Below are 115,343 nucleotides of genomic sequence, written 5' to 3' on the forward strand. Positions count from 1 at the left end.
CTGCACATTCAGGCCCTGAACAGCCTGCTGGAATCCACCCAGACGTACAACATCAACAATGTTCAGGTAACGCTTTCAGAAGCCGCCATGGAGCATTATCTGGGTGATTTCGCCTATCTGGCCCACCGCCTTATGGAAATGGAAAAATTCCCGGTGCTGTTTGCCATCGGGCTTATGGACGACCGTATTCAGGTGGTGGCCCGCAGCCGCAACGAGGCCATCAACGTTGGCGACATCTGCGCGGCCCTTGGCGGCGGCGGGCATGCCTACGCGGCTTCGGCCTCGGTGCGCTCCATGACAGTGCACGAGGTACGCGATGTAATTTTGCGCCACCTCTACGCCCAGGCTTATCCCGATAAAACCGCGCGCGAGTATATGTCTTCGCCAGCAGTGGGCATTGAGGCCACCGCCACCATTCATGAGGCGGATGAACTCATGCTCCACTTCGGGCTCAAGGCCGTGCCGGTCTTCATGCCCGATACCCGCCAGTGCATCGGCCTGCTGGATGCCCTCACGGCCTCGCGGGCCAGCGCCCACGGTCTTGGCGCATCCACGGTTGAAGACTACATGAGCCGCAGAATCACCACACTGCCGCCGGATGCAACGCTCAAGGATCTGACCACGACCATCGTGGGAGGCCGCCAGCGCCTTGTGCCCATTGTGGAAGACGACAAGGTTATCGGCGTGGTCACGCGCACCGACCTTATCAATGTTTTTGCGCAGGAGCCGGGCCATATGCCGGAACCTCGCTCCACCGGCGGCAAGGAGCGCAACCTCGGCAAGCTCATACAGGACAGACTGCCTCTTGCCAGCCGCAACATGCTGCATCTTGCGGGCAGGCTGGGCAGGGAACTTGGGCTGCCGGTCTACGCCGTGGGCGGCTTTGTGCGCGACCTTCTGCTCCAGCGCCCCAACCAGGATATTGATCTGGTGGTGGAGGGCAATGGCATAGCGCTTGCGCGGGCGCTGGCAAAAGAACTCAACGGGCGGGTGCGCGAGCACCAGAAGTTCCTCACCTCGGTGGTCATTTACACCGATGCCGCAGGGGCAGAAGCCCGCATCGACGTAGCCACGGCGCGCCTTGAATACTATGAATACCCAGCGGCCCTGCCCACGGTTGAACTTTCGTCCATCAAGATGGATCTGTTCCGCCGCGATTTTTCCATCAACGCGCTGGCTGTGCGGCTTGATTGCGAGCCGTTCGGCCAGTTGGTGGATTTTTTCGGCGGGCAACGCGACATCAAGGAGCGCGTCATCAGGGTGCTGCACACCCTGAGCTTTGTGGAAGACCCCACCCGCTGCCTCAGGGCTGTGCGCTTTGAGCAGCGCTATAACTTCCATATCGGGGCAGGTACGGAAAAACTCATCAAGAACGCCCTCAAACTCAAGCTCATGGACAAGCTCTCGGGCTTTCGGCTGTTCCACGAATTTCAGCATATCTGCGATGAGGACGACCCTTCAGCCTGCATTGCGCGGCTCGACCAGCTTGGCGTGCTGGAGGCGGTTTCTCCCCTGCTGTCGCTTAATCCCACGCGCAAAAACCTGCTGCTGCGGCTTCAGGAAACACTCACGTGGTACAGACTGCTGTATTTTGAAGAGGCAGCCCAACCCTGGCTGGCCTTCTTTCTGGCCCTCAACCACAACATGAGCTATGCCGATACGGCAAATCACTATCAGCGCATGGGCCTGCCCGAACCCCGGCGGGCCGACATTCTGCGCCAGCGCGAGCACATGCGCGTGGTGCGCGGCAAGCTGGAACCGTGGCAAAAAGACCATGAGGCAGGCAAGGAGAGCATCAGCGCCCTGTGCGCCCTGCTACGCCCCCTCTCGCTCGAATGCCTGCTCTACCTTATGGCAGACACAAGCGACGCCGCCCTGCAAAAAAACCTTTCGCGCTACATTACCCAGTGGCGCAAAGAAAAAACGGATGTGAGCGGCGAAGACCTGCGCATCATGGGGCTGGAACCCGGCCCCGCCTTTGGGCGCATTCTGGACGCCGTGCTTGCTGCCAAGCTTGACGGCACTGCTGCAACGCCAGAGCAACAGATGGACCTGGCGCGCAGCCTCGTGTGCAGTATTGGCGCAAAATCAGGCAATGGGAATGAAGAACAAACCAGTAGGAATTCTTCACTTGCCCAGCGTTTATAAGAGGTGTATACAAACCAACTATGAAACAACTATGGGCTCCATGGCGCATTGAGTACATTCTTGGCCCCAAGCCAGACTCCTGCGTGTTCTGCCTCCCCGAGCATACGGCGGATGACGAGCAGCGCCTGGTACTGCACAGAGGCCGTATGGCCTTTGTCATCATGAACAAGTTCCCGTATAATAACGGGCACATCATGGTGTGCCCATACCGGCACGTTATGCTGCTGGCTGACCTCAAGCCGGAAGAAACCCATGAAATCATGGATCTTTTACAGCAGTGCACGGTAATCTTAAAGCAGCACTTTAACTGTGAAGGCATCAATATCGGCCTGAACCAGGGGCAGGCAGCGGGCGCGGGCATTCGCGAACATCTGCACTTTCACTTGGTGCCGCGCTGGACGGGCGACTCTTCATTCATGGCAGTGTTTGACGAAGTGCGCACCATGCCCGAACACTTGAGCCGCACCTATGCGGCACTGAAACCGTATTTCACGAATGGCGCGGCCAATGGCAAGCAAGACCGCGCCGCTTCCACGCCCGGGCAGGAAGGTTGCGGCTCGTAAGGGCTGCATGACCTTGTGGCGGGGATTGTCTTTTTCGCAGGGGGCGACAAAGACCGGCTGGAGAGCGCGATGCTGTGCCCTCTTGGGCGATGCGGCATTCTCAAAAAGCCCGTGAAGTTTTTTTGAGATAGCTTTATTTAGCCTGAGGAGTATGTCTATGCGGTATATCAAAGTATTTTTGCTCGCCATTCTCTTTTTCCTCGCCCTTGTGTTCTTTTTTCAGAACCAGGGTGCGCTCTCCCAGAGCATGGTGCTCACGCTCAACCTGTTCTTTATTCCCGCCATGTCTTCCATCGCCCTGCCCTTTTATTTTCTGGTCATCGCGGCCTTCGCCTGTGGCGCCTTGATGACTCTGGGCTTTCTGGTGTGGGACAAGGTCAATCTGACCGCCCGCCTGATGAAGCAAAAATGGCAGATCAGCAGCCTTGAGCGCGAACTGGAAAAGACCAAGAAAAAGCTTGGCGCAGACACAGCTCGTGCGCAGTTCTTGAGCAAGAACGGCAAGGCCGAAGCCCAGCCCGCTCCTGTGGCCCCCGCTGCCGCAACTGCTGTTGCCGCCGAAGAATCACTGGTTCCGGATCCTGACAAGCAGCACTAGACTTTTCTCAATCCGCTTTGTGGCGCTGTTCGGCTGAGGGTCTGGGCAGCGCCATAATTTTTTTATGGCTGCGGTAAGCCGCAACCGTCACCATCACACCAAGAATTATTATGTCAGAAGCCCCCGTAAAACTGACTCCCATGTTTGAACAGTACATGGGCATCAAGGCCGAACACCCCGATGCCCTGCTGTTCTACCGTATGGGCGACTTTTATGAACTGTTTCTTGAAGACGCCAAGGTCGCGGCCCGTGAACTTCAGATTGCCCTCACCAGCCGCAGCAGGGACGCAGAAAACCCCATCCCCATGTGCGGCGTGCCGTGGCATGCGGTGGAGGGCTACGTGGCCCAGCTCATCGACAAGGGCTACCACGTTGCCATCTGCGACCAGACAGAAGACCCAAAGGCCGCCAAGGGGCTGGTCAAAAGGGCTGTTACGCGCGTTATCACGCCAGGCACAGTGCTGGAAGACGCCAACCTCGCCAGCAAGAGCCATAACTTTTTGGGTGCGCTGTGCCCTTCCGCCTCGGGGGGGGCTGGCGGCCTTGCCTGGGCAGATATTTCCACCGGTCAGTGGTCAGGCGTTGAGTTCAAGCGCGAGGCCGAACTGTGGCAGTGGGCGCAAAAACTCGCCCCGCGCGAGCTGCTGGTGCCGGAAGGGGTCGAGCCGCCCCAACGGTGCATTCTGGAAGGCATAAGGCTTGTGCGCATGCCTGCGCCCCAGTTTGACCTTAAACGCGCCACAGAGCGCGTTATAGCCGCTCAGGGGGTACGCGAGGCAGGTGCTCTTGGGCTGGAAGGCAAGCCGGAACTCATGCGGGCTTGCGGCGCGCTGCTGGTTTATCTGAGCCAGACGCAGATGCGCAACCCCGACCACCTCATGCCCTTTGCCCCCCTTGATCTTGGCCGCCGTCTGCTCATTGACGATGTGACCGAGCGCAACCTTGAAATTTTCTGCCGCCTCAATGGCCGCAAGGGCAAGGGCACCCTGCGCCATGTACTGGACGACACCATGACTCCCATGGGCGGCAGGCTGCTTGAAGACATGCTCCGCCACCCCTGGCGCGAGCTTGGCCCCATCACCCGCGTTCAGGACGCGGTGGCCTTTTTTCATGCGGACGATGCCCGCCGCGCCGCACTGCGCGAGGCTTTGAAAAATGTCTACGATCTGGAGCGCCTCTCCACGCGCATCAGCCTGAATCAGGGCGCGCCGCGTGATTTTATTGCCCTGCGCAACAGCCTTGCGGCCCTGCCGGATGTGTATGCCGCCCTGCAAGCGGCTGGAACGCCTTCCGGAGCGAACTCTGACACAACTTCCGCTCCTGCGGGTCAGATGCCCAAGAGCGTTGCCGATGTGGTCAAGTCGTGGGACAACATGCAAGACTGCGCGGCCCTGCTGCAAAGCGCCCTCGTGGACAGCCCCCCTGCGGTCATTACCGAGGGCGGCCTGTTCAAAACCGGCTATAATGCGGAACTTGACCGCCTGCTTGATCTGGCGGAACACGGCGAGCAGAAGCTCCAAAACATGCTGGCCGAGGAACAGGAAAAAACGGGCATCAGCAAGCTCAAGCTGGGCTTTAACCGTGTGTTCGGCTATTATTACGAGCTTACGCGCGCGGCCCACAGCGGCCCTGCGCCCTTCCATTTTATCCGCCGCCAGAGCCTTGCCAATGCCGAGCGCTTCACCACTGTGGAGCTGAAAGAGCTTGAAGAAGAGCTTCTCTCTGCCGCAGACAAGCGCAAGACGCTGGAATACTCGCTGTTTCAGGATTTGCGCACCCACATGGCCGCCCAGCGCGAACGCATCATCCACGCGGCGGATATGGTTGCCCAGCTCGATTACTGGCAGAGCCTTGCGCAGGTGGGCCGCACCAACAACTGGTGCAGGCCGGAGCTTGACGCGGAGGCCAATCTGGACATCCGCGAAGGGCGGCATCCTGTGGTTGAAGCCATGCTTGGCCGCGCCAACTTTGTGCCCAACGACTTTCGCCTTGATGCCGGTCGCCGCCTGTGCCTGCTCACAGGCCCCAACATGGCGGGTAAATCCACCGTGCTGCGGCAAGTTGCCATCATCAGCCTGCTGGCGCAGATGGGTTCCATGGTTCCTGCCAGCGCCGCCCGCCTTGGGCTGGTAGACCGACTGTTTTCGCGCGTGGGCGCATCAGACAACCTCGCCCAGGGCCAGAGCACCTTTATGGTGGAAATGATGGAAACGGCCCGCATTCTGCGTCAGGCCACCCGCCGCAGCCTTGTGATTCTGGACGAAATTGGCCGGGGCACCAGCACCTATGACGGCGTTGCCCTGGCCTGGGCCGTGGTGGAAGACCTCGCAAAGCGGGCTGGCGGCGACCTGCGCACCCTCTTTGCCACCCACTACCACGAACTGACCGCGCTGGAAGGCCGCATTGCGGGCGTGTTCACCATGAACATCGCCATCCGCGAATACAACAACGACATTCTCTTTCTGCACAAGCTGGTTCCCGGCCCTTCGGACCGCAGCTACGGCGTGGAGGTGGCCCGCCTTGCGGGTGTGCCCGGCCCCGTGGTGCAGCGGGCCAGAGCCATTTTGCAGGGGCTTGAGCGTGGGCGCGACAACGCCAGAAAAACCGTGGTTTCTGCGGTGTCTCTGCCGGGCCTGAGTCTGCCGGAGCCAGCAAAAAAAGAGCCGGAACTGCCGGAAATTGCCGCTGCGCCGCCGCGCACGGAACACCCGCTTGTTCTGCTGCTGCGCGAGCTTAATCCTGACGAACTCAGCCCGCTGGACGCCCTGCGCCTGCTTATGGAATGGAAAAAACTGTGGAGCGACAGCCCGGAATCTGCCCCGCAAACAGACGCCTTGCCGCCGGACGAGGATGCCCATGAGTGACGCCAATCCCTGGTCTGTCATCCAGCTTGTGGCGGAACGCCGCATTGAGGAAGCCCTGTCGCAGGGGGCCTTTGACAATCTGCCCGGCGCTGGCAAACCTCTTGAAATTGAAGACCTGAGCCATGTGCCGGAAGATATGCGCATGGCCTACAAGATACTGCGCAATGCTGGCTGCCTGCCGCCGGAGCTTGAGGAGCGCAAGGAACTGAACAGGCTTGTTGATCTGCTGGAGCAGTGCGAGGACGAGCAGGAACGAGTGCGCCAGATGCAAAGGGTGCGCTTTATGGTCACGCGGGCCAAAATGCGCTTTCAGCGGCCCATGCAGATTGAGCAGGATGATCCCTATTACGACTGCCTGCTGGACAGGCTGTCCGCCAATCCACGCAAGGCAGGCTGATATCGGCGGCAAGGGACATTCACCTGACCCCACAAAAAGCACAATGGCCGGGAACATCCCGGCCATTTTTTTTGCATTAAATCTGCAAGCCCGTTTCTACCACAAAAATAAAACTTCCCATGACCTGCCCTAGTACAGGTCAGAATCCGCAGGCATTCTTTCCCAGTAAATACGGCCTTTTTTGCGATACTTGCGCAGCAGCACATAGACGCTGCCCGGGCCTCCATCGTGCGGCTGGGCTGTGCAGAAGGCCAGCACCACCCGCTTGAAGGGATCCTGCGTCAGCCAGCTTTGCAGCTTTTCGCGCAGAACGCCCATGCCGTCAGGCGAATTGCGCCCACGGCCCGGCACCACCAGCACCGTGCGCAGGCCCTTGTACCAGCTTCCCTTAAAAAAACCGCGCAGAGCTTCAAATGCCTGCATCGCATTGAGGCCGTGCAGGTCAAGATGGGCCTCCGGGCTGAGGCCGCCAGCGCGGAGCTTGTTCAAAATCATCTGATCAAGGCCAACCACATGGCCCTCGAGGTATTCGTCAGAGAACGTCAGCGCAAACTCCAGCTTGCCATCCATGAAATCCTGAAGGCTCAGCTCGCCGTGAGGCGGTGGCGTTGCCGGGGCAGGAGCCGGGGCAACATCACGCCCGCCGCCAGTGAGGGGGCTTACCGTGCCCATGGCGGCAAGAAAGGCCGCAGCTTCGTCATCGTCCTCATGCTGAACGGGGCCAGATGCGGCGCTGGCAGGAGCCGCCTTGCCAGATGACGCCGTGCCAGGTGACGCATGGGCGCTCGGCGTCTGGGCCGCTCCCGGAGATGCCCCCACGGGTTTGCCAGCCTCCGGCGTTGTGCCCTTGGCCCTATTTTTTTTACCCTTGCCGCACTCTTCGGCCAGGGCATCGGCCATGCTGGTCAAGGCACCTCGTTCTTCCAGCGAAAAACCCGGATTTGCAGATTTGTGGTTGTTTTTGGCAGGGGTCACGCTGCTCACGGCGTTCAAAAACAGATCGCAGTCTTCATCCGAAACTTCAGCAACCAGCGTAGTGCCAGCAGACGCTATCACGCGTTTGCCCTTGCCTTGCCCGTGGTGCGTAGGTTTGCGCTCATTGCTGCCGTTTTTTTGCTTTTCGGGAAATTTTTTTGCGTTGAGCGCGCGGAACGGATTTGCCCCAAAGGCGTCTGCGTCAGACATAACGGCTCCACTCATAAGGTATGCGAATAAAAAAAGCCGCAGCACAGGCCGCGGCTTTAGCAGTAAAACAGGTGCTGCGCTTATTGAGCCGCAGGCGCCGGGGCCTTCTGCTCGGCAGGAGCAGCGGGAACCACAGGAGCCGGGGTCGCTTCCGCTCCGGGCGTAACAGCCGGGGCGGCGGGCCTGGGAGCAGCAGGCTCTTCAATCTTCACGTCAAGAATCGTAGACTGATTGGAAGGACGCGAGCTTGTCACGAGGGTGTAGCTGAGCGACGTGATAACAAAAATCACGGCCATCAGGGCAGTCAGTTTGGCAAGAATGCCGCCTGCGCCGCCGCTGCCGAACACAGAGCTGTTGCCACCGCCAAAAATCACGCCCATGCCTTCCTTGCCCGCCTGAAGCAGCACAAGAATAACCAGCAACACGCACACAATGATATGCAGCGTAAGAATGAGAGTCTGCACGAATTCCTCCTCGCCGTCCGGCCACTGCCCGATGGCGCGCCCGAAGTGGGGTTAGGCCCCGATAATTTGTAAGAAGCTTTGCGCTTCTAAAGACGCTCCACCTACCAGAAGGCCATCCACATTGTCAAGGGCCATAAGCCCTGCGGCATTGTTTGGCTTAACGCTGCCGCCATAAAGGATGGGCAGCTTGTCTGCGGTTTCACCCACAAGTTTTTTCAGCAAGGCCCGTGTGACCGCGTGGGCATCGAGCACTTCTTCCGGCCCGGCAACCTTGCCTGTGCCAATGGCCCACACAGGCTCGTAGCCAATGGCAAGCTTGCCCACAAGAGCAGCGCCGCGAAGGCCCTCGGGCATGGCCGAAAAAACAGCGGCAAGCTGGCGCTCAAGCACGGCGTTCAGCTTGCCAGCTTCGCGCTCGTCAAGGGTTTCGCCAATGCAGAACAGCACCTTGAGGCCGTGCTCAAGGGCAAAAATTGTTTTGCGGGCCACCAGGGCATCGTCCTCGCCCATGATGTGCCGCCGCTCGGAATGCCCGGTCAGCACCCAGCTTGCGCCAGCATCAAGCAGCATGGCGGGCGAAGTTTCGCCAGTAAAAGCCCCTTCTTCTGCGGGATAGCAGTTCTGCCCGCCCGCCGAAAGCGCCGCCACGCCTTTAAAGGCGTCCGCCACGCAGCTTATGGACGTAAAGGGCGCAAAAACAACCACATCCTGCCCCGCAGGCATATGCCCGAGGCCTTTGGCCAGATCGCTTGCGCTTTGGGCAGCCTGTGCGCGGGTTTTATACATCTTCCAGTTGGCGGCAAATATTTTTTGCATGGCGTCCTCAAGGATCAGATGGAACAAAGATAAATGAGCGCGTCTTCGCCAGTATCGGTATAATACTTTTTGCGCACGCCCTCTCGCTTGAAGCCGCAACTCTCATACAGACAAATAGCGGGCCTGTTGCCCACTCTGACTTCAAGCAAGATTTTGTTTATAGCCATTTTACGCGCAAGGCGCAAGACCACGCCCAATATACGCCGTCCGTGGCCTCTGCGGCGCTCATCCGGCAAAACTGCAAGATTGAGTATTTCCAGTTCATCCAGCGTGTGATATACTGATATATAGCCAATCAGCGCCTCATGCCGAAACATTCCCAGTGCCGAAAAAGCCTTTTGCCCAAAGGCGGCAGCGCACTGCTCTTCTGACCAGGGCAGAGGAAAACACTGGCGCTCAATCTCGTACATAGCGGCGGCATGCTGCGGCCCAAGCATCTGAAGGCGTTCGTCCCGCACTGTGGAAGCATTCATGAAAATCAGCCTTTATCCTTCATTAGGCAACTCTCCTGACTTGCAGGAGGTTGTGGATCACAACAATGTACCACTGTGCATCATGCGCGGCGAGGACATACTGAGGCAGAACCTGCGCCACCGGGCAGTGGGCCTGCTTGTGCGCGACCGCCTTGGCCGCGCCCTGCTGACGCACCGCCCTGGCCTTGGCTGGGGATTTTCGTCCTTCGGGCGGCTGCCCGCCGGGCAATCAAGCGAGCACAAGGCGCAGGAGCTGTTTAGAAACGACTGGAACCACGAGGGGCGCATTTTGGCGCTCGGCGTTTCCCCGCCGGGGCCGGACAATTTCAACGCCTTTGTGGCGCTGTATGAAGGCCGCATGCCCGCCTCGCTGGCTGCCACCGCCGTGCGTGACCCGGATCAGCACATGCTGGTCGATTATGACGAACTGCGGGGCATAGGCGTACACTTTGGCGAACTGCTTTCGCCCTTTTTGCGGCAGGCGGTGCAGGCTGGCCTTGTGCGCCCGCGCTGAGCTGCTTCACACGCCCTCAATTTACCCGTAAAAAGCCTGCCAGTTGAAAAACCTGCCCGGCAGGAGCGTAACTCGCTGGGCCTGCGCACACTTCGTGAACGCTCTGCTCAGGCCGTGCCACGCTGTGTTCTTATACGGCCGTGGGGCCAAGCAGATCAACAGCCTCCTGATGCACCAGCCCGTTGGAGGCCATGAGCACATCGCCAAAATGCAGGGCCTCGCCGCGCAAATTGGTCACCCTGCCCCCGGCTTCTTCCACCAGCAGCAGGCCAGCGGCAAAATCCCAGGGCTTCAGGCCTTCTTCATAAAACATATCCAGCCTGCCGCAGGCCACATAGGCCATATCCACCGCCGCCGCGCCTATGCGCCGCAGGCCCTGGCTTTTGGGCAGCACAAGGGAAAGGCGTTCCAGTATTCTGTCGAGTCGCCCGCTAAAGTCATAGGGAAAGCCCGTGGCCACCAGCGCATCTCCAAGGGTTTCCGCCTTGCTCACGCTTATGGGCGCGCCGTTGAGGTACGCGCCCTGCCCGCGCTGCGCGCTGAAGCATTCGTTCATCATGGGAATGTTGACCACGCCAAGCTCCACATGATCCTTGTTCCAGAGCGCTACCGAGGTAGCAACCTGCGGGATGCGGTGCACAAAATTGGTAGTGCCGTCCACAGGGTCGATGATCCAGCACAGGCCGTCCGGTTCCTTCTCGCTCTCGCTGCTTTCCTCTGCCATAAAGGCGGCGCCGGGCACAAGGTTTGCCAGTTTTTCCTTCAAAAAGGCTTCCACAGCCAGGTCGGTCTGCGTGACCAGATCAATGCGCCCCTTGTGCCGCACATTGCTGGGCTTTGCCCAGTGTTCACGCACGATGTCGCCGCTCTGGCGCACAATTTCCAGACATCCCTGCAAAATATCCTGTGATGCAAACATGGCTATCCCTTTGTGCGCAAGGCTGTGTATGCCACGCACAGACGCCGCAGGGCTGGTCGCCCCGCAGCAGATATTGTTTTGACAGATGGATTTCGCAACCTCCCGGCAAGAGGTGCGGGGCGCAGCTAGTTAATGAAGACCGAGTGGTAGAGTTGACGGTCAAGCATGGCGCGGGCCGTGCCGCGCAGCACGGTGGTCAGTGGGTCTTTGTCCACAAAAACCTTGAGGCGCGTTTCTCTGGCGATAAACTGATCCAGCCCCTTGAGCAGCGAACCGCCGCCCGCCATGAGCATACCGTTGCGGTAAATATCCGCTGCCAGTTCAGGCGGCGTTTTTTCCAGCGCGCGCATCACTGCGCCAAGGATCGCCAGCACAGGCTCGCGCAGGGCTTCGCGCACATGGCCTTCCGTAACCTTGACCACACGTGGCGCACCGCGCACCAGATCCTTGCCCGAAACTTCAAGCACCGGCGCATTGGGAATGGGCATGGCGGAACCAAGAATTTTCTTCACGTTTTCCGCAGTATTGTCGCCAACTTCCATGCGGAAAACATCGCGCATATAGCGTTGCACGGCCATATTCATGGCATCGCCCGCCACGCGCACAGACTGCGCATTGGCAATGCCCGCCATGGTGATAACAGCCACCTCGCTTGTGCCGCCGCCAATGTCAAGCACCAGATTGCCCAGAGGCTCGTGAATGGGCAGGTCTGCGCCAATTGCCGCGGCCATTGGCTCCTCGACCATAGCCACGTCGGCAGCACCTGCCAGAATGGCCGAATCGATGACCGCGCGTTTTTCCACCTGGGTGATGCCCGTTGGGATGCAGATGACCATGGAGGGCTTGACCAGCCGCAGCCCGGTAATGGCCTTGCGCACAAAGTAGGAGATCATTTCGCGGGTGATGTCGAAGTCGGCGATGACGCCGTCCTTCATGGGGCGCACGGCCTTGATGCGCTGGGGAGTGCGGCCCAGATATTCCTTGGCTGAAGCGCCTACGGCGAGAACAGAATTCTTGTGCGTGTCTATGGCCACCACCGATGGTTCATTGATCACAATGCCATCCGCCCTGGTGTAAAGCAGGGTGTTGGCAGTGCCAAGATCCATGGCAATGTCTTTTGACAAGAATCTGAAGAAACGCCGTAACATCATGTTTAGTATTCTTTTGTTGGCGGAATGGGCGCAGTGTCGGGGTCATAGGCCTGGGGGCCGTCGTTGTGCACCCGTGCTCGGGGCAACATGGTTCTGAGCCGCATTTTGAGATACAGATTTTCCAGGAACAGGGCCAGATGATCCACAGACTGACGCACAAAACTGCGCAGGGATTCGTCTATCTGGCGGGGATTGGTGTGCGCAAGGCAAAGTACGCCGCGCGTGCTCTTGTTGACCATAACCGGCATGCAGATGGCAGCCTGAAAATCGGGCATATCCGGTAGTTTGCCAAACAGCACAGTGGCGGGCGCGCCCTCAACGCCTTCAGCGATCACCGGCTGATCGTTGCGGAAAACCCAGCCTGTTATGCCGCTGCCCATGGGCAGGATAAGCGGTTCTTCGCCGGTCAGCAGCAGGCGGGCTGATTCGCTTTCAACGCAATATGTTTCGCCCGGTTCGTCCACCGAGGCAAAGGCGCAGTAGTCAAAACCCGTAGCTTCAACCATGATGCGCAGGTAGTTTTGCAAAAACTGGGGCCAGCGCTTGTAGCGAAAGCGCAGATCCTGAATAACGGACAATTCCGCAAAATAACGCGGAATATCCCCGGCAAGCTCCTGCCGCCCCGTGGAACCCTGCTGGCGCGAGATCAGTTCTGCAAACATTTGCAGGATCTTGTGGTCTTTGTCTGAAAAAGAGTACTGCCGCTTGCTGTCAACGCAGAGTGCGCCGCCAGTGGGCACGGGGCAGCCCATAAAGGCCTTGATATTGGCCTCTTCGCCACCGGTGTAGTAGCCAAGGTTGCTCTGGCGCTGGTCAAAATTCGGCACAAGCAGAGGTTGCCGGTTACGAACAATCCAGCCGACAAGGCCCTTGCCGGGCAGCACCGATGCGTTGGACGCTATCCTTTCACCCAGGCTGAAGGCAGCCGCAAGGTGGTGCGCTTCGCCTTCTTCATCAGGCAGAAAAAGGACTACGGAATAAGCGTCAAAAACGCTGCAAACGATGCTCAGAATATGCTTTTCAACAGAGTTGGCGGTCATGGGCACATGGGGTTGAGGTGATGCCGCCCACAGGCGTGACGGCTCTCGGGTAACGCATTTCTTGTAGCAAAGGGCCTGCGCCGCCGCAACTTCTTTTGCGCTGCTCGTGCTCATTGTTCCGGTGCTGAGGCCTTTGCCGGCAGCGCCTGCACCCCTGATATCGGGCTTGGCAGCCCCGGTTGATGCCGTTTTTCGGGGAACCTGCATCATTCCCACTGGAAAATATTCTGAAAAGCAGGTAGTAAATAACAAATTTCTATAAGGGATGTGCGGATGATTAAATGGCAAGAGGTATTCAGCAAGGACGGTCTGCCCTGGCAGGACGCTACCCAGTTGTCCTCTTCGATTGCCGTAAGCGATTTGCCGCAGCTCAAGAAAATGCTCGACGCCGTGCATATCCGCCTGTGTCTTGTCAAACCCTATCAGGAAAACAAGAACTACCCCCTTGTGGAAGCGCGCGAGCTTTTGCCCTCGTTTGACAACGACATGTTTGAATACAAAGAGCTGCCCGGCTTTGCCATGGTGGCCTTTGCCCGCCAGCTCGACTATTTTTCAGAAATTTTTCAGTTCGACCGCCTGCACCCCGTAATTACCGAAGGCGACGGCGCATGCTGCCCGCTGGAAAATCAGGTCATGGTGCAGAACCTGCAAACCCTGGCCTCGCGGCTGCCGCGTGTGCATCAGGATATTTTTCGCCAGCAGTTCCGCTCGACAGACACGGTTGTGCTTGAAACCTATCCTGCCCTCATGCCCTACCTGCTCAGCATGGACAGGGCGCACGTGCTGGCCTGGGGCGCGGACAAGCAGTTTCATCTGGCCGGGATATTCGCTTCCTTTCCTTCGGATATCGACAGCGAACTGAAGCGTTTTGGCATCCGCATAGGCAAGTTCGTGTATGGTGACAGCGATATTTACGAACGCAACCGCATGTTTGTGTACCAGTACCTCATGGAGCTTTACGGCTTCCCCATAGTTTCAGAGCGCCGCACCTCGAGCGCGCTTTTTGCCCGCAAGCTGCACAAGATGGGCGAGCGTTTTTTGCTGCGCGTGCTGGGGCAGACGGACAGAACCATTACCACCTACATGGCCAATGGCGAAAACACGCGCTACCCCCTGCTGGAAAAAGTGGCCCTTGTGGCTGTGGACGCCGATCAGGACGAAGCGCTGAGCGCCATTGACCGCGATGGATTTTTTCTGGACAAGCCGCGCCGGGTGGTCATTCTGCGCATCAAATACCGCCAGCACACCTTTGACGCCAGCAACGTGCGGCAGGACCGCGCCCTCTCCGTGGTGGCGCAGGAGGTGCTGCACCCCATTACGGGCGAAGCGCTCACAGGGCTTAACATCATCAAGGACACCTCCAACATGTTCCTGCGCCTCAACGACATTGTGCGCGGCGAATACACGGGGCGCATCATCTACAAGCGCACCGAGGTGGTGGAAAACACGGGCACGCACGAAAAGCGGCTCAAATTCCTCTATAGCTGGCTGACCAAGCATCAGCGCCGCATGATCAGCTACAGTGATGAATTTTTCTCCAATGTAAGCAAGGTGTTGACCAACTACCTCTTTTCGCCAGACAATGACGAGGCCTTTGAAAACCTGCGCGAACTGTATCAGGAAGTCTGCACCCGGTTCAGCTACATCCAGCAGGCCCGGCGCGTGCGCATACTGGAAGACCTGTGCCAGCGCACTTTCAAGGGCGCGCGCATCACCTACCAACAGATGTTCCGCGAGGCCCTGAACCTGCTCAACGAGCTGAAGTTTGAGATCGTCAGTTTCTTCCCCGGCCTGGTTGACGCCGTGATAGACTGTGTGGAAAGAATCCTGCGCGACAGCTATCTGCAACGCAAATACGTTGAACCGCCGGAAGACACCCTTACCCCGGCTGGTCAGGAAATCCGTAAAAATTACAGACGTCTTGTTTCATTGCAGGACGGGTTCAAGGCTGTGCGCAAGGCGCGCAGCGGCAAGGAAAACGTGGTGGCATGAGCGTACCGTTTTTTTATCTGGCCCCTGAACACTGGGGCGATACACCTCTTCTTGAAGGGCAGGAAGCCCGGCATCTGGGGCAGGTTCTGCGCGCGGAATCCGGCACCGAAGTGGGGCTTCTCGATGGCCGGGGCCGCTCGGGCATATTTGTGGTGTGCAAGGTAGGCAAAAAAAACGTGCAGCTCCAGCGCGTTTCTGAAACTGTCACCCCTGCTCCGCATTCGCGGGCCATTGTGGCGCTGGCCTACAGCAAGGCCGTGCGGCGCGGCTTTTTTATGGAAAAGGCCGTGGAGCTTGGCGCGCATGGCGTATGGCTGTGGCAGGGCGACCACAGCCAGGGCAAACTTTCTGCCGCCGCAGAAGAAGCCTGCCTTGGGCAGATGATTGCCGGGGCAAAGCAGAGCGGCAACCCCTGGCTGCCCGAAGTGCGCGCCCTCTCGGGCGGCGTGGACCAGCTCATTCATCTTTCGCACGCTGCCGACCACCGCATTCTGCCCTGGGAACTCCAGGACGGTGTGCACATGCTCACCCCGGAAATGGCGGGTCAGCCCGGCCTGACCGTCTATGTGATCGGCCCAGAAGGCGGCTTTTCGCAACGGGAACTGGCAGCCCTGAAAGCCGCCCACTTTACCGCCGTGAGCCTTGGCGCGCGCGTATTGCGCTGTGAGACAGCCGCAACGCTCTGCCTTGGCCTGCACTGGTGGGGTTCGCAGCTTTACGGCAAGCCCGATGCCGCCCAAGGGAGCGGAAAGTGACCGTAAGCAAGCCGCTGCCGGAGCGCATGCGGCCCGATGATCTGGCGCTTTTTCTTGGTCAGACCCATCTTGGCGACCGCCTGCGCTCACTTATGAAGTCCGGGCGTTTGCCCAGCCTGCTGTTTTTCGGCCCGCCCGGCTGCGGCAAATCAACCCTTGCCCTGCTGCTGGCCAAATCATCCGGCAAGCCCTATCTGCGCTTGAGCGCGCCCGAAGCTGGCTTGCAGCACCTACGGCGCTCGCTCACAGGTGTGGAAATTCTTGTGCTGGACGAACTGCACCGCTTTTCCAAGGCGCAGCAGGACTTTTTTTTGCCGCTGGTGGAATCGGGCGACCTGACCCTGCTTGCCACAACCACGGAAAATCCCTCGTTCAGCGTCACGCGGCAGTTGCTTTCGCGCCTGCACGTGCTGCGGCTGCGGCCCCTGGGCCGCCCTGAGCTTATGGAGCTTGCCCGGCGCGGCGCAAAAGACATGCAGCTTGAAATGACCGATGATGTGGCCGACCTGTTGGCCGGGGTTTCGCACGGCGATGCCCGCACCCTGCTGAATCTTGTGGAATATGTGGGCGCCCTGCCGGAAGATAGGCGCGATCTGGAGCATATCAAGGCGGCGCTGCCCGAGGTGCTCATCCGCCACGACAAGGACGGCGACAACCACTACGAACTGGCCTCGGCGCTCATCAAGTCCATTCGCGGCAGCGATGTGGATGCGGCCCTGTACTATCTGGCCTGTTTGCTTGAAGGTGGCGAAGACCCGCGCTTTGTGTGCCGCCGCCTGATACTCTCCGCCTCCGAGGATGTGGGGCTTGCCGACCCGGACGCTCTGGGGCTGGCCGTGGCCTGTCAGCAGGCCGTGGAATTTGTGGGCATGCCGGAAGGCTTTATTCCGCTGGCGGAAACCGTCACCTATCTGGCTCTTGCAAAAAAGAGCAACGCTTCATACGCGGCCTATCTCAACGCCGCCCGCGAGGTCAAACTCAACGGGACGCGCCCGGTGCCGCTGCATCTGCGCAATCCTTCTACCCAGTTGCACAAGGAATGGGGCTACGGCAAGGAATACAAGTACCCCCACAACTACCCGGAATCGTGGATCGAGCAGTCATACCTGCCGACGGAACTGGAAGGCCGCAGGTTCTACCAGCCGCGCGACAACGGCGAAGAACCGCGCCTCAGCCAGTGGTGGCGCAAACTGCATAAAATCAAAAAAACGGACGAATAGGCATGAACCCCTTTGTTGACGGCGCATTTGAAGCCAAGTTTCTCACGGGTGACACATACAGCAGTCAGCCTGCCAGTGCGGGCTTTTTCAGCCGTATGATGCCCTCGCTCAGCTTTTACAGCCGCCTGTTTCTCGGCCCGGTGCGCTGGCTGTGCTCCAGAGCGTCCAAGGGGCAGTGCGACGATGCCGCCTGGGTATATGCCAGCGCGTGGGTGGCAGACCTTGTGGAGCGCATAGGCTGCCCCATCGAGATTGAAGGCATGGACGCCATTGAAGCTGTGGACGGCCCCTGCCTGTTTGTGGCCAACCACATGAGCACGCTGGAAACATTCATGCTCCCGGCCATGATCCGGCCCCGCCGCCAGGTGACCTTTGTGGTCAAAAAAAGCCTCACCACCATGCCGCTTTTTGGCCCGGTGATGTGCTCGCGCGACCCCATCGTGGTTGGGCGCACCAATCCGCGTGAAGACCTCGCAGCCGTACTGAACGGCGGGCTGGAGCGCCTGAAAAAGGGTATTTCCATCATTGTGTTTCCGCAGCACACCCGCTCGCGCGAGTTTAATCCGCAGCAGTTCAATTCCATTGGCGTCAAGCTGGCTAAAAAGGCTGGAGTGCCCATTGTGCCGCTGGCCCTCAAAACCGACGCCTGGGGACAGGGCAAAAAAATCAAGGAACTTGGCCCGGTCAAACCCGGCCTGACCATACGCTACACCTTTGCAAGCCCCCTCACCATTGCCGGACAAGGCAAGGAAGAACAGGCGGCAATCTGCCAGCATATTGAAAGCCACCTCGGCAAATGGCTGCAACTGGACGGCATCAACCAGTAGCCAGATTTTTACGGCTATTTTGCGGATATGACGTTCAAGGGCGGGGTTTACCCCGCCCTTGTTATTTTTTGAAGCACAAAATTCTTTTCAGGCATGGCAATGCGTGCAACAGGCCTGAATATTGCCCCGCCTGAAGTTTTTTCTCCCCGCTCAGGCGGCTCCCCTGCCCTCGCCCTCCGCTACCTGTTCGGCGCTTTCGGTCTGTTCAGCGCTCTCGGGTTGCTCGGCCCGATTACCATGCCCTTCTGCGGCTGCCGCTGCGTTTCTGCGCGCCAGATACCGCTCAAAGTCCTTCACCGCCAGCGGCACGCTGAACAGATACCCCTGAAACAACGTGCAGCCCATGTTCAGCAGAGCCCTTTTCTGCTCGCGTGTTTCCACGCCCTCGGCCACGGTGGTTAAACCAAGGCTTTGCGAAAGCGCGATGATGATGCTGGCGATGGCGGCATCGTTGGGGTCAGTGAGCAGGTCGCGAATGAATGAACGGTCAATCTTGAGCTGATCCAGCGGGAGCAGCTTGAGATACGCCATGGACGAATAGCCGGTGCCAAAGTCATCCAGCGAAAACCGGATGCCCAGATTGCTCAGCTCGACCATGGACGATATGATTTCCTGCATGTTCACAGCCAGCTGGCTTTCGGTCAGCTCCAGCTTCAGCAGGCTTGGGTCAATGCCCGTTTGCCGCACCGCTGCCGTAACATCCCGTACAAAATCACTTTCGCGGAACTGGCGTGCGCTTACGTTGATGGCGATTGTCAGATTTGAAAACTCGGGCATCACAGCCCAGCGTCCAAGCTGGCTGCACGCCTGCCGCACCACCCATGCACCTATGCGGGCAATCATGCCGTTTTCTTCTGCAAGGGGAATAAAGTCGGCAGGCGATACAATACCGCGCTTGGGGTGCTGCCAGCGAATCAGCGCTTCAGCGCCAAACACGTTGTCATCCAGGTCAATCAGCGGCTGATAATACAGCACAAACTGCTCAAGGCGAATGGCTTCCTCAAGATCCCGCTCAAGCTCTATGCGCTCCATGACGGTTTGCTGCATGGCCGGATCAAAAAACCGCACGGTATTTCTTCCGGCGTCTTTAGCCTGATACATGGCAAGATCCGCCTGCTTGAGCAGTTCATCTGGAGTGATGCTCTGCTTGCCGAACAGGGCAACGCCAATACTGGCTGTACAGTTGCAGGTGATGCCCTCCACAAGAATTGGCTCGCGAACGGCATTGAGAATCTTGCGGCAGATAAGCGCCACGGCCTCCGCAGCTTCCTCGCTGTTGCCCGACAGCCCGTGCAACAACAAGACAAACTCGTCACCGCCAAAGCGCGCCACCGTGTCATCTGCCGGAACAATGGCAAGCAGGCGCTGCCCAACCTGCTTGAGCAGATTGTCGCCGTGCGCGTGACCAAGCGTGTCGTTGATCGTCTTGAACCGGTCAAGGTCAATAAACAGCAGCGCGCTGAACTTGTCCGTGCGCATGCCCACCGCAACTGCCTGCCGGATGCGGTCAGTAAGCAGGGGACGGTTGGCAAGGCCGGTCAGTTGATCATAGTAGGCCAGCTCATTGATGCGGGCTTCGTTGCGGCGGCGCTCTTCTTCCCAGGTAAAATTATCCAGCGCAAAACTGACGTTCAGGGCCATTTCCCCCAAGAGCTCGCGCACCTCTGCATCAAAGGTTCCGGCATCATCGGCGTAGAGCGTCAAATTTCCAACAACTTCTCCCCGTTGGCGCAAGGGGAGCGCCCCAACAGAAAGAAAACCCGTTTTGCGCACAAGCTGCCACCAGGGCGCAAGCCTGGGGTCAGTTGTGGTGTCGTCTGACCAGACAGATTCGTTGTTTCGGATTGCACAGCCAGTTGGGCCGGACCCTTTGGGGTCAGACGCCCAAACAGATATGTCGAGCTTTTGCAGATCGGTATTGCTCAGGCCAAATGATGCAACGGGCTGCACGTTGCCTGTCTGCTTTTCAACAAGGCCGATCCAGGCTCCCTTCATGCCGCCAGCTTCAACAGCAGCCCGACAAACCTCAGCAAAAAGATCATTTCTGCCAGAACAGCGCACAATGGCCTGATTGCATCTGCTGAGCGCAGCGTACATTTGTGAAATACGGTTTGCCCGCGCCTGAGCGAATTTTCTTTCACTTATGTCAGTGCATAAAAATGCTATGATTCCAACTTCTGAGCGATAGGCAACAATATCCGCCCACAGGTTGTTGCCGGCAAGGTAAAATTCAAAATGAGACGGGTCGCCGGTTTCCGCAGTCACTATGAGCGGATTCACCCAGCGGGCTGTTTCGCTGGTTTTGGGGCTGATTCTTTCCAGCAGTGTTTTGCCGATAACGTCTTCCCGCTCCGCCTTGAATACGTCGCAGTAGGCCTGGTTGATCTCAACCAGCCTGAAATCGCAAATTTTCCCATCTGGCGCAAAGACCGGCTCGCACAAGGCCATGCCTGCCTGCATATTGTCAAAAAGGCCTTTGTAGCGCTTTTCGCCCAATTCAAGTGCCTTGAGCTGGCGGGTGTAGCTAATACCGCTCCAGAATGAGATAAACACGCAAACTACCCATAAAAAAACCAGTGAAAAAATGTCCTGACGCCATTTGGCGAGAACGGCCTGCTCATACAGGCCAATAGAAAGATACAGGGGCCATTGGCTAAGCTTGCGATAAAACGCGATCCTTTTTTTATCGCCAAAATCTGCACGCCTGTGCTGGTAGATGCTTGGAGCGGCGTCGTGTTCAATGAGTTTTCGCAACGGGGGCGATGGTTTTGCGTCAAGCCAGAAACGCCCGCGCGGATACTGCGTGACAAGGCCCAGCTTTTTATCCCACAGGGTGGCCACGGCGCTTGAACCCACAATGACGGCTGAAGCCATGATGTCCGAAAACATATCTATGGAGACAGCGCAGGCCACAACGCCGCCAAACGAACCATCGGGCAACAAATAGCGCATGGAAAGCACAATGATGGGGCGCGTCCACAACTGGCTGTAAAAAGGGTGGGAAATAACAAGCCCAGAGGAGGGATTATTGCGCAACTGAACAAAGTGGTCGGTGTTGGTGATGGACATCTCACCAGAAAGTGCGCGGGGAGAAGCGTATACCACTCGTCCCTGCGTATTTGTCAGCAAAAAGCCAAGGGTGTCCGGCAGGCGTTCATCAAGGTTTTTGCCATAGGCTTCAAAGCATTCCCAGGAAACATCGCCGCGCAGTGCCTGCTGTTGCGCTTCATCAACCGCGCCCAGCAGGGCAAGATTGATCTTCTCAAAACGCCAGGAAAGAACATCGTCAATGGATCGGGAAACGCTTTCCAGCGTGTTGGCGGCCTTGTCGAGTTCCTGCTGCCTGCTGCCCACCAGCGCAAAAATAATAATGCCCAGAACAAGCAAATTGATTGTGGCAATGACCCATAGCTGCTTGTGGGAATGCAGCCGGGATGACTTGCTGCGTTCAGACTCTGAACGAAGGTTTGGCTGGGAATCAGTCATATGAACCCCACAGCGGCAGAATGCGTCAACTCCCAAAAAACGGAACAGATGGAAGCCAGTGGAGGCGAAGGAGACCATGCGGCGTTTAAACAAAAAATGAACTGCACACGGCTGTTACGGAAATATGGAAACTAAAAACCTATAGCAATAAATCTACTCCAAATCTTTGTTCCAAGCAAGTTCATGACCCGATATTATAAACTGATATCACATAATTACGCATTTTAAAACCTCAAACACACAAAAAATCAGCCCACAGAGACTCTGTTTTTCCCCATTCTTTTTGCATGGTAAAGCGCCGTATCTGCTCTGTGGATCAGGCTGTCCTGAGTATCATGAGGGCGCATCTCTGCAAGGCCGATGCTCACGGTGCAACGCAGCCCGTCTGCAAAGCTGAACTCTTCAATCCGGCGGCGAAGTTTTTCTGCAATTTCCCCGGCTTTATCGGCATCGGCTTCTGGCAAAAGCACAAGAAACTCCTCCCCACCCCAACGCCCGGCAATATCCTGCTGGCGCAGAACATCTACAGCCAGGGCGCTCAGGGCCTGCAACACGCCGTCGCCAGCAAGATGCCCGAAGGTATCGTTGACATTTTTGAAGTTGTCCACATCCAGCAACAGCACGGAAAGAGGAAGTTCCCGCTGGTGCGATCGCAGCATGGCCTCGGCCATATCGCCAGAAAGTTTTTGCCTGTTGGCAAGGCCTGTAAGCTTGTCGGTATTGGAAATATGCAGCAGCTCAGCATTCAGCCGCCGCAGCCGGTACGTCCAGTAGCCCCAGAGCAAGGCAATGACAGCGCCAATCCCGCCGCCAAAAAGAAACCACATGGGGTTGATGGCTGACTGCACATTGATGGAAATGTGCTGATTGACCACCCTTCCCCGTTCCTGCGGTGTTATGGACATCACGCCCTTGTCCAGAATATTGCGCAGGGTGACATCACTCTTGCGTACGCCAATGCGCAGGTGATTCATGTACATGGGCAATTGCCCGGCAATTTTCAGATTGAACAGCCCGTTTGTGCGTATGTGTAGGCGGCCACCATCAGGGAACGCATGGTCATGGAGCTGCGGCGGCTTGAAACCATTTTCATGGCTTCATCTTCTGACCGCACAAGCTTGATCTCAAGATTGGGATACCGCTCCCTGATCAAACCTTCCATTGCCGTGCCTTCAGGAAAGACGATGGATTCGTGCTCAAGTGCTGCCGGGTCAGAGATATAATGATGTTCTTCGCGCGTTATGAACACGTTGGGGTCACTGAACAGGGGCGAGGTAAAGATAAGCCATTCACTACGCTCAGTGGTCTGGTTGAGAAAACTCAGCACCTTGCACTGCCCGCTTTTGGAAAAAGCCAGGCTTTCATTCCAGTCGGCGGTGCGCACCAGCTCAAACTCAAGGCCTGTTCTGTCCGCAACCAGCGCCAGAAGATCGGCTGCAATGCCCACGTGTTTGCCCGATGCGTCTATCTGCTCATAAGGAACCCAATCAGGGTCAACGCACAGGGTAACTTTTTTGTGCTCACGCAGGTAGACCATCTCGGTGGGTGTGAGGGCCACATCACCGAGATGCGACACCGCGGTATCAAAAGCGCAGGCCATGCCGGGCAAGGCCTGCAAAAAAAGCCAGACAAGCCCGCTGCACAATAGTTTGATGACGCGGTTGGTTGCGGCAGCGCGTTGGATGGGCATCCATTCCCCCAGACTTGACTATTGTCGCTTTGTACAAGGGCAAGGCCACTTGCATGCACAGCCATAAAAACGTGCGAATCAAAGCAGTACTTGCGGCCGGTCCGCCACGGCAAAACGATCATTCCACCATCTGCATATGAATGATTTTTGTCAGTCCTGCAATGGTGGAAGAAGGATCCACGCTATTCTCCAAAATCCGAACGTCACAGGCATGAGCGGAGAGAGCCTGCGCCTGCCGCATAATAAAAGCCCGTTCCGGTTCAGGAAGCCGCAGGCTAGTGCGCTTTCCTGAACCGGAACGGGCCGTTAACAAACTGCTGAAAGTGGAATCAGGCAACCCGCCCCTTGCGGGTCGTGCCAAGCCTGGCAGCTTTTTTGACATAGGGCGCGTACTGCGCATCCATGCCCATGATGTGCTGCACAAGCCAGTCTTTAAGGAACGAAAGCAGATCCATGCTCAGGGTTATTGTTCCCTGCTTGATGCCCTGCTCCACTTCATTGACCTTGGCCTCAAATTCCCTGTGAATCTGAAGATGCTCCTTGGTGGAGGGGTAATCGGAGTGGACAAAGTGTTTTTCTTCATCCCTGAAGTGTGTACTGGTGTAATCGCGGAGCTTGCGCAGAATGCCAAGCATCTCTTGCGCACTGCTGTTATTGGTCATGGCGCTGTGAAGATCGTTAATATAGTCAACAAGCAGGCGATGCTGGCTGTCTATATCATTTATACCAAGATCCATATTAGGCGTCCACTGCACAAACTTGTTTGAAGATGCACGATCATAGTCGCCGCTTGCCAGGGCGCTTACAATCATGTCCAGCTCTTCCATGCCGCCCTGAAATGTCAGAAGCGCAGCAGTGAACACCTTCATATTGCCAGAGGTCTGCTCCGCCACTATGCGGATTTCGTCCAGGGCTTTATTGGCGTCTTCAATATTTTCCGACTGCACCCCGGCAGTGGCGGCCACAGCCTGCAAATGCTGGGCTGTGCCGGACATGGTCTCCAGAATTTCGCGCATGCGCTCGCCAGCCACAGAGGCGGAACTCGCGCCTTCAAGGCTGAGGCGCGCTGCGGCATCCACTGTTTCGGCATTACGGTGGGCCTCATGCTGAATGGCCTTCACTGCGTCTTCAACTTCCCGCGTGGCGCCCATGGTTTTTTCTGCCAGTTTGCGCACTTCGTCAGCCACAACGGCAAAACCGCGCCCGGCTTCGCCAGCGCGGGCCGCCTCAATGGCTGCGTTAAGGGCCAACAGGTTGGTCTGGTCGGCAACTTCATTGATGACAGCCATCACCTTGCCGATATTGCTGGCTTTTTCTCCAAGCCCCGCCATGGCTTCCTTGAGCTGCACAATGGTATCTTTGAGTTGCTCAATGGAATTAACAGCGCCGTCAACCTGCTCCTTGCTGGCAGATGCGCTGCCGCTGGCCGTTTGCGCGTTCTCAGAAATCTCGCGCACGCGCATGGATGATTCGTGCGCCCCCTGAGAGACCGTGTCCATAGCGCCGCCGGTTTCGTTCAGGCGGTCGCGCTGCACGGCAACCCCCTGGTTCACTTCCGTAACCAGGGTTGCAAGGTTCTGGGCCTCGGCAGAGAGTTTGGCGCAAACAGTATGCGCCTTGTGCAACACGGCATCGCCCTTTTCAAATTTCTCACTCAAGGCTGCATTTTCGGCCTGCGCCGCTTGCAGCTTTGCCTGAAGCGCCGCATTGCTGGCCTCAAGGCCGGCTGTGCGTTGCCGCTCGGCAGCCAGGTTATCTTCTGCCGAACGCAGCCGCCCAATGCAATAGGCAAGGCGTTCCTGATTATTGGCGCCGCCGGATTCGCCAGCGCCGCTGGCCACGTCATCCATCAGCTCGCGCATTTGCCTTGCCTCGGCCAGGGCGCGCAGCCACATAATTGCATCAACCACCAGGCAGGCAGCCGCACCGCCCAAAGCAAGCCACAACAATCCGTCAATTTTTCCAACAACCGCCAAAATAACCAGCATGGCCAAAGCAAACGCATGGGAAATAAAAACCATAAACCCACCCTTGTCGGAAAACGGATAATTGTGCCCGAGGCTGAAAAAAACAGCCTCCCAGAAAACCAAGCAGAACGATCATATTATCGTTTATCGGACAACACAAGCAGCACCAATAGCGCCAATCTTGAAAAAAATGTTACAGTTATGCGTCTGCCCAAAATTCGGAGGACAGCACGCGCGAGGTCAACGCAAGTGGATGTCATATTGACACCAGGGCTAATATTTATAATGATGCCGAGGTATTTTAATGAAAATTTTGATGCAGGTATTCTGCCGCAAACATAACTGGTTGTGGTTCCTGCACTCTAGGAGCGATTTCACCTTGCAATCGCTCCTAAGGCTGTGCGAGCAAACGCCCGCCTGTGAGGCGCGAGCGCATTTTACCCGCAGGGGTAAACGCCTGAACATGTGACGTAAAATTTTGCGAATACATTTCGCATCATTTAATTGCTCAAGAACGCAGCGACGCCTCCCCCCCAAGGCACCAGTCAGCGATGGATCATGCACCGCCAAGCGCCGCATGGTTTGATGTATTTTTCTTTGCCGGTTGCCGCGTACCGTTCTCAGCAACGTGAAGCGGCGTGCGCTGAACCATGATAGCGCACCCGGCTTTCTTGCCTGCCAGCATCGGCGCGCCCGATGAGCGCAGACACTGCACTCTGGCAGGGACTCAGGGAAACTGTTTGCCGTGGACGTGCACTTGCACAACGGCACCCCATTAAAACCAGAGCACCGTAGTTACTGATTGCGGGGCTTGGCTTTTATGGGTTTGGCAAACACCATTTTCCGGGTAGTTTTCTTCGGCGGCGCTGCTAATTGGCAACGGGGCGCCGTCTTCCGTAAATGCCATTCCAGGAGGAAACCATGGCGCTGAAGAAATCCATTTTGTCCGCTCTGGCGGCTCTGCTTCTGCTGACCTCTGTTCAGGGCGGTCAGGCGCAGGCAGAGGAACTCACCGGGACCTTGAAAAAAATCAAGGATACCGGCGTGATTGTTGTGGGTCACCGTGAATCTTCCGTGCCTTTTTCCTACTACGATCTTCAGCAGAACGTTATCGGCTACGCACAGGACTATTCCAACAAGGTCGTGGAAGCCGTTAAAAAACAGCTGAACATGCCCAACCTCCAGGTGCGTTTTGTGCCCATCACCTCGCAGAACCGCATTCCCCTGCTGCAAAACGGCACCTTTGATTTCGAGTGTGGCTCGACCACCAACAACCTGGAACGTCAGCAGCAGGTTGACTTCTCCAACACCTTTTTTATCATCGGCACCCGCCTGCTGGTCAACAAAGACTCCGGCATCAAGGACTTTGACGGCCTGAAGGGCAAGAACGTTGCCGTGACCTCCGGCACCACGTCTGAAAAGCTGCTGAACAAGATGAATGACGAGAAGGGCCTCGCCATCAACATCATCAGCGTAAAAGACCACGGCGATGCGTTCCGCACTGTGGAATCTGGCCGCGCTGTGGCCTTCTTTATGGATGACGCCCTGCTTGCCGGCGAACGCGCCAAGGCCAAAAAGCCCGCTGACTGGATCATCGTGGGAACCCCGCAGAGCTTTGAAGCCTACGGCTGCATGGTGCGCAAGGGCGACGCGCAGTTCAAGAAGCTTCTTGACGACGTGATTGCTGCGGAACAGAGCAACGGCAATGCCGAAAAGTCCTTTAACCGCTGGTTCATGCAGCCCATTCCGCCCAAGAACATGAACATGAATTTTGAAATGTCTGACGAAATGAAGGCTCTCTTCAAGGCCCCCAACGATAAGGCCCTGAACTGATTTTAGGCATGCCCGGGAGCTTCAGGCGCAAGCGGGCGCTCCCGGGCATGCGTTTAAGCCCGCTGCACCATGAGATACGTTTTTTACACAGGGATGGAACCAACGAATGCAGGCTAACTGGAACTGGGGCATTTTTTTTGAGCAGGCGCCGTTCGGAAACGTCACCTACTTTAGCTGGCTGGTGGACGGCTTTTTGACGACAGTGGCCCTGTCTGTCTGTGCCTGGATTCTGGCTTTTCTTCTGGGCTCTTTTTTCGGTATTCTCCGCACTCTGCCCAACAAGATTCTGAGCAACATTGGCGCAGCCTATGTGACCGTTTTTCGCAACATACCTCTTATCGTTCAGTTTTTCATATGGTACCTTGCAGCACCCGACCTGCTGCCCTACAAAGCAAGCGTATGGTTCAAGGCAGAACTGAACCCCAACATCCAGTTTTTTGTCATTTCCACCTGCGCGCTGGGTTTCTTTACCGGTGCGCGCGTCTGTGAGCAGGTCAGGTCTGGCATTCAGGCCCTCTCGCGCGGGCAACGCTACGCAGCCCTGGCCCTTGGCCTTACGCTGCCGCAAACCTATCGTCACGTTCTGTTGCCCAATGCCTACCGCATTATCATTCCGCCGTTGACCTCCGAAATGCTCAATATGGTCAAAAACACCGCAGTTGCTTCAACTGTGGGGCTTATCGAACTGACCGCGCAGGCCAACCGCCTTCTGGAATTTTCCGGCTACGCGTATGAATCGTTCATTGCGGTTACGCTTGCCTACGCCTTCCTGAATTTTGTGGTTATGCGTTCCATGAAACTGCTGGAGAACAAAATGCGTTTGCCCTCCATGAGCACAGGAGGCAAAAATGTTTAGCATAGACTGGAGCATCATCCAGCAGAGCCTGCCCCTGCTTGCGCAGGGGGCATTGGTAACGCTCAAGATCACCATTACCGCCATTGCCTTTGGCATGGTGATAGGCACATTGCTGGCAGTGGCGCGCATTTCTGTTTACGCGCCCATGCGCTGGCTCTCCGCCGCCTATGTGAACTGCTTCCGCTCCATCCCCCTTGTGATGGTGCTGCTGTGGTTCTACCTCATTGTGCCGCAGTTTTTGAGTTCGTTCTTCAATCTTTCGCCGCAAACAGACATCCGGCTTGTTTCCGCCATAGTGGCCTTTACCGCATTTGAGGCGGCCTACTATGCAGAAATTATCCGCGCGGGCATGCGTAGTGTTTCCAGCGGCCAGTACGCGGCATCCCTTGCGCTTGGCATGACCAAGTCGCAAACAATCACCTATGTCATCCTGCCGCAGGCATTCCGCGTCATGACGCCCCTGCTGCTGACCCAGGGCATGATTCTTTTTCAGGATACCGCCCTGGTGTACATCATCGGCCTTGCCGACTTTTTCCGCACCGCTTCCAACATTGGCAAAACAACAGGCTATGAAATTGATATGGTACTGATTGCAGGATCCGGCTACTTTGTGGTCTGCCTCTGCGTTTCAGCCACCGTAACCATGGTAAAAAAGAGACTCAATCAATGATTAATCCCACCGATGAAGCCATGATCATTCTGGAAAACGTATCCAAGTGGTACGGTGACTTCAATGTGCTGAGCCACTGTAGCACGCGCATACACAAGGGCGAGGTTGTTGTGGTATGCGGGCCTTCCGGTTCGGGAAAATCCACGCTGATCAAAACCGTGAACGGCCTTGAACCCGTGCAGTCTGGCAAAATTTTTGTGAACAACACAGAAGTGACCAGCAAAAAAACCAACCTTGCCCAGCTCCGCAGCCACGTTGGCATGGTTTTTCAGCATTTTGAGCTTTTTCCGCACCTGAACATCATCCATAACCTTGTTCTGGCTCAGGAAAAGGTGCTTAAGCGCAACCGCGAAGAATCGATGGAAAAGGCCCACATGCTGCTCAAGCGGGTCGGCCTTGAACAGCAGACGGAAAAGTATCCTTCACAGCTCTCCGGCGGGCAGCAGCAACGCGTTGCCATTGCCCGTGCCCTGTGCATGGATCCCGTGGCCATGCTTTTTGACGAACCGACCTCCGCACTCGACCCGGAAATGATTAACGAAGTGCTGGATGTCATGGTTGAGCTGGCCTACGAAGGCATGACCATGATGGTCGTTACCCATGAAATGGGTTTTGCCCGCAAGGTCGCCAACCGGGTTCTCTTTATGGAAAGCGGCCAGATTCTCGAAGACTCCCCCAAGGACAAGTTCTTCGACAATCCGGCAACCCAGCGCGCCAAGGACTTTTTGGCCAACATCATTCCGCACTAATACGCCGCCTCAGGGCGCTGTTAACGGCATAACCCCGGCCTGCTCCCAGTACATGTGGGAACAGGCCGGGGTTTCTTCTTGCTGCGTAGCCCACCGCAGCCATAACAGGATGCATATACACAATGGATTATCAGGTTGGCCTGCAAGTGATAACTGCCTGCGCTGCCAACGCATAAGGATAACGTGCCGCAGCGATGAGCATCAGGCTGCATTCGCTCCATCGCCTCTGAAGCAGGCAAAGTGGTTTGTGCGACTGCCTTAATATACTGTCAAAAATTCCTCTTCAGGGAGGGAAAAAATTTCCCTCCACGATTTTAATCTTGTAACTATATAAATTATAATAACTTTTTTTATTGGCACATGGATTGCATCTTGGCGAGTACAGCTTAGTAACCACCAGGAGGTGTCCCATGTCTTTGGTCATTAACCATAATATGATGGCCGACAATACGGCCAGAAATTTAAATGCGCATTACTCGGCACTGGGAAAATCCATGCAGCGCTTGTCGTCTGGCCTTCGCGTCAACAGCGCCGCTGATGATGCCGCGGGTCTGGCAATTCGAGAACTGCAACGCGCCGACATAACCACCCTGCATCAGGGCGCGCGCAACGCGAACGACGCTATCTCCATGATCCAGACCGCCGACGGCGCGCTTGGCATCATCGATGAAAAGCTCACGCGCATGAAGGAACTGGCGGAACAGGCAGCCACCGGCACCTATGACTCCACGCAGCGCCTGATGATCGAGTCCGAGTACCAGGCAATGGCTTCGGAAATTACCCGTATCGCCAATGCCACCGACTTCAACGGTATCCACCTGTTGAACGGCACATTGTCCTCTGACTCGCACGATGGCAGCGGCATGACGTCTTCCGGCAAGCTGAAGGTTCACTTTGGCACCGGCAACGATTCTGCCGAAGACTATTACTATATCACCATCGGCTGCACCACCGCATCTGCCCTTGGCGTTGGCAATCAGGCCTATGACACCGCCACCAACACATTGCGGGCGGGCGGCACGGTTTCCACGCAGCAGGCCGCGCAGCAGTCGCTTGAGGCCATTACGAAGGCCATTGTGTCCAAGGATAAAATCCGCGCGCACCTTGGCGCGGTGCAGAACCGCCTGGAAAATACGATTACCAACCTGAACACTCAGGCTGAAAATCTCCAGGCTGCTGAATCCCGAATTTCCGACGTGGACGTTGCGACAGAAATGACGTCCTTTGTCCGCAACCAGATTCTCACCCAGTCTGCGGTGGCCATGTTGTCGCAGGCCAACTCCTTGCCGCAGATGGCCATGAAGCTTATCGGCGGTTAGGCCATCATAAACTAGGCTGTGGTGGACCAAAGATGGGAGGCCCGGGGGCTGTGCCCCCGGGCCGGGACAATCCCGATTATGCCCGCATGCTTCGCGGCGGCATATTGGGGGATTTGTCAGTTCTTTTTTGGTATTGCAGTAGACTCAAGAACGGCAAGCGCCTGCTGGGCGGCATTTTGTTCCGCCTTTTTGCAGCTGCTGCCAGTGGCGGCAAATTCGGTTCCATCCGGCAGCCGCAAGGCTATCTCAAAAATTTTGGCATGCTCCGGCCCCTGGCTGCCCATGCGGGTGTAGAGCGGCGCTTCGCCAAAGCGCTGTTGCGAAGCTTCCTGAAGCCTCGTTTTATAGTCCTTGGGCATGGTCTTGCTTGCAGCCGTGGGCCAGCGGTCAGCAAAAAGCCGCGCTACCACGCCCTGGGCGGCAGCAAAACCGCCGTCCTCATACACGGCGGCAAGCACAGCCTCCAGCGCATCGCTCAACACGCCGTCGCGATTACGTCCCCCCTGGCTTTCTTCTCCTCTTCCCAGTTTCAGCAAGGCAACAAGCCCAATCTTTCGTGCCCGCTCCGCAAGGCTTACGGTGCTCACCAGATGCGCCCGCATCTTGGTCAGCTCGCCTTCGCGAGCATCAGGAAACCGCCGATATAACTGGGCGGAGACGCACAGTTCAAGCACGGCATCGCCTAAAAATTCAAGGCGTTCGTTATGGTTTTGCCCTGTGCCGCATTCATTGGCCCACGAGCTGTGCGTCAGGGCAAGATCCAGCAGCGCGGGCTTTGTAAAGACATACCCGAGCACTGTTTCCAGCACTTTGGCCGCTGCTGCGGGGTCTGTATTTGTGGGTGCGTCAAAATTCTGCATGCCCGTACTGTAGTCATTTCAAAACTGTTGGCAACATAAAATACCTTGACATGCGTTGCGCCAATGCCTAGGTAAAACCAACGACTACCGAGGAGTTGAGCATGGCTTATGATATCCGTTTGATGAAGCTGGTGACGGGCGAACTGATCATCGGCAAGTATGACGCCGACAAGGACTGCCTTAACGAGGTGGCCACCCTTCAGACTGTCCCCACCCAGCAGGGTGTGCAGATGATGCTGTTGCCCTACGGCTATCCCTTTGAACCTGATTTTACGGGCAGCATTGAGGGAAAAAATTTCCTCTACCGCTATGCCAACACCCCCAAGGAACTGCAGGACAAGTACATCGAAGCCTGCACCAATCTGACCGTGGCCGGCGGCCTCGGCAAGATGCAGTTCAGCTCCGAACCCTTTGGTGGTTCCGGCAGCGGCCTTATCAAGTAATTCAAGAAGAACTCTTGCAGCAAACCCCTTTGCGCCCGGCGGCTTTGCCGACTCTGACGGCGCAATACCCGAGAAACGGGGTTTGCCATCACTCTTGGGGCGGCGCAACACGCCGCCCTTTTTGCACCCTTCGCCTTTTCTCCAACCCACACAAGGATAGACATGCGCCCACTGCTGCCCCTATTGCCCAAACCCAGCCGCTATGCGGGCATTGAGGACAACGCCTGCCGTAAGAACCCCGAAGAAGTACGCCTGCGCGTGGCTCTGGCCTTTCCCGATACCTATGATGTGGGCATGTCCTACCTTGGACAAAAAATTCTTTACAATATCGTCAACAGCGAACCGCGCTGGTGGGCAGAGCGCGTCATGGCGCCTGAAAAGGAAGCCGCAGAAATTCTGCGCGCCCACAATACGCCGCTGGCCACGCTGGAATCAGACACGCCATTGGGCAACATGCACTGCCTGAGCTTTTCCATCACGCACGAGCTCTGCTACACCAATGTGCTCTATATGCTTGATCTGGCAGGCATCCCGCTGCGCACTGCAGACAGGCCGAAAAGCCTCACCCAATGCCCCCTGGTTATTGCTGGCGGCGGCGCGCTGCTGAGCGCGGAACCGCTGACCCCCTTTGTGGACATCATGGTGCTCGGCGACGGCGAGGAAAGCCTGCCGGACGTGCTGCGCATGCTTGAAAAAGCTCTGGATCAGGGCTGGACGCGCGATGAAATGCTGCTGCAATCGCGCACCATTCCCGGCGTGTACGTGCCGTCCCTTTTTCAGCAGGAATTTGACGCCGCAGGCGCGCCCATTTTCCCGCTCAAGCCACTGCGCGATGACTACCAGCGCCCCACCCGGCGCATTGTGGCCGACCTCAACAATGCGGCCTACCCCACGCGGCAGGTTGTGCCTGTGGGCGCTGTCCACAATCGCCTCTCGCTCGAAATCGCGCGCGGCTGCACACGCGGCTGCCGTTTTTGCCATGCGGGCATGGTTTACCGCCCCGTGCGCGAGCGCTCGCTTGACAATATCAATGAACTCCTGACCAAATGCCTGAACGAAACGGGCTTTGACGAAATTTCCTTCCTTTCTCTGAGCACGGGCGACTTTTCCGCCTTGAAGACCCTGAGCTTCGGCGTGCTTGACCGCTGCGCCCGCGAACAGATCAGCCTTTCCCTGCCCTCGCTTCGCGTTGGCTCCATTGATGACGAAATCATTGAACGCATGGCCGATCTGCGCCGCACTGGCGTGACTCTCGCCCCCGAGGCTGGCAGTCAGCGCCTGCGCGACGTTATCAACAAGGGCGTTACCGAAGAAGGCCTGCTGCTGCACGCGCAGAAACTGGTCGAACACGGCTGGCGGCTTGTAAAGCTCTACTTCATGATCGGCCTGCCCACAGAAACGGATGAAGACCTGTCGGCCATTGCGGATATCTGCCGCAAGGTTCGCGATGCCGCTGGCCGCGGCAACCCCCGCTTACAGGTGACAGCCGCCCTTTCACCCTTTGTGCCCAAGCCCTTCACGCCCTTCCAGTGGGTGCCGCAGATCGGGCAGGATGAAATCCAGCGCCGCGTCAATCTGGTGCGGACGCAGTTCAAGGGGCAGAAGTTCCTCAAGCTGCGCTGGCACGAACCCGCCATGAGTCACCTTGAAGGGGTCTTGTCGCGCGCAGACCGCCGTATGGCCGATGTGGTGGAAAAGGCCTACCGCAAGGGCGCTGTGTTTACGAGCTGGATGGAACATTTTTCTCTGCCGCCCTGGCTTGAAGCTCTTGAAGAGTGCGGTATCAGCGCGCAGGAATGCACCGGCCCGCGCGAACCCGGCGCAGCCCTGCCCTGGAGCCACCTTGAAGCTGGCATTTCCGAGGAATTTCTGCTGCGTGAACGCGAACGCGCCCTGACGGAAAAAATTACCGATGATTGCCGCTACGGCGCGTGCCGCCAGTGCGGCGCATGTGACACCAAGGCTGCCCCTTCGCGCATGCAGCACGCATCCGCCCCGGCGGACTCGGACGAACCCGGCCAGCCCCTGCACCGCAACAGGCTTATTTTGCCGCAGCGCGACCAAATGGCCCACGCGCCTACCCTGGACGAGGAAGGCCGCCTTGTCTGCCGTCCGCAAACCAGCCGCCCGCCCAAGATCACTGCGGAGCTGACCGTCAAGGCGGCCCAGTACCGCCTGTGGCACAGCAAGGCCGGGGGCAGCGCATATCTGAGCCAGCTTGAATTGCAGGCTGTGCTTGACCGCGCTTTGCGCAGGGCTGCCATGCCCCTGGCATTTTCGCAGGGCTTCCACCCCATGCCGTTGCTCTCCTTTGGCCGCGCGCTGCCTGTGGGCGTGGAAAGCCAGGCCGAGTGGTTTGCCCTTACCCTGCACAAAAATCTGCCGCCGGAAGAAGTCGCCGCGCGCCTGGCCCCCCTGCTGCCCCCCGGCATGAACGTGCTGCGGGTGGAGCCTGTGGAAAAAAGCCGCCGCACAGAACAGGCCGTTGCCGAAGCCTTTACCCTGCGCATGCCCACTCAGGAAGAAACCGCAGCGGCAGCCCGCTGCTTTGCCGAATTTGCCGAGATGTCCGAGCGCATGTTCACGCGCGATACCAAGAAAGGCCCGCGCACGGCAGATATCCGACTGATGTTGCGCGACTGGTCAACAAAGACCAGTGAAGCGAGCCAGGTGGAGGCCGTGACATTTGTGGCAGACTGGAGTAACGGATACCTGTCTCCTCTGGTTTTCTGCATGGCAGTGCTTGAAACCCTGGGAGCATCCGAAATTCTGCGCCAGCGCATAGGCTTGCTTAAAACAGCGCAGATATTTGCGGACGGTCAATCCTATCCAGAGTAACCATATGCCGCATACGACACCAGCCTGGTTCTTTTTTGGCGATTCGCTGACGCAAGGCGTTAACGATTGTCTCATGCCGGGCGGGTGGGTAAGCAGGCTGGCAGTGCTTGCACACAAAACGGGCCTTTGCCCCATACCGCGCGCCACGTTTTATAATCTGGGCGCGCGGCGGCACGGCACGGCTGACGTTGCCGCACGCTGGCGGCAGGAGCTGGAAAACAGGCTTATACCCGGTATGAAGCCGCACCTTGTTTTTTGCGTGGGCGTGGTGGATATGGCTGCCCCAGGCGGCGGCCAGCCCGCAGACCCGGCATCGATGGCAGCATTGCTGCACCCCGTGCTGGAAGAAACGGCGGCAACCGCCCCCACTCTGGTGATCAGCCCGCCGCCCGTTGCGGCAGCGGAAGCGAACGCCCGCATCGCACAACTGTGCAAACTGCAACAAATGCTGTGCGACCAGCGCGGCATTCCTTTTGCGCAGGTGCATGAGCTTTTGATAACCAATTCCGTCTATATGGACGATCTGAGCGATGGGCTGCACCCCGGATCACAGGGTTGCGCCCAGATGGCGCAAACGCTGCTGGCGCAGCAATGCGTTAGAGAATTCATGCGCGCCGCGCAGTAGGAGAACACAATGGGTTCATGTATTCCCTTTATTGACGAACAGCCTTTTGCAGAACGTGTCAAAACAATGGCGGATGACGAACTGCTTGAAATCTGGGAAGAAACCCAGCAGCTTGAAAGCATGTTGTGTAATGCCTTGCACACAGATCTTGCCCTGGCTCCTGATTATGAAAAGGTCATTGTGGAAGAGCTGTTTCTGCGGTCGAGCCGCCGGGTACGGCAGCAGCCGCTGGGTAAATAATTCTCTTTTTTTCTGTTGATACGGCTCCTGCACGCGATTGCAGGGGCCGTTTTTTCATTGCAGCGTTTGCCTTGCAGTGCAGGTTGCCTGCGGCGGCAAAATGCGCCAATCAGTCAGCCATCACAAGACAAAAGGCTTGCGCACTTTCAGCGGCTGGCGCTGGTGCGTCACCGCTTCTCCCCCTCTTTTCCCAGTTCACCGCAAGATCAAATGCAGTGTTTGGCTATGGTCAACAGTTAAAAACAGGCCGGGCATAGCCCGGCCTGTTTTTAATACCCTTTCGGCACTGTTGTCATAATCTGCTGACACAGCACCCAGGCAGCCATGATATACGTGGCTACTCTACGGATGCCGGGCTCTGCGGGCGCAGTCAGAGAAATCGGTGCAGGCACTCTCCACACGTTACTCTGCTGGCAATGCAGCGCCAGATGCCGGGCTACGGGCTAGACGGACGTCAACATCTCCAGATCGTCGCTAGAAAGCAGCTTATCAAGATCAAGCATGATAAGCAGGCGATCCTGCAACTTGCCCACTCCGCTGATGTAGTCCGAGTCCACCCCGGCCACAACTGGCGGCGGCGGTTCCACCGTGCTTGCGGGTATGCGCAACACCTCGGAGACGGCATCGACAACAAAGCCCACAATGATGTTGTTGATTTCAATGACAATAATCCGCGTGTTTTTGTCATGTCCCTTGGGGGCAAGACCAAAACGCCGACGCAGGTCAATGATGGGGATCACCTTGCCGCGCAGATTGATGACGCCTTCCACAAATTCCGGAGCACGGGGCACCTTGGTGATTTCCATGGTGCGGATGATCTCCTGAACTTTCAGGATGTTCACCCCGAACTCTTCTTCACCGATGCTGAACGTCACCAGTTGCAGAAGTTCGTCTTCCTGTTTTTTTTGACTCAGATCCATGTCTGCTCCCTTGTCGCAAGTAGGCCGCAGTCGTGTGCAGAAAAATTACATGAGGGGCAACCCTTGGGCCGTGAACCTCTTTTCCATTTCAAGCACTGCTGTATGGTCACACATTAGACAATATCGGCAGGGCAGTAAAGAACCATAGGGCAATCTACGAAAAAGGCCATTATTTTTCATAAGTTTCACTCAGGGCCTGCTCAAGTGTCCGGGCGCTATACACATCGCGCAGCACAAGAGGCTGCCCGGCTTCATCCCCGGCGGGGAAAATGGCTGTAAGCGGAATACTTTTGCTGCCCAGGGCGTCAAGCAATCGAACCGCATAGGCATTGGCGTTGGTCAGATCCACGCGTACGAGTTCCATGCCGTACCGGGCCTGAAGCTTGCGCATGCGTTCGTCCGTCAGCACTGTGGCTTCCATAAATTTGCAGTTGGGGCACCAGTTGGCGGTAAATTCAAGCAGCATGGGCTTTTTGCCAAGGTTGGCCTCAAAAGCCTCCGGCGTGAATTGCCGCCATTGGGGCAGGGGCGCAACTGGGCGCAGTACCCAGAAAACAGACGCCACCAGCAGACCCACGCCCAGCACGCCCATGATCTTGCGCCTCAGGGGCGGCGCGGTTATGCCGCAATACTGCCCCCACAGCCAGGCGCAGAGCGAAAGCACCAGCAGCACGGTGAGCACCTGCATGTGCCGCTCAACAGGCAGCACAGAAAGCAGGTAAAGGGCCGTGCCCATGAGCATAAAGCCCACTATGCGCTCAAAAACGTGCATCCAGGCGCCGGGTTTTGGCAAAATACGCGCCAGATCTGGCCAGATGCAAAACAGGATGTACGGCAGGGCCATGCCCAGACCCACAGCCCAAAAAACCACAACAACAATGATGAGCGGCTGGGTAAAAGCCCAGCCCAGCACGCCGCCCAGCAGCGGGCCGCTGCACGGCGTAGCCAGAAAGGTCGAAACAAGGCCCGTAAAATATGCCTGCAAACAGGGATTTTTGCTGTTGGCCCCGGTCTTGAGGTCAATAACCGGCAGGCTGAACACGCCAAGGGTAGACAGCCCCATCAAAAAGACCACCAGCAGCATGACCATGAGCACAGCCTGATTTTGATAAAGCTGCCCCCACATAAGGTCTGCAAGCCCCAGCACAAGAGCCAGTGCGCTGAACAGCGTCATGACCCCTGCGGCAAAGCAGAGGTTGTGCTGCCGAAATCGCTTGAGCCCTGCGGCATCACGCCCGCCAACCATGAGAAGCCCGCTCACCTTGAAGGTGAGCACTGGCAGCACGCAGGGCATGGCGTTGAGCAGCAGGCCCGCGAGTATGCCAAACAGCAGGGCCTTGCCCAGGCCGGAAATTTCCATGGAATCATCAAGAAAACGCGGCGAAAGGCGCACGTCAAAACCATCCGGCGGCGGCAGCTTTTCCATGCCTTCCTCGACCCATCCACCAGTGGTGGCCTGCGCGGACTCCCTGGCCCACGCGTCCCCCGCCGCATCATCGTTGCCGTCCTCTTCCGCCTGGGGTGCTGGCGGCGGCGCAGGCGTGCGACGTTGCAATTCCTGCCACTGTATGCGCCAGGGCATGCCGCTGATGGGCGCTGATTCACGCGCAACCACGCCCGTCACTTGTTCATTGACGGGCATGCACTTGCGGCTGGAGCATAACAGCATGCTCAAATCAGCCACAAAGGGCTTTCCTGCGGCATCGGACGGCAAGGGGATGTAGAAGGTCACGTTGCCTTCGTACACGTTCACGGTAGCCGCTGGATCGTAATAATCGCGCTGGACTGCTCCATCGGGGTAATACACGGGCAAGGCCCGGCCCCCTGCTACAGAAAAAGCCACAGTAGTGGGTCTGCCCGCCTCGCCCGGTTCGTGCCCGTAGGCGTGAAATTCCGCAGGGATAACAATATGCAGCGCAGCAATCAGGTTTTGCCCGTCGCGGGCAGTTTCAAGCCTTGGTTGCAGATCCTCGGCCCGCGCCCCAAAACTCATAAAAACAGCGGCGCACAGCACCACGAGGCTTGCGCACAGCACTCGCCAGACCAGGGCAAGCGGCATGGCGGAAGCTACGGCCAGTTTGTCATATTTCAATGCATTGTCTCTTTTTAGCTGATTTTTTTCAAATTGCTTGACAGGCAGGGCCGCATGAGCGTAAACACCTTTTCACGCAATGCGGGTCATTAGCTCAATTGGTAGAGCAGCTGACTCTTAATCAGTTGGTTCGGGGTTCGAGTCCCTGATGGCCCACCAGAAAATTCAGGTTCGCGGTTCAACCGCGAACCTTTTTTTGTTGTTGCATTATGTTTTTTCATGGCGTTCACCTGTTGCAAGACAATAGCCGCTCCTCGAAGGCAAGTCTAGACAAGCGCTTTCCGGCTACGTCACTTGTGAAAACCGCAGCTTACGGCCTTCCTTGTTCGCATTTGACCGCTCCCGCCCTTTGCCAGCCCATCACAGGCCGATTCTGCCCCTTCTGCTGCCAATTTTTCTTAACAGTCTTGCATGGATAAATATTACCAACCGCACATCGGCCCTGAAGCCAGACAGGCAGTCACAGCCGCAATGCCGCGATTACGGATTTTCTCCCAGCACGCCACAAGCCACGATTTCATATTTCTGCTTGTGCCAAAAAAAATTTTCAACACCTTGCCATACGCTGCCCAACTTGCTTGGCTGGCAGCGGCAGGAATCCCTTGCCCCCCAAGGTACACACCACAAAAAACAAGGCCCGCTTATCATGCCATCCCCAAAGGGACGCGCACGCCAAGCGGGCCTTTACAGCCTGAAAACGCGGCTACAGCGTTATTTGCTCATGCTGGGAGGCAGATGCTTGCTCTGCTTTTTCAGCCTGTAGCCCAGCCATACAAAGGCAATCCAGATGGGGGCAAGCATTACCGCAAGGCTTTCACCAATGATCACAAGCACTGCGAGCACCATGGCCATGACCAGCAGGCACAGATAGTTGGTGAAAGGATGCCAAAGGGACTTGAAATGAATGACTTCGCCAGCCCGAACCATGGCAGCGCGGAACTTGAGGTGCGTCAGGCTGATCATGGCCCAGTTAATGACCAGAGCGGCAACAACAAGCGACATGAGCAGGCCAAGGGCCTTGCCGGGCATGGCGTAGTTGATGATGACGCAGATCAGCGTGGCTAGAGACGAAATCAGCAGGGCGTACACCGGCACGCCGCGAGCGCTGACCGTACCGAAGGCCTTGGGGGCGTTGCCCTGAAGCGCCAGGCCAAACAGCATGCGGCTGTTGCAGTAAACGCAGCCATTGTAGACGGAAAGGGCCGCTGTGAGCACCACAAAGTTCAGCACATGCGCGGCAAAAGGAATGCCGATGAGGTCAAAAATCTGCACAAAGGGGCTGGCTACCATGGCCTGGGCCCAGTGGCTCTTGTCCACGGGTGCGCCAAGCTGGCTCCAGGGGTGCAGGGTCAGCAGCACAAGCAGCGCGCCAATGTAAAAAATAAGAATGCGGTAGATGATCTGGTTCACAGCCTTGGGGATGGTCACACGCGGATTGTCGGTTTCCGCAGCGGCAATGCCCACAAGCTCCAGCCCGCCGAACGAAAAGGCCACAACCGCCAGTGCGGTAAACACGCCTTCCCATCCATGCGGCAAAAAGCCGCCGTGGGTCCACAGGTTGCTCACCGCCGCGTCAGGGCCAGCATGGCCGCTGAACAACAAAAAAGACCCCAGCAGAATCATGGAGACAATGGCCACAATCTTGATGGAGGCAAACCAGAATTCCATTTCGCCAAAAAGGCTCACATGGCAAAGGTTTACGCCGGTGATCAGCAGGAAGAAAAAGGCCGTGGTCTGCCATGGCTGGATGCTGGGAAACCAGTATTGCACATATACGGCAACAGCCGACAGCTCGGACATGCCCACCAGAACATACAGAATCCAGTAGTTCCAGCCAGAAAGCAGACCGGGAAAATCGCCCCAGTACTTGTGGGCAAGGTTGCTGAAAGATCCGGCAACGGGTTCCTGCGCCATCATTTCGCCAAGCTGGCGCATGATCATGAAGGCAATGAAGCCGCCAAGCGCGTAGCTGATCAGAACAGCGGGGCCAGCCATCTGGATGGTGCCAGCCGAACCAAGGAACAAGCCGGTGCCAATGGCTCCGCCCAGGGCAATGAGCTGTACATGCCTGTTTTTTAAGGCTCTCTTCAATTCTGGTTTTTCGTTTTTCATTTGCAGCAATTTGGCTATGCGGCCACTCCCCGCCAGAGTCGCCCTGTTGCACAAAATCCGGTATGCGGCCGGCCAATCCTCTTGTCGCCAAAAACGAAAGGCGGCTTCCACAACAAAACCGGCCTTTCGCGCACATTCGCCTTTTGTCCGGTCAGCAGCAGACGGCTGACCCAACATTCTGCAGGCCGCAATACAGCCCGCCGCAGCTATTGGCACCGCGGTGGGCAAACCGCTTATGCGGCCCTGCGCCTGGCACAATAACAAAACGCCGCTCGAAAACAAGCGGCGTTTTGCGTCAGAACAGTTATTTGGGCTGCTCTGCGGGGGTGCCCGTACCGGAACCGCCCTGCTCAGACACATCCCTGGCGTCAACGATCCTCACGCCAAACTCGGCCACGCCTTCGGGCGGCGCGTAAAACAGCACCATAAACGGCACTTCGCCGCCGCGCGGCACATTGGTGTTGTTGGTGAGAATCTCAACCTTGTTGTTGAGGAAGGATTCCATTTCCTTCTCGCTCAGCACCTGGAGCTGAAAAAGTGAAAGCTGCACGCCGCCAAGCTGTTTTTTGACAGCCAGGGCTTTCTTGTCCTTGTCGTAGATGGCGGCTTCAATGGTAATGAGTTCCTTTGGCTGCGGGAATTCGTTAACCACCCTGCCCTCTATCACAAAAACCTTGCCCACCTTTTCATTATCAACATAATACTGCCGCACGTTGCGCATGGTCAGCAGCTCAACCTGCTTGGCAATTTCCTGCTCATTGGGCTGCTTGGCAGCGCTCTTGAGCGAGTAATAATACCAGCCGCCGCCTGCGCAGGCCAGCACCAGCACAAAAATCAGCGCCAGTTTGACCAGTGGCAGCTTCTTTTTGATGGGCATTTCCGGCAGCGGCCCCTGTTCGGCCAGGGGGACTTCCGGCTCATAGGTGAAAACCGTCTTGCAGACCGAGCAACGCAGCTTGACGCCCGGCTTGGCAAGCTGATCCGGCAAATTGAAGCGGCTACCGCAATTAGGACACTTTATTTCCATGCCATTACTCCAAAACCTACCGGCTGCCGGAGCCGGGAAAAGCCTATTCGGGAATAACTTCAAACACGCCGGGCAACATACGGTAATGCTCGGCGTAGTCCAGGCCATAGCCCACAATGAACCCCTGGTTCAGCTTGAAGCCCGCAAAATCGACCTTAACGTCAACTTCCCGGCGTTCATCCTTGTCCACCAGTGCAGCCAGGCGCAGACTGCGCGCCTTGCGCGCCGCAAACTGCCCGAGCAGAAAACGCATGCTGTGCCCGCTGTCCACGATATCTTCAACAATCAGCACATGCTTGCCGCAAATGTCAATCTCAACATCCTTGCTGAAGATCACATGCTTGGAGCTGGAAGACCCTTTGCCATAACTGGACAAACGGACAAAATCCAGTTCCAGATTTTTGTTATGCAAAAATCGAACCAGATCACTAAAAAACATAAAGCCACCCTTGAGCACACACACTGCCACCATCGGCTCATCACCGTACTCGGCGTTGATCTCTGCGGCCAGTTCCTGGATCCGGGCTGCAATCTGTTCCGGCGTGAATACCGGTTTCAGTTCTTTTACCTTGATGTCGTTAGCCTTGGACATGCACCTCTCCTACGTCCTTTGCAGCGGAATCCAGTTCAAAATAAACGGCTGTTTCGTCGCAGTTGGGGTACTTGGCGCAGTGCACGCAGTCGGCCCAGATTTTTTGCGGCAAAACATTCTTGTCCACAACCCTGAAACCCAGGCGGGCGAAAAACGCCTCCTGGTATGTAAGCGCAAACACTTTCTGAATATGCAGGTCGCGGCATTCGCTAAGGCAGGCGTTGACAAGCTCCCGGCCCGTTCCCAGGCGGCGGGCGTCTTCACGCACCACAAGCGAGCATATTTCGGCCAGATCTTCCCACACCGGGGCAAGGGCGCAGCAGCCCACTATCTCGCCAGCAGTATTCTCCGCAACCATGAAATTGCGCACATGCCCATAAAGATGGATCAGCGCGCGGGGCAGCAAAAGCCCTTTCTGGGCGCATTGCAGCAAAAGCCCATGCATGGACTTTACATCGTCCATGTGGGCTTTGCGCACCACAAGGGTATTTTCCATTATTTCTGTTCCAGCAACTTTTTAAAGACCATCTCTACCATTTCGGCGTCCGCCATGCCGGGTTCAGACAGAATGAGCTGGCCATCCTTGCTGTAGAAGGCATTGTGAGGAATCTGCGAAATCTTGAACGCCCGCGCCACATCGCGGTCAGCGACAAAGACGGGGTATGTCATCTTCATCTTTTCCACAAAGGGGGGCACAACCTTGGAGTCTTCATCAAGGGAGATGCTCACGATAAGCACGTCTTTTTCCGCGTACTTTTTGCGAACGTTCACAAGCTCGGGGATTTCAACGCGGCACGGAGGGCACCATGTGGCGAAGAAATTGAGCATGATGACCTTGCCCTTGTTTTTGGCAAGCATATCCGTCAGCCCGGCCAAATTCAGGGTAGGAACCGATGACGAGGCCGCCAGCGCCGAGCACGGCAAAGCCAGACACAGCAGTAAGGCCAGGATGAGTTTCTTCATAGTTTACCCGAAGTTTTGAATGAGGAGCAAAGGCCGCGCCGGGGCGCGGCTAAACAAACTGCTTGGCGGCCTTTACCGCACCTACGGCGTCAGCGCAATACGCATCTGCCCCGATGGCATCGGCAAAAGCCTGCGTAACGGCAGCCCCGCCCACCAGAACCTTGATGGGCAAAGCGCGCTCCCTGACGATTTTGATGGTGTCTTCCATGCGAACCATGGTGGTGGTCATCAATGCCGACAAGCCGATGATACGCGCGTTGTGCTTGAGTGCGCAAGCAACAATGGCCTCTGCCGGAACGTCCTTGCCCGCGTCCACCACGTCAAAACCGTGGTTGCCGAGCAGCAGCGAAACAATATTTTTGCCAATGTCGTGGATATCGCCTTCTACCGTGGCCATCACCACAACAGGGCGCGTTTCCGGGCCGCGCCCGGCCTCCAGCAAAGGCTTGAGATACGCAAAAGCGGTCTGCATGGTTTCTGCCGCGCGGATGAGCTGGGGCAAAAAGTATTCCCGCCGTTCATAGCGCGCGCCCACTTCCGTAATAGCTGGAATGAGCGTTTCCTGCACAAGGGTAAAGGGGTCGGCACCCGCGTCAAGCTCTGCCGTAAGCAGAGTCAGCACATTTTCCTTGTCGCCGTTGAGCACGGCTTCGGCAAGGGTTTTGGCCGCCGCCCCGCCGCCCTGACGCACCTGTATGGTGCCTTCGCCGGGTTTCCAGCCGGAATAGGAGGCTATAAACGAGGATGCGTGGGCATCGTGGTTGCACAGCACCTTGAGCGCGTCTGCCGCCTCGCGCAGGCGCTGGGCAGAGGGGTTGGCGATGCACGAGGTAAGCCCCGCGCCCGCCGCCAGGGAGAGAAACGTGGAATTGAGCAGTTCGCGCGCGGGCAGACCAAAAGAAAGATTTGAAAGGCCAAGCGTTGTGGGCAGGCCGTTGGCAGCGCACCAGCGCGTCATTTCCAGGCACTGGAGGGCGCTGTCCGCGCTGGAGGATACAGCCAGCGCCAGAATGTCCACCATCATCAGCCGCCGCGAAATACCCATGCCCTCGGCCTTTTCGATCAGGCTCTCCACCGTGCTGATGCGCTCTGCGGCTTTTTCCGGCAGATGCGCCCCCTGCAGGGGCAGCAGAATAAAGGGCGCGCCGAAATCGCGGCACAAGGGGCCGAGCGCTTCCATGCGCCCAGCCTCGCCGCTGATGGAATTCACCAGAAACGAACCGGGGCAGTACGGCAAGGCGTTGGCAATGGCATCCGCATTGGAAGAATCTATGGAGAGCGGCAGGGGCAGCCGCCCCACAAGGCGCTGCACCAGTTCGGGCAAAAGCTGGGTTTCGTCCACCAGGGGCGCGCCCACGTTAACATCAAGCACCGTGGCCCCGGCATCTACCTGAGCATCGGCCAGTTGCATGGCAACGTCAAAGGCTCCGGCCTGAAGCTCCTGCGTGAGGGCCTTTTTGCCTGTGGGGTTGATGCGTTCGCCAATGATGGTCAGGGGCTGGCCCACAGCGATGCGCACCATCTGGGAGCGGTTGGTCAGGCAGATGCCCTTGCGGGATACCGTAGGCGGCGTGACGCTGTCCATGCCGCGCAGGGCCTGCGCAAGCGCCGCCAGATGAGCGGGCGTGGTGCCGCAGCAGCCGCCAAGTATGCGCGCGCCAAGCTGGGCAAAGGGGGCGGTTTTTTGCGCAAAATCTTCCGGCCCCAGAGGGAATACGGTTTCATTGCCGCGCAGTTCGGGCAAACCGGCATTGGGTTCGGCCATGACCGGGCATTCGCATACGCCAAGCAGTTCCTGCACCACTGGCAGCATCTGGTCCGGGCCGAGGCTACAGTTGGTGCCGACCACATCCACGCCCATGTTCTGCATGGTTTCGGCAAAAATCGCGGGGGTGGAGCCGGTAAGGCTCACGCCCTGTTCAAAGGTCATGGAAACCATGACGGGCAGGTCGCATTCCTGCCGGGCAGCCGCCACGGCAGCTCTGGCTTCGGCAAGGTCGAACTGTGTTTCAATAAATATGAGGTCGGCCCCGCCCGCCACAAGCCCGCGAATCTGATTGGCAAAGGCCGCGATAAGATCGCGCGGTTCCACCGGGCCGAGGGGCTTGGCAAAATGACCGGTGGGGCCCACATTGCCCGCCACAAAGACAGGGCGGCCAGCCTGTGCGGCGGCTTCCTTGGCAATTTCGACCATGCGCCGGTTGAACGAAAAAACGTCCAGACTTTTTGGCAGCTTGTAAATATTGCCGCCAAAGGTGCACGATGTCAGCAGATCAACGCCCGCGTCCAGATAGGCCTTGTGAATGCCGCGCAGGGTGTCGGGGTTTGCCATGCAAAATTCTTCGGGAGTCGCGCCAGCGGGCATGCCCGAGGCCTGAAGCATGGTACCCATGGCACCGTCGAGCAAAAGAGGCCTGCCAAGGCCGAGGGCTTGTCGAAATGTCATCGTCGTCTCGCTCTGTTCCCAGCACAGTCGCCGCAAGCCAAAGAGCACCTTTGCCTTCCGCCTGCAATACCTGTATGCTGGGGCTTCCGTTGTTTGAGGCCGCTGATTCCGTAAGGATTTTGCGAACCGGAACATGCGGGCCGCACCGGGGCTGAACGCCGCCGGGGCCGCAAAACCGCGCCGCGCATTAAACCCGGCAGGCCTTTTACTACTGAAAAACACTGAAAAGAACAAACCAAAACTATAGCATTAAACATTGCGGCCCGTTACAGGCAGCGATGCTCAGACATAAATATCATGAAAAAAGATAGTCCGATAGCTCCCAAAAACCCGCGCAGCGCGCAAAAAGCGGAAGAAACCGAAATTTCCTCGCCTGAGGTGGAAATTCTGGATGCTCCCCCTTTGCGCAAGCGGGCAGCCCCTGCCGGGGGTGGCACCCGTGGCGCTGCCGCCAAGGCGCGCTCCCGCTCGACCGAAGGCAAGGCCGCCAAGCAGAGCATCCTTGATGTGGACGGCTCCGCTGTGCACGAGGTTCCAGCAGATTCCGTATCTGACGATCAGAACGATGACGACGCGCTTGCTGATTCCGCGGAAGATGTGGACGTTGAGCTGGACGCCAGCGATCACGGCCTCGACCCCCTTGTTCTTGATGACGACCATGAGGGCCTGCCTGCGCCGTCCACAACGCGTTTGCCCGCAGTTGGCCCGCGCGACAGCCTGCACCTTTACCTGCGCGAAGTAAGCCGCTTCCCCCTGCTCAAGCCGGATGAAGAACACGAGCTTGCCCTGCGTGTGCGCGATCACAACGATGCAGACGCGGCCTTTCGGCTTGTTTCATCGCATCTGCGGCTTGTGGTGCGCATTGCCATGGACTTTCAGCGCAGATGGATGCAGAACGTGCTCGACCTTGTGCAGGAGGGCAACGTGGGTCTCATGCGTGCGGTCAACAAGTTTGACCCCGACAAGGGCATCAAGTTTTCGTACTACGCGTCGTTCTGGATCAAGGCCTACATACTCAAGTTCATCATGGACAACTGGCGCATGGTCAAGATCGGCACCACCCAGGTGCAGCGCAAGCTGTTCTACAATCTGAACCGCGAGCGTCAAAAGCTGATCATGCAGGGCTTTGACCCGGATGCGGCCATGCTTTCCGAGCGCCTCGGCGTTACGGAAGACCAGATTAACGAAATGGATCAGCGCCTTGCCTCCACCGATATGTCGCTGAATGTGCCCGTGGGCGAGGATGCCGGCGGCGCAACACGCATGGACTTTTTGCCCGCGCTCGGCCCCGGCATTGAAGACAGCCTTGCCAGCGACGAAATCGCCGGGCTTGTGCGCAGCAAGCTCAAAACCATACTGCCCAAACTGAACGAAAAAGAGCTGTATATTCTGCAAAACCGCCTGCTCACGGATGAGCCTGTAACCTTGCGCGAGATAGGCGAACGGTATAACGTCACGCGGGAACGAGTCCGCCAGCTTGAAGCGCGGTTGCTGGAAAAGATCCGGCAGCATCTGGCTGTGGATATCAAAGACTTTTCAGACACATGGATACAATCCTGATATGAAACGTAACCACGTTGCGCTGCTATGCGCCCTGGCACTGACTGCCGCCACTTCCTTTTCCTTGCTGGGATGCGGCGGCTGTTCCGGCGCCAGGCACCAGACTGCTGAAAAATCGGACACGTCCGCTGCAGAATCTGCCGCGCCTTCTGCCACAGCAAAGGCCCAGCAGCACGACCTCAAGGGCGTATCGCTGCGCCCGGTTGAAGCAGAGCTTTCGCCCAATGCGCTCAACACTTACGCCTTTCTTGTTTTTGCGCAGGCCATGAACAATGAGGACGACAACGCCCTTGCCGCCGCTTCTCCGCTGCTGGCCAAGGCGCACATGCCCGTCAACATCTGGCTTGAAGGCGGCGTGTGGCTGCTCAGCCGCAAGTCGCCCCATACAGCTATGGTCATGGAGCAGGCCCTGAGCGTCTGGCCCGATGATATTTCGCTCAATCTGCTCTATGCCGAAGCCCTCATGGAAAAAGGTTCGCCCGAGCTTGGCGTCAAGCTCATGCGCGAATATCTTAAAAAGCATCCCGAATCTGTGGATGCCCGCATGGAGCTGGCCCTGCTGCTGGTTAAAACCAAGCCGTATCCCGAAGCCGAAAAGCTGCTCAACAGCGTTACGGGCAAGCAGCGCACCCCGCTGGTGGATTATTACCACGCCCGGGCGCTCATTGGCATGGACAGACCCAACGAGGCCGTGGCCTACCTGCAGCGCGCCATCAAGGATACGCCCGATTTTGTGGAGGCCCTGGCGGAACTGGCCTTCATCTACGAGCAGAAGCCCGACCTCAAGGCCGCGCGCGGCGTTTACGAAAAGCTGCTCAAACTCAATTTTTCGTCGCAGGACGTTCTGCTGAGGCTCATCAATATCTCTCTGCGCATGGGCCAGCCCGAACGGGCGCTCAAGTATATGCAGCAGGGGCCGGACAGTACGCCCTTCAAGCTGACTGTCGCCAGCATGTTTATGGATTCACGCCACTTTTTGCAGGCGGAAAGCCTGCTCAAGCAGATAGTGGCCCAGGGCGATGCGCCCCACGATGTGTACCTGCTGCTTGCCGAGCTGGCATATGACCAGCGCCGCGATCTGGACATGGCCTTCTCCTGGCTGGATAAAATCCCGGCTTCCAGCAAGGCTGCCGTGCGGGGCGTGCTGCTGCGCATCCAGTTGCTGGCAGAGGCTGGCCGTGATGCCGAGGCCCTTGACGCCGTGCGCAAGGCCACAAGCGCCAATCCCGACTCCTCCGAGCTTGTGGAGGTCGAGGTGCGCCTGCTGGCGCGGCAAAAGCAGATGAAGCAGGCCCTGGACGTTGCCCAGAGCGCCATAAAGCGCTGGCCCAACAATGCGGAAATGTTCTTTCTGCTCGGCTCTCTTCAGGATGAAACCGGCGACAAAAAAGCCGCTTTCAAAACCATGGAGAAACTCCTGGCCCTGCATCCGGACAATTATCAGGCCCTCAATTACGTGGGCTACACCCTGGCCGAGGAAGACCGCGACCTTGACCGCGCCCTGACGCTTCTTGTGCGGGCCAACGATCTGGCTCCCAACCAGTCCTACATTGTAGATTCGCTGGCCTGGGCCTATTTCAAGGCTGGAAAACTCGATGACGCCCTGAAGGAAATCCGCCGCGCCGTTACGCTGGACGAGCATACGGATGCCTCCATATGGGAGCACTATGGCGATATCGCCGCGCGGGCTGGCCTTAAGGACGAAGCCCGCACCGCCTATCAAAAGGCCATGGAACTCAAACCCGACAATGCGGAAGCATTGCGGCAGCGGCTTTCACATCTATGAAAAAACTAGTTATTTTTTGTTGTCTGGCGCTGCTGTGCGCCTGCGCCCGTCAGCCCGTGCTGGAAACCTCGCCCGAAAACCGCGCCGTGCTTGAACAGCGCTGGCAAAAGTTTGCGGCTGTCAGCTCTGCCGACAAGTCTGAACCCTATCGCCTGCAACTGAGCCTGCGCTTTGGCACAGAGGGCGATACGCGGCGCGTCACGGCCCTGTTCTGGGGCAACAGCCAGCGCCAGTTGCGACTGGACGTTATGGCGGGCGTGGGCACCACGGTTGCCAAGATACTTGAAGACGGCCAGCATTTTCTTGTGTACAGCCCCAGCGAAAACAAGGCCTACTTCTATCAGGGCGCTACCAAGCCCCTGCTTCAGGTGGGCGTACCGGTTCCCTTCAACCTCGTGCATCTGGCCGACCTGCTCAATGGCCGGTACACGGCGGTATTTGGCAACCAGTTTGACAAAACCGCCTTTTCCGCCGACGGCAAGGCCCTGTACGACCTTCAGGGCCAGCCCGGAGGCCGCCTGATCATCAACGAGCAGGGGCTGCCCGTGGAATGGCAGGAACAGGCCAACGGCAAGGGCTGGAGCATGGAAATCCTGTATTCGGATGATCCCAAGCCGCTGCCCCGCCGTCTGAACCTTGCTCACAGCAACGGCAAACGCGCCATTGTGCTTATCAAGGAAAGAGAAAAGGTTTCCCAGCCCTTTACAAAAGAGCAGATGGCCTTAACCCTTCCTGATGACGCACCCCTGCTGCCGCTCGCCAAGTTCAAGCAGCAGCAGTAGTTTGGGCCTGACGGGCTGCGCCTGACGGCTGCGGCCCGGTATCGGGGCAACCCGCCTTAACCGCCACTACAGAAGTGTTAAATGCTCTAGCGGTGCGTCCGGCCAGTCCGGGCGCACCGTGCGTACCTTTGCAGGAGTATACATGCAGACCATTCACATTGCCTCAGACCACGCTGGCTATGCGCTGAAAGAACTCCTTGTCCAGTTTCTTGCCCAGAAGGGCATCAACGTGGTGGACGACGGCACCCACTCCACCGAAAGCTGCGACTACCCCGTGCTGGCGCACAAGCTTTGCGCCGCTGTGGAAAAGGAGCAGGGAACAGGCATTCTCATTTGCGGTACAGGCATAGGCATTTCCATTGCCGCCAACCGCCACTCCGGCATCCGCGCGGCCCTGTGCGCCACTGAGCTTCAGGCGCGCCTGTCGCGCCAGCACAACAACGCCAATGTGCTTTGCCTCGGCGCGCGCATCATCGGCGTGGAACTGGCTCAGGCCATTGTGGAGGCATTTCTGGGCGCTTCCTTTGAAGGCGGCAGGCACCAGCGCCGCATCGACATGATCAATCTTCCCGGTCAGGCCGGGTAAGGGATATACATGCTGCTCTACAATACCCTGGGCCGTAAGAAGGAAGAATTTGTTCCCGTTCATCCGGGCAAGGCAAACATGTATGTTTGCGGCATAACGGCCTATGATCTTTGCCATATAGGACATGCGCGTTCCGCCCTTGTTTTTGACGTGCTCGTGCGGCAGTTGCGCCATACAGGGCTTGAGGTCCGCTTTGTGCGCAACTTTACAGACGTGGACGACAAGATCATCAACCGCGCCAACAAGGAAGGCCGGGACTGGCGCGAGGTTGCCCAAACTTACATAACCGCCTTCCATGAAGACATGGATCGTCTGGGAGTGCTGCGGGCCGATGAAGAACCCCGCGCCACCGACTTTATCCCGCAGATTCAGGCCATCTGCTCCACTCTTGTTGATTCGGGCAAAGCCTACTCCACTCCCTCAGGGGACGTGTATTTTCGTGTGCGCGCTTACGAGCCCTACGGCAAACTCTCTGGCCGCAGCCTGGACGATCTGCTCTCTGGCGCGCGCGTGGCCCCCGGCGAAGAAAAGGAAGACCCCCTGGATTTCGCCCTGTGGAAGGCCGCCAAGCCCGGCGAACCTTTCTGGGAAAGCCCCTGGGGCAAGGGCCGCCCCGGCTGGCATATCGAATGCTCGGCCATGAGCCAGCCCTATCTGCCGCTGGACATTCACGGCGGCGGGCAGGATCTTATCTTCCCGCACCACGAGAACGAGATCGCCCAGTCCGAGGCCGCCTGCGCCTGCTCGCTGGCCCGCTACTGGGTGCATAACGGCTTTGTGCAGGTAAATGCGGAAAAGATGTCCAAATCCCTGGGCAACTTCAAGACCATCCGCGATATTCTTGAAAACTATCTGCCTGAAACCCTGCGCTTTTTCCTGCTGGGCAAGCATTACCGCAGCCCCATCGACTTTACCGCCGACAGCATGGACGAAGCGGAAAAAGCCCAGCACCGCGTGTATACAGCCCTGCACGAGGCGGGCAAGGCCCTTGCCCGCGACAAGTGGAAAAAAACACCCCTGCCGCAGGAAATGGCCGAAGAATGGGCCGCGCTGCCCAAGGCCTTTGACGCCGCCCTTGAGGACGACATCAATACGGCGCAGGCCCTTGGGCAGGTGTTTGCCCAGGTGCGCCTTGTGAACCGTCTTCTGGAAGACAAGGCCCTGCGCTCTGCCGAAGCCGGACGCGACCTCTTGCAGGAATTTCTTGCCCGCGCGCAGGAATGGGACAAGCGCCTTGGCCTCTTTGGGCAGGCTCCGCAGACTTTTCTGGCTGATTTGCGCGGTCAGCGCGCCACACGCGGCAAGATCGACGTGGCCCGTGTGGAAGAACTGATGCTCGCCCGTCAGGAAGCCCGCGCCAGCAAGGATTTTGCCCGCTCGGATTCGCTGCGGCAGGAAATTCTTGATCTGGGCGTCAGCGTACGCGACACCCCTGAAGGTCAGGTTTGGGATCTGGAATAAGCCGCTGCCCGCGTCGGTCTCCGGCGCGGGCGCTTTTACTGCGGCATCATGAGGACGCCATGTTGCATCGTGTTGCCCTGCGCCGTTTTATGGCGCTGTTTGTTCTGCTGGCATTTCTGTCAGCCCAGCTTGTGGCCGTACCGGCCCAGGCCTTCTTTTTCGGCGGCGTCACCATCAAGGACGAAAAGGAGATGGGCCACAAGTTTGACGTGATGATCCGCGCAAACATGCCCATTGTGGAAGATCCTGAGGTAAGCCAGTACGTCAACCAGATCGTGGATCGTCTGGTCAAAAAGATTCCACCGCAGCCCTTCAATTTCAAGGCCGCCGTCATCCTGCACAATTCGCTCAACGCCTTTGCCATCCCCGGCGGCTACGTGTACGTGTTCACCGGCCTCATCATGAATATGGACAAGGAAGAAGAGCTCGCGGGCGTGCTTGCCCACGAACTGGCGCATGTAACCCAGCACCACGTGGCCTCGCGCCTTGAACGCGCGCAGTTTGTGACTCTTGGCTCCCTGCTGCTGGCCATTGCGGGCGTGGCAGTTGGCGGCTCCAGCGGCGGCGCGCTGGCCGTGGGCGCGCTGGGGGCCGGGCAGTCGGCCATGCTTAACTACAGCCGCATGGACGAAACCGAAGCCGACCAGATTGGCCTGCAATACCTTGTGGCTGCGGGCTATCCCCCGCAGGGCATGGTGGGCGGCTTCAAGGTGCTGCGCCAGAAAAGCTGGATGAGCGGCACCAGCGTGCCGACCTATCTTTCTACCCACCCTGCCATCGGCGACCGCATCAACGGGCTTCAGGCCCGCATTGAAGGCATGGGCAAGTCTGTGCAGGGCCGTACGCAGGACAACACCAAATTTATCCGCGTCAAAACGCTCCTCTGGGCGCGCTATGGCGACGCGCAGGCTGCGCAGCAGCGTTTTTCAGGCAAGGACGGCCTTTCGTGCATGGGGCGCGGCATTGTGCTGGCCCGCACCAACCGGGTTAACGAGGCCAGCAAGGCCTTTGACGAAGCCCTGGCCGCTTCGCCCAACGACCCTCTGGTGCTGCGCGAGGCTGGCGCATTCCACTACCGCAAGGGCGACATGAGCCGTGCTGATGGCCTGCTGCGTCAGGCCATGCGCCTTGACCCGCGCGACTACATGGCCTCTTTTTTCTATGCCCGCATGCTTGACGAAACGGGCAGGCAGGCGCAGGCCGCGCAGTATTATAAAGACGTGCTGCGCTACGTGCCGGAAGACGCCGAAGTCCACGAGGCCTATGCCCGCTCGCTCGGTAAAACGGGCGACACTGCCGGGGCCTATATCCACATGGCATACAGCGCCCTGTATTCCAACAACAAAAAACAGGCCGAGCGCTACTTTAACCAGGCCAAGGCCTTGTCGGGCAAATCTGCAAATCCGCGTGATTTTCAGAAGCTTGAGGCCGCCTACAAAGAGCGCAAGGAAATATGGGAAAAGAACTGATGATGGATACGCATGCCACAACCATACTGGCAGTAAGAAAGGATGGCCGCGTGGCCATAGCTGGCGATGGTCAGGTGACCCTGGGCCAGAATATGATCATGAAGCACGGCGCGCAGAAGGTGCGGCGTCTGTATGACGGCAAGGTTCTGGCGGGTTTTGCCGGGGCCACAGCCGATGCCTTTACCCTGTTCGAGCTTTTTGAAGCCAAGCTCAAGGAATTGCGCGGCAACATGGTTCGCGCCGCAGTTGAAATGACCAAGGAGTGGCGCAAGGACAAATACCTGCGCAAGCTCGAAGCCATGCTCCTGCTGGCGGACAGCGAACACATCCTCGTGCTGTCGGGTACGGGCGACGTTATTGAACCGGACGACGAGGTTGCAGCCATTGGCAGCGGCGGCCCCTATGCCCTTGCGGCGGCGCGGGCGCTTGCCCGGCACAGCGACATGGATGCGGAGGCCATTGCCCGCGAGGCCATGCGCATTGCCTCGGAAATCTGCGTGTACACCAACGGCAACCTTACGGTTGAAACGCTGTAGCCATCAATCGCCACAGGAGCGGAAAAATCCATGAGCGTAGTTGTTGCCGGGTGCAAGGTTAATCTTGGTTTGCGCATCACGGGCGTACGGGAAAACGGGTATCATGAGCTGGATTCTCTATTCTGGCCCCTGCCCCGCCCCTGCGACCGCCTGCACATACGCGAAACCGGCACGGCCGGGTTGACCGTGCTGTGTGATACGCCCGGCATTGACCTTGAGAACAATACCCTCACCAAGGCCTACGCCGCGCTCGCCAAGCGTGTGCCCGACCTGCCCGGGCTTGAAGTGCGCCTGAACAAGGGCATTCCCGCTGGCGCAGGTCTTGGCGGCGGCAGCAGCGATGCGGCGGCCCTGCTGCGCTGGCTCAACAGCAGGGTATCCAGCCCGCTTGACGATCAGGCGCTGGCAGAGGTTGCCCTCACTGTTGGCGCGGACACTCCGTTTTTTCTCATCAACAAACCCTGCCGGGTGCGGGGCATTGGCGAGCTTATCGAGCCTTGCAGGGATGATGCGCTTGCAGGCATACACCTTGTTCTGGTATGCTCCCAAATTCATGCTTCCACCCCCCAGGCATACGCCGATTATGACGCCGCGCTCAAGGCTTCAGACACGGTTTCTGGGCAAAATTGCTTGACAAAGACGGAAAGCAAGGCTAATGGAACTTTTCTCTCCGGGGTGCGGACAGAGTTGAGCATTCACAACGACCTTGAGGACGTTGTATTTTCTCGCCATCCACAGCTTGCAGAAATCAAGGCGAACTTGCTGCGCCTTGGGGCTGGAGCCGTAGCCATGAGTGGCAGCGGCTCAAGCATTGTGGCGCTTTTCGCACACGAATTCCATGTGGAATCGCAGGCGGCTGCCGCCATGCTGCAAGGAGAGAACAGGCGCGTATACGCGCACGTGCTGTGAAATACTGGGATGTAGCCAAGTGGTAAGGCAACGGGTTTTGGCTCCGTCATTCGAAGGTTCGAACCCTTCCATCCCAGCCATGCACTGCTGTATCGCGTCTGGGGCGTCTGACCGCGCCTTCCGTCGATTTGTCGGCGGCCTGGCAATAAAGCGCCGCCTTTCTTCCGGCGACGGCAGCAAGGATGTATAACCGTAAGTGCTCTTTGGCGCGCAAGGCAGGGCGGTTCATGTACAGCGATCTTAAGATCGTCACCGGGTCTTCCAATCCGGATTTGGCCAAGGCCATCTGCAACCATCTGGGGTGTCAACTCACGCCCACGCTGGCCACCACGTTCAGCGACGGCGAGTTGCGGATCGAAATAGGCGACAATGTTCGCGGTGATGACGTTTTTGTGGTGCAGCCCACCTGCCCCCCAACCATCAACCGCAATCTGGTGCAGCTCTGTCTTATGCTTGATGCCCTCAAGAGGGCCAGCGCAGGCAGGATTACCGCCGTTATTCCTTACTACGGCTATGCGCGCCAGGATCGCAAGGTCAGCCCCCGTGCGCCCATCAGCGCCAAAATGGTGGCCGATTTTATCAGCGTTGCCGGAGCGGAACGCGTGGTCACCATTGACCTTCACGCGGGACAGATTCAGGGTTACTTTGACTGCCCGGTGGACAACCTGTTTGCCGTGCCGGTCATGCTTGAATCGCTGCGGCGGCTGCACGATGACAACATCGTGATCGTGTCGCCCGATGCTGGCGGCGTTGAACGCGCCCGCGCCTATGCCAAAAGGCTCAACGCGCCGCTGGCCATTGTGGACAAGCGCCGCGACAAGCCCAATCAGGCACAGGCCATGCATGTTATCGGCGATGTGAAAGGCCGTCTTGCCATTGTGGTGGACGACATGATCGACACCGCCGGTACGTTGTGCGCAGGTGCCGACGTGCTGCTCAAAAACGGCGCTACCAAGATTGTGGCCTGCGCCACCCACGCTGTTTTGTCTGGCCCGGCCATTGACCGCATCAACAGCACCGAGGCGCTTTCGCAGGTATTTGTCACAGACACCATCCCCATGGGCGACAAGCTTGAGCGCTGCCCCAAGCTGGAGGTTGTTTCTGTGGCTGCCCTTCTGGGCAAGACTATCCACAACATCCATACCGGTTCATCGGTGAGCGTGTTGTTTGTGTAACCCGCTTTATGCGGATTGCGTATAGACCCAAGCCTGCCCGCAAGGGCCGGTTCCATAATAACAGAACTTTTTCCGCACGTTTCGGCTGCGGTAAGCCAAGGAGCAGGACATGAATATTGAAAAGACTTTGAGCGTGCAGAAGCGCGAAGGTAGCGGCAAAGGCGCCAGTGGCCGTCTGCGTACCCAGGATCTGATCCCCGGCGTGTTCTACACCGCCAAGGGTGACAACATCTCTGTGCAGGCTCCTGCCCTGCCGCTGGAAAAGATTTTTGCCGAAGCCGGTCGTACCTCGGTGTTCAACCTTGAGATTGACGACAACGGTCAGAAGTCCGTGCATCCTGTGATCATCTGGGACGTGCAGTACCATCCCTACAAGAAGGAATTCAGCCACATCGACTACTACGGCGTGGATCTGGACAAGCCCGTCACTGTTGACGTGCCTGTGGAATTCGTGGGTGTGTCGCGCGGCGTGAAGCTTGGCGGCCAGCTTGAAACCTACCGCGAAATCGTGCGCCTGTGCAGCAAGCCCCTGGACATGCCCAAAAAGATCGTTGTTGATGTGACCCCCATGGACATCAACACCACCATCTGCGTGGGCGACCTGCAGCTGCCCGAAAACGTCAAGGCCGTTTACGACCAGAACTTCGCCATCGTCAGCGTTATTTCCAAGGCCAAGGAAGCCGCTGAAGCCGCCGAATAAGACTGTTTGACGCAAAGCCCGGTCATCGGGCCTTTGTGCGACTGTATTGGCCGGTTCCTTGCGGGACCGGCCTCATTTTATGTACGCATGGCGCCATGAACAAACCAGCCTTTGTCACGCACAAGCTGTCTGCCCATAACCGGGAACTGCGGCTCGAACTCTGGCCCAATCATGGGGCCGGAGTCATGCTGTTTTATCCCGGCACTATGCTGTCGCCCCTCCAGTACCGGCCCATGATCACCGCCTTGCAGCAAACGGGCTTTGCCGTTGCCGCACTGCATTTTACCGGGCACGGTCTGAACCGCCACAGAGCGGGCTTCAGCTTTGACGACCTGCGGCAAAACTGTCTGGACGCCGAGGCATGGCTGCGTGATGCAGGCTATGACCGTATTGCGGTGTGCGGGCACAGCCAGGGCGGCATACTCGCATTGGCGCACGCTGCGGCATCCCCCGGCCTTACGGCGGCATTTCCCATTACCGGAGTGCTGCCCCAGATGCGCGAGGCTATCTATCTGACACGCTTTGCCGGGCTGGCTGACCGCAGAGCGGACATTGAACGTATTTTCTGCACGCTTGCGCGCTGGCTGCCGTGGCTGCCCATGCCCCTGCACGCCTATCTTGATCCCTGGCGGATCATTTCCGGAGCCAGGCGAACTGTGAGCAATCGCCGCAGAACACGGCTGACATACCCCCTGAATTTTCTGGCCAGCCTGTTCAACACGCGCCTGCCCGAGGGGCTACGTTGCCCCCTGTATTTTTTCAGCGCGCAGAATGATGCCCTGTTTACGCCAGCCATCATTCAGGCCACCTTTGACTGCCTCAAGGCACCGTCCAAAAAACTGATTTGGCTGCCCGGCGGCGGGCATCTGGCTGCCATGAATCCCCCGCTGTGCCGCTTTATGGCCCGAACCGCAGCAGCTGCCTGCGCGGGGCTGGGCCTGCCCCTGCACCTTGAGCGCATATAAATCGCCTCTGGAGGCGTACTGATGGACTATAAAGGCGTTATCGTAGGCCTGGGCAATCCCGGCGCCAAATACGACCATACACGTCATAACTGCGGCTTTGATTTTGTGTCGTATCTTGTGGAACTTGCCGCCAGAGACGGCGAAGCGAGCCAGCAGAACGGCGGCAAATTTTCATGCGAATTATGGCGCTTGCGCCTGCCAAAGCTTGGGGGCTTGTGGCTTGCGGCAAAACCGCAGACATTCATGAACCTGAGCGGCCAGTGCGTGCAGCCGCTGCTCGCCTGGCACAAACTCAAGCCGCATGATCTCGTTGTTGTGCATGACGAGCTGGACATCCCCGCCGGGGAGCTTCGCTTCAAGCTTGGCGGGGGCAATGCCGGGCACAATGGGCTGAAATCCATCACAGAACTCTTGGGAACGCCAGATTTTTACCGCCTGCGCATGGGCATTGGCCGCCCGCCGCACAAGGGTGACGTGACAAACTGGGTGCTGGGGCGACCTGAAGGCGAAGATGCAAAAAACATTGAAAATTCGATGGAACTTGCCGCCGATACATTGTTTGCCTTTGCCGATAAAGGGCTCGACAGCGCTGTTCGTGCTGCGCGAAAGGCATCCTGAGCAGTGCCGTGCAGTGCTGCCTTTTGATAATGGCTTTCTGTAACCGTCGGTTTTGCAATCAATTTGCATCTGGCCAATGCTGTAAACCTTCTGCAACAGTGTCTGCGCACTGCCTTGTTGGCCCGGTCAAATGCCCATTGCCCCAAATATGAGCAAAATACTTTTTCAACTGGACTCCTGCTCATTCTTGGACTAGGATATTTGAAGAGTCGGTTTCCGACTCTTCCATACTTCATTTAATTCGCGACTTCCAGCTATCGCTCCAGGTCTCGTTTATTTGCGCCTTTTGGGGCGTTTTGGTGGCATCATGTTCACTCCGGACGATCTCGTTGTATATCCTGCCCAAGGTGTGGGCCAAATAGAACGCATAGACAGCAAAACCGTTGGGGGGCTTGTCTGTGAGCTCTATATTGTGCGCATCCGGGCAAACAACGTCACGCTGATGGTTCCGGTAAACAATGCCGCGCATGTGGGCCTGCGCACACTCACGCCCAAGGATGAAGCCGCCGCGATTCTTGAGTCGCTCCGCAATGATTCTGGCAAGGTTGTGTATACCGGCCAGAACTGGAACCGCCGCTTCCGCGAATATTCCGAGCGGCTCAAAAGCCCGAGCCTTGCTATTGTGGCCGAAGTGCTGCGCGAGCTGCTGCTTATTGGCCGCAGCAAGGAACTTTCTTTTGGCGAACGGCGGCTTCAGGAGCAGGCCATGGGCCTTGTGACCGGCGAATTGTCAGAAGTTCTGGAAATCCCAGAAGACAAGGTGCGCGACGAACTGCTTGAAATCTATGCGCCCCCGCCAGCTCCCGAAGAAACCGCCAGCTAGCCCGCTCACCCCCTGACCGAATTTTTTGTGAACAGCGACGTATTTTTTCCTTGCCATTACAGAAAAGATGGGCTAATCGCATTTTCACACATCTTTTTTGTTCCCAATATCATCCGCCTACCACGCTACAATATGCAAATATTGTAAGCGTTACCCTGTGTCTTATCAAAATATCGGACTGTTATGCGCAAAAAGAAAGCTACTTCCACACTGTTGACCGACAGCGCCTTGAGCCTCACGGATCTGAAGACGCGTAGCATGCAGGAACTCATGGAGCTGGCTGAGCAGTATGAAATTGAAAATGCCAGTTCCATGCGCAAGCAGGAGCTCATTTTCGCTCTGCTTTCCACCTGTGCTTCACAAAACGGCGCCATTTACGGTGATGGCGTGCTTGAAATTCTGCCCGATGGCTTTGGCTTTTTGCGGTCGCCGTTGTGCAGCTACATGCCCGGCCCGGACGATATCTACGTGTCGCCCTCGCAGATCAGGCGGTTTTCTTTACGCAAGGGTGATATAGTTTCCGGCCAGATCCGCCCTCCCAAGGAAGGCGAACGCTACTTTGCCCTTCTCAAGGTCACCGAGATCGGCTTTGAACCGCCGGAACACGCCAAGAACCTTGTTCTTTTTGACAACCTCACGCCCATCTATCCTGACCGCCAGCTCGTCATGGAAAATGGCGAGAAGAATCTTTCCAACCGCGTTATCGACATCATGGCCCCCATTGGCTGCGGGCAGCGCGGCCTTATCGTGGCCCCGCCGCGCACGGGTAAAACCATCCTGCTGCAGTCGCTGGCCAATGCCATCAATGCCAATAACCCCGATGTTTACCTCATCGTGCTGTTGATTGACGAGCGCCCGGAAGAAGTTACCGACATGGAGCGCACAGTCAAAAAGGCCGAGGTTATCAGCTCCACCTTTGACGAACCGCCGCAGCGCCACGTGCAGGTGTGCGAGATGGTGCTTGAAAAAGCCAAGCGCCTTGTGGAACGCAAGCGCGATGTTGTCATCCTGCTCGACTCCATCACCCGCCTGGGGCGCGCGTATAACGCGGTTACCCCTTCTTCTGGCCGGGTGCTCTCCGGTGGTCTTGACGCCAACGCCCTGCAGCGGCCCAAACGCTTTTTTGGCGCGGCCCGCAATATTGAAGAAGGCGGCAGCCTCACCATCATCGCTACGGCGCTTATCGACACTGGTTCCCGCATGGATGAAGTTATCTTTGAAGAATTCAAAGGTACCGGCAACATGGAAATCTACCTCGACCGCCACCTTTCGGAAAAACGCGTCTTCCCCGCCATCGACATCAACCGCACAGGCACCCGCAAGGAAGACCTGCTGCTGGCCGACGATGTGCTCAACCGCGTGTGGATTCTGCGCAAAATTCTTGCTCCCATGTCTTCCATCGACAGTATGGAATTTTTGCTGGACAAAATGCGCGCGACCAAATCCAACAAGGATTTCATGAACGCCATGGGCAAGTAAGCCCCCGGCAGCAAACCAAGGCAAATTGCCGCTCTGCGGCGCGTGGATGGAGCTGTCAACCCGGTCAGCTCCAGGTTTCACCTTGACCTTGGGTTTAGCAAGGCTTATCTTTTAGGGTGTAATTTGCATTATTGCCCAACTCTCAACGGAGGCTCCCCGCATGTTCGGCGTAAGCATGCCTGAATTATTGCTTTTACTTGTTGTGGTTCTGCTTGTTTTCGGGTCGAACAAACTGCCGGAAATCGGTGGTGGGCTGGGTCGGGCAATCCGCAACTTTCGCCGCTCCTCTACAGAGCCGGATGAAATTGACATAACCCCCAAGGATAAAAAGCAGCCCACGTCTACTGACGATCCCAATCACAAGGCATAGAACCGCCCGTTGAAACACAAGGATTTGTCATGAAAACGGAACAGCTTTCAGTTTTTCTGGAAAACCGGGCCGGGCGTCTGGCCGAGGTTACGCATACACTGGCAGAGGCTGGCATTAACATTCGCGCGCTCTCGCTGGCCGATACTTCTGATTTCGGCATTCTGCGCATGATTGTATGCGACCATGATAAAGCCAAGGTTGTTTTGAAGGAAAAGGGGTTTACCCTTGGCCGCACCAGCGTTGTGGCCGTAGAAGTTCCCGATGTCCCCGGCGGCCTTGATTCCGTGCTTCAGACGGTTTCCAAGAACGGCATCAACGTGGAATACATGTACGCATTTGTGCAGCGCGAAGCTGAAAGCGCCGTCATGATCTTCCGCTTTGACAAGGTGGATCAGGCCATTGAAGTCCTCAAGGCCCACAACTTTGTCATTATCCCGGCTGAGCGCCTCTGCGCCCGCTAGGGAGTTGCAGCAAGCCTCAGGATTTTAAAACTAAAAGAGCCGCAGTTACTGCGGCTCTTTTTTTGTCCCTGGTGCCCTCGCAGATTTTATGCAAAAGGGCTTGTGATATACCCACAAGCCCTTTTTTGTCGTGCATGAAGCTTACTTGGAACTGACGACACGATGGCTCTTTTGTCGCAACAGCACGGTGACGGTTCCTAGAACGACCAGGCGACCCCCAGTGAAACAAGGGACTGGTCGTATCTGTACAGCGGGCTTTCTGAATTGTTGTGGGTATACTGGTACGAAGTTTCAACAGACCATGCATCGGTAATATGCCACGTAAGGGCCGCGCCGGTGCGCCATTTCTGGTCAAGCCTGTTGGATGTTTCAAGTGCCGTTGCCGGGCCGTTGTACCAGTCGTTTTCAAAAGAAACAAAGGGAGCGAGCTCAAAACCCTTGGGCAACTTGAGCGAAAGCCGCGCGCTGGCTTCCCATCCGGTGTAGCAGTAATCGGCCTTCTCCGGCGTATTGCCGCCCACGTAACTCAGACCAACCATAATTTCATGGTTGCTCTCGCCAAAAAAACGCCGCACATACTGGCCTAGTGTCCAGTACGCGCCGTTGCGGTCGCCGTCCCGCGAGTATGCCCGCGAATCCAGGGTACCGCGCGTAATGAGGTGCCATGACGGCGTAACCGCCCAAAGCCAGGTCGCTTCCGGGCCGGATGCCGTGACATTCTGGTACCACTGATAATCAAAAACTTCGCTTTTGAATCGCAGATCAAACATGGCTGAGGGCGTGAGGTGGCGAAGGCCCACCGCTGCCCTGCCCCATTCAGAAGTGCGGCTGTGTACATCATCAAGCGATGAATCTCCATTGCCACGCGCCATGCCCTGAGCATCGCCTACGATCCACCATGGCGTATCCCGCTCGGCCTTCCAGCCCACATCGAGGTTTGCCCCAAGATACGCGCCAAAAGTGCCCTTGGCTTCCGCATCCGGCAGGGTTACGCGCCAAACCCCCATGTCCATTGTGGTACTTGAAGGGCCAAATGTAGCGTTGGAGTCGTACAGCAGACCAGTGCGGAGTTTGCCGTGCACCTGCCAGTGATCGTAGCGCTTTTCAAGCGCATCCAGCAGCCGGTCATTATCAGTCTTGTTGATGTTGGGGTTCAGCGACCGCATGGTTGCCATGGCTTGCTCCGCGCTTACACGGTCTTCAAGCGCCATGTAGGCCTGTGCCAGCTCGCTGTAGAGCACCGGTTCCGACGGATACTTTTCCGTGAGGCGCTCATAGGCCATTACGGCCTGATTGTACCGCCCGCTACGCATGGAGCTGCGCGCCAGATTAAGGTTGATTTCATCATCGTCCGGCGCTTCACGCAGCAGGCGCATGTACATGTCGTATGCGGAAGCATATTTGCCCTGTTGCATGAGAGCAGCAGCATCCGCCTTTGCGGATCCCACCGCAGTGCGCAGAGCGGGTGAATCATCTGCGGCGATGGCGGTACTGACCAGCAAAAGCATGCACAGGGGCACCAGCGCGAACCTACAGCAGAGCCGCAACGGGTGGAATGGATTACGTATCATTGCTGGCTCCACCTATCGTTGCTTACCGGAAAACGAACCAGATTCCCTCAATTGGCCATCACTGTTATTAGTGATTTTGTAGCCGCCTGAAACAGACAGCCCTGATGTGTTGCGGGCGGCGGTGCCGCTCATGGAGCCGGAATAATCATCCGCCGTGAATCCGCTAACATTCAGGCTTGAGCCGCTGATGCTTCCCCTTCCGCCCGTCATTGCCATAGGTGTGTCCGAGTTGCCAGACTGCATGACACCGTTGCTCACATTGCCGCTTGTCAGATTAACCAGGAAACTGAACGATCCTGTGTACACTTCATTGGTCAGCGAGCCAGACACATTGGCGTTGCCCGTCTGCCGGAAGCCCTCACCCAGCGCCTGCGCTACAATGGGCGTCTGCGCCAGTGTTGTAGGCGTAACAGGATTCCCCACAACAGTGGAAGGCGGCGCCAGTTGCGCTGTTGCGCCAGAGGCGGGGCTGTTGGCCGCCACGCTGCCAGACACCAGGTTATGGTCTGCTGGCGTCATGGGGGTAGGCGCGCCCTGCGGCAGGGTAATCTTGAAACCTGTTGGCACCAGCACACCGTTAACAAAAACCTGCTTGGTGGTGTTGGTTACGAATACGGTTGTGGTGCCGTTACCCACACGGACAGCAAAGATGGTGCCGCGAATACCTACGGTAGCATCCGGCGTAACCACAGAAAATCCGTCAGGATTTTTCTCCACAATCTTGCCCGTGATAAACCGGGCTATACCCTGCCCCATCCTGACCTTGAAGGCAGGATTCGCGCCTTCTGCGACCACCGTTTCAAGGCTCAGAGACGTGTTGGAACCAAGCGACACTGTAGTGTCGTCGTCAAAAAGAATCTGCGCCCGGCCCGTGGCGTCTGTCGTCAGCGTATCCCGATCCCCAACCGGGCTTTTCATGTCCAGCGCCACGGCCTGTCCATCCCTTTGGGCAGTAACACCTGCCTTGAAGGAAATAACCTGTCCCACATCCTTGGCCGTGCATACGCCTCCGGCCAGCAAAGTCAGGCACAGGGCCAAAGCCCCGCGCCCCAGCATTGAACGAATCATGTTTTCCCCCACAGCAACAGGATGTTTCTACTTGCCTTCCATTGTCCAGATGCCGTCCCACTGGACAGGCGGATTCTGCGCAAGCATGAGCGAGCGCTCATGATACAGACCAAACAGGCGCACGGCTGGATACCTTTTTGCCAGCGCGGCAAAACCAGCCGCAGCCTTGGCAAAATCCCCCTTTTCATACAGTGCGCGCGCCGCGCTCCATTGCGGCATGGCTACCTGAAAAATTGCATCCGTACCCGGCCTCATGGGCCAGTAGATGCTGACGGGCTTCGTCTTGCCCTTGACCCGCAGCACATCAAGATGAACAAAGGCAAAGGCATCCCCGCAGCCTTCCCTGGTATCCCCGCTCACCACCACAGGCGCGCCATAGCGTTTGCACAGGCCCTCAAGACGCGAGGCAAGATTTACGTTGTCGCCTATGAGGGTGTAGTTGATAAGGTCGTCTGACCCCATATTGCCCACATAGGCCTGCCCGGTGTGAATGCCCGCGCCCATCGCAAGCCGTATGCCAAAGCTCGCCTCAATTTCGCCGTTCAAAGCTTCAAGCTGCTCCTGCATGCTCAGTGCGGCGTCCACCGCCAGCGCGGGATGCCCCGGCACATCAAGGGGCGCGTTCCAGAAGGCCATGAGCGCATCGCCGATGAACTTGTCCAGCGTTCCCTGCCGACTGCGCACAATGGCCGTCATGGGCGTAAAATAACGGTTCAGCAGTTGCACCACATCCTGCGGCGAAAGCGATTCAGAAAGGCTCGTAAAACCCCGAATATCAGTGAACAGAATGGAAAGCTCACGGTTTTCGCCAGCCAGCAGATCGCCCTGCCGTTTGCTGATCCGCTTGACCACCTCCGGCGACACATAGCGCGAAAACGCGCGACGCAGAACGATTTTCTGCTTTTCCTCCTGCCAGAAGCGCACACTCAGCAGCAAACCGCCGCAAAGCAGGGTGGTGAGCAGACCATAGAGGGGCGAGAGAAAGAGGCCGCCCATAAACAACTGGCGTGAAGCCACGACCGTAGCGCCCATCAGCGCCAGCGAAGACGGCACATATACGCGCGGCCCGGCAAAGCCAAAGGCAAGCGTTGACGCGCAGGTCACAAAGGCGATTATCAGCGCCTGCGCGCCCGGTCCCCAGGAAGGCGACTGCACAAAATTGCCGCTGATCATGGCGTCCATGGCTGCGGCATGCACCTCCACCCCCGGCATCACCCTGTCAAAGGGCGTTGCGCGGATGTCGGCCAGACCGGGTGCGGATGTGCCCACAAAGGCGATACAACCGTCAATATCAGCCCGCTTTGCACTGCCATCCAGCACCTTGGCGGCGCTTATATACCGATAGGTATGCCGCCCCCCCTGAAAGGGAACCAGCATATAGCCCTCGCGCGAAACCGGAATCTTGAACTCCCCCGCCGCCACGCTGAAAAGCCCGTCCGGCCCGGTATACAGCCGCAGGGCATCTGTTCCCAGCGCGCGCATGAGGGCCTGCAAGGCCAGCGATGGGTAAACGGCATCACCAAGCCTGAGGAGCAGCGGAACCTGCCGTACAAGGCCATCCGCATCGGGCGATACATTCACAAACCCCACTGGTGCCTCAGCAAAAAGCTCCGGCAGGGGCAAAACAGCGCCTGCCGCTGACTGCAAATAGGCATCAAATGGGGGGGCATCCTTGCCGCCGCGCGCTATCATGGCCGGAGGCTGTGGCAAGGGGCCGGAATACGGCTCGCCCGCATAGCGGGCAAACGCGCCCAGCACCAAGGGCGCGGCGCGCACGGAGGCGGCAAGCAGGGTATCAAAATCCGTCAGAAAAGAAGGCAGGCCCACAATTTCCAGCGTCACGCCCCTGTCTCGATAAAGCCCCTCGCGCATGCTCGCTGGGGAGGTTCTGTCCGGCTCTGCAAACATGATATCCAGCCCTATGGAAGCAGCGCCGTTTTGCGCCAGCCTGTCCACAAGGTCGGCCACCAGATACCGGGGCCAGGGCCACTGCCCGTAACGGGCAAGGGATTCCTCGTCTATATCAATAACAAGAGGAACCGGAGAAGGCTCGCTCTGCCGCCGCAGGGGCAGCAGCGCATCGTAAATTCTCAGATCAAGACGTTGCAGCGCCACAGGCTGCAGCACATACAGCGCCAGCATGGCAAGGCCGCCGCACAGCCCCACAAAGGCGGTGAAAAGCCACGGCTGACGCAGCAGCCGTTTCAGGGCACCTGCAATGTTCATGAAGCAGTATCGCGGGTTGTCTGTTCCGGCTCCGCATCAGGAAAGCGCTCATAAATCTTGGCGACAACGTCCATGATTTCTTCAAGGCATTCCACAAGCTGGGGGTCAAAATGGCTGCCAGCCTCCTCGCGCAGGAGGGCAAGAGCCTTTTCGTGCGGCCATGCGGCCTTGTACGAACGCGGAGAAACCAGCGCGTCAAACACATCGGCAATGGCGGTTATACGTGCCGCAAGGGGGATATCCTCGCCTTCCAGCCTGCCCGCGTCGCTGGGACCTGCATAGCCTTTGCCGTTCCATTTCTGGTGGTGATGGTGGGCTATCTCGCGGGCAAAGGTCATGAATCCGCCACTCTGGGCCTCTGCCTCCAGAATGCCCGCGCCAATAATCGTATGCGACCGCATGATAGCCATTTCATCATCTGAGAGTTTGCCCGGTTTTTTCAGCAGCAGATCGCTCACGCCCACCTTGCCTATGTCGTGCAGCATGGCGGCAAGGCGTATCTGGCTTTTGACGTGCAGGGTCACGTCCGGGTCAAGGCACAGGCGGTTGGCCCGCACCTGATACATTTCTGCGGCAATGGCGCCCACGCGCTCGGCATGGGGGCCGGTTTCGAGCGGGTCGTGCACAGAGGCCAGCCGCACAAGCCTGTTGATGCTTGCCCGCACCAGATGGCTGCGTTCAAGGATATTGGCGATTTCGCGGGCCAGCACCCGTATGTGCCGCTCCATGTCGTGGGTGAACTTGCGGGGTTTGCCCGTGCGCGGATCAAGGCTGTTGATGAGCTGCATCACGCCCGAGATGCGCCCCGCGTGGTCGTGAAAAGGCACCACGAGCATTGATTCCGTACGGTATCCCGTGGCCTTGTCAAAATCATCGCGGAACGAAAACGGCAAATCCTTCGGCAAGGCGCGCACATCCACAATATTGAGCATTTCGCCCGTGCAGGCCGCATAGCCCGCAATGGAATGAGGATTGATGGGCAGGCGCGCCGAGGAATAGGCGAACTTTGAGGCAGTGTTTACAGAAAACAGACTGTCGTTGTGCGTATAGGCAAAGAGCAGATCTTCCCCATCAACAAGAAAAATGGTTCCGGCATCAGCCCGCGTGATCTCTCGGGATTTGGCGAGGATGCGGTCGAGCAGCGTATTTTCGTCCTGATACTGCGAAAGGTCATCCAGAAATCTGTCGAGCCAATCGCTGAACTGAACCAGACCGCATTCTCCACAGGCCTGTTGCCTGGGCATGGGCAGGCTGAACCGCATGCCCTCACGCGCAAAGCACAAGCGCTGCCCGTTTGTCTGGCAACTGTGCAAGGCCTCGCGCTGTAGCGCGTCTATCTGCGCATCCGTCATATCCGGCGCATGGTGTGAAAGCACAATGCAGCCCGCCCCGGCAGCATGTCCCAGATCACGCCAGTCTTCCCAGCGGGAATGCCCCCAGCCTTCAATATAGCTGGCCTTGCTGTACATGCTGTCCACAACAGCTAGGTCCGCGCCTTCAAGCAGTTCGCGGGCCGCCTGCTGCACTTCGGGAGCGCGGGTTATTTCATAATCGCCGGAGTACACAAAAACGGCATTGTCGGCGCAAACCCTGTAGGCAAGCGCCCCCCCGGGATGGTTGGCCGCTATGGCCGCAACCGCGACGCCATCGGCGGGAAGCACCTCGTCGCCGGGTTCAAGGCTGTGCCGCACAACGTTTCCGGCAAAGTCGCTGAACGGTATGGGGAACATGCCGTGGGCAAAATGATTGTCCAGCACGTCCTCAAGCCAGGCGGGAATATAGATGTGGGTTGTCCAGCGGGGGGAATGCAGGGGCGGAAAGAACCCCAGCCCCTGGATGTGGTCTGTGTGCCCGTGCGAAATAAAAAGATGGCAGGTGCCGCTTTCCGGCAAATTTTCGCCAGCCTGCCGCAGGCCTGTACCAGCATCAAAAAAGATAAGCGCCCCGTTGTCGGAGCGCAGTTCAACGCATGAGGTGTTGCCACCGTAAAATGACATGGCCGGAGCTGGCACGGCAATGCTGCCGCGCACGCCTCTGAGCACTACTTCCATGCGATCCTCCTAGTGGATCAATACGGTGTTTTTATAGCGCTAACCCTATGTCTTTTGTGATTTTTTTCAAGCGGCAAAAACTGGCATATCTGATATTCGGTAATACTATCAACTATGAATAGAGTAGGTTGGAAAAATATTTCTGAAAAAACTTTTTTTGCTTATGAAAGGCAATAAAAGCGTTATCCGGCCAACCAACTGACCGGATAACGCTTTTATTGTATTGCTCGTCTAGAACACGCCGGTTACACGCCCGGTTGCCACATCCACATCTATGTTGCGGAAGGAGGGCCTGGAGCCAGTACCGGGCATAAGGCTGATGTCGCCCGCCACCGGGGCCACAAGACCAGCGCCGCCAAAAAGCAGCACATCGCGCACATGCAACCGCCAGGATGAAGGCACGCCCTTGCGCTTGGCGTCGTCCGAAAGCGAATACTGGGTTTTGACCATGCACACGCCAAGCTCGTCCGCATCGGGGCGTTCCTGAAGCGCCTTGAGGCGCTGGGCGGCCATGGGTTCAAAATCCACGCCGTCTGCGCCGTAAACCTCACGGGCGATGCAGACAATGCGCTCGGCAATGGGCAGCTTCCAGTCGTAGAGCGGGCGGAAGTTCCGCTTGGGCGAATTGCAGGCGTCCATGACGGCATCTGCCAGTTCAAGCGCGCCTTCGCCGCCTTTTTCCCAATGTTCAGAAACAGCGACGCTTGCCCCCGCCTTTTCGCAGATACGGCGGATAGCGGCAATTTCGGCGGGTTTGTCGGTATAAAACTTGTTGATGCACACCACAGAGGGCACACCGGAGCGGCGCACAATGCCGATATGGTGCAGCAGGTTGACGCAACCGGCCTCCACCAGACCCACATCTTCCCGCAGGTATTCTTCGGGCAGGGGCTGACCGGGGCGGGGCTGCGGCGCGCCGCCGTGGTGCTTGAGCGCCCGCACGGTGGCCACGATCACCGCCGCGTCAGGCGCAAGGCCGCTGTAACGGCACTTGAGGTTCCAGAATTTCTCGTAGCCCATTTCTGCGGCAAAGCCGGATTCGGTCACGTGGATGTCGCCAAGCTTCAGACCCACCCTGTCGGCAATAACCGAACTCTGTCCCAGAGCGATGTTGCCGAAGGGGCCAGTATGCACCAGCACGGGCTGGCCCTCGATGGTCTGGATAAGGTTGGGCTTGATGGCCTCCACCAGCCATGCGGTCATGGCGCCGTCCACTTCAAGGTCGGCGGTGGTCACGGGCCTGCCGTTGCGGTCAAGGGCAAGCACCATGCGGCCCATGCGCTGCCGCAGATCGGCCAGATCGCGCGCCACGGAAAGAATGGACATGACTTCGGAAGCAACGGTAATGTCAAAGTGCGAGCGCATCATGAAGCCATCGTTGCGCCTGCCGTCGCCTTCCATGCCGATAATCACATTGCGCAGGGCCTGGGCGCAAAAATCCATCACCCAGCCGGTGCTGACGCGCGTGGGGTCAATGTCCAGACGGCGCATGCCCGAGAGCCGCTCAAGGGTGGCGTCGTCATAGTTGCGCTCGTGCTGCATGCGGGATGTGAGGGCCGTCATGGCAAGATTGTGGGCCGCGCCCACGGCATGGATATCGCCCGTAAAGTTGAGAGAATACGGCGTGAGCGGGATGCACTGCGAAAGACCGCCGCCAGCGGCGGAACCCTTCATGCCCATTGTGGGGCCGCCCGAAGGCTGGCGGATAGCGGCGGACGACCGCAAACCGCGCCGCGCAAGCCCCTGCACCAGACCAATGGTGGTGGTGGACTTGCCTTCGCCAAGGGGCGTGGGCGTGATGGCCGTAACGTCAACGTATTTGCCGTTGGGGCGGTTCTCAAGCCTTTGCAGCACTTCCTGCTGCTCAATCTTGCCCATGTATCGCCCGTAGGGCAGCACTTCTGAAGGTTCCAGCCCCATCTCGGCGGTCAGGGCTTCAAAAGTTTTCATATTCTGTTCGGCATCCAGGGCTATCTGCCAGTCCGGGTGCTTGGTGGGATCAAGAGTCATGCTGTCTCCATACAACAAAGAATTGGCAAAATGGTACGGGCCGCCCGCTGGGGCGTCAAGCCCGAGGCATCAGGCATCGTGGCGGCCTTGCGGCTGCAGACCGCATCATATATATACCACAACAATTCCGCCATGTTCATAGGCGGATTTGCCCACCGCAACAGGCAGGCTGGAAATTTCACCGGGCACATGACAAACAGCCATAAAGCCCGCAACGGCGCGGCACCCTACCCGCCGCCAAAGCACAGGAGCAGCCATGCGATTCACCGCCCAACAGGGCCGTCTGAGCATACATCTGCGCGTTTTTCGCCAGGGGCGGGACCTGCAGGTGCTTTGCGGCGGCGGCGCAACCCATACCGGCGCTGTGGCTCTGGCCGCGCCTGCGCATGGTCAGGTAGAGGCCCAAAGCCATCTGGCGGGCTTGCCCGGCCACAAGGAAGACGCCCTCGCCCTGCGCATGGCCGAACGCATGGCCCATGCCCTGAGCTGCGCCGTGTGCGTCAACGCGGGCATCCACTACGACAACATCACCCGCGAAGAAATCCGGCAGGTCGAGCAGATGGTTCACGACCTGACGGAGCGTTGCATCTCCGCGCTGCAAAAGGATTCTCCATGCTCACGGTAAACGATCTTACGGAACTGGAAAACTACATCCGCAGCGGCGAGCTTGAAGCCGATTTCAAGGACGGTTGCGAAAACGACCGCTTCTACCTGCTTGAACTGCTTGAAAAACTCATGGACGTCTCCGAACTGGCAGACGCCGCCGCCACACGGCTCATATTCAAAGGACTGCCCGTTCCTCCGCCGCCCACAGAAAAATAACCCGCGGGGTGGCCTTTAGGCCTGCATGCCGGTAAGCAGCCACTGAAACAAGGGTGGCAGCCTTTATCCTTGCAGATGCGCTCCTGATTCCAAGGCGCTTGCCACCACAGCGCAGAGCCGCGCCACATCCTCAGCCGGGGTAACATACGGCGGCATGAGGTAAACAAGGCGGTTAAACGGCCGCACCCAGATGCCGTGCCGCACAAAATATTCCTGTAATGCTGATGTATTGACGGGTTCACACGTTTCCACAACGCCGATGCCGCCCAGTACGCGCACATCGGCAACGCCCTGAAGCTCAGCACAGGGGGCAAGCCCTGAGCGCAGGGCGCTTTCAAGGTTTGCGACCTTCTGCCGCCAGTTTTCCTCTTGCAACAGGTCAAGGCTGGCGCAGGCCACGGCGCAGGCCAGCGCATTGGCCATAAAGGTGGGGCCGTGCATAAACACATTGCCCCCGGCGCAAATGCCCTGCGCCACACTGGCTGTGCAAGCCGTGGCAGCCAGGGTGAGCACCCCGCCCGTGAGCGCCTTGCCGCAACACAGAATATCCGGTGAAACACCGGCCCATTCCGCAGCAAACATCTTGCCCGTGCGGCCAAAGCCCGTGGCGATTTCATCAAATATCAACAGCGCGCCAGCCTCGCGGCACAGTTGCGCAAGCCCGCGCAGGTATTCGGGGTGGTAAAACCACATGCCGCCAGCGCCCTGCACCACTGGTTCAAGAATCACCGCCGCAATCTCGTGCCCGCGCTCGGCAAAAACACGCCGGGCATCGTCAAGGCTCGCCGGGTCAAAGGGCTGGTCAAAGCGGCAACTTGGCCGCTCCATAAATATCTGTTGGGGCAGCATGGCCGTAAACAGGCTGTGCATGCCCGTAACCGGGTCGCACACCGACATGGCGCCAAAGGTATCCCCATGGTAACCGCCCCGCGGCGTAAGAAACTTGCTACGCCCGGTCTGGCCCCTGCCCTGCTGGTATTGCAGAGCCATTTTCAGGGCCACCTCCACCGCCACCGAACCGGAATCGGCAAAAAACACGCGCTCAAGCCCCGCAGGCATGAGGCGCAACAGCCTTTCGGCCAGATTGACCGCCGGTTCGTGCGTCAGGCCGCCAAACATCACGTGGGGCATGCGCCCGGCCTGTGCGTGCAGGGCCTCCATAAGGCGCGGATGGTTGTAACCGTGCACGGCTGCCCACCAGGACGACATGCCGTCCACAAGTTCCCTGCCGTCTGCCAGCACAATGCGGTTGGCTCTGGTGCGCGCTACAGTGCTGAGCAAAGGCGGCTGTATGGCCGAGGCGTAGGGGTGCCAGATGGTCTGGTGATCGCGGCGCACAACATCCGCTCCGCAGTCGCAAGCAGCATCCAGAGGGGTTTGCAGATGCCGCACCAGCGGTTCAAGCTCCTGAGCCAGAGTCTGCCAGCCCTCTGCATCCAGTTGCGCCACGCGCGGCAATTCCACAAGGGGAGCAGCCTGGCCATGTTGCGCCAGCCGCTCGCGCAGCATGGCGGCATTGTCGGCCAGCATGGCGTCCACATCCACGCCGGGGCAACCCGCTGCCGGGTCGGCGGAGGGAACAAGCACCACTCCGGCCAGTTGCAGACCGTTATGCCGCAATGCATCCATTGAAAGCAGAATGTGGTTCAGCCCACCCAGATAATTGCCGCCCACAAGCAGCACGGGCAGGCCCACCGAGGCCATGAGGTCGAGCATGTCCTCACGCTCGTTGAGCGGCACCCGCAAACCGCCAGCGCCCTCGAGCAGCAGCATATCAGCGGTGCTGGCGCGGCTGTGGCAAATGATGTCACTTCGCAGTCCTGCGCAGCTCAGGTGTGCGCCTTCGCGGGCTGCGGCCAGATGAGGCGATGCGGGCAGGCTGAAGCAATGCAGGGCCGTTGCAGGCAGCATGGCGGCGCTTTGCGGCATGCCCTCAACGGCGGCGGCATACACGCGGGCATCGGCCAGAGTGGCCGTATTGGCCTGCTCCGGCGCAACACCTGTCTGCACAGGCTTTACAGCCTGGGCGTTGATCCCGGCCAGCAGCAAGGCCCGCAGCAGGGCCGCCGTCACCACGGTCTTGCCCACATCTGTGCCGGAGCCAGCTATAAAAAGGCCCCTTAGCGGTGGGTCAATCTTTTCCTCAGCAGTTTGCATCGCAGCGAACCTCAAGCCCTTGCGCGGCGATCATTTCAAGATCATGCGCAATGCTCTGCCCGTGGGTTGTAAGATAATCGCCCGTCATGAGGGCATTGGCACCGGCGGCGAAAATCTCATTCTGGCGGCTGCCCAGCACAAGAGGCCTGCCCCCGCAGATGCGCAAGGTGGCCTTGGGCAAAATGTGCCGGAACACGGCAATGAGCGTCAGCGCTTCATCAGCGGTGAGGGGCTTCTGCCCTGCCAAAGGCGTTTCCGGGTGCGGATGCAGAAAATTCATGGGCACATGGCTCACACCCATCTTTTTGAGACTGAAGGCAAAGTCCACGCGGTCTTGCCAGCTCTCACCCAGGCCGAACAGGCCGCCGGAACACACGCTCAGGCCCGCCTCGCTGGCTCGCAGCACAGTGTCGCGCCGCTGCTCCCAGGTTTGCGTAGTGCACACGCTGGAGTAGTAGCTTTGCGAGGTTTCCATATTATGGTGAAACCGGGTAAGCCCGGCCCCAGACAAAAGGGCAAAATCTTCAGCCGTTAGTTTGCCAAGCGAAGCGCAGACGCGCGGGCGCACGGCGTCCGGCAGGCCGGAAATTACAGTGCGCAGGCGCTGCAATTCGCTGCCGCTCAGGGCCGAACCGCTGGTAACAACGCCAATGCGCGCCACAGGCAGAGCTGCAAGGTGCAGGATGCGCTCGCGCAGTTCATCGTCCGGCAAGAGAGGAAAAACCTCAATAGGGGTGTGATTGTGCCTGCTCTGGGAGCAGAAACGGCAGTCCATGGAGCAGTTGCCGCTTCTTGCATTGATGATGGCGCACAAAACAATGCCGCGCCCAAAGGCCGCCTCGCGCAGCGCAGTGGCCCTGGCAAACAACTGTTCCTGCGGCAGGGACAAAAGCGCGAGGGCTTCGGCGGGCGTTGCAGCCGCCTGTGATTCAGTCATGATATAACCCTGAAAAAGAACAATGATGCAGAGCAAAAATCATTTGCTGGCCGTAACCGCCCTGAATGGCAGCCATGCCGTCATACAGGCAGGTACAATGCCATTTTTTGGCCTAAAAAAAAAGCCCGCCTCGGGGGCGGACTTTCAGACCAATGACAAAGCCTGCTATTGCGGGTTTTATACCGGGGATGCTTGAACCTTGCGGCGCTTTTCCCACAGCTTCATGTCTTTCATCTTTTTACGGCGTTCGCGCTGCAGGGCTTTACACACCAGAGGTGCGTCTTTCTTGAAGCCCCACTTTTCGCGGTATTCAGCCGAGGTCATGCCGTGGCTGGCCAGATGACGCTTGGTAAGAATCTTAAAGCTCTTTCCACACTCAAGGCAGGTGACGGATTTTTCTTTGACCGACTTGCGTGCTTCAACGGCCATTTCGCCGCTGTCCAGTTCCACAGGCGTTTCGCCTTCAGCAACTGCTTTGATGCCCTGCGCCACTTTCTGTATAAAGGCGGCTATTTCTTCTTCGCTCATAACGCGAACGCCAGCTTGTGCTCTGGTAATTTCCAGCGCCTCTTTCAGATAATCGTCCATAACTACCCCTTTATTGTCTTCAATATACTCAATCTGACGCGCTGCGTACCCGCCTGATCGGCTCATTGACAGAACAGTCGGTCCCCCTCCCATCCTGATGGGGAGAACATACACAGCAGCTATTGTTTCGTCAATGTACTATACCCTATAATATAAAATTGTGTTGCAAATTTTACATAACCATTATTCCAGAATGTATTAACTTGTTGCAGTTACTTGGTGTCGGTGCAGGCGCAACAAACGTAAAAAACAGGGAGGCCGCTTGAAAAAACTTTCCCAAGCGGCCTCCCAGGCGAAATCCAGGTGTAATGTCAGATTACCGCAAGAACATGCTACTTTAAGACAAATGTGTCATACTTTGATGCAGTTCCCCAGAAGCGGTGATCCAGATATTGCCCGCGAATGTTCTTTGCATATCCTTCTGTAATTCCAGTCATATGTTCAGATACCGAAGCAACGGCAAAGGCGGCGCTGGCGCGCTGCTCAAAGGCACGAAGCTGGTCTGTCTGGCTTTCTGTCAGGCTTTCCTGCCCGGCAAAATTTTCAGGCAGAGGTTCTCTGTATTCCAGTATGACCTTGGTGTCATTAAAATTGTATCTGGCGGCAAAACCGCGCGTCAGCCAGCGCATGGGCTTTGCTTCGTCCGTCAGCCCTGCAAGGGCTGAAAACGCATCCTTTTTGCTGTCCACAATATAGGTGCTGGCCGCAAAGCCGTCATTGTTGAAGATCTCCACCCCTTTATCAACGCTAAAGGGGCGCTGGCCGTCGCTGTCCCAGTACCAGCCGCGCGGCACCTCAGCCAGCCCCACAATAGCCAGGGGACTTTGGGGGTCGCCCTTGCCGTAAACAGCAACCCACGCATGCAGTGGCAAGCCGCCGATAACGCCTGCTCCATCAAGGCTGACGCTTGTCTCGCCACCGGTAAGCAGGGGCATGTTCACCGCCTTCATGCTGATGGCCGGGCGGGCTGTGGAAACATAGGCCGTGTTCTGCATTCCCCTTTGCAATGCGCCGGTGCATCCGGCCATCAAGGCAAGCAGGCCGAGTGTAACACAAAGAAGCACTCTGTTCATATGCCCTCCAAGGCTGACGGCGCACATTACGTCCTGCATCATCTTGTGAAACTTGCGGGACGTTCCATCGCACTTATCCATTAAAATCGCATCAGGCAGACAATACCACCCCACGGCGGAACTGCTGCTGTGTCTTGTTATATTCCAAGGAGTGAACGCATGCAATGCGCCCTCACATGCCGGATCGGCATATGGGAGGGAGCCCGGCGCCCTGATGCAAGACGCGCCTGAGACGACAGCGGCAGGCTTGGTCGAAAGGCAAGGGCGAACAGGCCCAAAGGATGAAAACCGGGGAAGCTAGGGAGCGGCAGGCTTGGCAGCAGGCGCGGCCTGACTGCCGGCCCCGCCAGGCAGGTAGTTTTGCAGGTCGCGCGAAACCTCAAAGGTGTGCAGTTCCGCCGTGGCTGCCTTGGCAAAAGGAGAATCGGCATAGTTGCGCACAATATCCTCAAGCAAAGCTTGCGCCCGCGTGGCATCGCCCAGCTTGCGATACAGCCGGGCCTCGCGGAAACGCAAGCCCGGATATTCCGGCGACTCCTTGGGCACAAAGGCATTGTAACGCGCAAGCCATTCCAGGGCTTCCGGCACACGATTGCCCACTTCGCAGATATCCATGAGTGAAAGTATGGCATCCTTGATGCGCTGAGGGTCGGCCTTGTCGGAGCGTTCGTTCTGCAACTGGGTAAAGAGATCAATCACCTTGCGGTTCAGCGTGTAGGAGTTGCGAATGTCCTTGCGCTGTTCGGCATCGCGGGCAAGAAAGTACGTGGCGTAGGCCCGCTGATAGAGCGGGATATCCTGCCGCTCGGCAAGCTTTTGCCACATGGCGAGAGCAGCCCCGTTCAGATTGAGATTCTGGGCCGAGAGCGCCATGGCGTAATCAAGCTGGTTGCGCAACTGGGGGTTCAGAGGCCATGTGGCCACCAGTTTGCCAAGATCAAGAATCTTGGCCCAGGCACCGGCCTGAAGATAGCGGTTGAAAAACTCCGTAAAGGTCGCTTCCCCATACTGGGGGTCCATGGGCGACTTCAAAAATTCCGCAAGCATGCCAAGGGCCTGTTCTGTCTCACCCCGTTCAAGCAATCCCTGCGCCAAGGCATAACGCATACGCGGATCTATCGCCCCATAGCGCTCGCGCACCAGGGGAAAGCCATTCCACAAAATGAGAATACGCCCATAGTTTTTTTCAGCCATGGAATTGGCAAGCTCTTTCTGAAAAGCAAGCCAGATAATATCGCGGGCCTGCGCCACGTTGGCGTTTTCAGGATAGCCGTCAATAAAATCTGCGGCCTTGCCCATGGCCTCTGTATAACGCTTGCTCCAATAGAGCCACATGGCCTCCTTGAGCCGCGCGAGTACAGACTCCGGCGCAGTGCGCGAGGCCGCCGCAAGGTTGGCGTAAACCTTGGGCAGATTACCGCTGGCGGCTCTGGCAAAAACCTGGGTCATGGCCTCATAATTGATGGGCGAATCGTAAATGCCGCCTTCGGCCAGCCGCAGACTTGCCATATTTGCCGCATGGGTTCCCGCAAAATGCCGCGTCAGGTAGGAATACAGAAACTCGGCCCCGCTCTTGTTGCCAAGCCGGGTATACATGTCGCCCATTTTAAGGAGCAGGTCGTCATTGCCCTTCTGCCCGGGCACGAGGTTGTAATACAGCCAGTACAGGGTCAAGGCCGCAACGGGTTTGTCCAGAGCCTCATCATTGGCGCCCTGCAAAAACAGGAATGTGGGGTCTTCAATATAATAGCGGGGCCAGCGCTTGCTTATAAAGTCGAGGATAACCTGCGCATTGGTGTACTTGCGCTGGTTGTTCAAAGCCTGGGCAAGGCCCACGGACGCCTCCTGCAAAAAGGAGGATTCAGGGTACTTGTCGAGCACAATGGCAAAGGACTGTTCCGCCTGGGCATCCATGCGCCGCTTGAGCTGCGCCTTGCCAAGGGCCGTAAAACCCTGCGCCACGCCGGGATAATCCGGATAGCGCCGATACATGGCCACAATGTAGCCCCCGGCATCTACCAGATTGCCCACGTTGACGTTAACCAGCCCAAGGCGCAGAAGGGCCTCCGGCACGCGGGGAGAACGCAGGTCAAAATTCATGGCTTCACTGGTGGCGGAAACAATAGGCTCAAAGCCAGCCAGTGGATTATCGGCATATCTGGCCCATACGCAATCGCTGATGTAATACAGCGTTTTCAGGCGCATATCGGCGCTGATGGTGGGCATTTCCTTCAGTTTTTCCAACTGCGGCAAAGCCTCAACGAACTTGCGTTCCTTGATGAGCCGCTCCGCCTCATCCATCATTTTTTCCGGGTCAGCAGGCTTGGCAACAGGATTGCCCTGTTCGTCCACATAGACCACGGGCCGGGGTTCTTCCTTGGGAACAGCGGCCCCGTGTCCGCCTTTTTCTTCGGCATGCGGCAGGCCCACCACATTGTCCGAAACCTTGCCGGATACATTGCCGCCCGCGCCGTTCGGCTTTGCCTGACCGGCCACTGGCGCAGGCGCAGAAGCTGCGGCTGGCGCGGGCTGTTGGGCTGGCGCTGCTTTTACCTGCGGCGCAGGCTGCGGGGCGGGTTGTGACGCTGGTTGGAGTGCAGGCTGTGGTATGGCCTGCGGCACAACCTGCTGGACAGGCTGCGGAGCGGGCTGAACTTGCGGCTGCGCGGCGGGCGGTACTGCGCGCTGGACGCCATTTTGCGGAGCAGGCGCAGGCTGGGCCGCTGGTCTTGTGACGGGCTGGGTTGCAGGCTGAGTTCCGGGTTGGCTTGCAGGCGCAACCGGAACCGCTGGTGCCGACGTTGCCGCTGTGGCCGGAGCCGCAACAGGAACATTGCTGGGAATTGATGTAGAAAGCCCCTTACTGTCAGGCCAGTTTTCCGGCCCGCCGGGATTCACCCGGCTCATGAGGCTCTGGCCGTCCAGCGTCACGGCACGGTTGCCCGCACTGCCTGCGGCTTGCGGCACCTCGGCGGCTTCCGCTGTCTTGGTCGAGCCAAGGGAGGTAAATTTCAGGCTCAAATCCGCCAGCTTTGCCTTACCTGCGTCAAGCAGACCAGCTGCCCCCTGCTGCACATCGCCCAGCAGTTTTTGGGCCTTTTGCAAAAAGCCCACTGCGGCATCTGCGGGCAGGTTGACGGCAAAAGAAGCGCCCTGCCCTTCTGAATCAGCAGAGGCATTGCCCACAGGCACACCCGCCGCATCCAGACGAGAGGAATTTTCCCCTTTCTGGGGTCCGGCGGCAAAAATTTCTATATCCAGTTCAGAGGGAGAAGACCGGCGCATGACGTGGTTCACGGCCTTGGGAGAAAGCGTGATGCGCAACTGGCCGTTGGAAAGCCCGATGCTGTCGAGCAGCGCTCCCGCAGAAGGCGCTGCGCCGCTGCGTTCAAGCGTTGCGGAGGGATCGTCAAGATAGAGGAGCAAGGTATTGCCGGTGCGCAAGAGCCTGTGCACCTGACCGGGGCTGTCGAGCGTAAGGCGCAGTCTTTCCCCGGCGGGCTGTGAACTTTTTGACTGTTTCCCGGCAACCGTGGTTGCGGCAGTATCTGCAATGGGCGCCCAGTTCCAGCTCATGCCGTACGAAGACTGCGCGGGCAGCAAAAGGCCCGCAATCAGCAGCAAAGCCCCAACACGTGAGCAGCGTTGGGGAATCGCACCCTTGCGGGCAGAAATATGAGGCCGTGGCGCGGCGGCGAAAAGTTGTGTATTCACTTGCACTTCGCAGGATGTGTCGTGGCGTCTGAGCCGCAAAATCCAACGCAAATTCTATGCAAATTTTATGCCGCTACATACTGCGTTTCTTGAGCTTTTCAATAAGCGTTGTCCGCTTGATGCCCAAAAGCTCGGCGGCCTGATTTTTTACTCCCTCCGCCTTGGCCAAGGCCTCATCAATAAGGCGGCTTTCCACAGCATCAAGAAAATCTTTCAGATTCTGTCCCTGAGCAGTCAAAACGCCCAGATTGGGCCACACAAAAGCTCCGCTGGCTGCAACGGGTATTGCGGCTTCAACTTGCGGCGCTGGGGCAGGCGTCTGCTCCACTCCGTCATCCGCGGTGGGTTCGGCAAGAGGCTCCGCCTCCGGTTCGCACGCCGGGGCATCCTCCTCCACCGGGGGCAGCAGAGACACATCGCCAACCTGATCCAGAATCTTGCGCGGCAGATCATCCATGCACACCGTATCGCCATCCACAAGGATGCTCAGGCGCTCCATGAAGTTTTCAAGCTCGCGCACGTTGCCGGGCCAGTTGTAGGCCGCCAGAATACGCCGCGTTGTTTCATCAAGCAGCATGGGATCGCGCGCTTTTTTGGTGCAGAAGTGGTTGAGAAAATAGCGCGCAAGCAGCAGCACATCATTGCCGCGCTGGCGTAGCGGCGGCAAATGCAAAGGAATGACGTTCAGGCGATAGTAGAGATCCTCGCGGAAGCGCCCGGCGGCGACTTCTACCTCAAGATCGCGGTTGGTGGCGGCCACAATGCGCACGTCCACCTTTTTGCAGCCAGTGCCGCCCACGCGTTCAATTTCCTTTTCTTGCAGCACACGCAGAATCTTGACCTGAAGGCTCAACTCCATCTCGCCGATTTCATCCAGAAAGATGGTGCCTCCGTCAGCCATTTCAAAACGGCCTGGCCGCGAACGGATGGCGTGCGTAAAGGCGCCCTTTTCGTGGCCGAAAAGTTCGCTTTCAAGCAGCTCTTTGGGGATGGCCCCGCAGTTGATGGGTACAAAAGGCTTGTCAGCCCTGCGGCTGTTGGCGTGAAGCGCGCGAACCAGCAATTCCTTGCCAGTTCCCGATTCACCAGTTACAAGCACAGTGCTGTCCGTGGGCGCAACCTTGCCGAGAACCTTGAAGACTTCGGCGAGGCTGGTGCTCTGGCCGATAATGCCGCTGGTATTCAACTCCATGTGTGCATTCTCCGCGTGCATATCCTTTCTTGTGTCAATACACTGACACGCATTGGATTACCAGTAAAAATGCGCCTATTCTATCGCATTTACCCTCAGCCATGCCGCATTTAGCCATGACCGATTCGCCGATACGCATTGCCGCCCCCGCAGGCTCCCCTGATCGTTGCCCAGGCCTGCCCCCATGCCCACTTGACGCTTCGCGCGCAGAAATTCTGGATTCTCTGGCCCAGGGCCGCAATCTGGTGCTCAGCGCCCTGCCGGGAGCGGGCAAAAGCAGCCGCGTCCCCCTCTGGCTCATGGGGCAGCCCTGGCTTGAGGGCCGCCGCATTCTGCTGCTTGAACCACGGCGCGTGGCGGCCCGCGCGCTGGCGCGCTATATGGCGGCCCTGCTGGGTGAAGAACCGGGCGGTCTTGTAGGCTACCGCATGCGTGATGAAAGCCGCGTCAGCAACCGCACCTGCGTGGAGGTTGTCACCGAGGGCGTGCTCACGCGCATGTTGCAGGATGATCCTGAACTGCCGGATATCGCCTGTGTGATTTTTGACGAATTTCATGAGCGCTCGCTCACTGCCGATACCGGCCTTGCCCTCTGCCTTGAAAGTCAGGCTGCGCTGCGCCCCGACCTGCGGCTGGTCGTCATGTCCGCCACGCTGGATGTGCAGGCCGTGGCAGGCCTCATGGGAGGCTGCCCTTCTGTTGTTTGCGAGGGCAAAACCTTTCCTGTGCAGATGATGCACCTGCCACCCAAAATCCGCGCAGGGCAGATTGTGGGCGGTGGGCACCTGTCTGCTGCCGGGGCAGGGCCGCTGCTGTGGCGGCACATGGCTGATGCCATTTTGCATCTGCTGCACGCAGAAAAGGGCAGTCTGCTGGCTTTTTTGCCCGGCGCGGGCGAAATCCGCCATCTTGCAGGCCTGCTCGATGGCACACTGCCTGCTGATGTGGCCCTGTGCCCGCTCTACGGCAACCTTAGCGCCAGAGAACAGGATGCGGCCATTGCACCCGCCCCGCAGGGGCAACGCAAAGTGGTGCTTGCCACATCCATTGCCGAAACATCACTGACCATCGAGGGCGTGAGGCTCGTGGTGGACAGCGGCCTTGCGCGCCTGACGCGCTTTGACCCGGCCAGCGGCCTCACCCGCCTTGTGACAGAGCGCGTTTCTCTGGCTGGCGCTGCCCAGCGGGCCGGACGCGCCGGACGCACCGAACCCGGCATCTGTTGCCGCCTTTGGGCAAAAGAGCAGGAAAACGGCATGCGTCCGCACATCCGCGCTGAAATTCAGGATGCCGACCTCACCGGACTTGCCTTGCAACTGGCGGTCTGGGGCGTGACCGATCCGGCCTCGCTCGCATGGCTCGACACGCCGCCCGTGGCCCATCTGGCTGTCGCCAGACAGAACCTTCTGGCACTGGGCGCGGTGGATGCCCGGATGCGGCCAACGGCTTTGGGCCGCAGCATGGCCGCGCTCCCTCTGGCACCCCGCACGGCGCGCCTGCTGCTGTGGGGGCGCGACAACTCCCTTGCCGCATTGGCAGCCTGTATTGCCGCCTTGCTGGAAGAACGCGACCCGCTGGCCTTTACCGCTGGCAAAAGCAAGGGCGGCATGCCTGCCGCAGGCGCGGGATGCGATGTGCTGCGCCGCCTCGACTGGCTGTGCCGCGATGGCGCAGCGGGCAAAAATGTGGATGCCGCCTGCGAGCGTGTGCGCCGTCTGGCGCAGCGGCTTATGCGCCAGCCTGAACTGCACGGGGGAAAAGGTTCCCGGCCAGTACCACAGGGGCAATCCAACAAAGCGGACAACATTTTTTCCGCAGCTCTCGCTCAGGCCGCAAGCCTTGGGCAACTGCTGGCTGTGGCGTGGCCGGAGCAGGTCGCCATGCGGCAGACAGACGGTCAGCCTCAGGGTAGCGGCAATGGAAATTTTCCGGGCGGGGTAGCCGCCATGACACCCTATCTCCTGCGCAGCGGACGGGCCGCCCACATAGCCAGCGACGACCCTCTTGCGCGGCAGCCCTTTCTGGCAGTGGCAGAAGTTGACGGCGCAACGCCGCGCGGGCGCATCCGCCTTGCCGCCGCCCTTTCGCCCGATGATCTTGCAGTGCTTTTCAGCGCAGATATTTGCAACGAAGACAAGCTCACAGTTTCGGATGCCGGGCTGGTCAGCGCCCGGCGGCAGCGAGTGCTGGGATCTCTGGTTCTGGAAGATGCCCCCCTGCCTCGGCCACGGCCCGATGAGTGCGCTGCGGCCCTGTGCGCCCATGTGCAGAACAAGGGGCTGGAATGTCTGCCGTGGGATGATGCCGCACAGCAGTGGCGCGCGCGGGTAAGCCTGCTGCGCGAGCTGGACGGCGAGGCATGGCCCGATGTTTCTGATGCCGCCCTGCTGGCGACTCTCAACGATTGGCTCGCGCCAGCCTTGCAGCAGGCGCTCGAAAGGTCAGCGGGGCAAGGCAAGCAGGGGCGCGCAAATTCGCTGGCGGCGCTCGGGCCGGAGCAATTGCTCGATGCCCTGCACCGTCTGCTGCCGGGGAATCTCCACCGGATACTTGAACGGCAGGCCCCCACGGAATGGCAGGTGCCGTCAGGGGCCATGCGCCCCATTGTGTATGGTGAAGACGGTGGCCCCTGGCTGGCCGCCAAGTTACAGGAATTATTCGGTTGCGTGGACACGCCGCGCATAGCCGATGGGCGCGTGGCTCTGGTGCTGCGCCTCAATTCGCCCGCAGGGCGTCCCTTGCAGGTCACCCGCGATCTGGCCCACTTCTGGCGCAACGGCTATCCGGCAGTGCGCGCAGAAATGCGGGGCCGCTATCCCAAGCATCCCTGGCCGGAAGACCCGGTTAACGCCGTGGCCACGGTTCTGACCAAGAAGCGGCTGGCCGAGCGGCAAAAAAGCTGACGCGTCGCAAATCTGCCAACGCAACAAGCCCTCTGTTGTTGCGCCTGCTGCGATACCAAACGCTTAAAAAATGCCGCGCCCCGTCAACTGCTGCACAAATTCGCGCGCACGCTGCTCGCTGTAGTATTCCTGCTTCTGCTGTACAAACCCCACGTGCCCGCCGTACGGGGCAACCTCCAGATGCAGGTGCGCGCTCTGTTTCGCCGTCTGCCACGGATAGCACGATGACGCGCAAAAAGGATCGTCCGCAGCCATGAGCAGCAGAGTTGGCACGTTTATGCAGGGCAGGTCGGGCAGAACCGTATTCTTTTCCCAATAATCTTTGGCTGATGCAAAGCCAAAGGCAGGCGCGGTGAAGCGCTCGTCAAACTCTGCAAAAGTGTGGATTTTTTCCACGCCTTCAACAGAGGGATAGGAAGGAAAGCGTTCGGCCTTTTCGCGCACTTTTTTGCGCAGGGTTCGCAAAAAATAACTCATGTAAATGCGACAGGCAGGGCCGTCCATTACCGGTGCAGCGGCGGAAAGATCACACGGCACGGACACAGGCACAGCCGCCCGCACCAGCGGCGAAACCGGCCCCCGGCCCAGATAACGGCAAATCTGGTTGCCCCCCATGCTGAAGCCAGCCAGCAGCAGGGGGCGGTCAAACTGCTCGGCAAAACGCACGACTGTTCCAAGATCTTCAATTTCGCCCATATGATACAGGCGCGCAGTGCGGTTGCTCTCGCCCGAGCAGGAGCGCATGTTCCAGGCCAGCACGTCAAAGCCTTCGGCCCGCAGGGCATTGGCCATGCCCAGAACATACTTGCGGCGGCTGTTGCCCTCCAGCCCGTGCGAAATAACAGCTATGCCCCTGCCCTGCCCAAACGGGCGCTCCGCCCTGTCCTTTCCAAGCGAGGGATGCTGATCCACATCAAGAAAGTCGCCATCGGGCGTTTCAAGGCGCACCCGTCGCACAGAAGGCGACATTTGCGGCTTTTCACGAAAGAGCACGGGCCACATGGTATTGGCGTGGCCGTTGCGCACAAACCACGGCGCAACGTAGGATGAAGCAAGAACTGGCATGATAATCCCGGTAACAAGAAATGGCTGCGCGGATGCGCGGGGCAGGTCAGCAAAGGCGGTTTGCTGGCACACAAGGGCTTGGCAGCCGCCAAAGCCTCGTATACCTTCGCCGCATGCACAACAAAGCTCCCCAAAATAGCGCCACGCGCAAAATTCTGTCAAATCCGGCACGTCAGGCCTTTGCCCCGCAAACACCCGGCCCCAAGGCCACGCCCGCTGCGCCTGCGGCACCTGTAGAAAGCACATCGCCAGCCAAGCCCAGAGGCAAGGATTCCGTACAATCCAAGCCCCCTAAAAGAAAGAGCGTACAGCCCGTGCAAAACAGCGGGCAACGCGGCCCGGATGTTGCCGATGTGCTGATTCTGGGCGCTGGCGCTGCGGGGCTTATGTGCGCCCGCGAGGCGGCGTCAAAAGGCCTGAGCGTTGTGCTGCTGGAACGTGGCCCTGTGCCGGGGCGCAAACTGGCTGTCAGCGGCGGCGGCAAGGCAAACTTTACCAACCGCGCTGCCAGCCCCAAGGACTACCGCTGTGACGGAAGCAGGGGTAATGCATTTTGCGCCCCAGCACTCAAGGGCTTTACGCCGGAGCACATGCTGCGCCTTGTGCAGGAGTGGAATCTGCCCTTTGAGGAGCGCACCCACGGCCAGCTTTTTCTGACGGTTTCCGCGCATCGGCTGGTCAGGGCGCTGACAGACGACTGCCGCAAACATGGCTGCGTTATTGCCTGCGGCACCACAGTAACAGCAGTAGAGGCGCTGGCGGATGGTTTTTCCGTGCAGACGGAGGGCGGCTCGTGGCACGGCAAGGCTCTGGTGCTGGCGCTGGGCAGCCCGGCATGGCCTCAGGCTGGCGGCGGCGGTGCCGGCTATCGGCTGGCGGAAGAGCTGGGGCACAATATTATTGCGCCACGCGCCGTTCTTGCGCCGCTACGCCTCAATTCGGATTCCCCTCTGCTCGACCTGACGGGCATCAGCCTGCCTGTGGGCGTTACGCTTGGGCAGCACTGCTGGGAGGATGATCTGCTGTTCACCCATGAGGGGCTGAGCGGGCCAGCAGCCCTCAAAGCATCCCTCTATTGGGCCGAAGGCGCTGCAATCACGCTGAATTTTTTGCCGGGGCAGGATGTTGCCGCGCTTATGGATGCGCCGCAGACTGGCAAACAGACCCCGCGCGCCCTGCTAGCAAGGCTCCTGCCACAGAGGCTTGTGGACGCCCTGCTGCCGGAGGAAACCGCGAGGCGCAAGGTGGCGGAGCTTTCACGCGCGGCCCGCGTGGCGATTGTGGAAACTGTGCAGCGGCACACGGTGACGCCGCAGGCAACTGCGGGGCTAAAAAAAGCGGAGGCCTGCTCTGGCGGCGTAAATACCGACGAGGTAGACCCCAAGACCATGCGCAGCCTGCTGCAAAATAATCTGTTTGTGGTGGGCGAGCTGCTGGACGTTACAGGCCTGCTGGGCGGCTACAACCTGCACTGGGCCTGGGCCAGCGGCATGGCGGCAGCCAGGGAACTGGCCCGCAGCGCAACCGCCAGGGCCGCTGCGCCAGCCACGGATTAAACGGCTGGCAGCCCATTGGCATGCATGATGGGGATAACGCTAGATGCGATTGCAGTAGACGTTTTCCAGAAAATGCTCCATGGCTTCATCCGCCTGACGGATGTAGTCCTGAAGCGGAAACTGGGCCTTGCAGGCCGGGCAGTACATATAGACTTCGTGGCAGGTGCGGGCGATATGCAGGGGCGCGCCGCAGGTCGGGCATACGAGTGTAGTCTTGACATCACGGGGTGCAAAAAAAGCCATGGCGATTCTTTGTGTTAGAAGTACAGTTTGAAATGCTGGCCGTGCTGTGGCCGGGCTGTGGCTAGATCGGTAAAATACCGGTTCCATCCCCATCCGGGCCATTGGTCATGAACCTTGAACAAGCCGCAGATGCTTATCATATCCGGCGGCGCAGCGCAGCTTATCCTTAGAGCATTTGCCCCATATTTTTGTCAACATGGGGCAGAAGCAGCAAACCCCTTGCCGCCACAATGGACGAGCCATAAAAAATGCCCGCAAATGCCCGGTTCCGTAGGCTCAAATTTGTTATTGCGTCCGCCGTCCGCTCATGCCATAGACGTACAGCCATATTGTTGTAGATGTGGCATAACCAGAAGAAACGGATACGAAAATGAAAAAGCTCCTTATGGCTGCCGTGGCCCTTTCGCTGATGACTGCTCCCTGCCTCTTCAGCACTGAAGCCAACGCCGCTAACACCGCTCCGGCAACTGTTGCAAGTGGAACCAAGGCACACAAAGCCAGCAAGGCCAGCAAGGCGAAGGCTCCCGCCAAAGTAAAAAAAGTTTCTGCCAAGGCTCCCGCCAAGGCGAAGAAAGCTCCTGCAAAGAAAAAGACGCAGGCAATCTAATTCTTGCTGTCAAAAAGGCCGGTTAAACCGGCCTTTTACAGTTTAGATTAATGCGCTATTGAGTGCATAATCAGCTAACAGCAGAATAATGCACGCGTAGGAATGTAAAAATACCACCCAATGCGGAGCAGTTTAGTCAAAGTTTGTCGTTTGGCAATCATTTTTGAAGCCAATGCAGATAATACTTGACGATTTTTTTGCTTAACAGTACTGTTCGCCCTTATTCATAGGGTGCAGTATTTCTTTTTGCCAGAGACTTTGCGTGGGTAAGGCTTCAAGCGGAAAGTTTACCCACCTCAACAACGGAGTCGTTATGGCTGTTTCCATTTATGTCGGCAATCTGCCTTTTTCCGCCACCCAGGAAGGCGTTGAAGCCCTGTTCGCCCCCTACGGCGAAGCCCTTTCCGTCAAGCTCATCATGGATCGCGAAACCGGCCGCCCCCGTGGCTTCGGTTTTGTTGAAATGGACGAAGCCGATGCCCACAAGGCCATTGAAGCCCTGAACGGCGTTGACTTTGGCGGCCGCACCCTTCGCATCAACCAGGCCGAAGAACGTCGCCCCGCGCCCCGCCGCTGGTAGACCACAAATTTCCTTGAAGTAAAAAAGCCGCTGCTACCGCAGCGGCTTTTTTTGCAGCAACAAACCGGTTCTAGCCTTGCTTGCCCTCGCTCGGGGCAGGAGCTTCCTGCTTTATACTCTCTTGACCAGTCACAGCGTCTGACTCTTGGGCGCTGAACTGACATGCGCCAATACAACGGATGCCGCCGCAGTGCGGGCAAGCATTGCGACGCTGCGGCAAAAACATGTACCGCAAAATGGTCAGAAAACGCTTGATTGTCATGCTCTCGCCAAGAACATCCTTCTGTATTTAAAACCACTCGGTTTAATCCAGACGCCGCAAAATCTGTGCGGCGGACAACACAAGAAATATCGCTCCGCAGGCCAGCAGCGGCTCAGAACAGATACCGGCGCTGCCAGTTTGATTAGTGGAACCCTTGTCATGAAAAGGGCTTAACTATTCAGCTGGAGCTAGATGGTAATAAGTTTTTCATCATCCTTGAGGATTTTTGTAAACGCCTCCCCAATGTAAAAAACTTCATCAACACCTTCCAGCTTTTCTATCTGCTCAAACACACCGAGGTTTTCAGCGCACTTTCTGCATGCGGAGACATGCCCGCCAGCATCATGAAATTTTTTGAGAAGACCCTGCAACTTCACGTCTTCACAAATCAATTTGACTGTTGCACCCCAAAGAATCAGGTGTACTTCTTCCCACCAGCCTTTCAGCAAGGAATTTGTGGCATACATAAAGACCATATTTTCAGCGGTGACGGGGTTATCGTTAACCCACAGGATATGCAGACACTTTTTATTCATGAATCAACCCCATCGGTTAAAAGCTTATCCAGCCCTGGCAGGAATGCCACTCGCAAAAAGAAACACATAGCTGTCAGGCCAGTTAGCCATGACAAGCACGACAGATGCACACAGGCACACCTCCGCTGACGCACAAAAACCAGCCCAATATTTCGCCAGATATGAAAAAGAATTTTGTGCCGGAGACATGGATTTCAAGGTTCGATTCATGCTCGCAGCGTTTCCATGCGCTGCCCTGGCTGGCGGCCAAGTGCAAAGTTACGCTTTGGATTAACATTCAAATGCCCTGCTCATGGGCATAGCAATGCCAATCACGCAGCGCAAGGGGGCAATTTGGCATCGGTTCCGGGGCTTATATATCAAACCATGTGTCTGGAATGCGGTACTAGTCGGTCTATTTTGAAGGATGGACGGATTTCTACGGATTGCCTCACAATAAAAAAGTCCGCGAAACCTGGGTCTCACGGACTATAGCGGACATTTACGCCCCACTCTGGGAGGCCCCCAATGGGCCTCCCGGCGGGCATTTCAGGGCCGAAGAGGCAAGCCCTGAAAATCATGAGCCTTCATGGCAGAAAGGCATTCTGCCCACGCACTCAGGCAACGACGGAATTAGTCGGCCTGGGTGCGGATGAAGGTGGGAATTTCAAAATCATCCTCATCATAGGTGAAGTCTTCATGGCCGGGGTTATGCGCACGGCGGCGCGGCTGGCCCACAACCTCACGCTTGAGCAGATAGGGAGGACGATTGCTGTTTTCATCGTACCAGCGCTCCACTTCGGTGCGGCGGGTAGACTGCGGCAAGCGCGACTCGGCGCGTTCCTGCTCGTCCATCATGCTCTGCTGGGCCGCGCGGGAATTCATGCGGCGCGGTTCGGCAACCACGGCGTCAGGGCCGGGCTTGCGGAAGTTGGTGACAGTGGCCGCAGGAGCCTGCACGGGCTGAATAACCTGAGGAGAATCAATGCCGGTGGCAATAACGGTGAGGCGGATTTCGTCGCCGATATTGTCGTCAAACACAACACCAAAGATGATGTTGGCTTCTTCAGGCGTGGCATCGCCGATGATGTCGCCGATTTCGGCAATTTCCTCGGCAGTGATATCTGTGGGGGCGGTGATGTTGTACAGAACCGCCTTGGCGCTCTCAAGCGAAACATCTTCAAGCAGCGGACTCATGATGGCGCGCTGGGCGGCCTCGCGGGCGCGGTTTTCGCCAGAGGCGATGCCCGTGCCCATCAGGGCCATGCCAGCTTCGGCCATGGTGGTGCGCACGTCTGCAAAGTCGAGATTGATGAGGCCTTCGCCCACAATGACGTCAGAAATACCCTTGACGGCGTAGTACAGCACATCGTTGGCCTTCTGAAGCATTTCGGAGAAAGGAGCCTTCTTGGGGGCAAAGGCAAGCAGACGGTCGTTGGGGATGGTGATCAGGCAGTCCACATGCTGCTTGAACTCTTCAAGCCCGGCCTCCGCCGCGCGCTTGCGCTTGGCACCTTCAAAACTGAAGGGCTTGGTCACAACACCCACGGTGAGGACGCCCATTTCCTTGGCAGCCTGAGCAACCACAGGAGCAGCGCCGGTGCCGGTGCCGCCGCCCATGCCAGCGGTAACAAAGACCATATCGGCATCGCCGATGGCTTCACGAATGCTGCCAACGCTTTCCACCGCAGCCTCGCGGCCAATGGCGGGGTTGGCGCCAGCGCCAAGGCCCTTGGTAAGCTTTTCACCAAGCTGCACCTTAACGGAGGCACCGTTCTTGTTCAGCGCCTGCACATCGGTGTTGGCGCAAACAAACTGCACTCCGCGCAGGCCAGAGGCAATCATGTTCTGCACTGCATTACCGCCGCCACCACCTACGCCAATAACTTTGATCTTGGCATTGCTGGCCAACGAGGTATCGATATCATCAACGATAGACTGAGCCATTACACCTCTCCTCTGTGCTGTCCTCAAAATGCCCGCTTGAGGTTGTTATGAAATGTCCGCAAACCACTTTTTCATTCGCGAAAGCACACCGTCAAAAACGCCGCTTTCACTACGTGTGGTAAATTTTTTCTGGCCGGAAAGTTCCTTTTCCGCGCCGTAACGCAACAGCCCGACCGCCGTGGAAAATTTGGGGCTGTTGACCACGTCTTTCAGGCCCCCGATGTTGCGCGGGTAGCCAATGCGCGTGGGCAGATTGAAAATCTGTTCGCCCAGTTCCTGGCAGCCTTCAATCAGCGCCGTGCCGCCCGTGAGCACCACACCTGCGCCGATCATGTCCTTGTAGCCGGAGCGCACGAGGGTCTGATCCACAAGGTAAAGAATTTCTTCCATGCGGGGTTCGCATATTTCGGCCAGCACCTGACGCGAAAGCCGGCGCGGCTCGCGACCACCCACACTGGGAACTTCAATAAATTCATCGTTGCGCACAAGGTCGGCAAGGGCGCAACCATACTTGAGCTTGATTTTTTCGGCAGAGGCTATGGGAGTACGCAGACCAAAGGCAATGTCGTTGGAAAGGTTCTGCCCGCCGAGCGCAAGAACAGCCGTATGCTTGATGGCATCGTTGGCAAAAACGGCGATATCGGTGGTGCCGCCGCCCAGATCAACCAGAGCAACGCCGATTTCGCGTTCTTCTTCGGTCAGCACGGCCTTGGCTGATGCCAGCGATTCAAGGGCAATATCGGCAACTTCGAGCTGGCTGCGGTGGCACGAGCGCACAATGTTCTGGGCTGAAGAAACTGCGCCGGTAACAATGTGCACCTTCACTTCAAGGCGTACGCCAGCCATGCCGAGCGGGTCGGCAATGCCGCGCTGGTTATCAACAATGTATTCCTGAGGCAGGATATGGATGACCTCGCGGTCGGCAGGAATGGCCACAGCCCTGGCGGCATCAAGAGCACGTTCAATATCGCGCTGCGCGACCTCGCCGCCCTTGACGGCAATCACGCCGTGGCTGTTGATGCCCATGATGTGGCTGCCCGCAATCCCCACGTATACCGAGTGGATCTCGCAGCCCGCCATAAGTTCCGCATCTTCCACGGCCTTGCGGATGGACTGGACGGTCTGTTCAATGTTGACCACCACGCCCTTGCGCAAACCAGTGGAAACACTGGTGCCGATGCCCACCACATCTACAAGACCCGACTCCGACAGCTCGCCCACCACAGCGCATATCTTTGTGGTGCCGATGTCGAGGCCAACGATGAGCTCGGACTTATTCATGCCATTCTCCTCAAAACTCCTGTCTCCGGGTCGCAACGGCATGCCACTATGGCGCATGCCGCAAGTTTCTTACGCTGGCTGGTTAAGTAAAACCCAAACATTGCCGTTAACAGATCGAATCTCGCGAACATTGCGCAGTTCGTGTCTGCGGGCCAGATCGCCCAGGGTCAGACTTAACCGGGAAAGATTGCCCTCCCAATCGTCAGTAGCGATGGAAAGCCGCATTTCCCTGTCTTCAAGATAAATTTCAATGCCCTTGCCGGGACTCACGCTGACGGACGAAACCGCCCCCGCCTCTATGGGCAGCAAACCGCTTTGCATGCCCTTCATCAGGCGCGTCAGGTACGGCAGGGCGTCTTCTGCCCCCGGGTCAACACGCAAGGTGGGCAGCGAGAGAAAATTTTTGCTCTCAACCGGCGCTATAATTTCGCCAAGCTCGTTGGCGTAATACAGCACCCCGTCCTTATGCACCCAGAAAGAAGGCAACCGTTCTTTCAGCCGTATCACAAACCTGTCCGGCAGAAGGCGCTTAACAGAAACTTCTTCAACCCAGGGCGTCTTGCGCAGGTTTCTTTCAACCTTGGCAATGCTGACTGCAAGACTGTTGTCGCCCTCGCGTATGCCGCCGTATTGCAGCACCATGTCGTGCGAGAGGCGCACATTGCCGGTCACGTCAACATGGCGGGTGGTGAAAAAATCGCTGGTTATGGCCTTGTTGTAGAGCCAGAGCGATGAATAACACACACCAGCAAGAATCAGCCCCAGGCAGGTCAGCAGCACAGCCAACGCGGCAAGGCTTTTCAGCCCGCTGAAGCCCTTGAGCCTCCTGAAAATCCCCGCGATAACCCCGCCCGCACGTACTTTTGATCCGCCGCCGCTTTTTTTGACCGGGGCAGATGCTCGTGTGTAGGAGTTACGGGCTTTACGTCCGCTTTTTTTCAGGGCAAGGGGCATGGCACTATCCTGACCTCCGGCTCAAGCTCAATGCCAAACCGTTGCCGCACAGCTTGCCGGGCCTCTTGCAACAAGGCCAAGGCCGCTGTGGCGCTGCCCTTGCCTTCATTTATCAAAAAATTTGCATGCAGGGTTGAAAAGGCCATTCCCCCAAGCTGCCTGCCCTTGAAACCGGCCTCGTCAAGAAGCCTCCCGGCAGACATTTCCGGCGTGGGATTTTTGAATACGCACCCCGCGCTCCAAGCCGTCACAGGTTGTTTAGACTTTTTCTTAAAAAAGTTGTGACGCATGCAATTACAGATGCCATCCCTTTCAGCAACGGTCAAGCCAAATGTGGCTTCCAAGACGATAAAATCATTCTTTTTCCCGTTAATGCTGAGAGTACGATAGCCGTATTGCAGTGCATCTTCGTTGATACGCTGAATGGTGTTATCAATAAACACCTGAATATTATAAATATTTTTACATGTTTCCGTACCATGCGAGCCAGCATTCATGGCAACAGCCCCGCCCACGCTGCCGGGTATGCCCACCAGCCCTTCAAGGCCGGAAAGCCCGTTTACAGCGCAAAAACGCAGCAGCCGCGCCATAGGAACGCCCGCTCCCGCACGCACCAGAACCTTGCCCTCGTGCTCGCCCACAATGACCGGGCCGTCACTAAAAAACGGGCGGATCAGAACCAGCGGCAATTCGCCGTCCTGTGCAAGAATATTGCTGCCCGCGCCCAGAACCAATGGTGTGCCGCCAAGAGCCTTGAGCCTATCGGGCAATAGATAAAGGTCTTCGCTCCGCTCGAGTATTATTTCCGCAATGGCGGTTCCCCCCACCCTCAGCGTGGTGCGGGGGGCAAGAAAAGGAGCGGGCATCTCACGCATGATCTTGTCCCTCCAGCCAGGCGGGACCAAGGCGGGTGATGCTGCCAGCGCCAAGGGTCAACAGCACATCGCCCTCGCGCAGCACATTGGGCAGGGCTGCGGCAAGGTCATTGAGGGTCTGGTAGTATTCCACCGGAGTGATGGAGACCTGACGGATGCCCTGAGCGAGACTCTGGCCCGAAACGCCGGGAATGGGCTTTTCAGACGCGGCGTAAATTTCGGTGAGCAGCAGCTGATCCACATTGTCAAACACCTTGCAGAACTCGCCAAAATGGGCCTGCGTGCGGCTGAACCGGTGCGGCTGAAAAGCCGCCACAATGCGCCGACCGGGAAAGACCTGACGCGCCGTGGCAAGAGTAGCCGCAATTTCCGCCGGGTGATGACCGTAGTCGTCAACCACGGTCACACCGCCCTTCTCGCCTTTGAATTCAAAGCGCCGTCCCACGCCGCCAAAACCGTTCAGGCCCTCGGCGCATTTTTCAAAGCTGATGTCCACTTCCATAGCCGCGCCAATGGCGGCCAGAGCGTTGAGCATATTGTGGCGGCCCGGCTGCGGCAGGCTGACCTGACCAAGCTTGACGCCATTGCGCCACACCTCAAAGTTGTTGCGCACGCCGCATTCAAGCGGCACGGCGCGCAACACGTTGTCTTCCGCAAAGCCGTAGGTGAGCACAGGGCGCTTCACACGGGCAAGCAGGGCGCGCACGCCGGGGTCGTCGCCGCAGACGATGTTCAGGCCATAAAAAGGCACGTTGTTCATGAACTGCACAAAGGCGTCATCAATGCCCTGTCGGGTTTTGTAGTGATCGAGATGGTCTTCATCCACGTTGGTCACAACATTGATGATGGGCAGAAGACACAAAAATGAGCCGTCAGACTCGTCAGCTTCGGCTATCAGATATTCGCCGTGCCCAAGATGCGCGTTGGTGCCATACGCGTTGAGCCTGCCGCCAATAATAACTGTAGGATCAAGCTCCGCAGTATCAAAGATAGATGCAGTAAGTGATGTTGTAGTGGTCTTGCCATGCGTACCGGCAATGGCGATGCCCTGCCGCAAACGCATCAGCTCGGCCAGCATTTCGGCACGGGGGATTATGGCAATATTACGGCGGCGGGCTTCAATAAGCTCTGGATTTTCATCGTTGATGGCGGTGGACTTCACTAGGACCTGAACATCCCCCACGTTTTCCGCTGCATGGCCCACGGCAACGTGTGCGCCAAGGTCGCGCAGATGACGCACAACGGCAGAATCACTCATGTCAGAGCCGGAAACTTCGTAGCCCTGATTGAGAAGAACCTCGGCAATGCCGCTCATACCCGCGCCGCCAATGCCCACCATATGAATACGCCGAATCTTGCTGTTCATGCTCTACCTTTAAAGAAAGTCTAGATAATTTGAAGGGTTGAATTCGCCCTTGGATATCGGATGCTGAAGCCCTGTTTACGCTGTTTGTTCCAGAACGGCGACCACGCGCGCTGCCGCGTCAGGCCGGGCCGCGGCAAGGGCGGCTGCGGCCATGGGTTCGCGTTCGCCGGGCATGGTCAAGAGCCGCAGCAGAATGTCTGACATACGCTGCACGGCCATGCGCCCTTCAGGCACCAGTACGGCAGCGCCGCTGCGGGTCAGCACCTCGGCGTTGCGGGTCTGGTGATCGTGAATGGCATAGGGAAAAGGCACAAGAACCGAGGGCAGGCCTGCGGCGCAAAGCTCCGCCACAGTGCTGGCCCCGGCGCGGCACAGGGCCACGTCGGCCCAGGCGTAGGCCCCGGCCATGTCGTCAATAAAGGCGGAAACACATTCGGGGGCATAACCTGCCGCCATATAGGCCGCGCGCACACTGCCCTCATCCGTTAGGCCGGTCTGGTGGCGAATTTCCACCCCGGCGCCGCGAAATTCCGCCAGATTTTCAAGCATAAAGGCATTGAGCGCATGCGCGCCCTGCGAACCGCCCATGACCAGCAGACGGCGCGTCTGCCGGTGGCGATCCACCTGCCCCACCGCGCTTACGGCCGCCCGCACAGGGTTGCCCGTAAATACGCATTTTTTCATATCAAAGCCGCTGGTGTTGGGCAGTGAAATGCACACGCGCCGCGCAAGCCGCGCCAGAAAACGGTTGCTGGCACCGGCTATGGCGTTCTGCTCGTGCAGCACGCCGGGCACGCCAAGAATACGTGCGGCCAGCATGGGCGCAAATGCGGCATACCCGCCGAATCCAGCTACAACATCGGGCTTGAAACGGCGCAAAATCCCCACAGCCTTGACCACGGCAAGAGCCATCTGCGCGCCTGCACCCACAGCCTTGAAGCCGCGCCCCAAAAGGCCGCGCACAGGCAGCCCCTCAAAGGGAATGCCCGCCTGACGCATCAGCCGTTCTTCCGGCCCGTAGAGCGAACCCACAAACAGCAAGTTGGCATTGGGATTGCGACGCCGCAATTCCTCTGCCACAGCCAATGCCGGAAAGATATGCCCGCCAGTGCCGCCGGTCGTCAGGATGATGTTGTCCATGTGTCCGCCGTCCTTGAAAAATTCATAAGCAGGCCCACGCACAGCATGGTGGCCAAAAGGTTACTGCCGCCGTAACTCATGAGGGGCATGGGCACGCCCTTGGGCGGCGCAACCCCCATGACCACGGCCAGATTCATGACCGAGCCCATTGCAAGAATGGTGGTAATGCCGAATGCGGTAAAACGGTCGCGCAGATTGCGCTGGCCCATGATGATTTTGTAGCAGCGCCAGAAAAGCAGGGCAAACAGAATCATCACAACGCTTACGCCCACAAAACCCATTTCTTCGGCAAGCACGGCCATGATAAAGTCGTTGTGCGCTTCAGGCAGATAAAACATCTTCTGCTTGCTTGCGCCAACGCCTACGCCAAAGAAGCTGCCCGAACCAATGGCAAGCAGCGACTGCACAAGCTGGTAGCCCGTATTGTGCGCATCCTGAAAAGGATCAAGAAAGGCCAGCAGACGGCGCAGACGATAGGGCGAAGAAATGGCCAGCGCCATAGCGCCGCCGCAGGCGAGCGCAACTGAAAAGAACAGATAGACAAAGCGGGTGCCGCCCGCCACGCACATGAAAAACAGGATACTTGCAAGAACAACGGCGCTGCCGAAGTCAGGCTGCAAGAGCAGCAAAAAACAGAACAGCCCCGTTACGGCAAAGGGAGGTATGACGCCCCGGCTGAACGTCTTGATAAGTTCCTGCTTGGAACTCATGAAGTACGCCAGATACAGCGCCAGCGCAATTTTGACGAATTCCATGGGCTGAATGGAGATAAAACCCAGCGGAATCCAGCGCTTTGCGCCGTTGATGGCAGGGGTAAGGGGCGAGAGTGTCACCAGCAGCAGGAGCAGCGCAAGAAACAGCGCAGGATACTGCATGCGGTACAGCCAGTGCCTTGGCAGGAGGGCTGCGCTCCACAGGGCAACGCCGCCGCAAAGGGCAAAGATGACCTGACGCTTGAAGAAAAAGTATTTGTCGCCGTTGACCTGCTCCGCCACAATGCCGCTGGCCGAAAGCACCATCACAAGACCAATGGAAAGGATAATCAGCATGATGGTGAAAAGCCACCAGTCAAAGGGCGCGAACGGCCCTTCTTCCGTGGCCCTCGCCATGGCGCTGTTTACCTTGGGCGCTTTTTCCTTACCGCTGAAGATGTTCTTCATGACAGCTTACCCACAATCTGTTTGAAGTCTTCACCGCGCTGTTCATAATTTTTGTACAGGTCATAGCTGGAGGTGGCGGGCGCAAGCAGCACCACATCGCCGCTCCTGGCATTTGCCGAGGCAAAACGCACTGCTGGTTCCATTGTTTCGTGCCAGCTTATGGGCACAATGCCCTGCCAGGCCTTTTCAAAATGCTCACGGCTGGCCCCAAAAAGCACAACTTCCTGCACCTTCGCGCGCAACAGGTCGGCAAGCCCGGCCAGATCGCCGCCCTTGAACTTGCCGCCGCAGAGCAGCCGCACTGGGCGGTCAAAGGCCTCCAGCGCCACCTGAAGGGCGGAAACCGTGGTGCATTTGGAATCATTGACGTACAGCACGCCGCCAAGTTCGCGCACACGCTCAAGACGGTGCGGCAAAGGCTGAAAGCGTTCAACAGCTCTGGTGGCGCTTGCTTCCGTCACGCCAAAAAGGCGGCAGGCCTGCCATGCGGCTTCCTCATTAATGCGGTTATGCGCGCCCATGAGGCAGCTTGCAGGAAAGCGGTCAGTGGCCTTTACAAAAACCTTGCGGGCCTTGAGGCGGTGGGCGTCAGCCAGCGCTTGCAGATCTTCGCCCAGCACGGCCAGATCGCCTTCGTCCTGACAGCGGAACAACCGGAACTTGGCCTCGGTGTATTCCGCCATGTCCTTGTGGTAATCAAGATGGTTGGGCGTGATGTTGAGCAGAATACCCGCGCGCGGACAAAATGTGGTGCAGGCCTGCAACTGGAAACTGGAAATCTCGAGCACAAGCACATCGGCCTTTTTGCCGCCGAGAACGTATTCCGAAAGCGGCGTTCCGATGTTGCCGCCCAAAAACACGGCATAGCCCTGCTCGTGCAGCATGGCGGCAGCCAGGGAGGCCGTGGTGGTTTTGCCGCTGGTGCCGGTTATGGCCAGCACCGGCTCGTCATCAAGGTAGCGCCATGCCAGTTCCATTTCGGCCAGAATTTCAGAAACCTGCGTGTCCACCAGCCCCTCAAGCCTGGCTACAGGCATGCCGGGGCTGGGCACCACAAAGGCCGCGCCTGCAAACTGCGCGGCGGAATGCTCGCCAAGCTGCACGTCAATGCCAAGGGCTGCAAGCTCGGCGGCAAGCACTTCCCTTCCGGCCAGCGCCTTGAGGTTGCTGTCCAGTAGCCGAACCCTCGCCCCGGCGCGCCGCAGCAGTCTGGCGGCGGCAAGGCCTGAACGGCCCGCCCCCACAACAACTGCCAGTTCGCCGGGTTCGATACGTCTGCCGCGATTTTTCTCCAGTGCCATATCCCCTCTCCTCAGCGCAGCTTCAGAACAGAAAGCGCCACAAGGCCCAACAGGATGGAAGTTATCCAGAACCGGATGATGATCTTGGATTCAGGCACGCCCTTGAGCTCAAAATGATGGTGCAAGGGTGCCATGCGGAAAATACGTTTGCCGCCAGTCCAGCGGAAGTAGCCGACCTGTAGAATGACCGAAAGTGTTTCGGCCACAAAAAGGCCGCCCACTACGGAAAGCACAAGTTCCTGCTTGCACAGCAGGGCCAGATAGCCCAGCACGCCGCCGAGCGAAAGCGAACCCACATCGCCCATGAATACCTGGGCCGGATAGGCGTTGAACCACAAAAAGCCAAGGCCAGCGCCCACAAGCGCCGCGCAGAACACTGTGACCTCGCCCACGCCGGGCATGTAGGGCAGCAGCAGGTATCCGGCAAAACGGGCGTTGCCCGTGATATAGATGAAGATGGAAAAAACGAGGCAAGCCACAATGGAAGGCCCGATGGCAAGACCGTCCAGGCCGTCCGTCAGGTTGACGGCGTTGGAAGAGGCCACCATGACAAACACGCCAAAGGGCAGATAAAACCAGCCCAAATCAAAGGTAACTTCTTTCAGAAAAGGAATGGTCAGCTTGCTGCTGTAATCGGGATTGATATAGAGCAGCACCATTGCCGCGCAGGCAACAGCCAGTTGCCCCGCCATCTTGGACCTGCCGGAAATCCCCTTGTTTTTGTGGTGACGCAACTTGGTTATGTCGTCCCAGAAGCCAACGGCCCCGAAGCCCGCAAAAACAAGAAAAGCCTGCCAGATGTAGGGATTGGTCAGGTCAGACCACAAAAGCAGGCTGATGCTGAGCGCAAACAGCATGAGCAGACCGCCCATGGTGGGGGTGCCGGCCTTGCAGGCGTGGGCGGCAACGTCTTCGTGAATATACTGGCCGCATTTGAGGCTGCGGAGCCAGCCGATAAAGCGGGGACCAATGAGAATAGAAAGCACAAGAGCAGTGATGAGCGCGGCCAACGAGCGGAAGCTGATGTACCGAAAAACGTTGAATACCGTCCATTCGGACGCAAGGGGGACAAAGAGATTATAGAACATGCAGCGTAATCCGTTCTTTTGGTCGTGTGCAGACCGTTATGCCCGTTCTTTAAAGCAGTTAAACCCTGAAACCGGGACTTGAGCGGAATAATCCGCCAACGCCCGTTTCAAGTATGCAACGCTCCAGCAGGCGGCGTTTTTAATCTTGGCCCTCAGCCCCGCACGGCCTCCGGCTCTGTGAGAGTCTGGAGCAGGCATTCCAGCCTGTTGCCGCGTGATCCCTTGAACAGGGCCACGCCGCCAGTTTTGTTTTCGGCAAACGCAGTGTGCGTCAATTCGGCCCATGCAGCAGCAAAGGCCGCAGCGTCATACACCTCGAACCACGGCCCTGTATAGCCCCCACAGGTCAGCCCGGCGCGGATATTTTCACCGTGGCCGCCTTTCCAGAATACTGCCGAGGGTTTAAGTTCAGCCAGGTGTTTGCCAAGGGCCTCATGCTCTGCCGCTGCCTGCGGCCCAAGCTCGAGCATTTCGCCGAGCACAGGCACAAAAAGCCTGCCAGCGGCGCGCTCTGCCGCGGCATCAAGCATGCGGCGCATGGAAAGCGGATTGGCATTATAGGTATCGTCAATAAGCAGCCACTTGCCTACGCGCGTCTGATTGAACCGCTGCACGGGCAGTTCGCTCTGGGCCAGACCCTGCGCAATTTCCGCATTGCTCAGGCCCAGCAGATGGGCTGCGGCGGCAACGGCTATAACATTCTCCGCGCCGTACTCTCCCCTGAAGGGGGCGGTTACATCACAACGCGAGCCGTCAAGCCAGAGGTGGTACAGACCGCGCCTGTCGTCCGGCGCGTCAATGCCCGTTGCGGCATCATCCCGGCCGTCGGCCTGGGCGGGCGCTGGCCCTGCGTAAGAAGCGCGGTAATCCACGGCTCTGCCTGTGGCGCTAAAAAAATGCAACTCCGCGCCGGTGGCTCTGGCCTCGCGCACAAGTTCGGGATAATCGGCGCATACAAGGCCTATGCCCTTGGGGGCAAGATTGGTGAGCAGGCGCGATTTGTGCCAGGCCACGCCCTTGCTGCCAAGACCCTCGGTATGACCGGCGCCGACGTTAAGTATAAGGCCAATGTCAGGGCGCATGACGGACGACAGTTCTTCCATGTCGCCCTCATGGCTGATGCCAGCCTCCATGACCCAGAAATCTTCATCGCCGTCAGTGGCGAGCATGGCGCGGGGCATGCCGATCTGATTGTTGTTGTTCAGGGCGTTTTTTGCGGTTTTGCCGCGTACGGAAAGCACCTGAGCCAGCACTTCCTTGAGTGTTGTCTTGCCTGCAGTGCCCGTAACGCCCACAACTCTGGCAGTTGTTTTATCGCGCCACATGGCGGCTATGCTGCCAAGGGCCTTGATCGTATCTTCCACAACCAGCACAGGCACGCCTGCACCGGGCAGCGCCCGTGAGGCCAGCACGGCAGAAGCCCCAAGCTCCACGGCGGCAGGCACAAAATCGTGCCCATCCACCCTGCTGCCGGGGATGCAGACAAAGAGAGCCCCGGGCGCGGCCTCGCGGCTGTCCGTCACGGTGGCGGTCAGCGCAATGTCGCTCTCAAGGGCGCTCAGGCCCAGACGGGCCGCTATTTCATTGTAAGTCAGGCGCAATGAAGAAACTCCCTAACTACTTCCTGGTCGCTATAGTGGTGTTTGACACCCTGGATGATCTGATAATCCTCATGGCCCTTGCCTGCAATAAGCAATGCATCGTCCTTGCCGAGCATTTTCAGCGCCTTGATGGTAGCCGCGCGGCGATCAACCTCAACCACAACTTCGCGGGCGGATTTCAAACCGGGCAGAACATCCTGCAAAATGGCTTCCGGCTCTTCAAAACGCGGGTTGTCGGAGGTCAGCACTGCCACGTCGGACCAGCGGGCCACGGCCTCGCCCATGAGGGGGCGCTTGGTGCGGTCGCGATTGCCGCCGCAGCCAAATACAGTAACAACGCGTTTGAATCCAGCCCCCCGCAGGGCCTGCAAAACGTTTTCCAGCGCGTCTGGCGTGTGGGCGTAGTCTACAAATACATTTAATCCTTGGGGATTTTCTACACGCTCCAGCCGCCCGCTCACGCCCGTAAAACTTTCAAGAGATTTGAAGGCCTCAGGCTCAATGCCCATTTCAAGGGCAACGGCCTGCACGGCCAGCAGGTTGGAGGCGTTGAACGCGCCCACCAGGGGCGAGCGAAGTTCCCACTTGCTGCCCTCAAGATGCATACGCATGTGGCAGCCGTCCGTTCCGGCAGAAAGCAGTTCACCCCAGAGGTGGCGCTTGTTCAGCGCGCCTTTCTGCAAACCAAAGGAAAGCGCCGTGGGGCACAATTCCAGCAGGCGGCGGCCCCAGGGGTCGTCGGCGTTGACAGCCATGGCCTTGTCGGGCCGGGGCAGCTCCAGGAACAGGCGGGCCTTGACCTGGAAGTAGCTCTCCATGTTCTTGTGATAATCCAGATGATCCTGCGTCAGATTGGTAAAGGCTGCGCCGGAAAACGGCACACCGCAGACGCGCTGCTGGTCGATGGCGTGGGACGACACTTCCATCACCGCCACATCAACGCCCGCCTTGGCCATGGCGGCCAGCATGGCGTGCACGCTCAGGGCATCGGGAGTGGTGAGGGGCGCAGCTTCCGCATGGCCGGGCCAGCGGTAGCTGACCGTGCCCATGACGCCAAGCTTGTGCCCGGCCTGCGCAAAGAGCTGTTCGAGCAGATAGGAGCATGTGGTCTTGCCGTTGGTGCCTGTGACGCCCACGATCTTGAGCGGCAGTTCGCTGGTGCGCCAGCGGGCCTCCGCCAGACGCCAGAGCGCCTCGCGCGGGTCGGAATGATGCACGACGCGGCAGCCGCCAGCAAGCGCTGCGGCTTCCTCCGCTCCGCCGGGACGGCAAACGACAATGGAGGCCCCTGCGGCCACTGCGGCGGGAATAAAGCGCGCCCCGTCTTCGTTAACGCCAGGCACGGCAACAAAGATATCGCCGGAATTGACCTGACGAGAATCGACGCGCACCTCAATACCGCCGCGTCTGCACTGTTCAAGAAGGGCTGCAAATTCCCGTTCCATATCAACCTCACTGCATAACCGGGGCAAATGCCCCAATTTAGTCCCGGCGGCGCGCGCAATTCAACCCGCAACCCCGCGCGCGATGCGTGCGCCAGCCGGAAGCAACCTGCCGTTCTTACCGTTCGGAAAGCCAGAGAATATATTCGATGTCCTTGCCTTCTTCAGGCCAGGCCACACCGGGGGCAGGGGTCTGCTTGACCACCCTGCTGCCGGATCCTTTGAGTTCAGGCACAACGCCCGCGCGGGCAAACAGTTCAACCGCATTGCGCACAGATTTGCCCATCACGTCCGGCACCTTGCTGCTGGCCTTTGCCAGATGCCCCGGCAAGTGCATGCCTTCGGCCTGCTGCGGCGGGGCCAGCTTTCTGGTGTCGGTTGCATAGGGAACTTCCAGCGAGGCAAGCTTGAGACCGCGCTGACGCGTTTTGGTGGCCGGGCCTTCGCCAGTTGCTGCCTTTGTATCCGCTTCTGCCACCTTGGTTTCGTTAAACATGCCCGTATACGTCACCATGCGGGAGGCAACTTCCTTGAACACGGGCGCGGCAACGACACCGCCGTACTGGTTGCGCGAAGGTTCATCGACCATGACCATTACAAAATACTTGGGCTTGTCTGCCGGGAAAAAGCCGACGAACGAAGCAAGACGCTTGCTGCCGTAGGTGCCCGACCTGTGGTCGGCCTTCTGGGCCGTACCGGTCTTGCCGCCCACGTCAATGCCGTCCACGCGGGCGCGCTTGCCTGTACCGTCATGTTCTTCAACAACATCGCGCATCATGTGCATGACTTCGCGCACGGCGGTTTCAGAATAAATGCGGGGGCGCACCTCATCCACAACGCCGTCTTCGCGCGTGAGGCGCAGGGGCTTGTACACGCCATTGTTGAGCAGGGTCAGGTAGCCCTGCGCCATCTGGAGGCCCGTCACCGAGATACTCTGACCAAACGAGGTGGACATGATGTCCACTTCGCTCCAGTCACGCGGGGCGCGCAGGATGCCACGGCTTTCAGACACAGGTACGCCGGTGCGCTGTCCAAAGCCCAGCGCGTGCATATATTTATAGAAGGTGGGAGCGCCCATGGACAGGCCGATCTTGGCCATGCCGATGTTGGACGAATAGCGCAGCACCTTGGCAGCGGGCAATATTCCCTGCCGCGAGGTGTCGCGAATGGTGAAATTCTTGGTCACCCACTTGCCGCCTTCGCAGTCGATAAGGGTATTGGGCGTGACCTTGCGCTCCTGAATGGCGGCAGCCATCACAAAAGGCTTGAATGTGGAACCCGGTTCCAGGGCATCGGCAGCCAGCCTGTTGCGATAAACGAGCGGCGAAAAATCCTTGTAGTTGTTGGGATTGAAGAAAGGATACTGCGCCCATGCCATAATTTCGCCAGAGGCCACATCCACCACCAGCGCCCCGCCCCAGCGGGCATCATATTCCCGCACGGTACGTGCTACTGCTTCTTCAACAAAAAACTGGATCTGCATGTCGATGGTGAGGGTCAGATCCTGCCCCACCGGCTCGCTCTGCCCTTCTTCGTGCAGATAAAAGCGGCGGCCCATGGCGTCGCGCTGCACAATCTGGCGCGTGGGAATGCAGCCAAGGCGCGAATCAAGCGAGCGCTCGATACCCTCAAGCCCCTTGTCGTCAAGGCCCACAAAGCCCAGAAGCTGCCCCGCCATGTGCTTGAAGGGATAAACGCGGTCATATTCCTTGCTCAGGCCTATGCCGGTAATGTTGGCCTTGCGCACGGCCTCGGCGGTATAGTCGTCCACCTTGCGCTTCAGCCAGACAAAGCGGCGCTTGGTCTGCGCCAGGTCGTCATAAAGCTTCTGAGGCTCCATGCCCAGAATGGGGCCAAGGGTGTTGGCCATGGCCTGAAAATCGGTGATATCCTGCGGGCGGGCGTAAATGGATTTGGCTTCTACACTGCGGGCCAGCACCTGACCGTTGCGGTCAAAGATCATGCCGCGACGCCCGGTGACCAGCTCCGTAGCCGTATGCTGCCGACGCGCGCGTTCTGCAAGACGCGGCCCCTCCATCATCTGGAGATACCATGCGCGCCCCCACAGCCCGACCCACAGCAAGCAGAAGATGCATACAACGATCTTGATGCGGGCGCGGCCCCAGTCCACATTGCCCATCCAGGCCGGAGAGCTCGTGCCCTTGCCCGAAGAGACAAGGTTGCGGGTGGTCTGCGGCTTGGTGGCACGGACAGGGCCAGCGCTGGACACATTGCGTTTGCGAGAACTGAGTTTGAACATGGCGTTTCCAAACTGGGCGTCGCCGTGATGACGCCGGGCTTTTTCCGGGCCTGAGCATTAACTGGTCAGGCATTGGAGCGTTCCGGAGTTTTTACTGTAGTTCCATACGTCGAATCTGGCCGGGCTTGGGTTCGCGCATACCGAACTCATCTGCCTTGCGCCGCAGTTCATAGGGAGAAAGCAGCCGTTCGCGCTCAACCTCAAGCTTGGCCCTCAGAGCGCGCCGTTCGCGAACAGTATTTTGCTGAATATTGATGAAATAGGTTGTGTCCATGCGCTCAATGTTGCTCCACACCAGCACAAGGCCCATGACCATGCAGCTCAGAAGCCCCAGAACCAACGCCAGAAGCCATCCCCTGCCCCCATGTTGCTGGTTCATGGTTGTATTGCGCTTCATGCTCCCGTCGCCTCGGCTATTTTTTCCACAGCGCGCAGCTTGGCGCTGCTGGAGCGAGGGTTGACGGCCAGCTCTTCGGGCGTGGCGGTCACGGGTTTTTTGTACAGAATGCGCACTTCGGGCTGATGATGGCACACGCATACCGGCACATGGCGCGGGCAGCGGCAGCCTTCTGCCCAGTGACGCATGGCCTGCTTGACCATGCGGTCTTCAAGCGAGTGAAATGTTATGATGGCGAGCCTGCCGCCGATGGGCAGATAAGCCAGTATGTTATCAAGAAAACGCCGCAATTCGCCCAGCTCGTCGTTGACGGCCATGCGCAAGGCCTGAAAGGTGCGCGTGGCCGGATGCCGCCGGGCCTTGGCCCGCCATGCTGCGGGGTAGGCCTTTTCCACCAGGGCCGCCAGCTCTGCGGTGGTGTCTATGCTTGCCTTCTGGCGCGATTCCACAATCACGCGGGCAATGCGCCCTGCCTGAGGTTCTTCGCCCAGCATGGCGATGCATTCCTTGAGCCTTGCAAAACTTTCGCGGTTGACCCAGTGCCAGGCCGATGGCTGACCGGAATTCTGATCCATGCGCATATCGAGCGGGCCATCGCCGTGAAAGCTGAAACCGCGTTCGGCTTCATCAAGCTGGAGCGAGGAAACTCCGATATCCAGCAGCGCGCCGTCCACCTTGTTCCAGCCCAGTTCTGCCAGCGCATCGGGAAAATTGCTGTAATTGCAATGAAAAATGTGAGCGCGGTCGCCAAAGGGGGCCAACCGCTGACGCGCAAGAGCCATGGCGTCTTCGTCCCGGTCGAGGCCGCACAGTTCTATGTCGCTGGCGGTGCCGAGCACTGCCGAGGCATGGCCGCCCATGCCAAGGGTGCCATCCAGATAGCGGCCCCCGGCGCGGGGCGAAAGAGCCTCCAGCGTTTCTGCCGGAAGCACCGGCACGTGCCGCACGGGTTCTGCGATGTTATCCAAAATTTCCGTCATGGTGCGGCCTATAGACTGAGAGTTATGCCAAGCCCGGAAAGCTCGTCGGACACATCCTCAAGCTGGAGGGCATTGAAGCGTTCCTGATCCCAGATTTCAAATTTGTTCAGCATGCCCACGAGCATTGCATCCTTGTGCAAACCAGCCTCGCGCATCAGCACCTGCGGAATGCGCACCCGGCCCTGGGCATCAGGCTCGAGTTCCTGGGCAAGGCCCATAACCTTGGTTTTGAAGTGCGAAAGCCTGGGTGAGGGCATGGGGATACTGCCAAGTTGCTCTGTAACCATGTCCCAGTCGGCGGGCAGATAGGCCACCAGGCGTCCGTAAAAAGCAGTAAGCCAAAACGTCCCAGAGCCGCCGTCCGCGCAGAGTCCTTCGCGGTATTCCGGCGGCAGCATGAGTCGCCCCTTGGGGTCTAGGCTGCGGGAAAGGCTTTTTGTGAACAGTTTTTTCACTTTTTCCCACTTCTTACTACTTGTTACCACTTTTTCCCACTTATGCCCCAAGCCCTACCCCGTGTCAAGCAATGTCGCAAAATTGGCTTTATCTGCGAATTATCTAGCGATAAGCCCTCCAGCTTCCGCCCATTTATTGCGGTGGTAAAAAGTGGCGATTTACCACGCCCCTCCTCAGGGGATGCACGGCAAAAAAATACCGCCCGCCATTGCCGCCGGAGACAAAAAAACACCCGGCGGACAGCATGGGCGCTGTTTCAACGCTTTTGCGCTGAATGCCTTGACAATATGCGGGAAAACCAAGACTATTTGGACCAAGCCGGAACTGTAAATTTTGTACTTTTGCGCCCTTGCGCCACCGGTTTCAGCCATAAGGAACAGATATGAGAACGAAAATTGTCGCTACTATCGGTCCCGCTTCCAACAGCAAAGAAAAACTGCACGAACTGGCCGAGGCCGGAGTCAGTGTATTTCGACTCAATTTCTCGCATGGCGGCGCGGCGGACTTTGTTGCCATTATCCAGAGCATCCGTGAGGTGGAAGCCGCCATCGGGCGACCCATCACCATCATGCAGGATCTTTCCGGCCCCAAAATCCGCCTTGGCGTGCTGCCCGAAACCAGCATAACCGTCACCAAGGGCATGGAGCTGCTGCTCGGCCCCAGTGACCGCCATGTGGACGATTTCCCCTACCTGCCCTTTGACCACGATGTGATCCTCGAAAGCCTCGAACCCGGCGACCGCATGGTGCTGGCTGACGGCGGGCTTCAGTTCGTGGTTACGGAGTGCCGCGCGGACGGCCTTGTGCTGCTCAAGGCGGACAACTCGGGCATCGTCACCTCGCGCAAGGGTCTGGCCCTGCCCGGCAAAGCCACCAAGGTGCGCGCCCTGACGGAAAAGGACAAAAAAGACCTTGCGGACGGCCTCAAACTTGGCGTGGACGCAGTGGCAATCTCCTATGTGCAGACTGCGGACGACGTGCGCGAAGCCAAGGAGCTTATCGCCGCTGCCGGCAAAAGCCTGCCCGTGGTCGTCAAGCTCGAACGGCAGAGCGCCGTGGACAACCTTGCCGAGATTCTGCACGAGACAGATGTGGTCATGGTGGCGCGCGGCGACCTTGGCGTGGAATGCCCCCTGCCCCTTCTGCCCGCCCTGCAAAAGCGCATCATCAGCGCCTGCAACAAGGCCTCCAAGCCGGTTATTGTTGCCACGCAGATGCTGCTCTCCATGGTCAACAGCCCCGCCCCTACCCGCGCGGAAACCACAGACGTTGCCAATGCCGTGCTTGACGGCGCGGACTGCGTGATGCTTTCGGAAGAAACCGCCATGGGCAACTTCCCCGTTGAAACAGTGCGCTACATGCGCCGCATCACGGACGAAGCCGAACGCCTGCTGCTGATCAACCGCAAGCTTGAAGAGCCGGACAGCGACAAGGGCATACCTGAATTTCTGGCCTACTCCGCCTGTCTGCTGGCAGACAAGGCTTCGGCCAAGGCCATAGTGTCGCACAGTCTTTCGGGCAGTTCGGCCCGGCAGGTCTCTGCCCGCCGCCCCCCGCAAAGCATCTATGCGCTTACTCCTGACCCGGTTTCCATCAAGGCGCTCAACTTCGTCTGGGGCGTGAGGCCGGTTTTTGTGGAAAATCCGCAGGAAGAACCAAGTCACCTTATCCGGGCCGAGAGCTTTATCCATAACAGCCCGGATTTTGAACCTGACGACTGCGCGGTTATTACTGCCGGTCAGGTCAAGGGGTCTTCCGCCACGCCCCGTGGCACAAACCTTGTCAAAATTTACTGGAAGTAGCTCATGGCCGCAGAGCAAAGGAAAGTTCTTGATGTTCCCATGAACATCAACGAGGAATATTATCAGATCAGCGGCGAAATTCTGTCGAGCTTTCCCAAGTTCCGCCCTCCGGTAGATCTGTTCAGGTTTCGTGAAGATATCGCTGTGCTCGCTCCCTACTGCGTCAAGGGGAGCCGCCTGAGCAGCGAACAGGTGGACGAAGTGGCGCAGTTGTGCGCCGAGGGAGACCTTTTTGTCTCCCGCTCCGACCACCCCATTTACTCGCGCCACATCGTCAAGCAGCTTGACCTTGTGCTGCAGGACAACAACCTCAAGGAAGCGGAAATCGCAGATATCTGCATCCGCGCCCTGCTTATGCGTTGCAGCGACTTTTTTGAGCAGCCCGTCAAGGCGCTCTTTGAACCGCTGTACCGCGATGTTATGGTTGTTACAGAGTATCTGTGGAGCGACAAACACCACATCAACACATTCATGCGCCGTCTGTTTCGCAAAAACAATCTTGCACGGCATTCCATCAACAGCATGATTGTGGGCCTGTGGATATGGTTGCAGGGCACTGGTGAATACCGCCGTAAAGACATGGACCGCATTGCTGTTGCCATGCTGTTGCACGATGTGGGCATGTGCAAGGTTCCCCCTTTCCTGCTCAGCAAGGCTGGCCCCCTGAAGCAGGAAGAAAGGGAAAAAATCATCCCCCATCCCATTGTGGGCGTTCGGTTGATGCAAAAGATGGAAGTGTCTTTTGACGAACTGCTGCGCGCCTGCTTTGAACACCATGAGCGGCTTGACGGTTCCGGCTACCCTCAGCACACCAAGGGCAACCAGACCACCAGGGTTGGACGCCTCGCAGCGGTGGCCGACTCTTTTGCCGCCATGATTTGCGACCGACCTTTCAGAAAGGCCAAGGATGTTGTGCAGTCTGCCAAGGAACTGGCCAACGACCCGCGCTATGATCAGGAAATGGCCAACGCGCTTTTCGGTGGTTTTGCCGCTGGAACCATCGGGCAAATGGTCGACATGGACGCAGTGGTGGATACGCCGCAGCCGGAATAGACAAATCCAGGCGCAGCCCAACAAGAGAACAACGAAATTCATCTGGTCGCAGTGCCAAACGCCCTCGGGAGTTTGGCCTGCTGCCAGCAGATACATAAAAAGCCGGGTCAGAAACATGCGTTCTGACCCGGCTTTTTATGTGAGCCAACATGGCCCGCTTGCGGCGGCCAATCACCCAGCCCGGCTCGGTCAGGCCTGCTTACATTTTGCCCGCTGCGGCAAAAAACACCTCTGGTTCACGCCGTTCGCGGCAGTTGCTTTCAAGCATGGCAACAATTTTGTCCACCTGCGGATTGTCAAAATACTTTGCCTGTTCCGGGCAGATTTTTACGCAGGCGCAACAACGCAAGCAGCCCTGCGCCACTTGTGCCGCATTGTCGGCATCAATCACGCGCATGGGGCACACGCTGGCGCACAAGCCGCACTGCGTACATGAATCAAGGGTTTGAGGCCGAATATCCGCCGCTGGAGGCAGCGCCTTGTAAGGCCGGTTGCCGGGAACTGCCACGTTTGCGCTTTCTCCGCTGGCAATGATTCTGGCTGCGCTGCGGGCAAAATCCGCGATAGCGGCCATATCTTCTGCATCAGGCCTGCCTGCCCCGACCTTTGCCGTCATGCTGTGCTCTGCCACAAAGGCCCCTGCCGCAGGAACGGAAAAACCTTTGGCCCCAAACAGATCAACCGCTTCAAGCAGGGCATCGTCGTAGTGCCTGTTCCCATACACGGCAAGCAGAATTGCGCGTGCGCCATGCCCTGCCAGCCTTGCCAACGGCTCCACCAGCACTTGGGGAATACGCCCGGCATAGACCGGAAAGGCAAAAACCAGCACATCCTCCGGCCCAAGCGTGTGGGCTGCAGCCCGCCCTTCAGGGAACGTCCAGTTCCAGTCATTGCCGCGCGCCAGTGCCATATTCTGCGCCAGTTCCTGCGCCAGAGCACGGGCAGTCTCTTGCGCCATTTTGCGGCTGCTGCCAGTTGGGCTGAAAAAGACCGTGTGAAGGCTTGGGGTCATGACATCATCCTTTGTTCATGAAAAAGCGGGCCGTTGATACAGCCCGCCTGAAGAGTTCATTTTCTTGCGGCGCTGGGCCGCAAATGTGGTTAAGCAAACAGCCCCTTACCAGGCTTTCTTGCTCTGCTCGTGCCCGACTATGCCGCCAGCCAGCGCGCCCACGCCTGCGCCAGCCAGAGCGCCCCAGGCAGCGGATCCACCGGCAATGGCGGCAACGCCTGCGCCGCCAAGCGCGCCAAGGGCCGCGCCACTGGCAACACCCTGCTGGGTTTTGCTCATATTGGTGCAACCGATGCCGCTGACAAATATGGCGGCCAGCAACGTGATTATCAACAAGTTTTTCATATTTTCTCTCCTGAAGAAACCGCGTAGCGGATTTTGCTGTTACTTGGCGTTCAGGCGGGGTTCAATAATTTCGCGCCAGATCACGCTCATGACGGGGCGGTCAAGCTGCTGCGGATTTGCCGTATACCACGCGTCCACCATCTTGGCGACCTCTGCGCGGTTCACCCCCTTGAAGGCCTTCATCCAGCCCTTTTCAAAAGGTGAAAGCGTGTACACCGGACGCTTGCCTTCCTTGGTCGCTTTTTCCGCGATTTTTCCGTTTACAAAATACTCAACGGTGATCGCTGTTTCCACACCGAAAAGAAAGGCGAGCTTTTCAGCTTCAGGGGTTTTTTGCCACGCGGCACCCGTAAACTGATCCACAGGGTTCGCCTTGGAATTTTCGGCCTCGGGCGTATTTTCGGCAGCGCGAACCGGAGCGAATGCCAGAACAAGTGCAAGGCTTAAGGCCAGACACAAAACCGACTTTTTCACGATATGCTCCTTGAGTTGAAGAACCCTCTGCAATACCGCTTGCGCGGCAGCCAGCCGCATGGGCGGAATACACCAGCGGCAAGAATTATCGGGGCATGGCCCTTAGCTTGTATTGCAGTTTACCCAAAACCCCACCGAGATATCAAGTACGAAAAACCCGGCTGTCTTAGCAGACAGCCGGGTTTTCATTCGCGGTGGCGCACTGTGCGCCCTTGTATTTTATATGCCTTGCGGGCAGGGCAGTCCGCCCTACGCTCCCGCGGCCTCGCCTATAAGCTGGCGGAAGCGGCCAAAGAGGTACTGCCCGTCGCGGGGGCCAGCCGCCGCTTCGGGGTGGTACTGCACGCTCATGACAGGCAGGGTCTTGTGGCGCAGGCCTTCAAGCGTGTTGTCGTTCAGGTTGATATGCGTGGCTTCCACATCGTTCACGCCGTCCAGCACCACATGGAAACCGTGGTTCTGGGACGAAATCTCGATTCGTCCTGTGGTCAGATCCTTGACCGGGTGATTGCAGCCGTGGTGGCCGAACTTGAGCTTGTCGGTGGTGCCGCCAAGGGCGTGACCGATAAGCTGATGGCCAAGGCAGATGCCCGTGACAGGGAACGAACCAACAAGTTCGCGCACCAGAGCAATTTCCGCAGTCAGGGTCGCCGGGTCGCCGGGGCCGTTGGAAAGGAACACGCCCTTGGCTCCGCTGGCCTTGGCCTGAGCGGCGCTGAAGTTCGGCGGCACGGCCAGAGGCTCAAAACCGGCCTCGCACAGGCGGCGCAGAATATTCCACTTGATGCCATAATCATACACCAGCAGGGGCAGGCCCGTGCCGCGCCATGCGTAGGCGCCGTCCGCGCCAAGGGCGACCTTTTGCGGCTGGTTGTCAAACCATGCGTAGGGTTCCTGCGCTGCCACAAAGGGCACAAGGTTACGGCCCTTCATGGTGGGCTGGGCAAGCACTTTTTCCTTGAGGGCAGCGGGGTTCAGCTCCCTGGTGGAAATCATGCCGCGCATGGCCCCGTTGATGCGCAGGTGGCGCGTCAGGGCGCGGGTATCCAGCCCTTCCATGCCAGGCCTGTCGAACTTCTGCAAAAAGGCGGGCAATGCCATGACAGACTGCCAGTTGGAGGGCTGCTTGCAGCATTCCTTTACCAGAAAGGCGCTGCAATGCACGCGGGCCGATTCCATATCAGCCTCGGAAATGCCGTAGTTGCCCACCAGCGGATAGGTCATGCAGACCATCTGCCCGTAGTAGGAGGGGTCGGTGAGCACTTCCTGATAGCCAGTCATGCCCGTGGTGAAAATCACTTCACCGCCGGTTTCAAAGTCTCCGGTAAAGGATTTGCCTTCCAACGTGAATCCGTCTTCCAGCACCAGCAATGCTTTCATAACTTACCCCCGCGCTTCCCGCGCGTAGTATTCCTGCAAACTTTCCACATGGGTCTCTGCCCGCCGCGAACCAATGGCCGTGGCCGTGGCGCGCGCTGCGGCGATGGTGGTGCAGTAAGGAACCTTGTATGTCAGGGCCGCGTGGCGAATGGCCTTGGAATCCCTGGCCGTATGCTTGCCCGAAGCCGTGTTGATGACCAGAGCCACCTCATGATTGATGAGCAGGTCCACAATGTTGGGCCGCCCTTCGTAAACCTTGAGCACTTCTTCCACTTCAAGCCCGTGCTCACGCAGCACGGCAGCCGTGCCGCGCGTTGCCAGCAGGTGGAAGCCAAGCTTGGCAAACATATCCGCCACTTCGGGCAGATAGGGTTTGTCGCGGTCGTTGACCGACAGGAAGAGCTTGCCCCCCTGCGGCAGCACCTGACCAGCGCCAAGCTGGCTCTTGAGGAAGGCCTCGCCGAAGTTGGAGCCCATGCCCATGACTTCGCCGGTGGAGTGCATTTCTGGTCCGAGAATCACGTCCACGCCGGGGAAGCGCTGGAAAGGCAGCACAGCTTCCTTGACGCAGGTGAATCCGCCCTTGCGCATGCTCCAGGGGTCCAGTTCCTCAAGCGTTTTGCCCAGCATGACCTGGGTTGCCAGGTACGGCAGGGGAACGCCCGTGGCCTTGGACACAAAGGGCGCGGTACGCGAAGCGCGCGGGTTTACTTCCAGTATATAGATATCATCGCCCTTGATGGCAAACTGGATGTTCATCAGGCCCACGACCTTGAGTTCGCGGGCAAGGGCCTCGGCCTGCACCGCAATGCGGGCCACGTGGTCGTAAGAAAGCGAGTACGAGGGCAGCACGCAGGCCGAGTCGCCGGAGTGGATGCCGGCTTCCTCGATGTGTTCCATGATGCCCGCCACGTACACTTCCTTGCCGTCCGAAAGCGCGTCCACGTCCACTTCCACCGCATGCTCAAGGAACTTGTCGATGAGAATGGGGTGTTCCGGCTTTTGCGGAACCTGGGTGTGGAAGTAATCCTTCAGTTCTGCAGCGTCATACACCACAGCCATGGCGCGGCCGCCGAGCACGTAGCTGGGCCGTACAACCACGGGGTAAGTGATGCGTTCGGCCACTTCAAGCGCGTCTTCAAGGCTCATGGCCGTACCGTTCGGCGGCTGGAGCAGCGCAAGCTTTTCAATGAGCGCCTGGAAGCGTTCGCGGTCTTCGGCGCGGTCAATGGCGTCCGGGCTGGTGCCTAGAATAGGCACGCCAGCGCGCATGAGCGGCACGGCAAGATTCAGCGGGGTCTGGCCGCCAAACTGCACGATGACGCCCTCGGGCTTTTCCTTTTCCACGATGTTCATCACATCCTCGAAGGTCAGCGGCTCAAAGTAGAGCCTGTCCGAGGTATCATAGTCTGTGGAAACGGTTTCGGGGTTGGAGTTCGCCATGATGGCCATCACGCCCGCATCGCGCAGGGCGAAGGAGGCGTGGCAGCAGCAGTAGTCAAACTCGATGCCCTGACCGATACGGTTGGGGCCGCCGCCAAGAATGAGCACCTTGCGGCGGTCTTCCACCTTGATTTCTTCGCCACGCTCGTAGGTGGAGTAGAAATAGGGGGTGTAGGCCTCAAATTCCGCAGCGCAGGTGTCCACCAGATAATAGGTGGGCTCCACGTGCATTTCCTTGCGCATGCGGCGGATGTCTGCCTCGGGCATCTTCCACATTTCCGCCAGTTGGCGGTCGGAGAAGCCGTATTCCTTGGCTTCGCGCAGCATGTCGGCAAGAGCGGCGTTGGCCGTGGTCATGTCGTTGGCGAGGCCAAAGTTGCTGATGCGCTTTTCCATCTCCACAATGTCGCGCACCTGGCGGATGAACCATGGATCAATGGCGGAAACCGCAAAGATTTCTTCTTCGCTGATGCCAGCCACAATGGCCTGCCGCAGCGAAAAGATGCGTTTGGAGTTGGGGCGGTGCAAGGATTCCAGAATGGTTTCGCGGTCGGGCAGCTCGGAGCGGAAGCTATAGCCAAGGCCCGTTGCGCCGATTTCCATGGAGCGCAGGCCCTTCTGCAAGGCTTCCTTGAAGGTGCGGCCAATGCTCATGGCCTCGCCCACGCTCTTCATGGAGGTGGTGAGCTCGTCCTTGGCGCCGGGGAATTTTTCAAAGGTGAAGCGCGGGATCTTCACCACGCAGTAGTCGATGGCGGGTTCAAAGCTCGCCACGGTCTCGCGGGTGATGTCGTTGCGCAGTTCATCAAGGGTGTAGCCCACGGCCAGCTTGGCGGCGATTTTGGCAATGGGGAAGCCCGTGGCCTTGGAGGCCAGCGCGGACGAGCGCGACACGCGGGGGTTCATTTCGATAACCACAATCTCGCCGTTGGCCGGATTGAGGCCGAACTGCACGTTACTGCCGCCCGTTTCCACGCCGATTTCGCGCATGATGGCAATGGAGGCGTCGCGCAGGTTCTGGTATTCGGCATCAGAGAGGGTCTGCACCGGGGCCACGGTGATGGAGTCGCCCGTGTGCACACCCATGGGATCAAAGTTTTCAATGGCGCAGAT

At 58.1% G+C, this 115,343-nt stretch carries 98 protein-coding genes and 2 tRNA genes (2 of these 100 cut by a window edge); 46 read left to right on the forward strand and 54 right to left on the reverse strand.

What is annotated here, in order from left to right; genetic code table 11:
• From NE637_RS01660 to NE637_RS01680, 5 genes are all read left to right on the forward strand, one after another.
• Positions 1 to 2,148, forward strand: partial view of a CBS domain-containing protein gene (locus NE637_RS01660; RefSeq protein WP_227117977.1) — the 3' portion only. Its footprint begins 597 nt before the window's first position; 2,148 of the gene's 2,745 nt are visible here — the last part of the coding sequence; its start codon lies off the left edge, out of view; the stop codon is at positions 2,146 to 2,148.
• Between the two features lie 20 nt (positions 2,149 to 2,168).
• Positions 2,169 to 2,711 carry an HIT family protein gene (locus tag NE637_RS01665; protein ID WP_192111865.1) on the forward strand — a complete coding sequence of 181 codons (543 nt, stop codon included), beginning with the start codon at positions 2,169 to 2,171 and terminating at the stop codon, positions 2,709 to 2,711.
• Positions 2,712 to 2,868: 157 nt separating this feature from the next.
• A complete protein-coding gene (locus NE637_RS01670) occupies positions 2,869 to 3,309 on the forward strand; it encodes a LapA family protein (RefSeq protein ID WP_192111866.1) in 441 nt (146 codons plus the stop codon).
• Positions 3,310 to 3,419: 110 nt separating this feature from the next.
• Positions 3,420 to 6,173: a DNA mismatch repair protein MutS gene (gene mutS, locus NE637_RS01675; protein WP_227117876.1), complete on the forward strand. Its 2,754-nt coding sequence runs from the start codon at positions 3,420 to 3,422 to the stop codon at positions 6,171 to 6,173.
• Complete coding sequence (locus tag NE637_RS01680; RefSeq protein ID WP_227117878.1) at positions 6,166 to 6,570, forward strand: DnaJ family domain-containing protein; 405 nt, start codon at positions 6,166 to 6,168, stop codon at positions 6,568 to 6,570. Before mutS ends, NE637_RS01680 begins: the two co-directional genes overlap by 8 nt.
• 129 nt (positions 6,571 to 6,699) lie before the next feature.
• On the opposite strand, the gene NE637_RS01685 is transcribed toward NE637_RS01680, so the two are convergent.
• The 4 genes from NE637_RS01685 to rimI form a co-directional block, all read right to left on the reverse strand.
• Positions 6,700 to 7,755, reverse strand: coding sequence for a Smr/MutS family protein (locus NE637_RS01685; protein ID WP_227117880.1), 1,056 nt, complete (start codon positions 7,753 to 7,755; stop codon positions 6,700 to 6,702).
• An 80-nt stretch (positions 7,756 to 7,835) separates the two neighbouring features.
• Positions 7,836 to 8,219 (reverse strand): preprotein translocase subunit SecG, encoded by a 384-nt coding sequence (secG, locus tag NE637_RS01690; RefSeq protein ID WP_192111870.1) that lies wholly within the window; start codon positions 8,217 to 8,219, stop codon positions 7,836 to 7,838.
• Between the two features lie 51 nt (positions 8,220 to 8,270).
• On the reverse strand, positions 8,271 to 9,035 hold the full coding sequence (tpiA, locus tag NE637_RS01695; protein WP_215647908.1) for a triose-phosphate isomerase: 765 nt from the start codon (positions 9,033 to 9,035) through the stop codon (positions 8,271 to 8,273).
• A gap of 14 nt (positions 9,036 to 9,049) precedes the next feature.
• Positions 9,050 to 9,508: a ribosomal protein S18-alanine N-acetyltransferase gene (rimI, locus tag NE637_RS01700; RefSeq protein WP_225529810.1), complete on the reverse strand. Its 459-nt coding sequence runs from the start codon at positions 9,506 to 9,508 to the stop codon at positions 9,050 to 9,052.
• Between rimI and NE637_RS01705 the strand changes: the two genes are divergently transcribed.
• Positions 9,507 to 10,022, forward strand: a complete 516-nt coding sequence (locus tag NE637_RS01705; RefSeq protein WP_192111872.1) for an NUDIX hydrolase — start codon at positions 9,507 to 9,509, stop codon at positions 10,020 to 10,022. The two genes, rimI and NE637_RS01705, sit on opposite strands and share 2 nt — an antisense overlap.
• 130 nt (positions 10,023 to 10,152) lie before the next feature.
• Here NE637_RS01705 and NE637_RS01710 read toward each other — a convergent pair whose 3' ends face one another.
• The 3 genes from NE637_RS01710 to NE637_RS01720 all read right to left on the reverse strand — a co-directional run bounded on the left by NE637_RS01710 (position 10,153) and on the right by NE637_RS01720 (position 13,246).
• Positions 10,153 to 10,941 (reverse strand): inositol monophosphatase family protein, encoded by a 789-nt coding sequence (locus tag NE637_RS01710; RefSeq protein ID WP_215647906.1) that lies wholly within the window; start codon positions 10,939 to 10,941, stop codon positions 10,153 to 10,155.
• Between the two features lie 125 nt (positions 10,942 to 11,066).
• Positions 11,067 to 12,092 (reverse strand): rod shape-determining protein, encoded by a 1,026-nt coding sequence (locus NE637_RS01715; RefSeq protein WP_215647905.1) that lies wholly within the window; start codon positions 12,090 to 12,092, stop codon positions 11,067 to 11,069.
• 2 nt (positions 12,093 to 12,094) lie between these two features.
• Positions 12,095 to 13,246, reverse strand: a complete 1,152-nt coding sequence (locus tag NE637_RS01720) for a GAF domain-containing protein (protein ID WP_225529811.1) — start codon at positions 13,244 to 13,246, stop codon at positions 12,095 to 12,097.
• A gap of 159 nt (positions 13,247 to 13,405) precedes the next feature.
• On the opposite strand from NE637_RS01720, the gene NE637_RS01725 reads away from it, so the two are divergent.
• From NE637_RS01725 to NE637_RS01740, 4 genes are read left to right on the forward strand one after another with little or no spacing between them, the layout of a single operon-like run.
• Entirely contained in the window at positions 13,406 to 15,124 is a 1,719-nt protein-coding gene (locus tag NE637_RS01725; RefSeq protein WP_192111875.1) for a hypothetical protein, read from the forward strand.
• Entirely contained in the window at positions 15,121 to 15,879 is a 759-nt protein-coding gene (locus NE637_RS01730; RefSeq protein WP_227117882.1) for a 16S rRNA (uracil(1498)-N(3))-methyltransferase, read from the forward strand. Before NE637_RS01725 ends, NE637_RS01730 begins: the two co-directional genes overlap by 4 nt.
• A complete protein-coding gene (locus tag NE637_RS01735; protein WP_227117884.1) occupies positions 15,876 to 17,099 on the forward strand; it encodes a replication-associated recombination protein A in 1,224 nt (407 codons plus the stop codon). The genes NE637_RS01730 and NE637_RS01735 overlap by 4 nt, the downstream gene beginning before the upstream one ends.
• 2 nt (positions 17,100 to 17,101) lie before the next feature.
• Positions 17,102 to 17,926 carry a lysophospholipid acyltransferase family protein gene (locus NE637_RS01740; RefSeq protein WP_192111878.1) on the forward strand — a complete coding sequence of 275 codons (825 nt, stop codon included), beginning with the start codon at positions 17,102 to 17,104 and terminating at the stop codon, positions 17,924 to 17,926.
• 150 nt (positions 17,927 to 18,076) lie between these two features.
• Here the strand turns inward: NE637_RS01740 and NE637_RS01745 are convergent, their stop codons facing one another.
• From NE637_RS01745 to NE637_RS01760, 4 genes are all read right to left on the reverse strand, one after another.
• Positions 18,077 to 21,412: an EAL domain-containing protein gene (locus NE637_RS01745; RefSeq protein WP_227117886.1), complete on the reverse strand. Its 3,336-nt coding sequence runs from the start codon at positions 21,410 to 21,412 to the stop codon at positions 18,077 to 18,079.
• A gap of 248 nt (positions 21,413 to 21,660) precedes the next feature.
• On the reverse strand, positions 21,661 to 22,392 hold the full coding sequence (locus NE637_RS01750) for a GGDEF domain-containing protein (protein ID WP_227117888.1): 732 nt from the start codon (positions 22,390 to 22,392) through the stop codon (positions 21,661 to 21,663).
• Between the two features lie 20 nt (positions 22,393 to 22,412).
• Positions 22,413 to 23,102, reverse strand: coding sequence for a transporter substrate-binding domain-containing protein (locus NE637_RS01755; RefSeq protein ID WP_227117890.1), 690 nt, complete (start codon positions 23,100 to 23,102; stop codon positions 22,413 to 22,415).
• Between the two features lie 329 nt (positions 23,103 to 23,431).
• Positions 23,432 to 25,123 carry a bacteriohemerythrin gene (locus NE637_RS01760; protein WP_227117892.1) on the reverse strand — a complete coding sequence of 564 codons (1,692 nt, stop codon included), beginning with the start codon at positions 25,121 to 25,123 and terminating at the stop codon, positions 23,432 to 23,434.
• Between the two features lie 867 nt (positions 25,124 to 25,990).
• Between NE637_RS01760 and NE637_RS01765 the strand changes: the two genes are divergently transcribed.
• The 5 genes from NE637_RS01765 (at position 25,991) to NE637_RS01785 (ending at position 30,496) form a co-directional block, all read left to right on the forward strand.
• The gene (locus tag NE637_RS01765) at positions 25,991 to 26,902 is read left to right on the forward strand and encodes a glutamate/aspartate ABC transporter substrate-binding protein (protein WP_192111882.1); all 912 of its coding nucleotides are present in this window, start codon (positions 25,991 to 25,993) and stop codon (positions 26,900 to 26,902) included.
• A gap of 106 nt (positions 26,903 to 27,008) precedes the next feature.
• Positions 27,009 to 27,758: an amino acid ABC transporter permease gene (locus tag NE637_RS01770; protein ID WP_022659398.1), complete on the forward strand. Its 750-nt coding sequence runs from the start codon at positions 27,009 to 27,011 to the stop codon at positions 27,756 to 27,758.
• On the forward strand, positions 27,751 to 28,428 hold the full coding sequence (locus tag NE637_RS01775) for an ABC transporter permease subunit (protein WP_192111883.1): 678 nt from the start codon (positions 27,751 to 27,753) through the stop codon (positions 28,426 to 28,428). Before NE637_RS01770 ends, NE637_RS01775 begins: the two co-directional genes overlap by 8 nt.
• A 20-nt stretch (positions 28,429 to 28,448) precedes the next feature.
• Positions 28,449 to 29,177 (forward strand): amino acid ABC transporter ATP-binding protein, encoded by a 729-nt coding sequence (locus tag NE637_RS01780; protein WP_192112092.1) that lies wholly within the window; start codon positions 28,449 to 28,451, stop codon positions 29,175 to 29,177.
• Between the two features lie 410 nt (positions 29,178 to 29,587).
• Positions 29,588 to 30,496 (forward strand): flagellin N-terminal helical domain-containing protein, encoded by a 909-nt coding sequence (locus NE637_RS01785; protein ID WP_192111884.1) that lies wholly within the window; start codon positions 29,588 to 29,590, stop codon positions 30,494 to 30,496.
• 116 nt (positions 30,497 to 30,612) lie between these two features.
• On the opposite strand, the gene rnc is transcribed toward NE637_RS01785, so the two are convergent.
• Entirely contained in the window at positions 30,613 to 31,356 is a 744-nt protein-coding gene (gene rnc / locus NE637_RS01790; RefSeq protein WP_227117894.1) for a ribonuclease III, read from the reverse strand.
• Positions 31,357 to 31,457: 101 nt separating this feature from the next.
• Here rnc and NE637_RS01795 point away from each other — a divergent pair, with 101 nt between their 5' ends.
• The 4 genes from NE637_RS01795 to NE637_RS01810 all read left to right on the forward strand — a co-directional run bounded on the left by NE637_RS01795 (position 31,458) and on the right by NE637_RS01810 (position 35,502).
• Positions 31,458 to 31,799, forward strand: coding sequence for a hypothetical protein (locus NE637_RS01795; protein WP_192111886.1), 342 nt, complete (start codon positions 31,458 to 31,460; stop codon positions 31,797 to 31,799).
• Between the two features lie 162 nt (positions 31,800 to 31,961).
• Positions 31,962 to 34,637 (forward strand): TIGR03960 family B12-binding radical SAM protein, encoded by a 2,676-nt coding sequence (locus NE637_RS01800; RefSeq protein WP_227117896.1) that lies wholly within the window; start codon positions 31,962 to 31,964, stop codon positions 34,635 to 34,637.
• A 4-nt stretch (positions 34,638 to 34,641) separates the two neighbouring features.
• Complete coding sequence (locus NE637_RS01805; protein ID WP_227117898.1) at positions 34,642 to 35,262, forward strand: GDSL-type esterase/lipase family protein; 621 nt, start codon at positions 34,642 to 34,644, stop codon at positions 35,260 to 35,262.
• Between the two features lie 9 nt (positions 35,263 to 35,271).
• Positions 35,272 to 35,502 carry a hypothetical protein gene (locus NE637_RS01810; RefSeq protein WP_022659388.1) on the forward strand — a complete coding sequence of 77 codons (231 nt, stop codon included), beginning with the start codon at positions 35,272 to 35,274 and terminating at the stop codon, positions 35,500 to 35,502.
• 443 nt (positions 35,503 to 35,945) lie between these two features.
• On the opposite strand, the gene NE637_RS01815 is transcribed toward NE637_RS01810, so the two are convergent.
• On the reverse strand, positions 35,946 to 36,422 hold the full coding sequence (locus NE637_RS01815) for a chemotaxis protein CheW (protein WP_192111892.1): 477 nt from the start codon (positions 36,420 to 36,422) through the stop codon (positions 35,946 to 35,948).
• Between the two features lie 169 nt (positions 36,423 to 36,591).
• Positions 36,592 to 38,514, reverse strand: a complete 1,923-nt coding sequence (locus tag NE637_RS01820) for a protein-disulfide reductase DsbD family protein (protein WP_227117900.1) — start codon at positions 38,512 to 38,514, stop codon at positions 36,592 to 36,594.
• Positions 38,515 to 38,597: 83 nt separating this feature from the next.
• Between NE637_RS01820 and NE637_RS01825 the strand changes: the two genes are divergently transcribed.
• Positions 38,598 to 38,673: transfer RNA gene (locus tag NE637_RS01825), tRNA-Lys, on the forward strand.
• A 552-nt stretch (positions 38,674 to 39,225) separates the two neighbouring features.
• Here NE637_RS01825 and NE637_RS01830 read toward each other — a convergent pair.
• From NE637_RS01830 to NE637_RS01855, 6 genes are all read right to left on the reverse strand, one after another.
• Positions 39,226 to 40,605 (reverse strand): amino acid permease, encoded by a 1,380-nt coding sequence (locus NE637_RS01830; RefSeq protein ID WP_227117902.1) that lies wholly within the window; start codon positions 40,603 to 40,605, stop codon positions 39,226 to 39,228.
• A 325-nt stretch (positions 40,606 to 40,930) separates the two neighbouring features.
• Entirely contained in the window at positions 40,931 to 41,653 is a 723-nt protein-coding gene (locus tag NE637_RS01835) for a zinc-ribbon and DUF3426 domain-containing protein (protein WP_192111894.1), read from the reverse strand.
• 43 nt (positions 41,654 to 41,696) lie between these two features.
• A complete protein-coding gene (hpt, locus tag NE637_RS01840) occupies positions 41,697 to 42,245 on the reverse strand; it encodes a hypoxanthine phosphoribosyltransferase (protein ID WP_192111895.1) in 549 nt (182 codons plus the stop codon).
• Positions 42,232 to 42,741 carry an N-acetyltransferase gene (locus NE637_RS01845; protein WP_192111896.1) on the reverse strand — a complete coding sequence of 170 codons (510 nt, stop codon included), beginning with the start codon at positions 42,739 to 42,741 and terminating at the stop codon, positions 42,232 to 42,234. Before NE637_RS01845 ends, hpt begins: the two co-directional genes overlap by 14 nt.
• Positions 42,741 to 43,208 carry a TlpA family protein disulfide reductase gene (locus NE637_RS01850; RefSeq protein WP_227117903.1) on the reverse strand — a complete coding sequence of 156 codons (468 nt, stop codon included), beginning with the start codon at positions 43,206 to 43,208 and terminating at the stop codon, positions 42,741 to 42,743. Before NE637_RS01850 ends, NE637_RS01845 begins: the two co-directional genes overlap by 1 nt.
• Before the next feature lie 49 nt (positions 43,209 to 43,257).
• Entirely contained in the window at positions 43,258 to 45,654 is a 2,397-nt protein-coding gene (locus NE637_RS01855; protein ID WP_256185860.1) for a homocysteine S-methyltransferase family protein, read from the reverse strand.
• Positions 45,655 to 45,951: 297 nt separating this feature from the next.
• On the opposite strand from NE637_RS01855, the gene NE637_RS01860 reads away from it, so the two are divergent.
• The 17 genes from NE637_RS01860 to NE637_RS01940 all read left to right on the forward strand — a co-directional run bounded on the left by NE637_RS01860 (position 45,952) and on the right by NE637_RS01940 (position 61,334).
• The gene (locus tag NE637_RS01860; protein WP_227117905.1) at positions 45,952 to 47,214 is read left to right on the forward strand and encodes a sigma-70 family RNA polymerase sigma factor; all 1,263 of its coding nucleotides are present in this window, start codon (positions 45,952 to 45,954) and stop codon (positions 47,212 to 47,214) included.
• Between the two features lies 1 nt (position 47,215).
• Complete coding sequence (locus NE637_RS01865; RefSeq protein WP_256267562.1) at positions 47,216 to 49,000, forward strand: tetratricopeptide repeat protein; 1,785 nt, start codon at positions 47,216 to 47,218, stop codon at positions 48,998 to 49,000.
• Positions 48,997 to 49,782 carry a LolA-like protein gene (locus tag NE637_RS01870; protein WP_227117907.1) on the forward strand — a complete coding sequence of 262 codons (786 nt, stop codon included), beginning with the start codon at positions 48,997 to 48,999 and terminating at the stop codon, positions 49,780 to 49,782. Before NE637_RS01865 ends, NE637_RS01870 begins: the two co-directional genes overlap by 4 nt.
• 142 nt (positions 49,783 to 49,924) lie before the next feature.
• Positions 49,925 to 50,368, forward strand: coding sequence for a ribose 5-phosphate isomerase B (gene rpiB / locus NE637_RS01875; RefSeq protein WP_215647891.1), 444 nt, complete (start codon positions 49,925 to 49,927; stop codon positions 50,366 to 50,368).
• A 9-nt stretch (positions 50,369 to 50,377) separates the two neighbouring features.
• Positions 50,378 to 51,829, forward strand: a complete 1,452-nt coding sequence (gene cysS, locus NE637_RS01880; RefSeq protein WP_227117908.1) for a cysteine--tRNA ligase — start codon at positions 50,378 to 50,380, stop codon at positions 51,827 to 51,829.
• A 59-nt stretch (positions 51,830 to 51,888) separates the two neighbouring features.
• Positions 51,889 to 53,298: a beta-barrel assembly-enhancing protease gene (locus tag NE637_RS01885; protein WP_192111902.1), complete on the forward strand. Its 1,410-nt coding sequence runs from the start codon at positions 51,889 to 51,891 to the stop codon at positions 53,296 to 53,298.
• A 2-nt stretch (positions 53,299 to 53,300) separates the two neighbouring features.
• Positions 53,301 to 53,834, forward strand: a complete 534-nt coding sequence (gene hslV / locus NE637_RS01890; RefSeq protein WP_192112094.1) for an ATP-dependent protease subunit HslV — start codon at positions 53,301 to 53,303, stop codon at positions 53,832 to 53,834.
• A 30-nt stretch (positions 53,835 to 53,864) separates the two neighbouring features.
• Complete coding sequence (ispE, locus tag NE637_RS01895) at positions 53,865 to 54,743, forward strand: 4-(cytidine 5'-diphospho)-2-C-methyl-D-erythritol kinase (RefSeq protein WP_227117910.1); 879 nt, start codon at positions 53,865 to 53,867, stop codon at positions 54,741 to 54,743.
• A 5-nt stretch (positions 54,744 to 54,748) separates the two neighbouring features.
• Positions 54,749 to 54,823: transfer RNA gene (locus NE637_RS01900), tRNA-Gln, on the forward strand.
• Positions 54,824 to 54,970: 147 nt separating this feature from the next.
• The gene (locus NE637_RS01905; RefSeq protein ID WP_192111904.1) at positions 54,971 to 55,918 is read left to right on the forward strand and encodes a ribose-phosphate diphosphokinase; all 948 of its coding nucleotides are present in this window, start codon (positions 54,971 to 54,973) and stop codon (positions 55,916 to 55,918) included.
• A 109-nt stretch (positions 55,919 to 56,027) separates the two neighbouring features.
• Positions 56,028 to 56,618, forward strand: a complete 591-nt coding sequence (locus tag NE637_RS01910) for a 50S ribosomal protein L25/general stress protein Ctc (protein ID WP_192111905.1) — start codon at positions 56,028 to 56,030, stop codon at positions 56,616 to 56,618.
• 95 nt (positions 56,619 to 56,713) lie between these two features.
• Positions 56,714 to 57,583, forward strand: coding sequence for an alpha/beta hydrolase (locus tag NE637_RS01915; protein WP_227117911.1), 870 nt, complete (start codon positions 56,714 to 56,716; stop codon positions 57,581 to 57,583).
• A gap of 21 nt (positions 57,584 to 57,604) precedes the next feature.
• Entirely contained in the window at positions 57,605 to 58,201 is a 597-nt protein-coding gene (gene pth / locus NE637_RS01920) for an aminoacyl-tRNA hydrolase (RefSeq protein ID WP_192111907.1), read from the forward strand.
• 307 nt (positions 58,202 to 58,508) lie between these two features.
• Positions 58,509 to 59,024: a CarD family transcriptional regulator gene (locus NE637_RS01925; RefSeq protein ID WP_192111908.1), complete on the forward strand. Its 516-nt coding sequence runs from the start codon at positions 58,509 to 58,511 to the stop codon at positions 59,022 to 59,024.
• Positions 59,025 to 59,207: 183 nt separating this feature from the next.
• Entirely contained in the window at positions 59,208 to 60,503 is a 1,296-nt protein-coding gene (rho, locus tag NE637_RS01930) for a transcription termination factor Rho (RefSeq protein ID WP_192111909.1), read from the forward strand.
• A gap of 160 nt (positions 60,504 to 60,663) precedes the next feature.
• Positions 60,664 to 60,873, forward strand: coding sequence for a twin-arginine translocase TatA/TatE family subunit (locus NE637_RS01935; RefSeq protein ID WP_022659359.1), 210 nt, complete (start codon positions 60,664 to 60,666; stop codon positions 60,871 to 60,873).
• A gap of 29 nt (positions 60,874 to 60,902) precedes the next feature.
• A complete protein-coding gene (locus NE637_RS01940) occupies positions 60,903 to 61,334 on the forward strand; it encodes an ACT domain-containing protein (protein WP_192111910.1) in 432 nt (143 codons plus the stop codon).
• Between the two features lie 197 nt (positions 61,335 to 61,531).
• On the opposite strand, the gene NE637_RS01945 is transcribed toward NE637_RS01940, so the two are convergent.
• The 5 genes from NE637_RS01945 to NE637_RS01965 form a co-directional block, all read right to left on the reverse strand.
• Positions 61,532 to 62,905, reverse strand: a complete 1,374-nt coding sequence (locus NE637_RS01945; RefSeq protein ID WP_227117912.1) for a surface lipoprotein assembly modifier — start codon at positions 62,903 to 62,905, stop codon at positions 61,532 to 61,534.
• A 12-nt stretch (positions 62,906 to 62,917) separates the two neighbouring features.
• On the reverse strand, positions 62,918 to 63,973 hold the full coding sequence (locus NE637_RS01950) for a FecR family protein (RefSeq protein ID WP_227117913.1): 1,056 nt from the start codon (positions 63,971 to 63,973) through the stop codon (positions 62,918 to 62,920).
• 27 nt (positions 63,974 to 64,000) lie between these two features.
• A complete protein-coding gene (locus NE637_RS01955; RefSeq protein ID WP_227117914.1) occupies positions 64,001 to 66,199 on the reverse strand; it encodes a CHASE2 domain-containing protein in 2,199 nt (732 codons plus the stop codon).
• Complete coding sequence (locus NE637_RS01960) at positions 66,196 to 68,250, reverse strand: HD domain-containing phosphohydrolase (protein WP_227117915.1); 2,055 nt, start codon at positions 68,248 to 68,250, stop codon at positions 66,196 to 66,198. Before NE637_RS01960 ends, NE637_RS01955 begins: the two co-directional genes overlap by 4 nt.
• 231 nt (positions 68,251 to 68,481) lie before the next feature.
• Positions 68,482 to 70,260 (reverse strand): formate--tetrahydrofolate ligase, encoded by a 1,779-nt coding sequence (locus tag NE637_RS01965; RefSeq protein ID WP_192111915.1) that lies wholly within the window; start codon positions 70,258 to 70,260, stop codon positions 68,482 to 68,484.
• Between the two features lie 256 nt (positions 70,261 to 70,516).
• On the opposite strand from NE637_RS01965, the gene lpdD reads away from it, so the two are divergent.
• Together lpdD and NE637_RS01975 are read left to right on the forward strand one after the other, a co-directional pair.
• Positions 70,517 to 70,885, forward strand: coding sequence for a prenylated flavin chaperone LpdD (gene lpdD / locus NE637_RS01970; RefSeq protein WP_227117916.1), 369 nt, complete (start codon positions 70,517 to 70,519; stop codon positions 70,883 to 70,885).
• Positions 70,873 to 71,082 carry a hypothetical protein gene (locus NE637_RS01975; RefSeq protein WP_192111918.1) on the forward strand — a complete coding sequence of 70 codons (210 nt, stop codon included), beginning with the start codon at positions 70,873 to 70,875 and terminating at the stop codon, positions 71,080 to 71,082. Before lpdD ends, NE637_RS01975 begins: the two co-directional genes overlap by 13 nt.
• A 63-nt stretch (positions 71,083 to 71,145) precedes the next feature.
• Here the strand turns inward: NE637_RS01975 and bioA are convergent, their stop codons facing one another.
• The 6 genes from bioA to NE637_RS02005 all read right to left on the reverse strand — a co-directional run bounded on the left by bioA (position 71,146) and on the right by NE637_RS02005 (position 80,743).
• On the reverse strand, positions 71,146 to 73,239 hold the full coding sequence (bioA, locus tag NE637_RS01980) for an adenosylmethionine--8-amino-7-oxononanoate transaminase (protein ID WP_215647882.1): 2,094 nt from the start codon (positions 73,237 to 73,239) through the stop codon (positions 71,146 to 71,148).
• Complete coding sequence (gene bioB / locus NE637_RS01985) at positions 73,226 to 74,176, reverse strand: biotin synthase BioB (RefSeq protein ID WP_215647881.1); 951 nt, start codon at positions 74,174 to 74,176, stop codon at positions 73,226 to 73,228. Before bioB ends, bioA begins: the two co-directional genes overlap by 14 nt.
• Positions 74,177 to 74,353: 177 nt before the next feature.
• Positions 74,354 to 74,764, reverse strand: a complete 411-nt coding sequence (locus tag NE637_RS01990; protein ID WP_192111921.1) for a Ros/MucR family transcriptional regulator — start codon at positions 74,762 to 74,764, stop codon at positions 74,354 to 74,356.
• Positions 74,765 to 75,096: 332 nt separating this feature from the next.
• On the reverse strand, positions 75,097 to 75,837 hold the full coding sequence (locus tag NE637_RS01995; RefSeq protein ID WP_227117917.1) for a DUF4851 domain-containing protein: 741 nt from the start codon (positions 75,835 to 75,837) through the stop codon (positions 75,097 to 75,099).
• 297 nt (positions 75,838 to 76,134) lie between these two features.
• Positions 76,135 to 79,551: a tetratricopeptide repeat protein gene (locus NE637_RS15760; protein ID WP_275161328.1), complete on the reverse strand. Its 3,417-nt coding sequence runs from the start codon at positions 79,549 to 79,551 to the stop codon at positions 76,135 to 76,137.
• Positions 79,552 to 79,624: 73 nt separating this feature from the next.
• Positions 79,625 to 80,743 (reverse strand): sigma-54 interaction domain-containing protein, encoded by a 1,119-nt coding sequence (locus NE637_RS02005; protein WP_215647880.1) that lies wholly within the window; start codon positions 80,741 to 80,743, stop codon positions 79,625 to 79,627.
• A gap of 116 nt (positions 80,744 to 80,859) precedes the next feature.
• Between NE637_RS02005 and hrpB the strand changes: the two genes are divergently transcribed.
• On the forward strand, positions 80,860 to 83,646 hold the full coding sequence (hrpB, locus tag NE637_RS02010; RefSeq protein WP_227117918.1) for an ATP-dependent helicase HrpB: 2,787 nt from the start codon (positions 80,860 to 80,862) through the stop codon (positions 83,644 to 83,646).
• A gap of 63 nt (positions 83,647 to 83,709) precedes the next feature.
• Here the strand turns inward: hrpB and NE637_RS02015 are convergent, their stop codons facing one another.
• Positions 83,710 to 84,711 (reverse strand): YheT family hydrolase, encoded by a 1,002-nt coding sequence (locus NE637_RS02015; protein ID WP_227117919.1) that lies wholly within the window; start codon positions 84,709 to 84,711, stop codon positions 83,710 to 83,712.
• A gap of 113 nt (positions 84,712 to 84,824) precedes the next feature.
• On the opposite strand from NE637_RS02015, the gene NE637_RS02020 reads away from it, so the two are divergent.
• Positions 84,825 to 86,267 carry a BaiN/RdsA family NAD(P)/FAD-dependent oxidoreductase gene (locus tag NE637_RS02020; RefSeq protein ID WP_227117920.1) on the forward strand — a complete coding sequence of 481 codons (1,443 nt, stop codon included), beginning with the start codon at positions 84,825 to 84,827 and terminating at the stop codon, positions 86,265 to 86,267.
• 39 nt (positions 86,268 to 86,306) lie between these two features.
• Here NE637_RS02020 and NE637_RS02025 read toward each other — a convergent pair whose 3' ends face one another.
• Entirely contained in the window at positions 86,307 to 86,510 is a 204-nt protein-coding gene (locus tag NE637_RS02025; protein ID WP_022659339.1) for a dual CXXC motif small (seleno)protein, read from the reverse strand.
• A gap of 385 nt (positions 86,511 to 86,895) precedes the next feature.
• On the opposite strand from NE637_RS02025, the gene NE637_RS02030 reads away from it, so the two are divergent.
• The 3 genes from NE637_RS02030 (at position 86,896) to NE637_RS02040 (ending at position 88,133) form a co-directional block, all read left to right on the forward strand.
• The gene (locus NE637_RS02030; protein WP_192111927.1) at positions 86,896 to 87,117 is read left to right on the forward strand and encodes a hypothetical protein; all 222 of its coding nucleotides are present in this window, start codon (positions 86,896 to 86,898) and stop codon (positions 87,115 to 87,117) included.
• A gap of 313 nt (positions 87,118 to 87,430) precedes the next feature.
• Positions 87,431 to 87,697, forward strand: coding sequence for an RNA recognition motif domain-containing protein (locus tag NE637_RS02035; protein ID WP_192111928.1), 267 nt, complete (start codon positions 87,431 to 87,433; stop codon positions 87,695 to 87,697).
• 145 nt (positions 87,698 to 87,842) lie between these two features.
• A complete protein-coding gene (locus NE637_RS02040; RefSeq protein ID WP_227117921.1) occupies positions 87,843 to 88,133 on the forward strand; it encodes a hypothetical protein in 291 nt (96 codons plus the stop codon).
• A 14-nt stretch (positions 88,134 to 88,147) separates the two neighbouring features.
• Here NE637_RS02040 and NE637_RS02045 read toward each other — a convergent pair whose 3' ends face one another.
• From NE637_RS02045 to NE637_RS02120, 16 genes are all read right to left on the reverse strand, one after another.
• Positions 88,148 to 88,495 (reverse strand): DsrE family protein, encoded by a 348-nt coding sequence (locus NE637_RS02045; RefSeq protein ID WP_192111930.1) that lies wholly within the window; start codon positions 88,493 to 88,495, stop codon positions 88,148 to 88,150.
• A 612-nt stretch (positions 88,496 to 89,107) separates the two neighbouring features.
• Positions 89,108 to 90,421 carry a cell division protein FtsZ gene (ftsZ, locus tag NE637_RS02050; RefSeq protein ID WP_192111931.1) on the reverse strand — a complete coding sequence of 438 codons (1,314 nt, stop codon included), beginning with the start codon at positions 90,419 to 90,421 and terminating at the stop codon, positions 89,108 to 89,110.
• Between the two features lie 45 nt (positions 90,422 to 90,466).
• Complete coding sequence (ftsA, locus tag NE637_RS02055; RefSeq protein WP_022659333.1) at positions 90,467 to 91,702, reverse strand: cell division protein FtsA; 1,236 nt, start codon at positions 91,700 to 91,702, stop codon at positions 90,467 to 90,469.
• Positions 91,703 to 91,771: 69 nt separating this feature from the next.
• Positions 91,772 to 92,656, reverse strand: a complete 885-nt coding sequence (locus NE637_RS02060; RefSeq protein ID WP_192111932.1) for a cell division protein FtsQ/DivIB — start codon at positions 92,654 to 92,656, stop codon at positions 91,772 to 91,774.
• A complete protein-coding gene (murB, locus tag NE637_RS02065) occupies positions 92,641 to 93,531 on the reverse strand; it encodes a UDP-N-acetylmuramate dehydrogenase (RefSeq protein ID WP_192111933.1) in 891 nt (296 codons plus the stop codon). Before murB ends, NE637_RS02060 begins: the two co-directional genes overlap by 16 nt.
• A complete protein-coding gene (murC, locus tag NE637_RS02070; RefSeq protein ID WP_192111934.1) occupies positions 93,524 to 94,897 on the reverse strand; it encodes a UDP-N-acetylmuramate--L-alanine ligase in 1,374 nt (457 codons plus the stop codon). The genes murB and murC overlap by 8 nt, the downstream gene beginning before the upstream one ends.
• 75 nt (positions 94,898 to 94,972) lie before the next feature.
• Positions 94,973 to 96,037, reverse strand: a complete 1,065-nt coding sequence (gene murG / locus NE637_RS02075; RefSeq protein ID WP_215647875.1) for an undecaprenyldiphospho-muramoylpentapeptide beta-N-acetylglucosaminyltransferase — start codon at positions 96,035 to 96,037, stop codon at positions 94,973 to 94,975.
• On the reverse strand, positions 96,019 to 97,197 hold the full coding sequence (gene ftsW / locus NE637_RS02080; protein ID WP_192111936.1) for a putative lipid II flippase FtsW: 1,179 nt from the start codon (positions 97,195 to 97,197) through the stop codon (positions 96,019 to 96,021). Before ftsW ends, murG begins: the two co-directional genes overlap by 19 nt.
• On the reverse strand, positions 97,194 to 98,498 hold the full coding sequence (gene murD, locus NE637_RS02085; RefSeq protein WP_192111937.1) for a UDP-N-acetylmuramoyl-L-alanine--D-glutamate ligase: 1,305 nt from the start codon (positions 98,496 to 98,498) through the stop codon (positions 97,194 to 97,196). Before murD ends, ftsW begins: the two co-directional genes overlap by 4 nt.
• An 11-nt stretch (positions 98,499 to 98,509) precedes the next feature.
• A complete protein-coding gene (gene mraY / locus NE637_RS02090; protein WP_215647873.1) occupies positions 98,510 to 99,586 on the reverse strand; it encodes a phospho-N-acetylmuramoyl-pentapeptide-transferase in 1,077 nt (358 codons plus the stop codon).
• A gap of 152 nt (positions 99,587 to 99,738) precedes the next feature.
• Positions 99,739 to 101,187: a UDP-N-acetylmuramoyl-tripeptide--D-alanyl-D-alanine ligase gene (locus NE637_RS02095; protein ID WP_215647872.1), complete on the reverse strand. Its 1,449-nt coding sequence runs from the start codon at positions 101,185 to 101,187 to the stop codon at positions 99,739 to 99,741.
• Positions 101,178 to 102,632, reverse strand: a complete 1,455-nt coding sequence (locus NE637_RS02100; RefSeq protein ID WP_227117922.1) for a UDP-N-acetylmuramoyl-L-alanyl-D-glutamate--2,6-diaminopimelate ligase — start codon at positions 102,630 to 102,632, stop codon at positions 101,178 to 101,180. Before NE637_RS02100 ends, NE637_RS02095 begins: the two co-directional genes overlap by 10 nt.
• 115 nt (positions 102,633 to 102,747) lie before the next feature.
• The gene (locus NE637_RS02105) at positions 102,748 to 104,889 is read right to left on the reverse strand and encodes a penicillin-binding transpeptidase domain-containing protein (protein ID WP_227117923.1); all 2,142 of its coding nucleotides are present in this window, start codon (positions 104,887 to 104,889) and stop codon (positions 102,748 to 102,750) included.
• A gap of 91 nt (positions 104,890 to 104,980) precedes the next feature.
• Positions 104,981 to 105,286, reverse strand: a complete 306-nt coding sequence (locus tag NE637_RS02110) for a hypothetical protein (protein WP_022659322.1) — start codon at positions 105,284 to 105,286, stop codon at positions 104,981 to 104,983.
• The gene (rsmH, locus tag NE637_RS02115; protein ID WP_227117924.1) at positions 105,283 to 106,266 is read right to left on the reverse strand and encodes a 16S rRNA (cytosine(1402)-N(4))-methyltransferase RsmH; all 984 of its coding nucleotides are present in this window, start codon (positions 106,264 to 106,266) and stop codon (positions 105,283 to 105,285) included. The genes NE637_RS02110 and rsmH overlap by 4 nt, the downstream gene beginning before the upstream one ends.
• Positions 106,267 to 106,274: 8 nt before the next feature.
• On the reverse strand, positions 106,275 to 106,721 hold the full coding sequence (locus NE637_RS02120) for a division/cell wall cluster transcriptional repressor MraZ (protein WP_027180920.1): 447 nt from the start codon (positions 106,719 to 106,721) through the stop codon (positions 106,275 to 106,277).
• Between the two features lie 383 nt (positions 106,722 to 107,104).
• On the opposite strand from NE637_RS02120, the gene pyk reads away from it, so the two are divergent.
• Both pyk and NE637_RS02130 read left to right on the forward strand, forming a co-directional pair.
• Positions 107,105 to 108,523, forward strand: a complete 1,419-nt coding sequence (pyk, locus tag NE637_RS02125) for a pyruvate kinase (RefSeq protein WP_192111943.1) — start codon at positions 107,105 to 107,107, stop codon at positions 108,521 to 108,523.
• A gap of 3 nt (positions 108,524 to 108,526) precedes the next feature.
• The gene (locus NE637_RS02130) at positions 108,527 to 109,576 is read left to right on the forward strand and encodes an HD-GYP domain-containing protein (RefSeq protein WP_227117925.1); all 1,050 of its coding nucleotides are present in this window, start codon (positions 108,527 to 108,529) and stop codon (positions 109,574 to 109,576) included.
• A 199-nt stretch (positions 109,577 to 109,775) separates the two neighbouring features.
• On the opposite strand, the gene NE637_RS02135 is transcribed toward NE637_RS02130, so the two are convergent.
• From NE637_RS02135 to carB, 5 genes are all read right to left on the reverse strand, one after another.
• Complete coding sequence (locus NE637_RS02135) at positions 109,776 to 110,588, reverse strand: 4Fe-4S binding protein (protein WP_227117926.1); 813 nt, start codon at positions 110,586 to 110,588, stop codon at positions 109,776 to 109,778.
• A gap of 105 nt (positions 110,589 to 110,693) precedes the next feature.
• Positions 110,694 to 110,933 (reverse strand): YMGG-like glycine zipper-containing protein, encoded by a 240-nt coding sequence (locus tag NE637_RS02140; protein WP_227117927.1) that lies wholly within the window; start codon positions 110,931 to 110,933, stop codon positions 110,694 to 110,696.
• 39 nt (positions 110,934 to 110,972) lie between these two features.
• Entirely contained in the window at positions 110,973 to 111,407 is a 435-nt protein-coding gene (locus tag NE637_RS02145; protein WP_022659315.1) for a hypothetical protein, read from the reverse strand.
• 249 nt (positions 111,408 to 111,656) lie between these two features.
• Positions 111,657 to 112,787, reverse strand: coding sequence for a glutamine-hydrolyzing carbamoyl-phosphate synthase small subunit (carA, locus tag NE637_RS02150; RefSeq protein WP_192111946.1), 1,131 nt, complete (start codon positions 112,785 to 112,787; stop codon positions 111,657 to 111,659).
• Positions 112,788 to 112,790: 3 nt separating this feature from the next.
• Positions 112,791 to 115,343 carry the 3' portion of a carbamoyl-phosphate synthase large subunit gene (gene carB, locus NE637_RS02155; RefSeq protein ID WP_215647868.1) on the reverse strand. It continues 690 nt past the right edge of the window, so the window shows 2,553 of its 3,243 coding nt (coding positions 691–3,243); its start codon lies off the right edge, out of view — the gene reads right to left on this strand; the stop codon is at positions 112,791 to 112,793.

It is taken from the genome of Desulfovibrio desulfuricans, assembly GCF_024460775.1.
In the GTDB taxonomy this organism is placed as follows: Bacteria; Desulfobacterota; Desulfovibrionia; order Desulfovibrionales; family Desulfovibrionaceae; genus Desulfovibrio; species Desulfovibrio desulfuricans_E.

Excerpts from the sequence above, each read along its gene's own strand:
- NE637_RS01665 (WP_192111865.1), top strand. The coding sequence starts at position 2,169 with ATGAAACAACTATGGGCTCCATGGCGCATTGAGTACATTCTTGGCCCC.
- NE637_RS01670 (WP_192111866.1), top strand. The coding sequence starts at position 2,869 with ATGCGGTATATCAAAGTATTTTTGCTCGCCATTCTCTTTTTCCTCGCC.
- mutS (WP_227117876.1), top strand. The coding sequence starts at position 3,420 with ATGTCAGAAGCCCCCGTAAAACTGACTCCCATGTTTGAACAGTACATG.
- NE637_RS01680 (WP_227117878.1), top strand. The coding sequence starts at position 6,166 with ATGAGTGACGCCAATCCCTGGTCTGTCATCCAGCTTGTGGCGGAACGC.
- NE637_RS01685 (WP_227117880.1), bottom strand. The coding sequence starts at position 7,755 with ATGTCTGACGCAGACGCCTTTGGGGCAAATCCGTTCCGCGCGCTCAAC.
- tpiA (WP_215647908.1), bottom strand. The coding sequence starts at position 9,035 with ATGCAAAAAATATTTGCCGCCAACTGGAAGATGTATAAAACCCGCGCA.
- NE637_RS01705 (WP_192111872.1), top strand. The coding sequence starts at position 9,507 with ATGAAAATCAGCCTTTATCCTTCATTAGGCAACTCTCCTGACTTGCAG.
- rimI (WP_225529810.1), bottom strand. The coding sequence starts at position 9,508 with ATGAATGCTTCCACAGTGCGGGACGAACGCCTTCAGATGCTTGGGCCG.
- NE637_RS01710 (WP_215647906.1), bottom strand. The coding sequence starts at position 10,941 with ATGTTTGCATCACAGGATATTTTGCAGGGATGTCTGGAAATTGTGCGC.
- NE637_RS01715 (WP_215647905.1), bottom strand. The coding sequence starts at position 12,092 with ATGATGTTACGGCGTTTCTTCAGATTCTTGTCAAAAGACATTGCCATG.
- NE637_RS01720 (WP_225529811.1), bottom strand. The coding sequence starts at position 13,246 with ATGAGCACGAGCAGCGCAAAAGAAGTTGCGGCGGCGCAGGCCCTTTGC.
- NE637_RS01725 (WP_192111875.1), top strand. The coding sequence starts at position 13,406 with ATGATTAAATGGCAAGAGGTATTCAGCAAGGACGGTCTGCCCTGGCAG.
- NE637_RS01730 (WP_227117882.1), top strand. The coding sequence starts at position 15,121 with ATGAGCGTACCGTTTTTTTATCTGGCCCCTGAACACTGGGGCGATACA.
- NE637_RS01740 (WP_192111878.1), top strand. The coding sequence starts at position 17,102 with ATGAACCCCTTTGTTGACGGCGCATTTGAAGCCAAGTTTCTCACGGGT.
- NE637_RS01745 (WP_227117886.1), bottom strand. The coding sequence starts at position 21,412 with ATGACTGATTCCCAGCCAAACCTTCGTTCAGAGTCTGAACGCAGCAAG.
- NE637_RS01750 (WP_227117888.1), bottom strand. The coding sequence starts at position 22,392 with ATGTACATGAATCACCTGCGCATTGGCGTACGCAAGAGTGATGTCACC.
- NE637_RS01755 (WP_227117890.1), bottom strand. The coding sequence starts at position 23,102 with ATGCCCATCCAACGCGCTGCCGCAACCAACCGCGTCATCAAACTATTG.
- NE637_RS01760 (WP_227117892.1), bottom strand. The coding sequence starts at position 25,123 with ATGGTTTTTATTTCCCATGCGTTTGCTTTGGCCATGCTGGTTATTTTG.
- NE637_RS01765 (WP_192111882.1), top strand. The coding sequence starts at position 25,991 with ATGGCGCTGAAGAAATCCATTTTGTCCGCTCTGGCGGCTCTGCTTCTG.
- NE637_RS01770 (WP_022659398.1), top strand. The coding sequence starts at position 27,009 with ATGCAGGCTAACTGGAACTGGGGCATTTTTTTTGAGCAGGCGCCGTTC.
- NE637_RS01775 (WP_192111883.1), top strand. The coding sequence starts at position 27,751 with ATGTTTAGCATAGACTGGAGCATCATCCAGCAGAGCCTGCCCCTGCTT.
- NE637_RS01780 (WP_192112092.1), top strand. The coding sequence starts at position 28,449 with ATGATCATTCTGGAAAACGTATCCAAGTGGTACGGTGACTTCAATGTG.
- NE637_RS01785 (WP_192111884.1), top strand. The coding sequence starts at position 29,588 with ATGTCTTTGGTCATTAACCATAATATGATGGCCGACAATACGGCCAGA.
- rnc (WP_227117894.1), bottom strand. The coding sequence starts at position 31,356 with ATGCAGAATTTTGACGCACCCACAAATACAGACCCCGCAGCAGCGGCC.
- NE637_RS01795 (WP_192111886.1), top strand. The coding sequence starts at position 31,458 with ATGGCTTATGATATCCGTTTGATGAAGCTGGTGACGGGCGAACTGATC.
- NE637_RS01800 (WP_227117896.1), top strand. The coding sequence starts at position 31,962 with ATGCGCCCACTGCTGCCCCTATTGCCCAAACCCAGCCGCTATGCGGGC.
- NE637_RS01805 (WP_227117898.1), top strand. The coding sequence starts at position 34,642 with ATGCCGCATACGACACCAGCCTGGTTCTTTTTTGGCGATTCGCTGACG.
- NE637_RS01810 (WP_022659388.1), top strand. The coding sequence starts at position 35,272 with ATGGGTTCATGTATTCCCTTTATTGACGAACAGCCTTTTGCAGAACGT.
- NE637_RS01815 (WP_192111892.1), bottom strand. The coding sequence starts at position 36,422 with ATGGATCTGAGTCAAAAAAAACAGGAAGACGAACTTCTGCAACTGGTG.
- NE637_RS01835 (WP_192111894.1), bottom strand. The coding sequence starts at position 41,653 with ATGGAAATAAAGTGTCCTAATTGCGGTAGCCGCTTCAATTTGCCGGAT.
- hpt (WP_192111895.1), bottom strand. The coding sequence starts at position 42,245 with ATGTCCAAGGCTAACGACATCAAGGTAAAAGAACTGAAACCGGTATTC.
- NE637_RS01845 (WP_192111896.1), bottom strand. The coding sequence starts at position 42,741 with ATGGAAAATACCCTTGTGGTGCGCAAAGCCCACATGGACGATGTAAAG.
- NE637_RS01850 (WP_227117903.1), bottom strand. The coding sequence starts at position 43,208 with ATGAAGAAACTCATCCTGGCCTTACTGCTGTGTCTGGCTTTGCCGTGC.
- NE637_RS01855 (WP_256185860.1), bottom strand. The coding sequence starts at position 45,654 with ATGACATTTCGACAAGCCCTCGGCCTTGGCAGGCCTCTTTTGCTCGAC.
- NE637_RS01860 (WP_227117905.1), top strand. The coding sequence starts at position 45,952 with ATGAAAAAAGATAGTCCGATAGCTCCCAAAAACCCGCGCAGCGCGCAA.
- NE637_RS01865 (WP_256267562.1), top strand. The coding sequence starts at position 47,216 with ATGAAACGTAACCACGTTGCGCTGCTATGCGCCCTGGCACTGACTGCC.
- NE637_RS01870 (WP_227117907.1), top strand. The coding sequence starts at position 48,997 with ATGAAAAAACTAGTTATTTTTTGTTGTCTGGCGCTGCTGTGCGCCTGC.
- rpiB (WP_215647891.1), top strand. The coding sequence starts at position 49,925 with ATGCAGACCATTCACATTGCCTCAGACCACGCTGGCTATGCGCTGAAA.
- cysS (WP_227117908.1), top strand. The coding sequence starts at position 50,378 with ATGCTGCTCTACAATACCCTGGGCCGTAAGAAGGAAGAATTTGTTCCC.
- NE637_RS01885 (WP_192111902.1), top strand. The coding sequence starts at position 51,889 with ATGTTGCATCGTGTTGCCCTGCGCCGTTTTATGGCGCTGTTTGTTCTG.
- hslV (WP_192112094.1), top strand. The coding sequence starts at position 53,301 with ATGGATACGCATGCCACAACCATACTGGCAGTAAGAAAGGATGGCCGC.
- ispE (WP_227117910.1), top strand. The coding sequence starts at position 53,865 with ATGAGCGTAGTTGTTGCCGGGTGCAAGGTTAATCTTGGTTTGCGCATC.
- NE637_RS01905 (WP_192111904.1), top strand. The coding sequence starts at position 54,971 with ATGTACAGCGATCTTAAGATCGTCACCGGGTCTTCCAATCCGGATTTG.
- NE637_RS01910 (WP_192111905.1), top strand. The coding sequence starts at position 56,028 with ATGAATATTGAAAAGACTTTGAGCGTGCAGAAGCGCGAAGGTAGCGGC.
- NE637_RS01915 (WP_227117911.1), top strand. The coding sequence starts at position 56,714 with ATGAACAAACCAGCCTTTGTCACGCACAAGCTGTCTGCCCATAACCGG.
- pth (WP_192111907.1), top strand. The coding sequence starts at position 57,605 with ATGGACTATAAAGGCGTTATCGTAGGCCTGGGCAATCCCGGCGCCAAA.
- NE637_RS01925 (WP_192111908.1), top strand. The coding sequence starts at position 58,509 with ATGTTCACTCCGGACGATCTCGTTGTATATCCTGCCCAAGGTGTGGGC.
- rho (WP_192111909.1), top strand. The coding sequence starts at position 59,208 with ATGCGCAAAAAGAAAGCTACTTCCACACTGTTGACCGACAGCGCCTTG.
- NE637_RS01935 (WP_022659359.1), top strand. The coding sequence starts at position 60,664 with ATGTTCGGCGTAAGCATGCCTGAATTATTGCTTTTACTTGTTGTGGTT.
- NE637_RS01940 (WP_192111910.1), top strand. The coding sequence starts at position 60,903 with ATGAAAACGGAACAGCTTTCAGTTTTTCTGGAAAACCGGGCCGGGCGT.
- NE637_RS01945 (WP_227117912.1), bottom strand. The coding sequence starts at position 62,905 with ATGATACGTAATCCATTCCACCCGTTGCGGCTCTGCTGTAGGTTCGCG.
- NE637_RS01950 (WP_227117913.1), bottom strand. The coding sequence starts at position 63,973 with ATGATTCGTTCAATGCTGGGGCGCGGGGCTTTGGCCCTGTGCCTGACT.
- NE637_RS01955 (WP_227117914.1), bottom strand. The coding sequence starts at position 66,199 with ATGAACATTGCAGGTGCCCTGAAACGGCTGCTGCGTCAGCCGTGGCTT.
- NE637_RS01960 (WP_227117915.1), bottom strand. The coding sequence starts at position 68,250 with ATGGAAGTAGTGCTCAGAGGCGTGCGCGGCAGCATTGCCGTGCCAGCT.
- NE637_RS01965 (WP_192111915.1), bottom strand. The coding sequence starts at position 70,260 with ATGACTCTTGATCCCACCAAGCACCCGGACTGGCAGATAGCCCTGGAT.
- lpdD (WP_227117916.1), top strand. The coding sequence starts at position 70,517 with ATGCGATTCACCGCCCAACAGGGCCGTCTGAGCATACATCTGCGCGTT.
- NE637_RS01975 (WP_192111918.1), top strand. The coding sequence starts at position 70,873 with ATGCTCACGGTAAACGATCTTACGGAACTGGAAAACTACATCCGCAGC.
- bioA (WP_215647882.1), bottom strand. The coding sequence starts at position 73,239 with ATGCAAACTGCTGAGGAAAAGATTGACCCACCGCTAAGGGGCCTTTTT.
- bioB (WP_215647881.1), bottom strand. The coding sequence starts at position 74,176 with ATGACTGAATCACAGGCGGCTGCAACGCCCGCCGAAGCCCTCGCGCTT.
- NE637_RS01990 (WP_192111921.1), bottom strand. The coding sequence starts at position 74,764 with ATGGACGATTATCTGAAAGAGGCGCTGGAAATTACCAGAGCACAAGCT.
- NE637_RS01995 (WP_227117917.1), bottom strand. The coding sequence starts at position 75,837 with ATGAACAGAGTGCTTCTTTGTGTTACACTCGGCCTGCTTGCCTTGATG.
- NE637_RS02005 (WP_215647880.1), bottom strand. The coding sequence starts at position 80,743 with ATGGAGTTGAATACCAGCGGCATTATCGGCCAGAGCACCAGCCTCGCC.
- hrpB (WP_227117918.1), top strand. The coding sequence starts at position 80,860 with ATGACCGATTCGCCGATACGCATTGCCGCCCCCGCAGGCTCCCCTGAT.
- NE637_RS02015 (WP_227117919.1), bottom strand. The coding sequence starts at position 84,711 with ATGCCAGTTCTTGCTTCATCCTACGTTGCGCCGTGGTTTGTGCGCAAC.
- NE637_RS02020 (WP_227117920.1), top strand. The coding sequence starts at position 84,825 with ATGCACAACAAAGCTCCCCAAAATAGCGCCACGCGCAAAATTCTGTCA.
- NE637_RS02025 (WP_022659339.1), bottom strand. The coding sequence starts at position 86,510 with ATGGCTTTTTTTGCACCCCGTGATGTCAAGACTACACTCGTATGCCCG.
- NE637_RS02030 (WP_192111927.1), top strand. The coding sequence starts at position 86,896 with ATGGCTGCCGTGGCCCTTTCGCTGATGACTGCTCCCTGCCTCTTCAGC.
- NE637_RS02035 (WP_192111928.1), top strand. The coding sequence starts at position 87,431 with ATGGCTGTTTCCATTTATGTCGGCAATCTGCCTTTTTCCGCCACCCAG.
- NE637_RS02045 (WP_192111930.1), bottom strand. The coding sequence starts at position 88,495 with ATGAATAAAAAGTGTCTGCATATCCTGTGGGTTAACGATAACCCCGTC.
- ftsZ (WP_192111931.1), bottom strand. The coding sequence starts at position 90,421 with ATGGCTCAGTCTATCGTTGATGATATCGATACCTCGTTGGCCAGCAAT.
- ftsA (WP_022659333.1), bottom strand. The coding sequence starts at position 91,702 with ATGAATAAGTCCGAGCTCATCGTTGGCCTCGACATCGGCACCACAAAG.
- NE637_RS02060 (WP_192111932.1), bottom strand. The coding sequence starts at position 92,656 with ATGCCCCTTGCCCTGAAAAAAAGCGGACGTAAAGCCCGTAACTCCTAC.
- murB (WP_192111933.1), bottom strand. The coding sequence starts at position 93,531 with ATGCGTGAGATGCCCGCTCCTTTTCTTGCCCCCCGCACCACGCTGAGG.
- murC (WP_192111934.1), bottom strand. The coding sequence starts at position 94,897 with ATGAACAGCAAGATTCGGCGTATTCATATGGTGGGCATTGGCGGCGCG.
- murG (WP_215647875.1), bottom strand. The coding sequence starts at position 96,037 with ATGGACAACATCATCCTGACGACCGGCGGCACTGGCGGGCATATCTTT.
- ftsW (WP_192111936.1), bottom strand. The coding sequence starts at position 97,197 with ATGAAGAACATCTTCAGCGGTAAGGAAAAAGCGCCCAAGGTAAACAGC.
- murD (WP_192111937.1), bottom strand. The coding sequence starts at position 98,498 with ATGGCACTGGAGAAAAATCGCGGCAGACGTATCGAACCCGGCGAACTG.
- mraY (WP_215647873.1), bottom strand. The coding sequence starts at position 99,586 with ATGTTCTATAATCTCTTTGTCCCCCTTGCGTCCGAATGGACGGTATTC.
- NE637_RS02100 (WP_227117922.1), bottom strand. The coding sequence starts at position 102,632 with ATGGAACGGGAATTTGCAGCCCTTCTTGAACAGTGCAGACGCGGCGGT.
- NE637_RS02105 (WP_227117923.1), bottom strand. The coding sequence starts at position 104,889 with ATGTTCAAACTCAGTTCTCGCAAACGCAATGTGTCCAGCGCTGGCCCT.
- NE637_RS02110 (WP_022659322.1), bottom strand. The coding sequence starts at position 105,286 with ATGAAGCGCAATACAACCATGAACCAGCAACATGGGGGCAGGGGATGG.
- rsmH (WP_227117924.1), bottom strand. The coding sequence starts at position 106,266 with ATGACGGAAATTTTGGATAACATCGCAGAACCCGTGCGGCACGTGCCG.
- pyk (WP_192111943.1), top strand. The coding sequence starts at position 107,105 with ATGAGAACGAAAATTGTCGCTACTATCGGTCCCGCTTCCAACAGCAAA.
- NE637_RS02130 (WP_227117925.1), top strand. The coding sequence starts at position 108,527 with ATGGCCGCAGAGCAAAGGAAAGTTCTTGATGTTCCCATGAACATCAAC.
- NE637_RS02135 (WP_227117926.1), bottom strand. The coding sequence starts at position 110,588 with ATGACCCCAAGCCTTCACACGGTCTTTTTCAGCCCAACTGGCAGCAGC.
- NE637_RS02140 (WP_227117927.1), bottom strand. The coding sequence starts at position 110,933 with ATGAAAAACTTGTTGATAATCACGTTGCTGGCCGCCATATTTGTCAGC.
- carA (WP_192111946.1), bottom strand. The coding sequence starts at position 112,787 with ATGAAAGCATTGCTGGTGCTGGAAGACGGATTCACGTTGGAAGGCAAA.